Below are 112844 nucleotides of genomic sequence, written 5' to 3' on the forward strand. Positions count from 1 at the left end.
GCGCTCCAGGGCGAGTTGGTCTTCCCATTCGGCGATGCGCTCGGCTTCGCGCTTGTGCGCCGCGTTGGTCAGGGACAGCGCTTGCCACTGGGCCGTGTGGTGCGCTTCTTCGATCTCGCGTTCGCGCCGGGCTGCATCCTGCTGCTTCTGGTGCAGACGCACCAGCTCGGCGCGCTTGCGCGTTTCATCTTCGATGTTCAGCGCCTGGCTGATTTTGTTCTGGATCTGCTGCTGCAGCAGCTGGTGCGAAAAACGCTGCTGGGCCATCTGGCGCTCTTCGCTGGCGCTTTGCTGGGCCAGTTCCAGTTCGGTGCGCATGTGCAGCTCGGCCAGGCGGCGCAAGTGCGCCCACTGGCCTGCCTCGTCCTGGCGGGCCGCGCCTTTCTTGGCCAGTTCGTGTTCCAGCTGGGCGACGATGTCGCCAGCGCCGCGTTCCAGCGCCTGCTTGCGGTTCTTGGAGTCGACAATGCGGCCATACAGCTCGATTTCGCGCGCGCGGATCGCATGCAGGCGTTCGGCGCCAGCCAGCGATAGCTCGGCATTGCCCGCGTTTTCGTCCTGGCGCAGTTCCTGGCGCCGGCTGCGCAGGCGCGCATCTTGTTCTTCGCGCCAGATGGCTTGCCATTCCTCTTCGTTGTACAGCTGGTCCAGGTGCATGGCATGCTCGATCTGGACCCGGCGCTCGTCCGCGGCCAGCCACAGGCTGCCCACGCGGGCGCGGTTGGCATCGTATTTATCGTGCCGCAGTTCCAGCGTATCGACCTGCACCACGGCCAGGCCGTACTGCGCCAGACGCAGCTTGAGGGCGCCCTGCAAGCGCTCGTCGAGCTGGGCGCGCAGGTCGCGGTTGGCGGCCATTTCGCGGATCGGCTGGGCCGCGACAAATTCGGCGGCCAGCTGGCGCACCGAAGGGGCCAGCAGTTCGCGCAAATGTTCGGTGGTGACCACGCCCGGCATGGTCATGAAGTGCTGGGCAAAAGCGCTGACCTGTTCGATCCGCACGCTCACGGTAAAGCGCGCTGCCACGGCCAGGTGCTCGGCCGTCTGCAAACCGTCGAAATCGAATTCGACCGGCATGGCGGCGCTGCGCGTGATCAGAATTTCTGCGTGCTGGTTGCGCAGCAGATGATTGAGTCGCGTGAAGAAACCTTCGATCTCGTATTCGCCCTGGGGCACTTCGGTCGCTTGTCCGCCTTGCAAAATGAACGCGCGGGTGGTGGCCGGCACGCGCAGCATCTTGACGAACAGGCCAGACAATTCGCGCACGCCAAAGAAGACTGCCAGTTCGTTGTCGCCAGGAATCCAGCGATTGTCCTGAAAGATGGGCTCGCTACGGCGCGCGCCCAGGGTCAGGCCGCAGGCAGCGCAATAGCCGGCCTCGCCCGTGTTTTTATGCTCGCAGCGCGGGCATTTGACCCCGCCAAATCCAAACATCTGGAACATATGGAGCTCCTGGTTAATCAAACTACTCGGTCGTTATCGTCAAACGCGCCCCGCTCAAGCGATTCTAGCAGGGGACAGCGTGCCCGTACCTGGCCAGCGCCAAGCGTGCGCTGCGGTACTAAATCATGCCTATCCGGTCAATACAGGCCAGGCTGGCGCCGCGGGCGCGCAAACCGGCAACAAACTCGGCCGTTAAGGCCGCTTCCCAGGCCAGCGGCAGCAAGATTCGGTCCCCCGCCACTGCTTCGCGCGCAATCAGCGCGCATTTGGGCGCCCCACCCTCGACCGTATCGACCCGCCCCGCGTGCCAGGCACTGGAACAGCCGCTGGCAATAATGCGTCCGCGCGGCACATAATCGCGCCCGCGCGCCAGGCGGTCGGCCATCACCAGGGCCAGTTCAAACGAATTGCCCTGGAACTGGGGTTGGCCAAAACGCACCACCGTGCGCCAGCGGCCCAGCGCGCGACCGTCGAAATGGCGCGCTGCGCACAAGGCCAGGCGCACCGCAGCCTGGCGCGTCAGGTCCAGGCCCGGCGTGGCAATGCTGTCTTCTTCCTCGCCACCAGCGTGCTGCAGCGGATACACGCTGACCTCCACCCAGCACAGGCTGTCGTTGATGCCGCCGCTGTGAAGCGGAAACCAGGCCCGCGCCGTGGCCACGCTGGCGCTCACATCGGGCTGGCCGTTCAGGCTGCCCAGCCATCCCAGCTCGCCGCCCAGCAACGTGCCGGCCGGTGCCAGGTCATGGCTATCGATACGGCCCGAATGCCACTGCGTTGACCAGCCATTGGCCAGGACCGGCCCTGGCGCCTGCCACACACCGCGCACCAGGCGGTCAGCCAGCACCGCGGCCAGTTCCCAGTCGCGCTCATGGCGCGCGGGGACGGGGTCGATACTCAGGACCACCTGGTCACGGCTGTCGAGCTGCGCTTCGGTATGGCGCGCCAGGCGCACCACTTGCTGCATCCGCTCGGCCAGGACAGGATCGGCCCCGACCGTACACTTGACGTCGGCACGTCCGGCGCGCGGGCGGCGCGTGGCCGTCACCGTCGCCACCACGCCACCAGCGAGCGTGGTGCGGCAGAGCGCCGTGTCCAGGCGCGCGCTCATGGCGTGAGGCGCCGGGCGGCGCATTGCAGTTCGAGGTTGGCGACAATGCGCTCGGCCTGGTCCAGGGCATCGGCCAGGTCGGCCGGCGCCGCCAGCGTCAGGCGCGCCAGCAAGGCCCAGGCCTCGTCGAGCGTGGCCAGCGCCGCGACGCTGTGCAGGGCGCGCAGGCGCTGCTGTTTCGGCGCCAGGGTCACACCCGGCGCCGCCAGTGCCAGCGCGGGCATGGTGGCGATCTCGAGATTGAGCTGGGCCAGCCGGTGCAGCAAACCCTGGTGCTGGCGAAACAGCGCTTGCCCCGGCGGCAGTACCAGCAGGCGCAGCGCGCTCGTCACACAGGGCAGCTCCAGGAACAGGCGGCGCAACGCCGCCGCGTCGTCAGGTGTGACCGGATGCGCTTCGGCAATGGCGCTGTGGGCCGGCGCGTTGGGCGCGCTTGCATGCGCACGGGCCAGCAGCAATTGGGCGTAATCGACCGCGCCCAGGTCGACCGGCACACAGTCAGCCACCGAGACGCCAAAGCGGGTGTACAGCAGCTGGTTCAAGCCGCTGCGAAAAACGTCAAATTCGTCCAGCGAGGTACACGGGGGCAGTTCCAGGTTACCTTGCGCCAGTTCGCGCTGCACAGCCGCTTCCAGCAGCTGGCAAAACGCGGCCAGGGCGATGCCTTCGGCCGCCTCGCTGGCCAAAAACAGGTCAAAACGCTGGCGGGCCACGCGCGGATCGGGACGGTCAAGCGCAAAGGTCAGGCGCAAACCCAGTTCGGGGGCAGCTGCAAACGGCACCAGGTCGGATTGATACGGTCCGGGATGAAAACACGCGGCCTGCTCGTGCACGCCACAGTCGATGCGCGTGCCAGCTTCCACCCGGCGTGTTTGTCCGCCCTGATCGAAAATCACGCCCACGCACGATGGCGGCACGACCGCGCCCCTGGCCAATGCCTGGGCCAGGGTGTCCGCCCCCAACGCCGCCGTGGCAGTGGGCCGGTTGCGGGCGAACCTGCCGATCATAGGCGCACCGGTTCGACCGCAAAGGCCGCGCCAAACTGCTGGAAGTGGGGACCGGGCGCCGTCTCGAATGGCCAGCTGGTTTCGCACTCGCCGTCGGCATCCAGGCTGCCTTGCAGGACGATCGCGCCGCCGCCATCAAGCACGCGCAGCAAGGGCTGTTCACGCAGCAAACGCGCGGCAAACGGCGCGCTGGCGTCCAGCACCAGAATCACGCGCCAAAGCGCCTCGTGTTCCAGGAAATGCAGCGTCCAGTGGCCATCGTCGGTCCGCAGCGCCGTCACGGCACCGCTGCTGGCAGCGCGCAGCATGCCGGCGCTGCCCTGCCAGGCGTCGCGCTGTGCCTGGCGTGCACGCTCAAGCGACAAGTGGCGAAAACGGCGCAGCGTCAGGGGCGAGGCGCGCAGGGCCGCCTGTTCGGCGCCAGTCAGGGCGCGGCTGCCATCGAGTGCTGCGGCCAGCACAGCGTCGGCCAGCAGCAGGCGGTCGCCTTCAATCCGCCGGCCCAGCAGCAGCTGTTGTTCGAGCTTGCGCTCGGCGTCGGCGCTTGTAGTCACATTGCTTCCTTTTGCGCCTGGGGGCGCATGCTTGTTGCATTCAATGGCGGCAGGCTGCGCGCGGCCGCCGCCGTCAGTTCGGCAATGGCGCCATCGCGCCGTTTGCGCAAGGTCGGCAGCGAGACCCCGTCCAGCACGGCCAGCTGCGCCATGGTGGGCAGTTCACCCGTGGCCGGATCGCGCCACTCGGCCGGATAGCTGTCGTCGGCACTGCCCAGCATTTTCAGGTACACCGCCAGCCGCACCGCCAGCGACTGGCCGTGCAGAAGGCGCGCTGTCCAGCTGCCGGCATCCTGCACTGCCCTTGCCAGTTGCATAAAGCTGGGGGGCAGTGAAAGCGCTGCGGCCGCTGCACTTTCGCGCAGCAGTTCGGCGGGCTCGGGATCGGCATCGGGCAGCGCGTCCAGGTCCGGCTCGGGCGTGGGGTCGTCGAGGGGATCGGCCACCGCCGCCTGAATCTGATCCGGCCCGGCGCCTGGCGCTTGCTCAAGTACCCGCCACAAATCATCCATCCAGACCGTCGCCTCGTTGGCGTCACTGGCCCATTCCTGGTCGCGGTTGGCCGACAATTCTTCGTAGTCGGCGATTTCGGCCAGCATGGCGGCGATTTTGTCGGGCTGCTCCTTCAGACTGGCAAAGCGCTTTGAACGGGTATGCAGGGGGCCGGGCCCAGCGCCAAACGCCGCCTGCGACGCGCTCCAGCGCAGCACCCACTCGCCCTTGCACTGCGCTGCAGAGCGCATCTGGCGTACCTCGATCGGCATGGCATCGAGCGGACGGCCCAAAATGGCGCCGACCTGCGCCCGGTGCGTTTGCCAGTCGGCGAACAGGCGCGCAATGTCGCCATACGCGGTATCGAGCATGCGGTAGGCGTACATCCGGTTCGGGCTGCACGGGCGCCCGCAGGCGGCCTGGTAATTGTCGGCATCGACCTTGTCGCGCAACAGCGCATACAAGTCGTTGATTTTTTTGCGCAGCAGCGCTTCCGCGCCGGTCCCGCGCCAGGACGGCTCGCCGGCCAGCACCTGGCACAGGGCAACCCAGTCGGCTGGCCGCGCCTGCAGTTCGTACAGCAGACTCAATGCCAGTTCGAACACGCTTTCACCGTAGCTGTTGCCACTGGCTTCGGCGCGCGCGCTGCGGGCGCTGGCCGACAGCGTTTCGGCCATCAAGTCGGTGTACAGCGCGAGCGCAGCATCGGCCTGGGCGGGCAGCAGCGCCTCGCCAGCACGGGCGAACACCTGCAGGGAGCAGTGCCCAAGCAGTTTGCGCACCTGTTCCCAGCCGTGTTCCTGATACCGGGTACCCGGCAAGCGCATCGCATCCCCGATGTTGTTTTTTACACCAAAATGATGCCATACAACGCGTTTCGGCAAGGCGCGCTTGAAATGCCTATTTACCCTTCTGTTCCCCGTTCTGCGCCGCCAGCGCGGCCAGCACCGCGGCCACCACCGGCGCGGCGTGGTCACCCCCGCTGCCGTCGGAATGGCTGACAAAGGCAGCAATGGCAAGCCGGCCCTTCTGGCCCGGCAGGCTGCCCGGCTCCAGGTAACCGGTAAACCACACCGTGGCCAGTTCACGCTGCACGCCATCGGGCCCGGTCACCAGCGCCGGCGCGGTGCCGGTCTTGCCGAACAGACCACGCCGGACCGCGGCCAGCGCCGGCGCACGAAAGGCGCCGGACGCCGTGCCACGTTCCACAACGCCCTTCATGCCGGCCCGCACCCGGTCCAGCCGCACGCCCAGTTGTTCGCCTGCCGGCGCCTGCGCCGCGCGTCCGTCCAGTTCCAGCAGCAGGCGCGGCACGACCGCCCGGCCCTCGCCCACCGCGCCGGCCACCATCGCCATGTGCAGCGGCGTGGCCTGCATGCGCAAGCCGATGGCCATCTGGCGCAGTTCGTGGCGGCTGTGAATCGGATCGATACGGGCCACGCTCGCTTGCAGCGCATCCCAGGCCGACCAGTGAAAGTCCTCGGGCAGCAGCGCGCCGTCGAGGTGCAATTCACGCCCGAAGCCGACCCGGCGTGCCATGGCGGCAATTGGGCGCACGCTGTCCAGCGCACCCGCGTCAAGCGCCTGCAAGTCCGGCGCCCCGCCTTCGGCTTTTCCGAACAGGCTGGCGTCGCTCAATTCACCGGACCAGGCAAACCAGGTATTGAGGCTGTAAGTAAGCGCCTGCGCCAGCCCAAGGCGGCCATCGACCGCGCGCCGGTCCAGGTGCTGGTCCTTGTAATTGGTGATGTGGGCCAGGCGCGTGCCGAAGGGGTAGCTGGCCGCATCGGTCTGGAAGGCGAAGCCGCGCGTGGCGGCCATGCGGTTCAGGGACGCCAGCGGCATGCCGGCCAGCAGCGCGTCGATCTGCGGGTCGCGCCGGGCGGCCAGCTCCAGCCCCAGTGCGCTGACGATCTTGAAGGTCGAGCCGGGGCTGCGCAAGGCGCCGCCGTCGTGCTGGGTGGCGGCCAGCCGCAGCGCGCTGCGGTCCGGATTGGCGCGGTCGAAATCGCGCACTTCGGCCCAATTGGCGCCGTCGACCGCAGCGGTACCGGCACCGGCGGCAGCCAGCACGTCGCCGCTGGCCGTGTCGATCACCACCATGCCGGCCTGGCGCCCGTGCGGCACCGCACTGGCGCCGCTGCAGTGGGCACCGTCCCAGCGGCCACGCCGCATGCCAATGCAGTCGAGCGCATTCTGACTGGCCTGTTGCAAGGCCAGGTCCAGCGTCATGCGCGCCGTGTGCGCTTCGCCCGAGGGCGACGGCAGCCGCGCCAGCATGCCGGCCACGCTGTTGCTTTGCTCGGCGCGCAGGCCCAGCATGGTGCCCAGTCCGGCCGCCATGGCCGGCGCCGATGGCGCGCCGCCGCTCCACAAGACGGCGCCATGCCGGTCCTGCAAAATCACTGGCGCCGCGTCGGCGCGGCGTGCCGTGCTGCTGTTGCTCGCCAGCGCACGCCACGCCAGGCGGCCACCTGCCACGCGCAGGTGGCGGTACTGCTGGTCGCCGCTCAGTGCGCCCGTTTCCAGCGGCAGGACATCCAGTTCAATACTGCGCGCCCCTGGCAGCGGCGCCAGGCTCAGAATGCGCGCAGCCGACGCATTCGGACAGGCACGCCCGCTGCAAGCGTCCACTGCCGGGCGCACCAGGCGCGCGCCGCTGATCGATTGCAGCTGGCCGACCAGCATGACGTCAATTTGCGCCGGCACAGCCTGCTGGGCAGGCCACGCCAGGCGCAGGCGTGCGGACGCCCCTGGCGCCGCGCCAGGCCAGAGCGCCACGCGCGCCCAGTTGCCCCAGCCCTGGGGCAGTTCGGCAAACAGGCGCGATGCTGCGGGCGGCAGATCGGCCACTGCCGCCACCGGCGCCTCGCCCACGCTGGCTTGCCACGTCAGCCCTGCCTGGGCCGGGCGCAGGCGCCAGGCCAGCAGCCGCCGTTCGTTGTTAAAAATACGCAGCTGCTCGCGCACGTAGTCGCCGTCAGCCATGCGGTACAGGCGCTTGAACAGGCGCGCCCGCTCGGGGTCATCGGTCACGCTGGCCCAACTGGCCAGGGTGCCGGTGCGGGCGCCATCCGGCGCCGCCTGCCATGCAGCCAGATCGCGCGGAGCCAGTTCGGCCAGGCCGCCAGCGTTCAGGCGCACCAGCCCATAGGTTTGCAAGTCATTGAACAAGGCCTGGTCTTCCAGGCTCGCGCGCGCGTTCTCCGGCACGCTGTAGCTGCCAGGTGCCAGCCAGGCCGAGACCGCGTTTGCATTGGCGGGGAACGCCATCACCAGCGCGCGCTGCGCCGCCCCCGGCTGGTACAACTGGAGTACCAGCTCGCCCGCGCGGGCGCAGCTGGACAGGCTGCGCCGGTGCACGCGCAGAGCGGCGTCGCCCCAGATCAGCCAGCCATCGCGGCGCAGTCCGGCGGCACCAGAGTCACCCAGCCAGCGCCCGCGCTCGCCCCCAGCCCTGGGCGTGACGGAAACGGACAGGGCGCGCGCAAAATCGGCGCTGGCGGGACCGCCAATGACCAGCTGCGGCATGGTCTTGAGCGCGGCACTGGCCAGGGCGACATTTCTTAATTGCAATGACTTTCCGCTGGCCAGCAGGCGCGCCACGTCCTCGAACTGCAGTCCGACCCGCAGCGGCGCCAGTCTGCCATCGGCCTGGAGCTGGGTGCACAGGTCAATGCGCAGCGGGTCGGATGCCTGCATGCCCGAGGCTACCAGGATGCGGGCGGCGCCATGCTCGCTCACCCGCACGCCTGGCCGGGACGACACCTCGAAGTGGGCACCCGGCGCGGCGCTCTGCAGCGCCTCGACCGCCACCGCGGCGGCATCGCCTTGCAGGGCCTGGCCGGTGGCGCCCAGCTGGCGTGCGTGGCCGGCGATGATGGCGCCGCCTGCCAGTGCCCCTGCCACGCCCAGTGCAACGCTCCAGCGCAGCCATGGCTGCTGGCTGCGGGCGCTCGTGCGTGCCCCCTGCCCGGCGCGCAGATTGCGCGCGCGCCGCCACTGGCGCCTGCGCTGCGCCAGCGTCTGCAGCGCCGATCCGATCCAACTTGCCATTGCATCCCTCCTGGTTGCCCTGCCTTAGCGGAGGGACAGGGAAAACGTCTTCCAGGCGCACGCGGCGACAACCGATCCGCGATTTGCGCAGGCCGTGCCAGGAAAGCAGCGTTTCGTCGCAATCCGGTGGCGCCAGGGGGGGCCCGTGTCTAAAGTGATCACATCGAAACCCCACATTGAAAGGAACGTCATGAACCTCATCAAACACATGGAAGCCGTTTTCGTCGCGACTGTTGCCCTGGCCGTGTCGGGTTCCTGGATGCTGGACAATCTGCCCCAGGCCCATGCGCAATCGCTGGCCGTGGCCACGGTCAACGCCCCGGCCATCGTGGTGGTCAAGGCCAAGCGCATGACAGCGGCCGAAAAACAGCTGTCGCTGCAGGCCGAACGTGCCGCCCAGGCCGTGGGGCAGATGTGAATGCAGTGTGGCCGCCCGCCCTGCGCCGGCGGCCTCTGCTTACAAACACTGCGTGAAGCTGTTTCAAATGTAAGCACTTGATTCATTTCTCCTGAAGCACAAACGGCATTGATATAGTTAATCAACCGTTCTACCAAAGGAGACGCACCATGAAACGCACCCTCACCTTCGCCGCCGCACTCGCCCTTGGCGCAGCTGCTTTGATGCCGCTGTCGGCGTCGGCGCAAGTCGACATCAACCTGTTCGTCGGCAGCCCGCCGCCGCCATCCCGCTTCGAAAGCATGCCGGCGCCACGCAGCGGCTACGTATGGGCACCGGGATTCTGGAACTGGGAAGGCAACCGCCACGTGTGGGTCGCAGGCCATTGGGAAGCGGAACGGCGCGGCTACCGCTATCAGCACTCGGAATGGGTACGCGACAATGACCGCTGGCGCCTGAACCGGGGCGGCTGGCAGCAGGTGTCAGACGGCGACGGCGACGGTTACGTGCGCATCGCGCCACCGCAGCCCCGCTACGAACCTGCGCCCCGTGCCCGCCCGGGCTATGTATGGGTCGCCGGCTACTGGGACTGGCGCGGCAACCGCCATGAATGGGTCCAGGGCAGCTGGGTGCAGGAGCGTCCCGGTTATGTGTATGCCCAGCCGCGCTGGCGCGAAGTCCACGGCCAGTGGGTGCTGGACCAGGGCCGCTGGGACCGAGGTTATGGCCGCGACCGCGACCGCGATGGCGTTCCCGACCGTTACGAGCGCCATGTGGGCAATGACCGCAACCACAATGGTGTGCGCGACAGCGTGGAGCGGCGCGACTCCGACCGCGATGGGATTCCCGATAAATTCGATCGCGACCGCGACAACGATGGCGTGAGCAACCGCTACGACCGCGACCGCGATGGCGACGGGGTACCGAACCGGCACGACAAGCGCCCCGACGATCGCCGCCGCTATTAAATTTCCCCCACATCGTCCTCGCGCAGGCGGGGACGATGTTTGAGGGGCAGCACTTATCGTTGGCGCCGGTTTTCCGCTATGTACCCGCCATGAGCGACTTTCCCACTTTCTTCAAGGCCGAACCTAACCGGTACGACAAGCACCCAGACAATCGCCGCCGCTATTAATTTCCCCCACATCGTCCTCGCGAAGGCGGGGACCTATACCATGTTACCGAAGTTGTTCAACGTGGTATAGGTCCCCGCCTTCGCGAGGACGATGTTTGAGGGGCAGCGCTTATCGTTGGCGCCGGTTTTCCGCTATGTTCCCACCATGAGCGACTTTCCCACTTTCTTCAAGGCCGAACCGGTACGACAAACACCCTGACAATCGCCGCCGCTATTAATTTCCCCCACATCGTCCTCGCGAAGGCGGGGACCTATACCACGTTACCGAAGTTGTTCAACGTGGTATAGGGCCAGCGCACCTCGGACACGCCGGTTTTCCGCTATGCTGCCGCGATGAACGACTTTTCCACTTTACTTGCGCTGTCCTTCAAGGCCGAACGGCTCAGCGCGCGCCGCCTTGCCGCGCGGGCCGCGCTGGACCAGGAAACAGCGCTGCATACCATTTTGCAGCAAGTGGCGGGAGACATCGGCCTGACCGCTTTGCTCAAGCAGCGCCAGGCACTGCTGGACGCCAGCGTCGCCCGCATCGCCACGCGCGACGCTCAAAAAGCAGCCGCCAACAGCGCACGCATACAGCGTCACGATGGTCCGGCCACAGCATGGCGCGCCTGGTTCGATGGCTCGGCCCACCCCAATCCCGGGCGCTGCGGCATTGGCGCCCTGCTGCTCGGCCCTGATGGCGCCCGCATCGAACTATCGCAAGCGGCAGGCCATGGCAACAGCAGTGAAGCGGAATACCGGGCCCTGCTTGCGCTACTGGAAGCAGCAGTGCAGGCCGGCGCGCGCGAACTGACCGTGTATGGCGACAGCCAGGTGGTCATCAACGATATTCTCGGCGCCGAGGGTGCTTCGGCGCCCTCGCTCAGGGCGCTGCGCCAGCAGGCATGCAGCCTGATCGCGCAGATCGGAACGGTGGCGCTGCGCTGGGTCCCGCGCCACAAGAATGGCGCTGCCGACGCCCTGTCCCAGGCCGCCGTGCGCCGCGAGGCCAGTCTTACGCCAGCTGGCTCGACTTAAGCGCGCTGTCCAGGCGGCGGAACAAATCCGCATGCAGGGAAAGCGTGTACTTATTCATGTGCTTGCGCGTGTGTTCGAGCTCCTTGAGCTGGGCCCGGGCCAGTGCATCGTCCTTGCGTGCCAGCGCCCACAATACGTATTCAGTGCGTGCTTCAATGCCATTGAAACGCTCCACCACCGCGGCAAACGCAGTGCCCGCCTGCGTGTGCTGGCCGGCCGCCGCATACGACCTGGCCAGCAGCAGGCCCAGTTGCTCGGGCCTGAATGAAGGCTGACGGTCGCGCAGCGCTTCGAGCGCCGTGATGGCTGCGGCGCTGTCACCATTGGCCAGGCGCGCATGGGCGGCGGCAAACACGATTTCCGGATCGTTGGCAAACGGCCCGCGCAGGCAGGCGTCGAACTGGGCAACGGCTTCCTTGAACATGCCTGCGTCGAGCATGGCGTTGGCAAGCAGCGTCTGGTTATGTGCGGTCGGGGTCAGATCAAAGGCATTCTGCGCGTCGCGCAAGGCGCGGCCCGGATCGAGCTTGCCCATGACGGCCTTGCCGGCCTTGCCGATGTTTTGCTCCAGACGCGTGCTGGGCATATAGATGGCAAAGAAATACACCACGCTGCCCAGCAGCGGGAAGGAGAACAGGATCAGCAGCCAATACATCTCGCGCCGGTTGCGGATCGCATGGACCGCGAAAAACAGGGCAACCAGAATATGCAGACCCGCGCCAATAAACGGCATAACCACTCCAATGTTGAACAAAGCATCATTTTACGGTATTTGCTGCGCCCCTCCCAAGTGGCGCTGCCGGCGCCATGCCATTGCGTTAAGATAGCCGCTTCCGCCCAGCGACCACCCACCATCTTCCATGAGCAGCGTCCCCGCTACCGATCAAACCCGCCCCGGCAATCTGAATTTTGTCCTGGTCTGCATTTTCATCGACATGCTCGGTATTGGCCTGATCGTGCCGGTGCTGCCGGTGCTGGTCGGCGACTTTGTGCAAGGCCGCGACCAGCAGGCCTTCTGGTTCGGGATCATGTCAGCCACCTTCGGTCTGATGCAGTTCCTGTTCATGCCCATGCTGGGCGCCATCAGCGACCGTGTCGGCCGCCGCCCGGTGCTGCTCTACTCCATGGGCGGCATGTGCCTTAATTTCCTGATCACGGCCTGGTCACCCAGCCTGGCCTTTTTGTTCATCGGCCGCGTGATTGGCGGCATGTCCTCGGCCAGCATGTCGGTGGCCTCGGCCTATGCCGCCGATATCTCGACCCACGAAAACCGCGCCAAGAGCTTTGGCAAAGTGGGTGCGGCGTTCGGTCTGGGCTTCATTTGCGGGCCGGCGCTGGGCGGGCTGCTGGGCGAGATCAGCCTGCAGCTGCCATTCCTGGTGGCGGCCGGCCTGTGCGCGGCCAACTTCTTGTACGGCTACCTGTTCGTGCCCGAGTCGCTCCATCCATCGCTGCGCCAGCCGTTCTCGGTGGCGCGCATGAATCCCCTGACGGCCCTGATCAAGCTGGCGCGCCGGGTCGAGGTGCGCGGCCTGGTGATCGTATTTGCCTTGTCGGCGCTGGCGCAGATGATGCTGCAGTCCACCTGGGTGCTGTACACCACCTTCCGCTTCGACTGGACGCCGCGCGATAACGGTATTGCGCTGTTCTGCGTGGGTCTTGCCGCCGCCAGCGTGCAGGCGGGCCTGCTGGCGATCCTGCTCAAACGCTTTGGCGAGGTGCGCCTGTCGATCCTGGGACTCAGTTCGGGCGCCATCACCTTCATGCTGTATGGCCTGGCCACGCAGGGCTGGATGATGTACGTGTTCATTCTGTGTAATCTGCTCACCTTTGCCGCCCAGCCGGCGCTGCAGGGGATCATTTCCAAGGCCACCGCGCCCGGCGAACAGGGAGAGCTGATGGGCTCACTGCAGTCGATCAACAGCATCGGCATTGTCTTCATGCCGCTGCTGGGCACCGCCATTCTGGGCAAGGTCAGCCATTATCCAGCCAGCGACTGGCGCATCGGCAGTACCTTTTTCGTGTGCGCCGCCATGCAGGCTGTGGCCGTGCTGGCGGCCGTGCGTTATTTTAAATCGCACCACTACAAGGTGTGAACCCGCGCGGCGCCGCTTAGAATTTGGTTTCCAGGGTCAGGCGCAGGGCCGCCTCGCCTGGCGTGAGCGAGCGGCGCACGCTGCGACCGCGCACCGCATCGGCATAGCTGTTTTCGTACACTTCGTCTTGCGCCAGCGCGTTTGAGACCACCACCCGCAGCTGGCTTTGCTGATCGAACTTCCATAGTGCGTACAGCTCCAGCTCGCGCCGCGCGCTCTGCCAGATTGCCTGGCTGGCCGACTGTTGCACCGGTCCACCGCTGCGGAACGAGAAGCTGCCGCCCGTCGTCAGACGCCCTGACTTGTAATCTGCCCCCAGCGTGGACGATATCGGCGTTTGCGCGTCCAGCCGGTTATACGGGCCGGCGATGGCATCCACGCTGGACCAGTTACGGCTGACATTGGCACGCACATCGATCGCGGGCGCACCCGCCACGAGCGCGTTGAGCGGAAACTTGGCATCAAACTCCAGGCCACGCGTGTGCGCCTTGCCGTCGTTGATCTGGCGCGTGACCCAGCGCGTGCCGTCCAGGCTTGTATTCTGGCGCGTGTAGTCGCTGATCTGGCGGGCCGAGGCACTGACCGACACCATTGCCCCTTCGGCCCAGTAATGCTCGTAGGCCGCGTCCAGGCCCAGCGCGAGCTCCGGCCTGAGTGCCGGATTGCCGATGAAATCGGGCTCGTTTTCGCTGTTGTTGGTCGACTTCTGAATGCGTGCAATCAGGTTCTGTGTGGCCGGCGCGCGGTAGGTGCGGGTCAGGGCCAGGCGCAACTGGTCACCTTTGGTGTCGGGCAGCTTGTACAAGGTCTGGAACAAGGGACTCCAGACCCGGCTGCGCGCCGCCACCGGCGTCAGGGTGTCGACGCTCGCATCGGTGAAAATGCCTTCCCAGCGCGCCCCCAGATACACCGACCAGCGGGGTGTGACGTTCCATTCGTCTTGCGCATACGCCGCCAGGCGCCGGATCCGTGCCTGATAGTGGGCATCGCTGTCGGACGGCAGATAGCCGCCGACCGGGTCGCCCGCAAATGCCGTTTCGACGCGGCGTTCGGTGCGCCGGCTCGAGCCGCCATCCCAGCCCATGGCCAGCGCGTGGCCGCCACCCAATGGTGAACTGTATTTGCCGGTACTGGTGTAACCACGTTCATCGCCCTGTGTGCCGACGTCGCTGAAATCGAGCAGCCTGCCCTCCCTGACATCGTAGCCACCACGCGCACTTGCGCTGTGCAGGCTGGAGTCGGAGACGCCCACCTTCAGGTCGAGCTTGGCGCCGGCATCGAGTTTTTTCATCCAGCTCAGGTCCGTGCGCAGATAGCGGCTTCGGGTCGACATGTTCCACGAGACGAAAGGAAAATCGACGGCCGGTCCGATGCGGCTGACTGTATCCGATTGCGCCATGCTGGAATAACGCCCGACATTGGCATAGCTTTGCGAGGTCAGCGTATCGCCATTCGCGAACGTCCAATGCAGGCGCGGCGCCAGATTCAGGCTGCGCATCGTGCCCTCATCGTGGTAGAGACCCACATCGTCCTGCACCAGCGATCCAGTGGGGCTGACACGCTGCTCGGTGCCGGGACTGTCGCGTTTAGAGCGGCTCTGGTAGGCGTTCAGGGCAATCGAATACGACAGTTGTCCGGCACGGTCCGACAGTTGCAAGCCCGCGTTCGGGACATGCGCATTACGCGCAGCGGTGTACCCGGTCTTGAGCTCGCGCTGTGCCTTCCTGACGACCTTTTTCAGCACGATATTGATGGTGCCGGCGATGGACTGGGTACTGAATTCAGCCGTTGCCGCACGCATCACTTCGATGCGCTCGACATTGTCCGGCGCCAGGGTATCCAGCGAGAAGCCGGCCGGCGCGCGCTCGCCGTTGATCAGAATCTGCGTGTAGCCGCTACCGAGCCCCCGCATGCGCACTTCGCGACCGCGTCCGCCGCCGCCACTGACGGTGACACCGGGTATGCGCTTGAAGACGTCCAGGAGGCTGGTGTCGCCGTATTTGACAATTTCATCCTGATTGACCACCACCTTGGAGGCGGTGTCATCGCGCCTTGGGTCGTAGTCGCCGCTGCGGGCGCGTACCTCCACCTGTTCCAGTGCGTCGACTTTTTCGGGTACGGTGGTGGTACTTTCCTGTCCCCATGCGGACTGCGACAGAACGACAGCGAGGAGCGTGAAACGAGGCAAAGTCATTGGACAGCGCGGCAAGTGGTATTGGCCGCCATTGTCCGTCATTCGGCGCGGATTGTGTGATTTCTAAGACAATATTTTTTCTATGCAAGAAGAATAATTGCACAAAACATCACACCCCACCCGTGCGCACGCCCGTTATAATTGCCGTTCGATTTTCCTTACAGGCTGCCATCGTGTCCAGGTTCAAAGTGTTGCCGCAGTATTTGCTCCCGAAACAAGGATTGACCCGCTTTGCCGGCCACATCGCCGGCGCCAAGGGCGGAAGCTATACCACCACGCTGATTACCTGGTTTGTCGGCAAGTACGGCGTCAACATGGCCGAGGCGGCCAATCCGGACATCGCCAGTTACAGCAGCTTCAACGAATTTTTCACGCGCCCGCTCAAGCCCGGTGCGCGTCCGCTGGCCAAGGCCGACTTTGTGTGCCCGGTCGATGGCGCCATCAGCCAGTTTGGCCAGATCGACAATGACCAGATTTTCCAGGCCAAGGGGCACAATTTTTCCACCACCGCCCTGGTGGGCGGCGACAGCGCGCTGGCGGCGCAATTCCAGCATGGCAGCTTCGCCAATCTGTATCTCAGCCCCAAAGACTACCACCGCTTGCACATGCCTTGTGACGGCCGCCTGACGCGCATGATTTACGTGCCTGGCGCGCTGTTCTCGGTCAACCCCACCACGGCGCGCGGCATTCCCAATCTGTTTGCCCGCAACGAGCGCGTGGTGTGCGTGTTCGAATCAAGCCAGCACGGCACCTTTGTGCTGGTGCTCGTGGGCGCCACCATCGTCGGCAGCATGGCCACTGCCTGGCACGGTCTGGTCAATCCGCCCCGCTCGGCCGAGGTGCGCGAATGGCGCTACGACGACCAGAAGATTGTATTGAAAAAGGGCGAAGAAATGGGCCGCTTCCTGCTTGGCTCCACCATCGTCATGCTGTTCAAAAAAGACACCATCAAATTCAATCCTGAGTGGGCGCCCGAGCGTCCGGTGCGCCTGGGCGAGGCGATGGGCAGCAAGCCGTGAACGAGCTGGCCGCCGACGAAGGGGCGCTGCCCGCAGCGCCCGCGCCTGCAGCGGCCGCGCCAGTGACGCGCTTTCCCCTGCGTTTCTGGCTGCTGGAAGGTGCGCGCACCCTGCTGCTGCGCCGCGCGCGCTGGCACAAGGTCGTCACCGGACCAGGCACGCTGGCCTTGTTCGTGCTGGCCAATGCCCTGCTCAACATCGGTATCGAGCGCCTGTATTACGATGGCGCCGTCATATTCCAGTGGCGTTCGATATTGTCGGGCTGGGCTGCAATGATACTCACGGCATGGGCCTGTTATGCCCTGCGCCCCGATCCGCAACAGCGCGCCGACGAGGCGGTCGCGCCAAGCGCAGCGTATCTGCTCACCATGCTGCTGGCGCAGTCGCTGCTGCTGTCGGTCGTGTTCGGCCTGGCATCGGCTGCGCTGGAGCGCAATGGTCTGTTCGAGCGCGCCGCCCCATGGGGCAACTGGGCCGCCTTCCTGCTGCCGGCACTGTGGGGCACGGTTGCCAGCATCGTGCTGCTGATCCGGCACGGCGACCGCGTTGTATCGCAGCGGGTGCAAGCCATGTACGGCATCGCCCTTGCCTGCGCGCTGACCTTCTACTTCGACCGTCCAGCCGATTTCTGGTACGAAAAGCAGGTCGGCGAGCAGCAGTACGAGCCGATCAAATTTACCCAGGACCGGGTCGAAAACCAACTACCCTTGATGGAAGCGCAGCTCGATGCGCTGGCGCCCCAGCGCGCCGGCGTGGCCGACATGTACACCATCGTCTTCGCACCTTACGAAGGCGAAGAAGTGTTCCGCCGCGAGAGCCGCGTGGTGGCCGACGTGATGGCCAAGCGATTTGACGCGGCCGGGCGCGGCGTGCGCATGATCAATCACCGTGAACATCTGGACGACACGCCCTGGGCCACGCCGCTCAATCTGCAACGCGCCATTGCCGGCATCGCCGAGACCATGGACCGGGATGAGGACGTGCTGTTCATCCACCTGACTTCGCACGGTGCCAGCAACGGCGAACTGGCGACCAGCTTCTGGCCGCTGGAAGTGGACCCGGTGGTGCCGGAAGACTTGAAAAAATGGCTGGACGAAGCGGGCATCCGCCACCGCGTAATCTCGATCTCGGCCTGCTTTGCCGGCGCGTGGGTGGCGCCGCTGTCGAATGTGGATACGCTGGTGATGACGGCATCGGACGCCGACCATACCTCTTACGGATGCGGCAAAAAGTCGGAGCTGACCTTTTTTGGCCGCGCCATGTATGACGAACAGCTGCGCACCAAAACGCGCTCCTTCGCCGAGGCCCACGCCGCCGCGCGCCTGATCATCGACCAGCGCGAGAAAGAAGCCGGCAAGAGCGACGGCTACTCCAATCCGCAGATCAGCATGGGCACGCGCATTGGGCCCTATCTGGAAAAGCTGCGCGCACGCCTGGAGCGTTAGCGCCTAGATCACCAGGCGCAAGCGCTTGCGCGCCTCGACGCAGCTGAGCGACTCCATCATGTCCAGGAAGGCCCGGGTCTTGGCTGGCATCAGCCGGCGGCCCGGGAACACGGCCCAGCCGGTCACTTCGGGCATGGACCATTCAGGCAAAATCCGCACCAGTTCCCCGCGCTCGACGCTCGCTTCGGCAAACATGTCCGAACTGGCCGCAATGCCCGCCCCGGCGCAGGCAATGCGCGCCAGCAGATCAGGGGAATTGGCGGACAGCTTGGCCGGCAGTTCGCGCTCCCACACCACCTTGCCGCGCGTGAGCTTCCATACCGGCAGGCTGCTGCCGCGGCTGGGCAGGCATAACAGATCGTGGGCAGCCAGATCGTCTGGGTGCTCGGGCAAGCCGCGCCGCGCAATGTAGGACGGCGCGGCATACAGGGCGATTTTTTCCAGCGCCACCCGGCGCGCGCTGAGCGTGGCATCGTCGGGCAAGTCGCCCATGCGAATGGCAATGTCGAAATTTTCGCTGACCAGGTCCACCCGGCGCGGCGACAAGTCCAGTTCCAGCGTGATGGCCGGGTACTGGTCGATGAAATGGGCAATCAGGCTGCTCATGCCCAGGTTGGCAAAGTCGCCCGGCATGGAAATGCGCAGTTTGCCACTGGGCGCGAGCTGGCGGTGCTGGACCAGGGCACCGGCCGCCTCCACCTCTTCCACCACCTTGCGCGCATGTTCGAGCAGGCTGGCGCCAAACTCGGTGAGCATCAGTTTGCGCGTGGTGCGCTGGAGCAGACGCTCGCCCAGTTTTGCCTCGAGCAGCGCAATGCGGCGCGATACGGTCGACTTGGGCAAATCAACCCGCAAGGCCGCCTGGCTAAAGCTGCCTGCTTCCACAATACGGGCAAACAGCAGCAAATCGTTCGGTTCTACGTCCATTTGATTGTCCCACCAGTTGAATAATGATATCCATTTTAACGCCTTCCGGATTGATTTTGGAACGGATAAAGTGTCTACATCGCAGTTCAACCAACACGAAGGACCTAAAATGAACATCTTGCAAATCAATTCCAGCGCCCGCAGCAGCGGCTCCGAATCGACCCGCACGGCTGACGCCATCGTCGCCAAGCTGCGCGCCGCCGACCCGTCGGCAGTGGTGACGCGCCGCGACCTGGCCACCGAACCGCATCCGGCCATCGATGAAGCAGCCCTGGGCGCCCTGTTCACCCCGGCCGACCAGCGCACTGCCGAACAAGCTGCGCGCGTGGCGCTGGACGACGCCCTGATCGCCCAGGTGCAGGCAGCCGACGTGATTGTCATTGGCGCCCCGATGTACAACTTTGGCGTGACCGTGCAGCTGAAAAGCTGGTTCGACGCGATTGCCCGTGCTGGCGTCACCTTCAGCTACACTGCCACCGGCCCAGTCGGCCTGCTGACGAACAAAAAAGTGTATGTGACGTTTGCACGCGGCGGCTTCTATAAAGGCACGCCAAACGACCTGCAGACCCAGCACCTGCGCAACTTCCTGGGATTCCTGGGCATGACCGACGTCACCTTCGTCTACTCGGAAGGCCTGGGCATGGGACCGGAAGCAGTGGCCAAGGCGCAGGCACAGGCAGACGCGGACATCAACGCAGTACTGGTGTAATCAATTAATCAAGGAGGCGGCAATGACGCAACAGGTACAGTCGGACAGCGTGCAGCACGCACGTGGGGTCGAACGCCTGATCAACGGGCAGTTCGTGATGGATGGCGCAGGCGTAAAGATCAACCGCGTGCTGACCCAGAGCCTGCAGCGCCGCCTCGACCCATTCTTGATGCTCGATGCCTTTGGCAGCGACAAGCCGGGCGACTACATCGCCGGCTTCCCGGAGCATCCGCACCGCGGCTTCGAGACGGTGTCGTACATGATCCATGGCAGCATGAAGCATCGCGACAGCGCTGGCAACGAAGGCTTGATCACCGATGGCGGCGTGCAGTGGATGACGGCCGGACGCGGTGTGGCCCACTCCGAAATGCCGGCCCAGACGGGCGGGCTGATGGAAGGCTTCCAGCTGTGGCTGAATCTGCCGGCCAAGGACAAGATGACGGCGCCCTGGTACCGCGACATTCCGCAGGAAGAAGTCCCGCAGTTCGAGACCACTTCCGGCGCCAGGGTCAAGGTCATCGCTGGTACCAGCCATGGTGTACATGGCGCCGTGCAGCGCGCAGTGACCGAACCGCTGTATCTGGATATCGAATTGCCGACTAACGCCAGCTTCGACCAGATCCTGCCGCCCGGGCACAACGCCTTCATTTATGTGTACCGGGGCCAGGTGCTGGTGGACGAACAGAATGTGCCGCAAACACGCATGGCGATTTTGAAGAATGACGCCGGCGCTGACGGGGTGCAGATCGTGGCGGTGCAGCCAAGCCGTTTGATTTTGATCGCCGGCCAGCCCCTGAACGAGCCGATCGCCCAATATGGGCCGTTCGTGATGAACACGCACGACGAAATTCGCCAGGCCGTGGAAGACTTCCGCGCCGGGGCGTTCTAAGGCAAGCAACGCGGCCCCGGCATCTGCCCGGGCCGCGTATTTGCGTTAAACTGGCGCCATGCTTCCCCCTAGACTGCAACAAGCGCTGGCATGGATCAACCGGGTCTGCGGCTTCGACACCCTCGACAGCTTCCCGCCCGGGCATCCCTACGCGCGCACTCGCTGGGTCGGCGCTTATTTCGACATCGCTTCCGACCTCAAACCCGATCAGATCGAGCGCTCCATCTGCGAGCGGATCACCAACACGCCCAGTATTTTTGCCCATATCGACAGTCCCACACCTGGCATGCAGCGCGCATTGCTTGCCGTGATCGAGCAGCGCATGCGCCGTGGCAGCGCCCAGCCAGTCGATCTGATCGCGCTGCTGGTCAACGCCTATCGCAGCCCGTACACAGCCGATGCCGTGCCGGGACTGCGCAACGCCATCATTGCGGCCGATGGCGACGTGCATGGCGTGATGGCGTTCTTAGGTGCCATGCCTGCCGCCTTTGACGTGATTGAAGCCTAGGCGGGCTTTAAATTGCTGGGCACGTGGCGCTGGCGCAGCGCCATGAACGGCATTTCCACACAGCGGTACAGCAGCCAGCCGCCAAACACGCTCAGCGCCAGCATGGCCGCGACGGCGGGCAGGCTCTCCGGCGGGTAGCCGAGTTCGCGCAGCGGTGCGCGCGCCAGAATGCACAGCTGCTTGTGCACCAGATAGATCGCATACGACCACAGGGCCAGACTGGCCGCACCCGGCACCCGCGCGCGGCGCAGCCAGCCGTCTTCGCTCAGTGCGGCGACGATGAGCAAAGAGAAGCCCAGCGCCAGCATCGGAAAACCGGTCAGCGTGACCAGCAAGCCAGTGCGGTCATCGAGAAAAAGCCAGAACGTCAGCGCCAGCAGCGCACTGCCGGCGGCCAGGGCCAGGTTGCCCATCGCAGTGAGGCGCTGCCATGCTGCCGCATGGTAGTTCTTCAGCAGTGCCAGAGCCACGCCAGCAACCAGTTCGTCAAACCGGCACAGGGTCGAGTAGTAAATGTAGCGGAAGTAGTCGCTGCCATCGCTGCCGTCTGGTCCCACATGCAAAGTCCACATCTGATAACGCACCGCGACGCCCGCCAGGACCACCATGCCAATCGCGGCCCAGGCCCAGCGCAGCGATTTGCGCAGACCGGCAATGCACAATGCCACTGCCGGCAGCAGGACGTAGAACTGCTCTTCAATGCAAAGCGACCAGGCATGCGAAAACGCGGTACCGGGTTCCTGATTGATATTGAGCGTGAAGGTCAAAAATCGCCACAGCGGCGGCATTTCCAGCCCGGCGCGAAACCACGGCCACAAGGCATACAGTGCCAGCACCACATAATAGTTGGGCAAGGTGCGCAGGAAGCGGCGCGCGTAAAAACGGCGCAGCGACAAGCCTTCGCTGCTGCGCAAGGCGCTGAAGATCTGATTGCCGATCAGGTAGCCGGACAGGGCAAAAAACAGGTCGACCCCGATCCAGCCAATGCGCCCGACCCAGCCGAAGGTGTCGCGCGCGGCCACAAACAGCACGTAATGGTGCAGCACGACCAGCACAATGGCCAGCGCACGCAGAGTATCGAGGCCGTGATTGCGCTCGCTGTGAAGTGTATTTTTCATTCAGCGGCGATGATGCCATGGCATTCCGGCGCACGCCAGCGATTCCCGCTAGAATATGCCCCACCCCATTCACGGACACGACACAGCATGACGAACCCGCACGCGCTCCAGTTCAAATCGATCAATTACACCGGCCTGGCCCAGGGGCCGCGCCTGATCATCACCGGCGCTGTGCACGGCAATGAGACGTGCGGCACCAAGGCGATTCTGAAAGTGATGCAGGAAATCGACGACGGCAAGCTGCTGGTCCGCGCCGGCAGCGTGACTTTTGTCCCAGTAACCAATCCGCTGGCCTACCAGCTCCAGCGCCGTTCGGGCGACCGCAACCTGAACCGCAACCTGTTCCCCAAGCCCGATCCGCAGGATTTCGAAGACCGTATCGCCAACTGGCTGTGCCCTCTGCTGGCCCAGCACGATGTGCTGCTGGATCTGCATTCGTTCAACGCGCAAAGCCAGCCATTTGTCATGGTCGGGCCGCGCAACAACGACGGGGCGCTGCAGCCCTTCCGCCACGCCGAGAAGGAACGCGCGCTGGCACGCCGACTGGGCGTGTCGCGCTTTGTCGATGGCTGGCTGGCCACGTATGGTCAGGGCGTCCAGCGGCGCATGCAGGGCAGCGACGCGGCGCAGCTTGAAACGGTGCTGCGCTATGGCTTCGGCACCACCGAAACCATGCGCGCCAGTGGCGGTTACGCTCTTACCCTGGAGTGCGGCCAGCATGCCGACCCGGCCGCGCCAGGCGTCGCGTACCAGGCCATCATCAACACGCTGACCTTCCTGGGACTGATCGATGGCCCGCAGCCAGAGCCGATTCCGCTGGCGGAGATGGAGTATTTGTCGATGGTGGCGGTGCACGACAAACTGGCGCCCGGTGACCAGTTCAGCCGCACCTGGTCCAGCTTTGACGCGCTGGCCAAGGGCGACGTGATTGGCACCCGTGCCGATGGCACCCCGGTGACCGCCGAATTCGACGGCAAGATCCTGTTCCCGGATGTGAAAGCGGCACCCAACAACGAGTGGTATTACATGACGCGTCCGGGAACCGACTTCGAACGCATCACTGAGTAAGACCGTATCAGCGGATGCCCCAGACGAACGGGTCGTCCTCGTTGAATATCAACTGGGCCTGGGCATTGACCCAGGCCTTGCCCCGAATGCTCGGCAGGATCCGGTCGCCATCGCGTTTGTAGCTTGCCTCGAAGCGGCTCCCGATCACGCTCTCCTGGCGCCACAGTTCACCCTCGGCCAGCTCACCGTCGGCGGCAAGGCAGGCCAGTTTGGCACTGGTGCCGGTGCCGCAAGGCGAACGGTCGTAGGCCTTGCCGGGACAAAGCACAAAGTTCTGGCCGTCGGCCCCGCTGCGCGACGGCGCATACAGCTCGATATGATCGATGTAAGCACCGCCATCGCCAGTGATGCCATTGGCGGCCAGCGCATCGCGCACGGCCGCTGAAAAGGCGGTCAGCGCGTCGACATTGCCGACCTCCAGCGCCAGCCCATGCTCACCGACCAGGAAGAACCAGTTGCCACCCCAGGCCACGTCGCCGGTCACGCGGCCGTACCCCGGCACCGCAACGCAGACCGCGTGCATGCTGCGATACGAGGGAACGTTGTCGATGGTGACGCTGCCGTCAGCGTCCAGCACTGCCTCGACCACGCCAACCGGGGTGTCGATGCGGTGGCGTCCGGGCCCGATCCGCCCCAGCCAGGCCAGCGAGACCACCACGCCCATCATGCCGTGCCCGCACATGCCAAGGTAGTCGACGTTATTGAAGAAGATGATGCCGGCCACGCAGTCAGGTGCATGGGGCTCGCACAGCAACGCGCCGACCACCACGTCCGAGCCGCGCGGCTCGCACACGACGGCCGAGCGTACATGGTCGAAGTCCGCCCGAAAACGGGCGCGCCGTTCAGCCAGTGTGCCGCTGCCCAGATCGGGGCCGCCGTCGATAATCAGGCGAGTCGGTTCGCCGCCAGTATGGGAGTCAATGATGGAAATGGATTTCATGGTGCCAGAATAGTCCCTTGAGCGATCCTTGTCTTGCCATGCGGTGTGCACCATTGCGTCGAAAAGAACATAACGTTGCCTTTCGTGTTTACGCCGGCGTCAGCAATTTCAGGCCCAGAATCCCCGCCACAATCAGGGCAATGCACAACAGGCGCAATGCGCCTGCCGGCTCACCCAGCATGACCATGCCGGCAATGGCGGTACCCACCGTGCCGATGCCGGTCCAGATGGCATAGCCCGTGCCCAGTGGCAGCGTGCGCAGCGCCAGGCCAAGCAGACCGACACTGGCGGCCATTGCGCCCAGCGTGACCACCGATGGAACCAGCCTGGTAAAGCCTTCCGTGTATTTCAGGCCGACGGCCCAGACCACCTCGAGCAAACCGGCGACCAGCAAATAAATCCAAGCCATGCAACCCCCTATTGAATGGCAAAAAGTATAGCACCGGTCGGGGTCTGCAGCCGCCCGGGTTCAAAGGCATAATAGCTTGATGAAAACTGCCATGACGCCCATCGACATTCTTATCGCGCTCGCTGTGGTCACCATCTGGGGCGTCAATTTCGTCGTCATCAAAATTGGTCTGGAAGATCTGCCGCCGGTCTTGTTCACCGCCCTGCGCTTCCTGTTTGCGGCACTGCCGCTGGTGTTTTTTGTGAAGCGGCCGCAAACCTCATGGGTGCTGGTTGCCGCCTGGGGCCTGTTCCAGTTTGCCTTGCAATTCACCCTGCTGTTTTCGGGCATGCGCCTGGGTTTGCCGGCCGGTCTGGCTTCGCTGGTCATCCAGCTGCAGGCGTTTTTCACCATCGGCCTGGCCGTGCTGGCGTTGGGCGAACGGCCGCACGGCTTCCAGCTGGCCGGAGCCCTTGTAGCCTTTGGCGGCATGGCGCTGGTGGCGCTCAACCTGCACGGGCAAGCCACCATCACCGGCTTCGCACTGGTCGTGATGGCCGGGCTGTGCTGGGCCACGGCCAATATCGTCACCAAGAAAATGGGACAGGTGAACGCACTGTCGCTGGTGGTGTGGGGATCGCTCATCTCCACCCCGCCGCTGCTGCTGGCCTCATGGCTGATGGAAGGCCAGGCCGCCTGGCAGGCGGCGGCACTTGTATTCGGCTGGAAGTCACTGGCCACGGTCCTGTTCCAGTCCTATCCGAATACCATTCTCGGCTTCGGCATCTGGTCGCTCCTGATGCGCAAGTATGCAGCCGCCTCGATCGCCCCGTTTTCGCTACTGGTGCCGGTGGCGGGCATGACCAGTGCCGCCCTGTTCCTGGGAGAGTCGCTGGAATGGTGGAAAATCGTGGCCGGCCTGCTGGTGCTGGCCGGCCTGGCGCTGAACCAGTTTGGCGCCCGAATCTGGGCCAGGGTGCTCTCGCCACGGTGAACGCGGACAGGTACACTGTGGCTTCACTTATAAAAGGAGCCAACAATGGCCGTTGTAACCCAAGTCCTGATCGGTATCATCGCTGCGCTGCACGTCTACTTCTTTTTGCTTGAAACGGTGCTGTTCAAAACGCGTGGCCGCCGCGTGTTCGGCCTGACCGCCGAAAAAGCCGAGATCATGGCGCCTGCCATGTCCAACCAGGGCTGCTACAACCTGTTTCTGGCCGCGGCGCTGATCCTCGGCCTGTTCGTCCCCGATCACGACGTCTCGCGCGCCTTCATTCTGTACGGCCTGTCGTGCGTTGCTGTCGCCGGCCTGTGGGGCGCAGCCACGGTCAAGAAGGTCATTCTGTTCTTCCAGACCGTGCCGGCGGTTCTGGCCCTGATCATGTACCACATCCCTGCCTGAGCGGCAGTTTTTGGACCTGCCCAGCAGGTTTCTGGTTTATATCGTAGACTTACGATATTAGATTCGTAGAAATCCGATATATGCAAATCGACGCCATCCACAAGGCACTTGCCAACCCGGTCCGCCGCGACATCCTGAACTGGCTGAAGGATCCGCACGAGCATTTTGCGCACCAGGAGCATTCACTTGAGATTGGGGTATGCGCGGGCTTGATTGACGCGCGTACCGGCCTGTCGCAGTCGACCGTGTCGGCCCACCTTGCGACGCTGCAGCGCGCCGGGCTGGTCTGCTCACGGCGCGTCGGCCAATGGATCTTTTACAAGCGTAACGAGGAGGTCATCAAAGCCTTCCTCGATCATATGAACCAGGGACTTTAGGAGCAGCGCATGAGCACATTATTCGATCCGATCACCATCGGCGACCTCGAACTTCCGAACCGTATCATCATGGCGCCCCTCACCCGTGCGCGCGCTGTTGGCGGCGGCCGCGTGCCGAACGCGCTGATGGCTGAGTATTACGTCCAGCGCGCCAGCGCCGGCCTGATTCTGACCGAGGCCACCTCCGTCATGCCGCAGGGCGTGGGCTATGGCGACACCCCGGGCATCTGGTCCGACGAGCAGGTCGAAGGCTGGAAGCAGGTCACCGCAGCAGTACACAAGGCCGGTGGCCGGATTTTCCTGCAGCTGTGGCATGTGGGCCGCATTTCCGACCCTGAACTGCTCGACGGTGCACTGCCGGTCGCACCGAGCGCGATCGCGGCCAAGGGCCATGTCAGCATTTTGCGTCCGCTGCGCGACTACGTAGTGCCGCGCGCGCTCGATCTGGAAGAAATTCCGGGCATTGTTGCGGCCTATCGCAAAGGCGCCGAAAACGCCAAACTGGCAGGTTTTGACGGTGTCGAGATCCATGGCGCCAACGGCTACCTGCTCGACCAGTTCCTCCAGGACGGCACCAACAAACGTACCGACATCTATGGCGGCTCAGTGGAAAACCGCGCCCGTCTGATGCTGGAAGTGACCGACGCCTGTATCGACGTCTGGGGCGCCAACCGCGTGGGCATGCACCTGGCGCCGCGCCGTGATGCGCATGACATGAGCGATTCGGACCCGAAAGCGACCTTCGGCTATGTGGCACGCGAGCTGAAAAAGCGCGGCATTGCCTTCATCTGTGCGCGCGAAGGCGTGGGCGAAGACAGCCTGGGCCCGTATCTGAAGCAGGAATTTGGCGGCGTGTACATCGCCAACGAGCGCCTGACCAAGGACAGTGCCGAAGACCTGGTCAAATCGGGCAAGGCCGACGCAGTCGCATTCGGCAAATGGTTCATCGCCAACCCGGATCTGCCGAAGCGGCTCAAGACCAACGCCCCGCTGAACGAAGCGCGCCCTGAGCTCTTCTACCACAACACGTCGGCAGGTTACACCGACTACCCTGCCCTGTAAAACTTCACTCGGCTTTCTTTTCCTCGATGACGGCTTCAACCTGGATGCGCAGTGCGACATCCATCTTGAAGCCGTAGTCTTTTCCTGCCGACAGACCAAATTCATCGCGGTTGAAGCTGCCCATCGCATCGGCGCCGCACATTTCGCGCTTGAGCATCGGGTGCTGGATGCACTTGAACAGCACCAGCTGCAGATTGACCGGCTTGGTCACGCCATGCAGCGTCAGCTCGCCCACTACCTGGGTTGGCGCACCATCCTTGAAGCCCGTCAGCTTGCCCTTGTAGCGCGCGGGGCCATACTTGGCCGCGTCAAAAAACTCCTTGCCTGCCGCCCAGGTATTGAGCACGTCGTGGCCAAAGTCGACACTGGCCGTATCGATGCTCACGTCCACCATGCCGTAACCTGCTGCCTTGTCCAGCGTAACGCTGCCGGAACTGGCATTGAATTTGCCGCGCCAAACCGAAATGCCCATGTGGTCCGCCTCGAAGCTGGGGAAGGTATGGGCCGGATCGATCTTGTAGCTGACCGGGGCAGCGGCAGCCAGGCCAAAGGCCGCGCTCAACATGGACAGCAGTAGCAGTTTTTTCATTTCGTCTCCTTGGTTAAATGGTAGGGTAGATTGGACCTACAGACTGGCAAGATACCCCTCGTACACCTCGTACATGCCGCCGAACCCCTGCTCCATGGATGCGTGGCCTGCCTTGAAGGTATCGATCTCGATCTGGCTGGCGTTGACGGGAGTGGAGTGCAGATGCATCAGGGTGCAGTCACCTTGCTCGGTCAGGGTGACGGTATTGAGTACTTCCACCGGCCAGGTGGGACTCATGGCGTAGCGAATGCGATTGCCCTGCGCGTCGGCAAAGCCATTGATGAACACAATGCGCTCGACCGGCTGCAATTCGCGGTATTCGAACTTGCCATACATTTCAACGCCGGGACCGAAGCGCATACAGTAGTGAAAAACGCCTCCTGCCACAGGCTCGTTCTTCACCACCTCAATCGTGCAGCCCTGCGGCCCCCACCATTTTTGCAAGTGCACGGTCTCGGTCATGGTGCGATACACCAGATCGCGCGGGGCTTTGAAGGTGCGGGTGATGACGAAATCTGCGCTGCTGTCAGGGCTTGTCATTGTTGTTCTCCTTGGCTTGGATAGTGGCGAGGTAGTGTTCCAGGCGATCGAGACCACCCTCCCAGAATGCGCGATACTGGGACATCCAGTCGTTCGCTTCGCGCAGGGGTTCGGCGGCCAGTTTGCACGGGCGCCACTGGGCTTGCCGTCCGCGCGTGATCAGGCCGGCGCGTTCAAGCACCTTGAGGTGCTTGGTGACGGCCGGCAGGCTCATGGCGAAGGGCTCTGCCAGCGCCGTCACCGACGCTTCGCCATCGGCCAGACGCGCAAGAATGGCGCGGCGGGTCGGATCGGATAAAGCGGCGAAGGTGGCACTGAGGTGGTCGTGCTGCATATTAAACTCGAAGGTTAATTAACCTATTGGTAAAATAATACAGAACAGCGGGCGTTGTCAAGTACTACATCGCGCGGATGGACGTCAGGCAAGCCACTACATCGCCCTCGCGCAGGCGGGGGCCTATGCCACCTTACCGAATTCGGCGAGATGGTATAGGCCCCCGCCTGCGCGAGGGCGATGTGGGTTAGAGTTTGGCGGCGGCGCGCCGCTCGCTGTAGCGGTCCACCAGATAGTCGCTGCGCTCGCGCACCAGCAGAGTGAACTTGAACAGCTCCTCCATCACATCCACCAGGCGGTCGTAGAAAGGCGAAGGCTTCATGCGCCCGGCCTCGTCAAACTGCTCGTACGCTTTTGGCACCGATGACTGGTTCGGGATCGTCACCATGCGCATCCAGCGGCCCAGCACCCGCAGCGTATTGACGGTATTGAACGATTGCGACCCGCCCGACACCTGCATCACCGCCAGTGTGCGGCCCTGCGTCGGCCGGGTCGCGCCTACTTCCAGCGGAATCCAGTCGATCTGATTTTTCATGACCGAGGTAATGGTGCCGTGGCGTTCGGGACAGGACCACACATGCCCTTCCGACCAGAGCGACAAAGCACGCAGCTCGGCCACTTTGGGGTGCGTGTTGGGCACACTGTCGGTCACGGGTAGTTCGCGCGGATCAAAAAAGCGCACCTCGGCCCCCATGTGGGTAAGGATGCGACCCGCCTCTTCGGCCAGAAACCGGCTGAACGAGCGCTCGCGCAAGGAGCCATACAAAATCAGGATGCGAGGCGAGTGATCAAACACGGCTGGCGGCTCGAGCTTGGCCAGCGTGGGAATGTCGAACTGCGCTTCGCTCAGATTGGGCAGCGTCTCGTTCATACCCGTTTGCCGTCCGCGCCAATAACCGCCTCGCCATCTTCCTTATTGAAGGGCGCCAGCTGTGGCAGGATCAGAATGTCGAGCACCAGTTCGGACGGGCGGCACAGGCGCACACCGGCAGGCGTGACCACGAACGGCCGGTTGATCAGCACCGGATTGGCGACCATGGCATCGAGCAGCGCCTCATCGCTAAGCGCAGGATCGGCCAGGTTCAGCTCCGCAAACACACTCTCTTTACTGCGAATGGCATCGCGCACGCTCAGCCCGGCCTGGGCGATCAGTTGTGCCAGCGCCACGCGCGTGGGTGGCTTGGCCAGATAGTCAACCACCGTGGGTTCAACCCCGGTGTTGCGGATCAGGGCCAGCGTATTGCGCGAGGTGCCACAGCGGGCATTGTGAAAAATGGTGATGTCCATAGCGTCCTTTGTCATTGCATGATGTTTCCATATTAGTGGAAACGTCGAAATGGCTCAAGTTTTTTTGCATGTACAGCCTGAACGGCGCACTATAGAATGCAACGCACATTTTTCCGCGGCGCAAGTTGTTTTGCCTCGGATGCGTTTATTTCGGAGTACATCATGAGCAACTACGAGCTGCGTGCCGCTTCCCTGCCCCACTTTGGGCAACGCCTGTCACTGCGTATTTTGCAGTTGTTTGGCTGGAAGGTGCGCTACAAGCCCTTGCCAGGACCACATGGCGTGGCCATCGTCTATCCGCATACCTCGAACTGGGATTTTTTTGTCGGTCTGTTCGGCAAATGGGCGCTCGGTCTGCCGTTTCGCTGGCTGGCCAAGGATTCGATCTTCAAAGGACCCTTCGGCCGCATGCTGCGTTCCTGGGGCGGCGTGCCGGTCGACCGGCGCGCCTCGAGCGGTTCCACCCAGCGCCTGGCCGACACCATGCGCCAGTCGGACTGGTTCTGGCTGGCCATCGCCCCCGAAGGCACGCGCAGTTATCGCCCTCACCTGCGCAGCGGGTTTTACCACCTGACGCTGACAGCCAAGGTGCCGTTGCTGCTGGTGTACCTGGATTACCCGAAAAAGGAACTGGGCGTGGTCGACGTGATTCGCCTGACCGGCGACCAGGAGCGCGACATGGCAGCCATCGCGGCGGCCTACCACGGCCATCGCGGCTACCACCCCGAACTGGCGGCGCCGATCAAGCTGGCGCCACCCCGCTCAGACGAAGGCGGTACCGGCAAGCAGGCATAGGCCGGCACTGGCCATCAGGGCGCTGACCCATCGCGTCTGCCCGATGGCGCGGCCAGCCAGCAAGAGCGCAGCGCTCGACAGCAGATAGCCCGCGGCGCTGGCCATGGCCGGCAATTCACATCCATGTGCCTGGCCGTGCAACACGGCGAACAGACCGACGACAATACATGCCATTGCCGATGGCAGCCTTGCGGCAGCCAGCAACACGCCCAATACCAGTACGCTAGCCGCCAGTGCGGATTCTGGCAGCGGCAGCCCGGTCTGCAGGAACGCGCCCAGCGCCATCATCGCCAAAAATGTCAGCGGCAGCGATAGCGGCTGCCCTTGGCGGCGGCTCCACATGCCCACCCCCAGCATGGCCAGCAGATGATCGGCTCCGCTGAAGGGATGCAGGAGGCCGGCCAAAAAGCCGGGTTCCGGTGCGTGTCCGCCATGCGCTGCTGCTGGTAGCGCGATCAGGCACAGGGCCGGTAGGAGTAGTCGTTTCATGATGCTGTTCCTTTCAGTTCGCCAGCAAGCCCTGGCGGCGGATGAAGTCGATCACCTGCGCCACGCCTTCGCCGCTGCGCAGATTGGTAAACACGAAGGGGCGCTCGCCGCGCTGGCGTTTGGCGTCTTGCGCCATGATGTCCAGATTGGCGCCCACATGCGGCGCCAGATCGGTCTTGTTGATGATCAGCAGATCCGAACGTGTAATCCCCGGACCGCCCTTGCGCGGAATCTTTTCGCCACCCGCCACATCGATCACATACAGCGTCAGGTCGGACAGTTCGGGACTGAAGGTGGCGGCCAGATTGTCGCCGCCGGACTCGATCAAAATCAGTTCCAGTGCCGGGAAGTCGGCATGCATGCGGGCGATTGCCTCCAGATTGATCGAGGCATCCTCGCGAATCGCCGTGTGGGGACAGCCACCCGTTTCCACTCCCATCAGCCGCTCGGACGGCAACGCGTTGGCGCGCACCAGGATCTCCATGTCCTCGCGGGTGTAAATATCGTTGGTGATGACGGCCATGTCGTAGTCGTCGCGCATGCCCTTGCAGAGCATTTCGCATAATGCGGTCTTGCCTGAACCAACCGGTCCGCCAATACCAACCCGCAGTGGATTTGAAGTCATATGTTCGTCTCTCAGGAACGGTAAATACGGCCGTGCTGCACTTCGTGCCGCATCGACAGGATGGAAAGGCCAGGGGACCAGTTCGACAGGTCGTCATCGGCCAGGCTACGTGCAGTGCGAGCTGCCTGCTCGATGTCGGCCCGCAGCGACAGCAGCATGCGCTGGCCCGCCACCTGCCCCAGCGGCACCGACTTGACGCACACCAGGACCTGGTTTTCGACCCAGCCAAACAGCATGGCCAGCAGGGCTTCTTCGTGACCGATGCCCAGCGCATCAACGGCGCAGGCAAAGGCGCTCGGCAAGCCAACTTCGCAGGCCAGCATGTCGCGCTTGCCCACGCCCAGTTCAGCCAGCAACCGGGTAAGCGAGTAACCCATCTGGATGGTCTCGGCTCGAAACTCGGCGCTGTCGCGCGAGGCCAGAAAGCGCTCACTCCACAGTGCGACCGATGCGTCATCACCCGCTTCGAAGGCTTTGAGCAAACGCCAGAACAAGGGGCCGTCCCAACGCGCGCTGACCTCGTGCAGATAGCCGCTAATCCAGACGCGGGCGCTGTCGGCGTCGTGCACAATCCCGGCGTCAAGCGCCGCTTCCAGTCCTTGCGAATAACTGTAGCCTCCAATCGGCAAGGCCGGACTGGCAAACTGCAGCAGATGCAGCAAGGCGGCCGCGTTCACAGGCCTGCCGAATCGCTGGGGCGATGGATCTTCTGGCGCAGTGGCACGGGCGCGAGCAAACTATCGGCACCGTGGCTGTGGCCAGCGCCCGCATACGCACCTGCCTCGGGCTCGAACGCTGCCATCTCTTGCTCGACCCGTGCGCCCAGGCCTTCGACCATCTCCTTGAGCACGGCGTCAACCCGGATGCGCAGGAACCCGGCACCAATCTGGGTTTGCGTATGCCGGTTACCCAGGTGAAAAGCGCAGCGCGTCAGGATGTCGGCGCTGGCGCAATGCACGGTGTAGGTCGGCTCCAGGGCGGCACGAACGCGAATGACCCGGCCGTCTTCGCCGGTCAGCAAATCGCCGTCGCGCAGCACGCTGCCACGCACCATGAAAACACCCACCTCCTCGCCATCGGCCAGGCGCGCGCGCAAGCGGCATTTTTCGCGCTGGTCGTAAGCCAGCACCAGTTCGCCGTCGACGCGGTCGGCCTGGGCCAGCTTGGTATGCAGGGTCAGCATCGGCACTCCTTAAAACAGAAAATAGCGCTGCGCCATCGGCAGCACGGACGCCGCTTCGCAGACGAGCAACTGGCCATCGGCGCGCACCTCGTAGGTTTCGGGATCGACTTCCATGTATGGCGTGGCACCGTTGTGAATCATGTCGGCCTTGCGCAGCGCGCGCATGCCCCGTACCGGAATCAGTGTCTTGGCAAGGCCAAGCTGGCGACCGATGCCGGCGTCATACGCCGCCTGCGAAACAAAGGTGAACGACTTTTTGAGGCCGCCGCCAAAGGCGCCGAACATCATGTGGTAATGGACCGGCTGCGGCGTGGGGATGGACGCATTCGGGTCGCCCATTTGCGCGGCGGCGATCATGCCGCCCTTCAGAATCATGGACGGCTTAACGCCAAAAAAGGCCGGCTTCCACAGCACAATGTCGGCAATTTTGCCTGCTTCGAGCGAGCCGACCGCGTGTGCAATGCCATGCGTGATGGCAGGATTGATCGTGTACTTGGCGATGTAGCGCTTGACGCGGAAGTTGTCGTGGCGGGCGCCGTCGGGCGCCAGCGCGCCGCGCTGCACCTTCATCTTGTGGGCAGTCTGCCAGGTGCGCATGATGACCTCGCCCACGCGGCCCATGGCCTGGGAGTCGGACGACATCATCGAAATGGCGCCCATGTCGTGCAAAATATCCTCGGCAGCGATGGTTTCGCGCCGGATGCGCGATTCGGCAAATGCCACGTCTTCGGCAATCGCGGGGTCGAGATGGTGGCAGACCATCAGCATGTCCAGATGCTCGTCGAGCGTATTGACGGTGAATGGCCGGGTGGGATTGGTCGACGACGGCAGCACGTTTTCCTGCCCGACTGCCGCGATGATGTCCGGCGCATGACCGCCGCCCGCGCCCTCGGTATGGAAGGTGTGGATGGTGCGGTCCTTGAAGGCGGCCAGTGTGGTTTCCAGAAAGCCGCCTTCGTTGAGCGTGTCGCTGTGGAGCGCGACCTGCACGTCCATGCGCTCGGCGACGTCAAGACAGTTGTCGATCGCCGCTGGCGTGCTGCCCCAGTCCTCGTGCAGCTTCAGACCGACGGCGCCAGCAAGGATCTGCTCTTCCAGAGGACCAGGCAAGCTGACATTCCCCTTGCCCATGAAGCCCAGGTTCATGGGAAAAGCGTCGGCCGCGGCCAGCATCGAATGCAAATGCCACGGCCCCGGCGTGCAGGTGGTCGCGGCAGTGCCGACTGCGGGGCCGGTGCCGCCGCCCAGCATGGTGGTCACGCCGCTCATCAGGGCTTCTTCGATTTGCTGCGGACAGATGAAGTGAATATGGGTATCGACCCCGCCGGCGGTAACGATCATGCCCTCGCCGGCGATGATTTCGGTGGCGCCGCCGATTGCCATTGTCACGCCAGGTTGAATGTCGGGGTTGCCCGCCTTGCCGATGGCGGCAATCAGGCCGTTTTTCAGGCCAATGTCGGCCTTGACGATACCCCAGTGGTCGACGATTACGGCGTTGGTGATGACCGTGTCCATGACATCTGCATGCAGGCGCTGTGACTGGCCCATGCCGTCACGGATCACCTTGCCCCCGCCGAACTTCACTTCCTCGCCATACAGCGCAAAGTCCTTCTCGATTTCGATGAACAATTCGGTATCGGCCAGGCGGATCCGGTCACCCGTGGTCGGCCCGTACATTTCCGCGTAAGCGCGGCGCGAAATAGACGGCATCAGTGCTCCCCTGGCGGCGGCAGGTCGCCCATGACCAGGCCATTGAACCCGAAGACGCGCCGCTCGCCTGCCAGAGCCACCAGCTCCACGGTGCGCTGCTGGCCCGGCTCAAAGCGCACCGCCGTGCCGGCGGCAATGTTCAGTCGAATGCCGATGGCGGCGCTGCGGCCGAACAGCAGCGCCGTGTTCACCTCGAAAAAGTGAAAGTGCGAACCGACCTGGATCGGCCGGTCGCCGCTGTTGGCCACCACCAGCGTGACCGTGGCGCGGCCGGCGTTAATGGCAATTTCGCCTTCCTGGAGCAGATATTGGCCGGGGATCATGGCAGGCACCTCAAGGGATCGGGTTGTGAACGGTCACGAGCTTGCTGCCGTCGGGGAAAGTCGCTTCCACCTGAATATCGGGGATCATTTCTGCAATCCCGTCCATGACGTCGGCACGTGTGAGGATGGTGGCGCCTTCGGACATCAGCTGGGCCACACTCTTGCCGTCGCGCGCGCCCTCCATGATGGCGGCGCTGATCAAAGCCACCGCCTCTGGATAATTCAGCTTGAGGCCGCGCGCGCGGCGCCGTTCTGCCAGCAGGCCCGCAGTAAATATAAGCAGCTTGTCTTTTTCGCGTGGAGTCAGGTCCATGGATGTACCGTGTCAGGTGTGCCAGATGCGCGGCACGGTGGCCTCGCAACCAAGCAAGTGGGGACGCAGGGTTTGCCAGACGCGCGTCATGACGGCGCGCGCGTGCTCGCTGTCGCCGCACAGCAGACGCGCACAGACTAACGATTTGATCTGCGTGACAGCCAGCGCCGGGTCAATCGCACGCAGGGCGGCCAGCAAAGAGGGCGTCGCTGGCGCACCAACGCCGATCAGGGTTGCGCAGACAGTGGCGCCATTCAGGCCCAGGACGCTATGCATGGCGCTGCCGGCACCATCAAGCCTGCCCTGCTCCCACCACAGCAGGGCGCCGCCGCGCCGAATGCTGGTGCGCTGGGCGATCATGCCGCGCGCGAAGCGCTCGCCCGACGCGCTGCGGCCGAAACACAGGATCTCCCAGCCAATGTAGCGCCCATCGGCGGCCAGCTCCACGTCATGCTGCATGCGCATGTGCGCATCGTTGAAAAAGATCGTCTCCTGCGGCAGCCATTCAAGGGCCGCGCCCGCCCCGACCGTCAAGCGCACTTGCTGACGCGAGATGCGGCCATTGGCCCTGTACCACTTGGCCGCGCCCGGCGAGGTCAGCAAGGCATGGGTGGCAGCACCCGCCGTCACCACAATGTCCAGCGCATCACCGCCGACCACACCGCCAGGCGGATGAATCATGATTGCATGGCAGATGCCGGGGCCTTCTGGATAGAGCGGCTTTTGCACGCGCAGCGGCCCGCGATGCTCGCGCCGCGTCAGGCGCGTGGTACCGCCATCGTCGTCGAAACGCAGACGCAGGCTGGCTTGCCAGGCGGCGGGGTCGGATGGAGATGGCTGGGTGCAGTCGGGCATGCAGCAAGCGGTAGCAGGATGCGTGCCATGCACGAGCGCTCATTTGGACTCGAACGCGCAAGCACACGCACCATGGCGCATCATGGCGCACCGGCGTGGTGCAGCGATAAGCGACGATAGCGCAGCACGCCGCAAAGCAAATCGCCCTCGCGAAGGCGGGGGGGCCATTCCATGTTACCGAATTCGGTGAGGTGGCATGGCCCCCCGCCTGCGCGAGGGCGATGTTGTTTCAGTGGCCGGTTCGGGCGACGCGGGTGATCTCGTCGCCTGAACCGGCATATATCGCATTCCCGGAGTACAAGCAGTAAGCGACGATAGCGCAGCACGCCGCAAAGCACATCGCCCTCGCGAAGGCGGGGGCGATGTTGTTTCAGTGGCCGGTTCAGGCGACGCGGGTGATCTCGTCGCCTGAACCGGCCTATATCGCATTCCCGGAGTACAAGCAGTAAGCGACGATAGCGCAGCACGCCGCAAAGCACATCGCCCTCGCGAAGGCGGGGGTCCATTCCATGTTACCGAATTCGGTGAAGTGGAATGGCCCCCCGCCTGCGCGAGGGCGATGTTGTTTCAGTGCCCGGTTCAGGCGACGCTGATACTAGTCTCGAACGCAAGCGCTAAGCGCGATGTTTCCTGCGATCAATTCCTACTGCATAAATCAGGCCGCGCCGTACAGCACTTCGGCACGCTGAAACAGTATCCAGGAAGTGGCAATGTATTTGTCGCCGCTGCGGGCGATATGGCCTTTGTGCGAATGGGTGAAGCCGGCCGGCGCGATGATCAGGCGCCCCTGCTTTGCTTCGACCTTGCGCTTCTGGTAAAAGAATTCGGTTTCGCCGCCGTCGGCCACGTCGTTCAGGTAGAACTGAAACAGCAGCGCGCGGTGCAGGCTTTCGCCACTGGCGTTTTGCGGATAGATCTCCGAATGCCAGTGATGGTAGCCGCCCGTCGCTTGCAGGTACTTCTGCACGTTGATTTGGCCGGCGCGGTAAATCGTGCGCATCAAGTCGCCCAGATACGGCACGCCACATTCGTCAAAATTATCGATGGTCAGCTGTACCGCCTCACCCGTGACAGGGTGCACCACCTGCGGCGACATCGCGCCCACCAGCAGCATGCGGTACTTGTTCATGTAGGCCTGCAGGTGCTGCTGCACGGCGGCCATCATCGTGTTCGAGACGTCGTTCCAGTCCGGATGCAGGCTGATGGTCAGGTCGTAGCTGTCCTTTTTGGTGGTATCGACGCCCTGCCCGGTCTTGCCGCGCATGACCTTGTCGCTGGCGTCAAAGCGCGCCATGATCTGCTGGCATTGCGATGGCGTTAGCGCGCCATCGTAAATCTCGAGAAAGTCGTCCACAAGCACGCTGTACTGGCAGCTCAGTTGCAGGCTGGCGGCAGCGCGGCCTTGAAACGGTCGAAGCGGCTGCCAGGCGTTTTATCGTCGCCGGTCATGACCAGCTGTGCGCCGTCAAACACGATCGGGACCAGCGCTTCGCGCTTCTGGCCTTTGAAGAGCACGTCGATATGGAGCACGCCGTCTTTGTCGAAGTACCATTTACCTTCGAGCGAGGCGAAGCCCTTGGCCTTGAAGTCGGCCGCTTCAGCACCGCATTTCGGGTACATCCGGTAGACGTGGTCGGCATTGAACTCGATCACATTCCCGGCCGTCCCTTCCGGCAGCTTTTCCTGCCACGCGCCGGTGAGCCTGGCCTCGTTATTATCCTTGGGCGCGTCGGCCGCAAACGCGGCAGACGCGGCGATCATCAGTGCGGCAGGAATCAGCAGTGTCGTCAGTTTCATTGTGCGCCAGGAGCCCGGCGAAGGGCTCGGAGTTGTCGGGAGTCGCGTGCGGTGACGAGTGTGCCTGAATTTCCGCCTTTCGACAACTAAAGCGCCCCTCAAGTCGTACGTGTGATCTCGAACAAGTGTGGCAGCCCGGCCGCAATGCGGGTCTGCCATATGCCGCCGGGGTACGGCTGCTGCAGCGCCTGATCCTGGGCCAGACTATGCAGGACAATGTGAGGATCGGTTTCCCATGTCACTTCGTAGCTATGTGGGTCCCCGTCGCGCACCCGCATCAGCGCCAGCTCGAACTGCGACACCGACACCACCAGGCTGTCACGATGGGCACCCAGCGACGCCAGAAACGCCAAGGGCTGGTACTCCCGAAAAGGCGACACATTCTGGCTGCGGATAAAAGACTCCAGGGCCGGCTCGAGCAAACCGCGCTGGCGCAGCAAGGCCATGGTCAGCACGCAGGTACGTTCCAGCACGTACACACGCCACAGGAAGATATTCCCGCGCGCCTCTTGCAGGTCGGGCGAGGCCGCCACCTGATGAAAATACGGCGGATCCGCGCGCCCCACCTGGTAATTGGCGCGGATCAGTCCCAGTAAAATGCGCTGGTGCTGGGCCAGATCGCTCGGGGTTTCCATGATCAGCCTTGAAAGCGTGCGCGCAGCTGCGCCAGTTCGTGTCCAATGGCGGCGTGTCCCAGACCGGGCACCGCTTCGGGCATGAATTCATAGACCACCACTTGCGCGCTGGTAGCCACATTGTGGATGGCGTCGTACGCCAGATCGGCAGTACGTGGCCGCGTCAGGCGCGAATGCACGTCCAGCATGAAACCGTTGTGCATCACACCACACGCCACGTGCAGTTCGCGCACCGCCTCGCCATTGAGCTCCGCCATGAAAGCGGCGATATTGAGACCGTGATTGTGCTCGTCGCATTCGAGGTTATAGATGTCGAGGATCAGACCGCAGCCAGTGCGCGCTGTCAGCGCATTCAGAAAGCCCGCATCGGAATAGGCGCCGGGACAATCTGGAATCACATGCACGATATTCTCGAGTAAAAAGGGAATGCCGTAACGCTGCTGAATTGCCTCGGTGCGCGCACACACCAGGTCCAGCGCCTGCTCGGTGCGGGGCATGGCCAGCATGATGCCCAGGTGCTGGCCATCGACCTTGGTGTACCCCAGATGCTCGCTGTGCCAGGCCACGTCCACCTGTTCCATCAAGTCGTCCAGCAAATGCAGATAGGTAGGCGCCCAGCCATCGTGCGAACCAATCGACAGGCTCACCCCATGCACGATGATCGGCACCTGCTGGCTGATTTCCTTCAGTTCGGCCAGCACCTCGCGGCTGAGCACAATGGTGTCGCCGTCGACTTCGGCGATCGTCTCCGGCGTCACCTCGACGTAGTCCACGTGCGCCAGCATCTGCGCCATCAGCGCGGGGTCGCGCCCCTCGTAGCTCACACCCAGACTGATGGCTGGACGTGCGGCAGCGCTGGGCAATGGGAGCACGGGGCACATGGCGTCTCGCTCAGTGGCTGGTGGCGCCAGCGATGGCGTGTTCGACCATTGCACCCTGGATGTTTGGAATTTCCATCAGGTGCCGGCTGATGGCCGGGTCGCCGCGCAGAAAGGTCAGGTCAAAACCGGTCAGGCCGCAATTGCATCCGCCCTTAGGCACCATGTGCTTGACCGCGATGTCGAGCGCCTTGTGCAGGTCTTCCAGCGTGACGCGCCCTTCATGCACCACAATTTTGACGTGGTCGTTACTGGCTTGAATTTTGTTGGTAATCATGGCAATCCCCTTATGGCCACTTGATGGGCCTGTTTTGAAAAAACGGTTCCCGATATGGAAGCGGCTTCCCGAACCGGAAGAAGAAACCGCAGCTGCTTGCGAGTCAGTATAGGACGCGGTTTTGGCCGGATGTACACCCTTTGTAACGTTTGCAAAAAAGTTAGAAAAATTCGCGGGAGCACATACCGCAACAGGGCTAGAATGGCGACAGGTTTCTGTTCAACATCTTCTGGTACACACGCCATGGCGAAAGCAGTGACACGTTTTTTCGGATGGAGCTTGAGCGTTGTGCTGGTCTGCTTCCTGTGCGCTGCGGCCGTCATCAGCATGGTCGGCCTGACTGACAGCGCCGAAGAGACTGACCTGGCCGTGGTGCCGGGCAACACGGTGCTGCCAAGCGGTGCCGTCTCGCCGCGATTGAAGGGGCGACTCGATGCGGCGGCGAATCTGTTCCTGCATGGGAAGGTCAAGGCCGTGCTGGTCAGCGGCGGCATTGGCGCCGAGGGCTTTGACGAAGCCGACGTCATGAAGCGTTATCTGGTCGCACAAGGCATTCCGGGCGCCGCCATCGTAACTGACAACAAAGGTATCAATACCTTCGAGACAGCACGCTACACCGCTGCGCTGGTGCGAGAAAAAGGGTATCGGCCCCCCATTGTGGTGACGCAGTTTTTTCACATCGCCCGGATGGAACTGGCCCTGCAAAAGTTTGGCGTAGCGACAGGTGGCCATGTGCACGCCCGACATTTCGAAGCCCGCGACGTGTATTCGCTGGCGCGAGAAGTGTTTGGCTATGCCGGCTACGCGTTCAAGCAGCCTGACAGCGTCCGTTGAAGCGCATGTCATTTCGCGCCGCAACGCTGCATTTGGCGACCTTGTAGGACACTTCGTCGCATCGCCGGCTTTTCCCTTCGCGTTCTCCGTACAGTGGGCCCATCGCACCACAACCCACCGGAGACCCAAGATGAACTTTCTGCTCAAATGTGTATTGGCCAGCGCGCCCCTTTTCAGCCTGGGAATGGCCACGGCCGCCGATCTGACCATTCAGGTCGACGATGTGAAGAACGCCGATGGCGTGCTCATGGTCGCCATTTTCAATTCCGAGGGCAGTTTCCTCAAGCAGCCAGTCAAAGGGGCTGGCGCGCGCGCTGTTGCCGGCACCAGCACCATTGCGCTCACCGGTTTGCCGGAGGGCGAAATTGCATTTGCGATCTATCACGACGCCAATTCCAACGGCCAGATGGACAAGAACCCGATGGGCATTCCCACCGAGGACTATGCATTCAGCAACAACGCCATGGGCAAGATGGGGCCGCCAAAATATGAGGCGGCCAAGTTCCTGCTGCCAGCCGCCGGCGCCACCGTTCGTGTTTCACTGAAATAAGCGGGGACGCCATGCAACGACGCCATTTTCTTGCTACCGGCCTCGGTGTGACCGCACTGGGACTGGCCTCCACGCCTGCCCTCGCCGATGTGCTGACGTTCCAGCGTTTCCACGCCGCCCTGCGCCAGAACCCGAGACTCATCGCCTACGCCGATACGGTGGCTGACCAGGCTGGCGAGGCGGTCGTGACGGGCCGCATGCCGGCCGACCTGGACGGCGTCTACTTCCGCAACGGTCCAGGTCGCTTTGAACTCGGTGGCGAGCGCTACCATCACTGGTTTGACGGCGACGGTTTTGCGCAGCGCTGGCAGATTTCCCAAGGCAAAGTCAGCCACCTCGGCCGCTTCGTGCAAACCCAAAAGTTTGTGGACGAATCGAAGGCCGGGCAGTTTCTATATTCCGCCTTTGGCACCTACCTGGACCGCCGTGGCATCAAAAGCAACGACACGATCAACGCCGCCAATACCAATCTGGTCCCGTTCAACGGCCGCGTGTATGCCCTGTGGGAAGGCGGCTCGGCCACCGAGGTCGACCCGGTGTCGCTGGACACAATCGGCCTCAAGACCTGGCGCAGCGACTTGAAATCGATGCCCTTCTCCGCCCACCCCAAAATCGATCCTGCTGGCGGGATGTGGAATTTTGGCGGCTTGCCAGGCACGGACAAGCTGGTCATCTACCGCATTGGCGCCGACGGCGAGCTGGTGACAAGCAAGGTCATCGACGTGCCGAAGATGGCGATGGTGCACGACTTCGTCGTCAGCGCACGCCACTTGATCTTCCTGATTCCGCCTTACGACCTGGTCCGTGGCGAAGGCAAGAGCTTTGCGGAAATGCACGAATGGGCCGGCAACGGTCCTGGCGCCCGCCCCCTGCGGGTGATGGTCGTGTCCAAAGACACTTTACAGATCCGCAAGGTGTTCGAATTGCCTGCACATATGGTTTTCCACTTTGGCAATGCCTGGGACGATGGCGACGTCACGCGCTTCGATGTCGTGCTGCACGACGGCCAGGCGCTGGCCCGGGTTGGCGGCCTGATGCAGGGTGAGAGTGCGAAAAACGATCCAAAACGCAGCTTTGCCGCGCAAATCAGTCTGGACTACGCGACCGGCACCGCCCAGGTTGCCCGCTTGCTTGGCGCCAGCGAGTTTCCGCGCGTGATGCCACAAGTGGTGTCGTCGCGCCACCGCAAACTGGCCCTGGTCAGCAGCGCGCCGCGAAACGCGCACATGATTCTTGACACCGTCAACCTGCTCGACACCGATTCCGGCAAGAACGACAGCTATCGTTTCGATGCCGGCTGGCTGGCCGAAGAACATATTCTGGTCCCGCGCCGCAACGCCCGTTCCGAAACCGATGGCTATCTGCTGGGCGTGGCGCAAGACACGGTTCGCAAACAAACGGTGCTCACCGTGTTTGATGCGGCCCGGGTCAGCGCCGGCCCCATGGCACTGGCACGCTTGCCCTACCGCGCACCGCACTGTTTTCATGGTAACTTCTTGGCGAGCTGAACGACCGAGACTTCGCCATGCCCAAGCTGTTCATCCTGACTACTTTCACGCTCGCAGCGCTGTGCGGCGGCTGCGCCACGCGAGGACCGGACCGGCTGGACCAGCACGTCCACGCGCTCATGCAGCGCGAGAGCGTGAACGGCATGGCAATAGCGGTCATTGACGGCGGCAAGGTCAGCAAGGTCACCGCCTATGGCTGGCGCAATGTCGAACGCAAGCAGCCACTCACGACGGACACGGTCATGTATGGGGCCTCGCTGACAAAAGCGGCGTTTTCCACCATGCTGCTGCAGCTCGTTGATGAAGGAAAGCTCGATCTGGATGCGCCAGTCACCAAGCTGCTGCCCCGGCCCCTGCCGGAATACCGTGCCAATGGCGCCGATTTTTCAGACCTGGCCACGGACCCGCGCTGGCGCCAGCTCACGCCGCGCATGCTGCTCAATCACAGCAGCGGCTTTGCCAACTTCCGCTGGCTGGAACCGGACCAGAAGCTGCGTTTTCATTTCGCCCCGGGCAGCCGCTACGCCTATTCCGGTGAAGGTTTCTACCTGCTGCAGCTGATCGTGGAACAAGGACTGGGGCTCGACACCGGCGCCGAAATGCAAAGGCGCGTGTTCGATCGCTACGGCATGGCGCGCACCAGCATGCGCTGGCGTAGCGACTTTGCCGGCAACCTGGCCGACGGCTACACCATTGACGGCACATTTGAGCCGCACGACCAACGCAGCAAGGTCCGCGCCGCCGGGTCAATGGACACCACCATTGCCGACCAGGCCAGGCTGTGGGCCGCAGTCGTGCGCGGTGATGGCCTGAGTGCCGCGGCGCGCGCCGAACTGGTGCGCCCGCAGCTGGCCATCGACTCGCGCCAGCAATTCCCCACCCTGCTCGAGGCGGTCGAGCCTCATCATGCCGCCATTGGCCTGGCCGCGGGGCTGGGCGTGGTCACCTTCCGTGATCGCAGCGGGCCGGCCTGGTTCAAGGGAGGACATAACGACAGCACGGGCAACATGGTGATCTGCCTTGAACGCGGCCAGCGCTGCGTCGTCATGCTGGCCAACGACGTGCGCGCCGAACGCATCTACCCCGCCCTTGCCCGTTTGGTATTGGGTGAAACCGATATGCCCTGGGGCTGGGAATACGGCCCCCCCACTTTTGAAAGCGCACCACCTTGAACCAGCAAAAACCATCCAGCCATGTGCTGGAGATTTTCCCGATCTTCCGTCGGTGGCCGCCGACGCCGCTGCGTAATGCGCTCTACACGGTGATCTGGAGTTCGCTCCTGGCACTGATACTCACGGTTGCCGGACGCCTGTTCAATCGAAGCGGCAATGCGTTCTGGGACGACTTCTATCCGACCCTGCTCATCTCCAACATCATTGGCTTGCTAATTCACAGCAGCGCGGTGATCGGGGACATCGTGCTGCGCGGCTGGCCGAGGCGCTCGCGCGGACTGCCACGCGCTGTGTATTACATGGCACTGGTAAGCACCTGCATCGTGCTGGGCATATTGACTGGCACCGGGCTGCTTCAAGGTGTCAATCCCCTGCGCTACATGGCGCGCGCATCGACCATCCTGGGCTTGCTGCCGTTTGCGATGCTGATCGCAGCACTGATGCACTTCGTGTTTGCCAGCGGCGAGCGGCGCGTGGCCACCGAACTGCTGACCGCCCAGCAGAACGAGCAGATCGCCAGCGCCGGGCAGCTGCTGGCCGAAGCACGTCTGCGCGCCCTGCAGTCGCAGATTGAACCGCACTTCCTGTATAACACCCTGGCCAATGTGGTTGGCCTGATCGATACCAATCCGGCGCAAGCCAAGCGCATGCTGGAACGGTTCATTGATTTTCTCCGCGCCAGCCTCGCCGCCAGTCGCGCCGACAACGCCACGCTGGGCGCCGAACTTGATCTGACCGCCGCCTATCTGGACGTGCTGGCAGTGCGCTTGGGGCCTCGCATGCGCTACCGGATCGAGGCCGATGACAGTGTTCGCACCTTGCCCATCGCCCCCATGCTGCTGCAGCCCGTCGTTGAAAACGCGGTTGCGCATGGACTGGAGCCCAAAATGGACGGCGGCGACATCATGATCCGCGCTAGCCGTACCGAGGCGCAGCTGTGCATCGAGGTGAGCGACACCGGAGCAGGATTGAGCGACGCAGCACCCAAAGCGGGCGGCGGCGTGGGACTATCCAACCTGCGCGCGCGATTGCGGAGTTTATATGAGGGCCAAGCTCAGGTACAATTGCTAGAAAATCAACCAAGTGGCATTACGGTAAGAATAATGCTGCCATTGAAAGAGACACCAAAATCGACCAGCCCCGCATCCTGATTGCCGACGACGAACCGCATTTGCTCGATTACCTGCAAACGCAGCTGGCTGCCGCGTGGCCGGACGCGAAAGTCGTCGCCAAGGCCGCCAACGGACTCGATGCGCTGCGGCTGATCGACGAACTGGCGCCCGATGTCGTGTTCCTCGACATCCAGATGCCTGGGCTGACCGGGCTTGGCCTGGCCGAACAGCTGCACCAGGATGGCAAGGCGCCGCAAATCGTCTTCGTCACGGCGCATAACGAATTTGCGGTGCAGGCCTTCGAACACAGCGCGGCAGACTACCTGCTCAAGCCGGTGGCCATTGACCGCCTGGCCAAAACCGTGACCAAATTGAAGGCCGCGCTGGCGAACAAGACCCCCGCGGTGCCTGCCGACGCCCTGCGCTTGCTGCTGCAGCAGTTGGCGGTGCCTGTCGTGGCGGCGCCGCCTGCGGCGCCCCTGCAATGGATCCGCGCTGCACGCGGCGACGAAACGCGCCTGATCGCGGTCGACGAAGTGATCTACTTTCAAAGTAACGACAAATACACCAGCGTATTCCTGGAAAACGAGGAATGCCTGATCCGAACCCCCTTGAGCAAATTGCGCGAGCAACTGGACGACGCCCAGTTCTGGCAGATACATCGCAGTGTGATCGTCGCGGCCAAGCACGTCGCCGGCACCCACACCGACTTTCGCGGACGCCTGGTCGTCAAGCTGAAAGGCCGCAGCGAACATCTGACCGTCAGCCGCAATTACGCCGATTTGTTCAGACAAATGTAAAGAACCATCCATGCACAATGTAACGCACAACCGCCAGCGCCGCCGCGTGCTGCTTTCCGGCGCCGCTCTGGCCGGCGTCGCCCTGACCGGCTGCACCGGTGGTGACACCAAAGACCGCCAGCTGGTCTTTGCCAACCTGGCCGATGCCCTGGCCGAACTGCAGCGCCTGACCAATGCGGTTGCCTTCAATCCCGGCGCGACCTGGACCTGGTCAAAAACGCTGCTGCACTGCGCGCAGAGCATTGACTATTCCATGAGCGGCTATCCGGAGCACAAATCGGCCGTCTTCCAGCATACCGCGGGCGCTGCCGCGTTCAGCTATTTCAAGTCGCGGGGACGCATGTCGCATAATCTGCTGGAAGCCATTCCTGGAGGGGCCACGCTGGACGCCAACGCAGCGACTGCGCACGCGCTGGAAACGCTGCGCAACTCGATTGAGAATTTCAAGAAGTACACCGGCCAGCTCAAGCCGCACTTTGCATACGGCGCGCTTGACCGGGTGGAGTACGAAAAGGCGCATGCCATGCATATCGCCAATCACCTGTCCGTATTTGATCAGCCACCCCGCAAACCCTGACCAACATCGCCCTCGCGAAGGCGGGGGGCCATGCCACCTTACCGAATTCGGTGAAGTGGCATAGGCCCCCGCCTTCGCGAGGGCGATGCAGTGGCATTTAGCTTGTCGCACATTGCCAATCACATGTCCGTATTCGATCAGCCCGCCCGCAAACCCTAGCCTACATCGCCCTCGCGAAGGCGGGGGGCCATGCCACCTTACCGAATTCGGTGAAGTGGCATAGGCCCCCGCCTTCGCGAGGGCGATGTGGTGGCATTTAGCTTGTCGCACATTGCCAATCACATGTCCGTATTCGATCAGCCACCCCGCAAAAACCTGACCAACATCGCCCTCGCGGAGGCGGGGGCCTATACCACGTGTCCGAATTCGGCGAAGTGGCATAGGCCCCCGCCTTCGCGAGGGCGATGTGGTGGCATTTAGCTTGGCGCCCACTGCAGGCCATGCGGCAAAGCGGGCGGACCAAACACGAAGTGGAGCACGCGCCGCCTGCTGTTGCCACTGCCTTTCGATGACGCGTGCAGCAGCAAAGGGCGCAGCACCAGCACGTCGCCTGCCTTTGCCGTGCATGACACCTCGCCCCTCGCCTCGCGCGCGGCGATGGCGTCGGCACTTCCCATCAGTCCTCCAAGATGCGAACCCGGCACCACCCGCAGCGGCCCATCCTGCTCGGCGCAATCGTCCAGATGCACGCGCACGGCGACCATCTGCTCCAGCACCGTGCGCGGGGCTTGCACGAACAAGCCGCCCTCTTTCTCCGACCAGCCGCGCAGTTCCGGTGCCTCCACGCGCTCGGCCACCGGAATGCTTAAATCCTGGTGAATTGGCACCAGCCAGTTACGTCCGGCGGATTTTTCAAAATAATTGCACTGCACCGCCACGCTGGTGCCAAGCAGCTCTGCCAGCGCGGGATGCGCACCCAGGCTGGCCGCCAGCGTGGCGCACCAGGACTGCGCCAGCAGGCAGCGCGTGCCGCCCCTGGCCGGGTCGGACAGGCTGATTTCGGCTGCCGTCGCCGTGCATGCGGCCGGCGTTAGCACGGCCGGGAACAGTGCGAAGCCCTGCTCCGAAAAACTCATACCGACTCGGCCAGCTTGTCGATTGCCAGGACCGCGCTCAGGAATATCTCGCCATTGAGCCGGGCCGGCAAATCGCTCTGCTTGAGGCGGTCCATGACAGGCCCCTTGACCTCGGCCAGATGCAGACCGATACCGCGCTGATGCAGCGACGCGTTCAGTTCACCCAGGGCGAACAAGGCGGTCGTATCGATCTCGCTGACGGCCGTCATGACCAGCACCAGATGACGCGTGGCTGGATGCGCTGCCAGTTCTTCTTCGACTCGGGCGCTGACCGCTTCCACGTTGCCAAAGAACAGATTGGCGTCAATGCGCAGCATCAGCACGTCCGGAATGGTTTCAGCAGGATAGCGATTGATGTTACGAAAATGCTCGGAGCCGGCAATCCGGCCCAGTACCGCAATGTGCGGCCGGCTGGCGCGCCAGATCAGATTGGCCATCGACAGCATGACGCCGACGATGACGCCCGCTTCGATCCCCAGTACGATCACGCCTGCGCAGGTGGCCACCAGGGCCAGCGCATCGCTGCGGTCATAACGCCAGGCGGTGCGCAGCGTGTCCAGTTCCAGCATGCCGAGTACGGCCACGATGATGGTCGCCGCCATGGCAGGCAGTGGCAACAGGGCCAGCCAGCCGGTGGGCGCCACCAGCGCCACCGACAGCAGCAGCGCCGTGATGATGCTGGCCAGCGGCGTATTGGCCCCGGCCGAAAAATTGACCGCCGAACGGGACATGCTGCCGGTGACCGGAAAGCCGCCCGTCAGCGCGCTGCCCAGATTGGCCGCGCCCAGGCCAACCAGCTCGAAATTACTCTTGAGTTTTTCCTGGCGCTTGAGGGCCAGCGTCTGGGCCGACGACATGCTCATCAAAAAAATCACGAAAGCGATCAGCAAGGCTGGCTTGAGCAGGTCGCGCCAGTGCGCGCTGGAGGTGGCCAAGTTCAGGCCCGGCAGACCGGACGGCACCTCGCCGGTCAGCTGCACACCTGCCGCGCCCAGCCCCAGCACGACCACCAGCACGGTCGCGCCCAGCACCACCATCATTGGCCCCAGTCGCCCGCCCACATCGGCGGCGCCGGCGCGCAGACCAAGACGGCGCAGCAGCGCCGCCAGGTAGCGGCGCGCCAGCAGCAGCGTGACGATCGAACCAATGCCCATGGCGGCGCTGGGCCAATGCGGCGCGCTCAGGTCGCGGCTGCCCAGCAAGGGGCCAACCTGCCCCCATGCGATCAGCACTGCCGCGCCGATGGTAAAGCCGCTCATCACGGGACGGGAAAAGAAGTTGGCGAGAAAGCCCACGCGCAGCAAACCGCACAGCAGCAGCACCGCGCCCGAGATGAGCGCCAGCTGCGCCGCCAGCACAGCGTGCAGCCCGGTGCCGGCAGCGGCCAGGGGCGCCAGCGCGGCGCCTGTCATGAGCGATGTAATGGCCATCGGGCCGACCGACTGGGTCATGCTGGTGCCAAACAGCGCGTACAACAGCGGCGGCGCAATGCTGGCGTACAGGCCCACCACTGGCGGCAGGCCCGCCACTAGCGCGTACGCCATTCCCTGCGGGACCATCATCATGGCGACGACGATGCCGGCGCTGATATCGCCGGCAAGCAGGGGTCGACGGTAGTGCCTAAGCCAGTGCAGCATGGTGGAATGCGATTCGGGAAAAGCAGAAGCCTACCACGGGCACCACCTGCCCGGTCAACTCATCGCCAGCTCGACGCAGTTGCGCCCTGCCCGTTTGGCGCGTGCCAGCGCAGCATCAACGCGCACCATCAGCGCGTCCGGGGACTCCTGCTCCGAGAGCTGCCCCACGCCCAGGCTGATGGTGACCCGGTCGCAGCCCGGGACCTCGGTCTGCGCGATGTGCACACGCAGTTTTTCGGCCACCTTGAGCGCATCGATCGCGCTGGTGTGCGGCGCCACGATGCAGAATTCGTCGCCGGCCGAGCGAATCAGCATGTCGCTGTTGCGCAAAATCGCGCGCGCCGCATCGGCAACCGCACGAATCACAGCGTCACCCACCGGGTGGCCAAACTGGTCGTTGATGGCCTTGAAGCGGTCCAGGTCAAAGGCGATCAGTGCCACCGGCAGCTTGTAGCGCAGCGCGCGCCGCGCTTCCAGCTCGAGCAGGTATTCGCCCTGGCGACGGTTGAAGGCCCCTGTCATGGTATCGACGGTGGCCATGTGGGTCACACGGCCAAGCAGTTGTTCATTCTCGCGGCAGACTTCGGCCAGGCGCAGGCCAAAGCCGGCCAGCTGCGCCATGCCGGTGTAGGCCGCCATTTCGTCGCTGCTGAACTGGCGCGCGTGGTCAAACAACAGGCACAATGCGCCGCGCATGGCGCCCGTGCGGCTTGGCGGCAGTGGCAAGCCAAGCACCGCCCCAATGCCGTTGTCATTGAGCTCCATTGCCATTTCCGGTTCGCCCGCCTTGGCAGCAACGTCAAGCAGTGCCATTTCGCCGCTGCTGGCTGCCAGCAGGCCCGGAAATGCATTGCGCAAGGGAGAATGCATCAGTCGGTCGGACCGTTTCAGGATGCGCAGCAGGTTCAGGCCGCGCGTGGCATGCTGTGCTTCGAGCGCCAGGTCGCCCAGTTCGGGCATGTGAAACACGGCTGCGTGCACCACGCCCGGCAGGCTGCACAGGGCAGTGCAGACCCGCTCAGCCATGCGTTCGATGTCGTCGCTCTCGGCGATGGCCTGGCGCACACGGGTGGTGGCCGCGCTCAGTTCGCGCAACTGGCTGACCTGCGCCGCTTGGGTGGCCGCGCCGCCCAGCTGGGCACCGACGGCGGCGCGCAGGTCCTGGTCGAGCAAGGGCATGATGGCGTAACTGACCCTGCCATAGTCGGCCAGCTCAACGATCCAGCGCGCATGCTGGAACGGACACAGTATCAAGGTGCGCTGCACGCCCGACTGGCTGAGCAGACGGCGCAGATGGGGTACGTCGAAGTCCAGGTCGAAACGGTCCAGATCGACAATGAGCAGGTCGACCGGTTGCTGGCCCAGCAATTCACCTGCCTGCTCAACCCCGTCAGCGACAAACAGCTTGCCGAACTGGTCACCGCATAAGGCCTGAAAGTCGACACGGCGCTGGCCGACAGGGTTCAAAAACAGGCCGGTCATGGTGGCGGTGCTTGTTGCTGGCGACGACATGGATTCTCCTGGTTGTTTCCAAAATTCATTGCAATCCGGCTTAGTTTGCCATAAAGCCCACGCCGCACGCGTGCAATGCCAATTTTGTGTGTGCGCGCGCACAGTAAGCGCGGGCTTGCACGCGAATACTCGGCGTTTACAGAGGGAGGTGATCATGGCAACAGACAAGCAGTCCGGTGAAGGCAATCGTTCGATCGACAGCGTGGCCAACCAGCAGCGCGCCATCCAGAGCAGGCAGGACCAGAAGGACGCGGGGAACCAGCAAAAGGAGCAAAGCAAGGAGCCGGTGCAAGCTGGCCCGGCTGAGCAACCGGTGCCGCCGCTGGAGCAGCCACACCTGGTCAAGCCCGGCATCGAGGCGCAAATGCAGCTCAAGCCGCGCTTCATGGCCGAGCATTACAAAGGAAGTGGCAAGCTGCAGGGGCAAGTGGCCATTGTGACTGGCGGCGACTCCGGCATTGGCCGTGCCGTGGCAGTGCTGTACGCACGCGAAGGCGCCGATGTGGCGATTCTGTACCTGAACGAACACGAAGACGCCGCCGAAACCGCGCGCTGCGTCGAAGCCGAAGGCCAGCGCTGCCTGGCCATTGCCGGCGATGTGAAGGACATGACATTCTGCCAGGACGCGGTAGACCAGGTGGTGAGCCAGTTCGGCCGTCTGGATGTACTGGTCAACAATGCCGCCTTCCAGGAACACGCCATGTCGCTGATGGACCTGACCGAAGAGCGCTTCGACGAAACCATGCGCACCAATATCTATGGCTACTTCCATATGGCGAAGGCGGCCCTGCCCTATCTGAAGAAAGGCGCAGCGATCATCAACACCGGGTCCGTGACAGGCCTGCAAGGCTCGAGCCACTTGCTCGATTACTCGGCAACCAAGGGTGCCATTCATGCGTTCACCATGTCGCTGGCATCGAACCTGCTCCCGCAGGGCATTCGCGTCAACGCCATTGCGCCAGGCCCCGTGTGGACGCCATTGAACCCGGCCGACCAGCCGCCCGAAAAAATCGCCGTATTCGGGCAGGATACCGACATGCACCGTCCGGCCCAGCCGGAGGAACTGTCGCCAGCCTACGTGTTTTTGGCCTCGGGTATCTGCTCGAGCTACATCAGCGGCATCGTACTGCCGATTACTGGCAGCGTCGGCTAAGGAAAGGACCGGAATATGGCACGCAGTCTGTGGAAAGGCGCCATCAGCTTTGGGCTGGTGCACATTCCGGTCGAGATGTATCCGGCCGTGGGCGAGAAGTCGCTCGACCTGACCATGCTGGACCGGCGCGATTTTTCGCCGGTCGGCTTCAAACGCTACAACAAGGGCAACAACAAGGAAGTGACCTGGGACGACATCGTCAAGGGCTACGAGTACAGCGACGGTGAGTACGTGGTGCTCAGCGAGGAAGACCTGCGCCGCGCCAATCCCGAGGCAACGCAAACCATCGACATTCTCGCCTTTGTCGACGCCGAACAGGTGCCGCTGCTGTATTACGAACAGCCCTACTATCTGGCGCCCGGCAAGGGTGGTGACAAGGTGTACGCGCTGCTGCGCGAGACGCTGCGCAAGACCGGCAAGATCGGCATTGCCAACGTTGTCATCCGGGTCAAGCAGCATCTGGCCGCGCTGGTGTGCGTGGGCGATGTGATTGTCATGAATACGCTGCGCTACAGCGACGAGATTCGCGAAGCGGGCGACCTGAAAATCCCCTCCTCCAGCGCAAAAACGGCATCGATTTCGGACAAGGAACTCAAGATGGCGATGGCGCTCGTCGAAGGCATGAGCGAAGACTGGAAACCCGACCAGTACCACGACACCTATCGCGAAGACATCCTCGCGCTGGTGGAAAAAAAGGTGAAGGCCAAGCAGACCAAGACCATCACCATGCCGGGCAAGGAAAAGGCGCCCGAAAAATCGGGCAATGTCATCGACCTGGTCTCGCTGCTGCAGCAAAGCCTGGGCAAAAAACCGGCTGGCAAAACCAAGGCAGCCAACGACGAAGACGAAGAAGACGACGAGGCCGACGACAAGAAAGCCAAGCCTGCCGCCCGCCGCAAGGCGCCCGTCAAAGCGGCAGCCACCAAAGCCAAAGCGGCCGCACCGGCACGCAGAAAGTCCGCATAAGCGATGGAAGAGTTTTTCGCGCTGCTGGAGTGGCCGGCCATGGCAATCAGCCTTGCCGCCACGTGGTGGATGGGGTCGCGCAAGGCCGATAAACGGGTATTTGCATTCAGCTTGCTCATCGTTGGTAACTTGATGTGGATTGCCTGGGGCTGGGGTGACGGCGCATGGGCGCTCGTTGCGCTCAACGCTGGCCTGCTGGCTCTGAATGTGCGCGGGATTGTGAAGAATGAAGGGAAATCAGAAAAACTATCGGATTAATATATTTAATTGCCTTTACCTATAGCATTGCCACGCTTACACTGTTTCTCGTCGCAAACAAATCGAGGAGAACAGCATGAGCAATGACCAGCAACTCACCACCGCGGCCGGGATTCCAGTCGCAGACAACCAGAACTCGATCAGCGCCGGCCCGCGCGGCCCGCTTCTTCTGCAGGACTTCCACCTGATCGAAAAGCTCCAGCATTTCAACCGCGAGCGCATTCCGGAACGCGTGGTCCACGCCAAGGGCTCCGGCGCTTACGGCACCTTTACCGTCACCCACGACATCAGCCATTACACCAAGGCCAAGCTGTTCAACCAGGTGGGCAAGCAGGCAGAGATCTTCGTTCGATTTTCGACCGTGGGCGGTGAGCGCGGCAGCGCCGACACCGAACGCGATCCACGCGGCTTTGCGGTGCGCTTTTACACCGAGGAAGGCAACTGGGATGTGGTGGGCAACAACACCCCAATGTTCTTCATCAAGGACCCGATCAAGTTCCCCGACTTTGTCCATACCCAGAAGCGCTGCCCGCGCAGCAACCTGAAATCGGCGCACATGATGTTCGACTTCTGGAGCAAGGCCCCGGAGAGTCTGCACCAGGTGACGATGCTGTTTTCGGACCGCGGCACGCCCGACGGCTACCGCCACATGGACGGCTTTGGCAGCCACACCTACAGCTTGATCAATGCTGCCGGCGAGCGTGTGTACATTAAGTGGCACTTCAAAACGCGTCAGGGCATCAAGAACCTGAGCGCGGCGGAAGCGGGCCGCCTGGCCGGCGCCGACCCCGATTATGCGCAGCGCGATCTGTTTGGCGCCATTGAAAAAGGCGAGTTCCCAGCCTGGGACGTCAAGCTTCAGGTCGCGACCGAGCAGCAGCTGGCCGACTGGGAAGCGCGCACCGGCTGGAACCCGTTCGATCTGACCAAGGTCTGGCCGCATCGCGACTTCCCTTTGCAGCCCGTGGGCACGTTTGAATTGAACCGCAATCCGGACAACTACCATGCTGAAGTCGAGCAGGTTGCCTTCTCGCCGGCCAATGCTGTGCCGGGCATGGGCTACTCGCCGGACAAGATGCTGCAGGGCCGGCTGTTTGCCTACCACGACGCGCAGTTGTACCGCGTGGGTACGAACCACCAGCACTTGCCGGTGAATGCGCCACGCTGCCCGTTCCACAACCAGCAGCGCGATGGCGCGATGGCCATCCATAACGGCGGCGGCGCGCAGAACTATGCAACCGTGCAGGCTGGCGGGACCAATCCGCAGGGGATGGGGCATGGGGAACCGGCGCTGGCCTTGCATGGCGCTGCGGGACGCTACGATGGACGTGGGGTTGAGGATGACTTTACCCAGGCGGGTAATCTGTTCCGGTTGTTGACCGCGCAGGAGAAGCAGAATCTGTTTGATAATCTGGCCGGACCGTTAAGCCAGGTGGATGACGAGATCATTGCGCGGCAGCTGGGGCATTTTGACAAGGCGGATGCGGCGTATGGTGCGGGGGTGCGGGCGGCGTTGAAGGTGGTTGGACGGAACGTCGACTAGGCCTGCATGGGGGCTTGCCACGTTACCGAATTCGGGTACGTGGAATGGCCCCCAGCCTTCGCGAGGGGGATGGAGGGGTTATTTGGGGAGCTTTTTCATGGCGGCTGTCAGGGTGGTGGCGGCTTTGGCGTAGCCGGACCACGGTTCGTTGCCGCGATCGAGCCGGGTGTGGGCATTTTTGATGTTCCATTGGTCGCCCGCTTTCAGCGCATCCAGCTCGTCCCACGCCAGCGGGACTGATATGCCCAGCCCTGAGCGCACGCGGGCCGACCATGCACATGCCGTGGTCGCGCCCTGCCCGTTGCGCAGATAATCGATAAAGATTTTTCCGACGCGGTTTTTCGGTCCGCTCTTGAATGCGAACCGGTCTGGGAGCGCCGAAGACAAATGGCGCACGATCGCCTGCGAAAAATCCTTGACCGTATCCCAGTCCAACGTGCCCTTGATAGGCACCACCACATGCAGGCCCTTGCCGCCACTGGTCTTGAGGAAGGACGGCAGTCCCAGTTCATCGAGGAACGCATGCATCAGCTGCGCTGCTTCCTGCATGGTCTTCCACTCCACGCCCTCCCCTGGGTCAAGGTCGAACACGACCCGGTTCGGCGTTTCGTATGACCCACCCACGGCATTCTGGGTATGGAACTCGATCACATTCCACTGGGCCGCCGACAAAATGCCTTCTACACTGCCCACTTCCAGCATGGGCGGATGGTCGGGGTCGAGTGCCTGGTCCATCTGCTTCATGCCGGGCAGTTTGCCCACTTCGGCGTGCTTCTGGAAGAACAGTTCACCGCCAACGCCACCAGGCGCACGCACCAGCGAAACGGGGCGCCCCTTCAAATGCTCCATCATCAACTCGCCCACCAAGGCGTAGTAGCGCACCATATCGAGCTTGGTTGCGCCGCTTTGCGCATCGATCAGGCGCTCGCCATGGGTGATTTTAAGTGTGGCGGGCAGTTTGCCTTGCGGTGCTGCGGGGTCGGTTTGGGTGTGCACGTCTTCCTCCACCTGTTTGACTTTTTCGCGGCCGATATTTTTGGCTGGCTTGTCGGCCCGCAGTCCATGAAACACCGCATGCCGGATCGAGCCTGAACTAGTCCACTCGGCGAAGCTCACCTCTGCGATGAGCCGGGGCTTCACCCAGTGATGCTTGCGCCCTGCTACCGCCTTGGGTGGAAACGGGCTGTCGTCGGTTGCCAGGTCATCCAGCTTTTTCTTCAGGTCGCGCAAAGTGGCTTCATTAAAGCCGGTGCCCACGTTGCCGGCGTATTGCAGCACGCCCTGGTCGTCATGCGCGCCGAGGAGCAGCGAGCCGATCCCGGTGCGTGACCCTTGCGGATCGGTATAGCCGCCGATGACGAACTCCTGGCGCTGGCCGCATTTAAGCTTGATCCAGTCGGGCGAGCGTCGCTGCACGTAGCGTGAATCGCGGCGCTTGCCGATCACCCCTTCCAGGCCCAGCTTGCAGGCCGCGACGACCAGCTCGTCCGGATCGGTGCCGAACTCCTGGCTGAAGCGCAGCGTCTCATTGCCTACTTTGTCGAAGACGGATTTCAGCACAGCGCGCCGCTCCATCAGCGGCACCGCCCGCAAGTCCATGCCGCCGATGTAGGGCGCATCGAACACAAAATAGACGATATCGGCGGTATCGGAGCCGTCAAACGCCAGCTGCAAGAGGCCGAAATTGGGACGGCCATTCTCGTCGTGGACCACGATTTCGCCGTCATACCAGCCGTCGGGCAGGCCTGCCTGAACCAGCACCTTGTGCAGCTTTGGCAGCTTGTGCGACCAGTCGTGGCCATTGCGGGTGAACAGCTTGATGTCCTTGCCGTCGACACGCGTCAGCAGGCGGTAGCCGTCGAACTTGATCTCGAAGATCCAGTCCTCGGCCACGGACGGCGGTTTGTCAACCAGGGTGGCCAGCTCGGGGGTAAATATGTCGGGCAGCGCTGCTTCCACCGCCGCTTCCGGTATGCCTGACTGGCTGGCGGCCTTTTCTGCAGCAGGCTTGCCCTCATTCGGTTTGGCTGCTTGGGGCATGGGTAAAGACTTGACGCTGTCCGGCAGTTCGTCCACCACCGAGAAAGCATCGGCCGGGCGTGCCAGTTCGTCCTTTTCCTTGATCAGCAACCAGGGTTCCTGCTTTTCGCCCTTGCCCTTCATACGGATGAGGGCCCACTTGCCTTGCATCTTGTGACCATGCATCTCGAACTTGAGGTTGCCTTCCTGGTAGCCCTGATGCGGATCGCCCAGCGGCGCCCAAGTGCCCTTGTCCCAGATGATCACCTTGCCGGCGCCGTACTGCTTTTCCGGGATGGTGCCCTCAAAGTCGGAATACGAAATGGGGTGGTCTTCGACATGCACGGCCATGCGCTTGTCCTTCGGGTCATAACTCGGCCCCTTGGGCACGGCCCAGCTTTTCATGGTGCCATCAAGCTCCAGACGGAAGTCGTAATGCAGGCGGCTAGCCCAGTGCTTCTGGATGACGAAGGTCAGGACATCGGTACCGGCCCGGCCTCCTTCGGCCGGTTCGGAAGTCACCTTGAAATTACGTTTGGCTTTGTACGCCTTGAGCGGATCGGACATGGCATCGGCTGGCTAATGGGGAACGCCCAGTCTAGACGCACCGAATGGGTGCGACCGTTCGCCAGCTAACCGATGTTGGTTGTAAGCAGTTGTAAAGATGGTCAACGTGGCATGCGTGGATCACGTTTGTGTCAGTGCAACACAATAAAAACAAGCCTCGCCATATAACCCAAAGCAAAGGAAACACCATGAAAAAAGTAATCGCAACCCTGATCGCCGGTCTGTTTGCCACTTCCGTTTTCGCTGCTGCTGGCCAGGCAACGCCTGCTACTCCGGCTGCGCACCCTGCCGCTGCCGCACCTGCCGCTGCTGCAACCCCAGCGACGCCAGCTGTTGCTGCAACCCCAGCTGCCAAGGAAGAAAAGCCAGCACCAGTGAAGAAGAGCAAGCACAAAGCCAAAGCCAAGCCAGCTGCGGCCGAAGAAAAAGCACCAGCGATGCCAGCGACCAAGTAATCCCTGCATTGCAGCAAAAACCGGGTGACGACCCGGTTTTTTGCGTTTACCCCATCGCCCAGGCATTGCCCCCGCGCTTTTTGGCGCTGTACATGGCACGGTCGGCGCGCGCCAGCAGATCGTCGGCGCTGTCGCCGGGGCGCAGCATGACAATGCCGATGCTGGCGGAGATTTGTCCCAGTGCGGCATTCAGCGCCGGCTGCGCCAGCAAGGCGGCGATGATTTTTTCGGCGACGATCACGGCATCGCTATCGCCACCCAGCAGTTCTTCCGCCAGGATGATGAACTCGTCGCCCGCCAGACGCGCCACGGTGTCGGTCTTGCGCACGCACTGCGACAGCGTCTGCGCAAAGCGGATCAGCACTGCGTCGCCGGCGGCGTGACCAAGACTGTCATTGATGGCCTTGAATTTATTCAGATCGAGGAACATGACTGCGAGCGGCCGCAAATTGCGCTCCGAGCGTGCCATCGCCATGCGCAGACGGTCCATGAAGGCGCTGCGGTTCGGTAAACTGGTCAGCGCGTCGTGGTTGGCATGATGGATAAAGTATTCCTGGGCCTTTTTGCGGTCGGTGATGTCCTGCACCATCACATAGAAGCCGGCGACCCGCTCTTCGCTCAGATCGGGGATGTAGGTCTGCTCGAAGTGGCGCGTGGCGCCCGCGACCTCGCGCGCCACTTCAAAGACGACCTTCTGGCCACTGAGTGCAGTTTGAACGTTGCCGGCGATTTCGGCATAGTCAAGGCCTTGCTGACCCAGTACTTCAGCCACGGTCTTTCCGATCAATGCCTGGTGCGTCATGTTGCGCCACTCCAGGAAGGTGCGGTTGGCAAAGCGGAAGCGCTGCTGGCGATCGATGTACAGAATGGCCGTCGGCATATTGTCAGTCACCGTCGCCAGACGCAGCTGACTGGCACGGAAGGCGCGCTCCGCCTTGACGCGCTCGGCCTGATTCAGTTCCAGCGCCGCCACTGCCTTGGCCAGCTCCTCGTCACGCAAGCGCACCCGTTCTTCCAGCGCGCGGTGCATCTTGCGCATCGCCGAGTCCTTGTGCGCCAGTTTGCGCATCAAGGCATTGAGTGCCCCGGCCAGTTTGCCAATCTCGTGGTACTGGTTGATCTGCAGCTTCATGCTGCGCACCTCGCCCGTTTCGAGCGCTCTGGCGGCGCTGGCAATGGTGTGCATTGGGGCTGTAATTGCGCGCGCTGCCAGAAAGCCGATCAGGCCAAACAGCAGCGCGGCCGACAAACCGGTCAGCATGATCGTGCGCTGCAGCGTATGTACAGGAAGGTATGCCTCGTCCACGGGCTGGCGCACCAGTACCGTCCAACCCAGACCTGGGTAGGAAAGATGGCCCTGGCTGCGACTGTACCCGACTACATATTGCCGCTTGTCGGGCCAGGCCTCGATCGAAAAGCCGGTCTTGCTTTTGACCGCAGCCTGCATGCTTTCGGTGTTGATCCGCTTGCCAATCAATTCTGCAGGTCCCATCAGCACCACACCCTTGGCGCTCACAATAATGGTGTCAACCCGGTTCCGGCTGGCCAGGGGGCGCAGCACTGAAGCCTCCACCTCTTTGGCCCACTGCCAGCTCAAATGGGCGCCCACCACCCCGGCAAATTGCCCTTGCGCGTCACGGTAGGGGAAAGCCACGTCGACAAAGCGCTGCAATTCGTTGCCGTTTTTCGGCAGCAGATTGGCCAGCAAGACTGATTCGTGCACGTCTTGCAGGTAAATGCCACGGTAAGCTCCCTGGAACCAGGGACGCTTGGACACATCCACACCTTCAAGCAGGCCGCCGCTGGCTGCCATGACCCTGCCCTGCAGATCGGTCACGCCGATCCAGGCATAGGTGGGATAGGTGCGCTGCATGAGCTGGAGTTGACCGCGCTTTGCGTCCAGCGAGATCGCCGGGTCGGCCATGAGGCTGCGTTCGGCCAGCAATTGCACCTCACGGTAGCGTTCAAACAGGCCCCGGTCCAGCTTGTCAGACGCCTGGAAAGCCAGTTCGCTCAATTCGCGCGCGATGGCGGCCTTCATGTCGGCTGCGCTGACCCAGCCAACAAGCAGCATCAGTACCACGGTCAGGCTCGCAACCAAGGCGCCAACCATGAAGGCCAGATAGCTTCCCAATCCCAGTCGCTGCACTCGCCCCATGTGACTGCCCGTCCAATGTGAATCGATTTAACAATGCTACGCTGTGGCATCTTTTCTATCAAGCGCACGATCGTAACCCCGTTTTCACTTGCAGTACGTTCCAGTATGCAAGCCGGACTCAACCGGTATTCGGAGATCGTCATGTTTTTGCGCATTTTTATCCTTGCCATGCTGTCAGGTGCTGCCAGCGCAGCCCACGCCCAGGACCGGCACGCCGCGCTGCCGCCGGTCCGGATGATTGTCGACGATCGGGCCGCGCAGCCAATCGAAGTGCAAAAGCTCGACATTGCCTCCACCCTCAGCGGCAGCACGGCTGAAACCACGGTGCGTATCGTGTTCTATAACCCCAACCGCCGCCAGCTTGAAGGCAATTTGCAGTTTCCCCTTGCCGATGGCCAGCAGGTGAGCGCCTTTGCCCTCGATATCAACGGCAGCATGCGGCCGGCGGTACCGGTCGAAAAGGCGCGCGGGCGCGAAGTGTTCGAAGCGATTGAACGCCAGCAGGTCGACCCCGGGCTTCTTGAAATCACGCAGGGGAACAACTTCAAGCTGCGGGTGTATCCGATCCCGCCGCAAGGCACACGCACCGTCGAACTGCGCTATACCGAAGCGCTGGCGCGCCGTGGTGCAAACTGGATTTACCGCCTGCCGCTCGCCTACGGCAAAGTTGGCCAGTTCAATCTCACCTTGCGCGCTACCGGCAGCGACGCGGCCCCCATCGCGGCAGGCAGCGCCCTCGCCTTCAAGGCGGAAAAAGGAGACTTTGTCGCCACCATGGCGCGCGAGCGCTATCACGCCGACAGCGTGATCGAGGTGGCCACCAAGGCGCGCCTGGAACCGCGCGTGGTGCGCCAGGAGCTGGACGATAAAACCTGGTTCGTGGCCGAAGTACCAGTGGCAGCCACGCGTGTACGCCGTACAGCCCCGCGCGTGATCGGCCTGCTGTGGGACAGTTCGGGTTCCGGTGCCAACCGCGCACACGAGGCGGAACTGGCGGAACTGGACAGCTACTTCAAGTCACTGGCAAATGTTGAGGTACGCCTGACTCGCTTGCGCGACCTGGCCGATGCCATTCAGGTCTTTAAAGTCACCGGTGGTAATTGGACCGAGTTGCGGCGCGCCTTGGCAGCCACGGTGTACGACGGCGCCACCGCACTGGGCGCGTGGCAGCCGCAATCGTCCGTTGATCAGTACCTCTTGTTCAGTGACGGCCTGTCCAACTATGGGGCCGCACCATTCCCGCAACTGGCTCGCCACCAGCAGCTGTTTGCACTCAACTCAGCCGTGTCTGCCGATACCGTTCGCCTGGCAGGACTGGCCGAGCGCAATGGCGGCCAGTTGATCGCTTTGAGCCAAGCCACGCCGAGCGCAGCGGCCAAGGCCCTGCTGTACCAGGATCTCCGCGTGGCCGACATCACCGCGACCGGCGCCACCGACATCGAAGTCGATTCGGGCATGGTGGCCGACGGCATGCTGCGCGTAGCCGGCCGCATGCTGGCGCCCAGTGGCGCGCTCAACATCACCCTGGCCAATACCGGCATCGAAAAGACGATCGTGGTGCCTCTGCCTGCGGATGCCTCGCATTACCCGCGCGCCGCCGCCATGTGGGCGAATTTCCGCCTGCGCCGCCTGGACGCCGACTTTGAATTGCACCGGGCTGAGATTGCCCGCCTGGGCAAACGCTTCTCGATTCCGACGCGCGAAACTTCGCTCATCGTGCTCGAACAGATGAACGATTATCTGCGCTACGATATCGAACCGCCGCAGGAAATGGCGAGCGAATTCAAACGGCTGCGGGAGAATGCGTTCAGCCGCCGTGCAAGCGAACAGCGTAGCCACTTTGAACAGGTCGTGCGTATGTTTGAAGACCGCAAGGCATGGTGGAATGCACCAATTCCCAAGCAATCCAAGTTCGATACGGTGCCTGGCTACTACCGGATGGACGCACCAGCGCTGGCGGCGGCCGCGCCGCCGCCCTCACCTGCGCCAAGGGCGGAGATGCGCATGGCCATGAACGACGCTGCGGGCAAAGAGCGCAAGGCCAAAAAAGGCGGCGACAGCGACAGCGCGCCACAGATTGGCATCTCGCTTAAAAAATGGGAACCGAATGCACCTTACATCGCGCGTCTGAAGCAAGCGCCAGCCGACAAAGTGTACGCCGTCTATCTGGACCAGCGTCCAGACAATATCGCCAGCAGTGCATTTTTCATCGACGCGGCCGATATCCTGCTCGACAAAGGACAGCGCGACCTGGCGTTGCGGGTTTTGTCGAATTTGTCGGAAATGGATCTGGAAAACCGCGCCGTATTACGCATCCTTGGCTACCGCCTGCTGCAGGCGGGTGAACCGACGCTGGCCATTCCCGTCTTCGAGCAAGTGCTACGCATCGCCGAAGAAGAGCCGCAATCGCTGCGCGACCTGGGCCTGGCACTGGCAGCGGCCGGGCGCGACCAGGAAGCGCTCGATACCTTGTACCAGGTATTCCAGAAGCCGTGGAACGGCCGTTTCCCGGAGATTGAAAAAATCGTGCTGGCCGAGTTCAACGCCATTCTGGCCGCATCGGGGAAACGTGCCGCCACTGGGCAGTTCGACAAGCGGCTCATCGCCAACCTGCCGCTGGATTTGCGCGTTGTCTTGACGTGGGACGCCGACAACAGCGACATGGATCTGTACGTGACAGACCCAAATGGCGAGCGCTGCGACTACACCAACAACCGCACGCGCCAGGGTGGCGCAATGTCGCGCGACTTCACCGGAGGCTACGGGCCGGAGGAGTTTTCACTGCGTCGCGCCCGGCCAGGAAAATACAAGATCGAGGCCAATTACTACGGCAACCGGCAGCAGGTGGTGGCCGGCGCGACCACCTTGCAGGTCAAGCTGTTCAGCGGTTTCGGCACGCCCAAGCAAAAAGAACAGCTGATCACGCTGCGCCTGAAGGAACGGAGCGAGACCGTCTTCGTGGGGGAATTTGAAGTGAAATAAGCTGCCGGCTTATTTGTCCAGCGCGTCCAGTCTGGCCTCGAGCTCGGGCGCGACTTTTTCGCGCGGATAGGCTTCACGGAAGCCCTGCCATTGTTGCAGGGCTTTTTCGTTTTCGCCATCCTTGAGCAAACGCTCGATCTCGGCCAGCCATGTTTTGCTGTCAGGGCGTTTGTTGGCCGATCCGGTGATCGAAACACGCTCGGCAACCTCGACGCGGGCAAGCGATTTGCTTTTTTTAGCCTCGGCCATTTCATTTTCGGCCATGTCGCTGCGCTGGCGCGCCGCCAGGGCTGCCGATAACTGGGCTTGTGACGCAGGCGCCGCATTCGCGTACGACTCGACCGTGAGCGGCACGCCAGCCGATGCTGGCGCCGGCGCGGGCGGCGGAGCGGCTGCCGCAACGGGCGCGGACGGCGCCGCGGCGGCGACTGTGGGTTCGGCCCGCACTGGACTGGCCGGTGCAGGTTTGGCGACGGGCGCCAAATCTGCCAGCGCGTCCTCCTTCTGTGCCAAAGGCGGCGGAGGCGGCGATGCCGGGACCGGAGCGCGCGCGCTATCCATCATGGGCGCCGGTGGTGCCATGGCCACGCTCGGTTCAGCAATCGCGTCTGCCGGGGGTGGCGGCACAATCAGGACCGGTGCCGGGACTGCCGTTTCCGCGACCAGGGCTGCATCGCTGGCCTTCTGGGACTGGAACGCCTGGTTGGCGAACACGCCAGCCAGCAAAGTTGCCGCGATACCGACAGGAACCCGCCAGCGGTGCCCGAACGGCTGCGCCAGCCGCGGTATGGGCGTACTGTCGCCAGGGTCATTGGCGGCCACCGGATGGGTTTCCTGTGCCAAGGCCAGGCGTGCGCGGTTGAGGATGGCGGCATCGAGTTCGGCGCTTGGTTCGCCGGTGGACATGGCTTGCAACCGGCGCGACAAGTCCCCTTCCCCTTTCAGGAAGGCGTCGAATTCGGCGTCGTCGCTCATATCATCCTTGTTCACACAAACTCCCTTCGCGCAGCTTGCGCATGGCATAGCGCAGGCGGCTTTTGACCGTTTCAACCGGCGCCGACACGATAGCGGCGATTTCCTCCAGGCTCAGGCGATTCATTTGCTGCAGCACCAGTGCCTCTTTCTGCTCGCCTGGCAGTTGGGCCAGGGCCTGATGCAAGCTGTCGTGGCGCTGTTTTTGATCGAATGCTGTTTCAGGCGTGACCACATCCTGCGCCGCATCGGCCAGCGCGTCAAATGCGTCGAATCCATCCGTGCCGGTGCCCATGTCAGCGGCGAGCAGCGGCTGTTGCTGACGCAGCAGGTCGAGCAGGCGGTTGCGGGCAATTTGATACAGATAGGTGCGGAAGGACGCGTCGGGCTGGTAGCGTTCGCGGGCTTGATGGAGGTTGGCCCAGCTGTCCTGCACGATCTCGTCGACCCAGTCGGCCCGGGGCGAGCGCCAGGCGATAAAGCGATACAAACCGACGCGGTGACGGCGATACAGCTCCTCGAAGGCGATGAAGTCGCCCTCGCGGTACTGCAGCATCAACTGCTCGTCGGAAGTAGTGGTAAGCATGTCCGGCCATTGTAGGGCCGGGGCGGGAAAAAGAGAATACCGCAACCGCAAAACACATCGCCCTCGCGAAGGCGGGCTCGCATGCGAGCCCCCCATGCCATCTAACCGAATTCGGTCAGGTGGAATGGGCCCCCGCCTGCGCGAGGGCGATGTTGGGGGGCGGCCGGATTGCGTTGCTCGTCCACCCAAAGTTACATCGCCCTCGCGAAGGCGGGGGCCCATGCCATGTAACCGAATTCGGTCAGGTGGAATAGGCCCCCGCCTGCGCGAGGGCGATGTATCTACACTTATTCCCAGCCGCCGCCGAGCGAGCGAATCAAGGCCACGGTGGTCACTGCGCGATTGCCACGCAGCTGTACCGCTGCCCGTTCCGCCGCCGCCAGATTGCGCTGGGCATCCAGCAGATCCAGATAGCTCGAACGACCCGCCTGGTACAGCTTCTGCGCCAGATCGGCCGAGCGGCGCGCCGATACCACGGCTGCGTCAAGCTGTTCAGCCTGACCGGCCAGAATGCGCAGACCCGCCAGGTTGTCTTCCACCTCCGCGAAGGCCACCAGCACGTTCTGGCGATATGCCGCTACCGACTCTTCCAGCACCGCTTCGCTGCGCGCGATGTTGGCCTTGTTACGGCCGCCGTCAATGATCGGCATTGACAGCAAGGCACCCAGCACCCACGAACGCGCGCTCCACTTGAACAGGTTCGAGCTGCTGGCCGACTCGGTTCCCAGCCCGCCATTGAGCAGCAAGGCTGGGAACATGGCCGACTTGGCCGCGCCGATACGCTCGTTCGACGCCATCATCGTGCGCTGGGCAGCGGTGATGTCAGGACGGCGTTCCAGCAGTGCCGATGGCAAACCGGCAGGAATCACCGGCATGACCGCCGTCTCTGGCAGCGGGTTCACGTCAGCGGTATAAGCCGCCGCCGATTTACCCAGCAACACGGCCAGGGCATGCTCGTTCTGCACGCGCTGACGCTGCAACCCGATCGCTTCGGCCTTGGCGGTAGCCAGTTCGGTCTTGGCGCGGGCCAGATCGAATTCGCCAATGTCGCCATTGTCGTAGCGACTCTGGTTGACCTTCACACTCTGGGTGCGCAGGTCGACCGATTTTTCCAGCGTGGCCAGTTCGGCATCGGTTTCACGCAGACGGAAGTAAGTCTGCGCCACGTCTGCCTGCAATGCCAGCAGCACCGACTTGTAGGTCGCTTCGGATGCTGCCGCATCGGCGCGGGCTGCGCCAATGCCGGCACCAAGGCGGCCAAACAGGTCCACTTCATAGCTGGCCGTCAGGCTGGCCTGGTACAGATTGGACGGCGCCACCGCTTCGGCACCGGTGCGCTGGACGCCAACGCCAACGCCAACCTGCAGGCCACGGTTCGCTTCCGACAGGCCGGCCAGCGCCCTGGCCTGCTTGACGCGAGCCGCCGCCACCGCCAGGGTGGCGTTGGCGCGGGTCGCTTCGTCGATCATCCCGGTCAGGACAGGATCGTTAAAAGCCAGCCACCATTGACCGCGCGCCTGGGCTTCGGCCGGCTGCGCCACTTTCCAGGTGGTGCCGTCCGGCGCTTCCTTGTAAGCCGACGGCATGTCGATCGCAGGTTGCTTCAGTTCCGGCACCGTCGAGCAGGCCACCAGCAGCAAGGCTGCCAGCAGCGGTGCGATACGGCGTGTGAGCTTGTTCATTAAATAGCTCCTTCGATTTTAATCATGGCCGGAGCAGCAGCTTTGCGCTCCAGGCTTTTTGCAAACGTACGCAGCAGGACGTAGAACACCGGCGTCAGGAACAGGCCGAAGAAGGTCACGCCCAGCATGCCGCCAAATACCGCCACACCCATCGCATGACGCATCTCGGCGCCGGCACCGCTGGAGAACACCAGTGGCACCACACCCATGATGAACGCGATCGACGTCATCAGAATCGGACGCAGACGCAGACGGCAGGCTTCCAGCGCGGCTTCGACAACGGTACGGCCATGGTCTTCCAGTTCGCGGGCAAATTCGACGATCAGAATGGCGTTCTTCGAGGCCAAACCCACCAGCACGAACAAGGCGATCTGGGTGAAGATGTTGTTGTCGCCACCGGTCAGCTTGACGCCGATCAGCGCACACAGAATCGACATCGGCACGATCAGAATCACGGCCAGCGGCAGGGTCCAGCTTTCGTACTGGGCAGCGAGCACCAGGAATACCAGCAGCACGCACAGCGGGAACACCAGCACCATCGTGTTACCAGACAAAATCTCCTGGTAGGTCAGATCGGTCCACTCGAACGACACGCCCTTCGGCAGCACTTCGGCAGCGATTTTTTCCAGCGCGGCCTGGGCCTGGCCGGACGACACGCCAGGTGCCGGGCCGCCATTGACTTCTGCCGATACGTAAGCGTTGTAGCGCTGTACGCGGTCCGGACCATAGCTGTCTTTCACACGCATCAGCGACGACAGTGGAATCATCTCGCCCTTGTCATTACGGACTTTCAGCTGGGCGATCTGGTCAGCTTGGGAACGGAACGGCGCATCGGCTTGCACGCGCACCTGGTAGGTGCGGCCAAACTGGTTGAAGTCGTTCACGTACAGCGAGCCAAGATTGATCTGCAAAGTCTGATAGATGGTTGCCAGGGGCACGCCAAGCTGCTTGGCCTTGACCCGGTCAACGTCTGCAAACAGCTGCGGCACGTTGATCTGGAAGCCGGAGAACACGCCTGCCAGTTCCGGGGTCTGCCACGCTTTCATCTGCAGCGCCTGCACGCTCTTGTACAACTCGTCGTAGCCCACGTTGCCACGGTCTTCCACCATCATCTTGAAGCCGCCGATGGTGCCAAGGCCATTGACTGGCGGTGGCGGGAACACCATGATGAACGCATCCTGAATGCTGCCCAGGCGCTTGTTGATTTCAGCGGCGATCTCGGGACCGGACTGGCCCTTGCCGGTACGCTGGTCAAATGGCTTGAGCGAGGTGAAGACGATGCCGGCATTCGGCGCATTGGTAAAGCCGTTAATCGACAGACCTGGGAACGCGATCGACGATTCCACGCCTGGCACTTGCGAAGCAATGTCTGACATCTTGCGAATCACCGCTTCGGTACGGTCCAGCGAAGCTGCATCAGGCAATTGGGCAAAGCCGACCAGGTACTGCTTGTCCTGCGCTGGCACGAAGCCGCTAGGCACTGCCTTGAACATGAACACGGCAGCGATTGCCAGCAGCGCATACACTGCCACTGACAGGCTCTTGCGCTTGAGGACACCATTGACGCCGTTTTCGTAACGGGTCGATGCACGGCCGAAGAAGCGGTTAAACCAGGCAAAGAAGCCGCCGAAGACTTTGTCCATGCCACGGGTCAGCGCGTCTTTTGGCGCATTGTGCGGCTTGAGCAGGGTTGCAGCCAGGGCCGGCGACAGGGTCAGCGACGAGAATGCCGAGATCACGGTCGAGATAGCGATGGTCAGCGCGAACTGGCGGTAGAACTGGCCCGACAGACCGGACACAAATGCAATCGGCACGAACACGGCGCACAGAACCAGTGCAATGGCGATGATCGGACCACTCACCTCTTTCATGGCCTGGATGGTTGCATCGCGCGGGCTCAGGCCAGCTTCGATGTTTCGCTCCACGTTTTCCACGACCACAATGGCGTCATCGACCACGATACCAATGGCCAGCACAAGGCCGAACAGCGACAGCGTATTGATCGAGAAGCCAAAGCCCAGCATCACCGCAAAGGTACCGATGATCGACACTGGCACTGCCAGAAGCGGAATGATGGATGCGCGCCAGGTTTGCAGGAAGATGATCACCACCAGCACCACCAGGGCGACCGCTTCAAGCAGGGTGTGGATCACAGCCTTGATCGATTCGCGTACGAACTGGGTCGGGTCGTATACAACGCTGTAGTCGACGCCTTCCGGGAAGTCCTTTTTCAGTTCCGCCATCTTGGCGCGTACATCGGCCGACAGCTGGAGCGCATTGGCGCCAGGCGCTTCAAACACGGCGATTGCGGCTGCCGACTTGTTGTTCAGCAGGGAGCGCAGCGAGTAGCTGTTCGACCCCAGTTCCAGACGGGCGACATCGCGCAGACGCGTGATGGCGCCATCGTTACCGGTACGGACGATGATGTCGCCGAATTCCTCGATCGAGGTCAGGCGGCCCTGGGTGTTGACGGTCAGCTGGAATTCAGCGTTCTTGGAAGGCGAAGCGCCCACCACACCGGCAGCAACCTGCACGTTCTGCTCACGGATCGATGCGACCACGTCGCCGGCCGTCATGCCGCGTTCTGCCACTTTTTGCGGGTCCAGCCAGATGCGCATGGCATAGTCACCGGCGCCAAACAGCTGCACCTCGCCCATGCCTTGAATGCGGGCCAGCTGGTCTTTCACGTTCAGCACGGCGTAGTTGCGCAGGTAGACGTCGTCATAACGGCCGCTTGGCGAGACCAGGTGCACGACCATGGTCAGGTTGGGCGAGCTTTTCACGGCGGTCACACCGATCTGACGCACTTCCTCGGGCAGACGCGGCAAGGCGCGCTGAATCCGGTTTTGTACTTGCGACTCGGCCTGCTCCACATTGGTGCCGACCTTGAACGTCACGGTCAATGCCAGCGAACCATCGGAGGTCGACTGGGACGACATGTACAGCATGTTTTCGGTGCCGTTGATCTGCTCTTCCAGCGGCGCAGCCACGGTTTCGGCGATGACCTTGGGATTGGCACCCGGGTACTGGGCGCGCACCACCACCGATGGTGGCACAACGTCCGGGTATTCCGAGATTGGCAGCTTGAAGATCGATAGCAGCCCCGCCACGAAAATGATGATCGACAGGACGGCCGCAAAAATCGGCCGGTCGATGAAAAATTTAGAAAAATTCATGTTCTTACTCCTTGGCCTGCGCCTTTGCCGCTGCGACTTTCACGTCGCTCGGCTTTTTTCCGTCTTCCATGGCGACGACTTCCGCCGTCACCGGTGCGCCAGGCTGAACCCGCTGCAAACCGTTGACGATGATCTTCTCGCCGGGCTTGATCCCGTCACGTACCACGCGCAAACCATCGACTGCCGGGCCCAGTTTGACGGCGCGGTATTCGGCTTTGCTGTCCGCCGAGACCACGTAGACGAACTTACGGTCCTGATCGGTGCCGACGGCGCGGTCGCTGATCAGGATGGCTTTTTTGCCGGTGGACTCGTTGCCTGCCAGCTGAACGCGGGCAAACAGGCCTGGCACCAGCGTGTTGTCGCTGTTGTCGAAGGTGGCGCGCATACGCACGCTGCCGGTCTTGGCATCGAGGCGGTTGTCGACGAATTCCAGCTTGCCCTGGTGCGGGAAGCCGGCTTCGTTGGCCAGGCCGACCTTGACGCCCACGGGCGCGCCTTTTTGCGACTCGCGGGCTACGCGCAGGTAGGTGTCTTCGTCACCGTCGAAAGTGGCGTAGATTTCCTTGTTCGATACGACCGAGGTCAGAATCACGCTGCCGTCCACTAGATTGCCAGTGGTGATTTCCGCTTTCGACACGCGGCCATCGATGGGCGAGGTCACGCGGGTGTACGCCAGATTCAAGCGCGCCGCATCGAGCGAAGCCTGCGCAGCGCGCACATTGGCGTCGAGCTCTTTCAGGCCCGATGCTTTTTCGTCGAATTCGCGCTGGGCGATGGCCTTGTCGGCCAGCAGACGTTCTGCACGCGACTGTTCCAGCTTGGCCAGGTCTGCTTTGGCGCGGGCCGAAGCATACGCAGCGTCAGCGCGCGCTGCCTCGGCCTGGAATGGCCGTGGATCGATCACGAACAGCAGATCGCCCTTTTTGACCACACTGCCCGGCTTGAAATTGACCGAGGTGATGAAGCCGCCCACACGGGCGCGGATATCAACGCGTTCCACCGCTTCCAGGCGGCCCGAGAATTCCTGCGTTTCATTGACGGTGCGTTCGATGACGACCGCAGCGGTGATTGGTGGCCCTGCCTGCGCAGGAGGTGCCGCCGCCTTGCCGTTTGCTGGTCCGCATCCTGACAGCGCGAACGCAGCCAGCCCCGCCAGTGCCAGGCCCGCGATCAGCGGCTTGGCGATGAATTTATTGGTTTTCATTTTATTCCTTTTCTTGATGAAAATTATTAATAACAACGGCGGTACAGCGGCCGACTGCAAAAGCAATGGGCAAAAGGGTCCGTACGCTGCGCTGAGGGTCACTCGGCGCAGCTGCACGGAATTAACTTGTAAGGCGGTTGGCTAGGACGAAGTCGGTGGTTCGTCCAGGGCTGCGAGAAACTTACCTATTTCCTGCAAGGCGGCGGCTTTGCAGGCACATTCGTTACGGGCGGCAGCGTCGTCGATGGGCTGGGCCGCAAGCCGCTTGACCGTCGTCGTGACGCCACAGGTGGTGAGCTTGGCACCATATTGTTCCGCCTCGTCGCGCAATGGATCGTCCTCGGCGGACAGGATCAGCGCAGGCGGTAAATTCTTCAGACGGCTCGACTGCAAGGGCGACGCATACGGGTGCACGCGGTCGGCAGCATTGGGCAGGTAGCCGCGGTAGCTGGCGGCGCAGGTATCGGCGACGCAGGCGGAATTGAGGTCCTTCTTAATTTCGCGCATTGAGCAAGTGCTCAGGCCAGGGTCCAGCATCGGCATGATCAGGATTTGCCCGACCAGCTCGGGGCCGCCGCGGTCGCGTGCCATCAGCGCCGACACGGCAGCCAGATTGGCACCGGCTTCAATTCCGGCCACCACCATGTGCTTGCCGGTCCAGCCGATTTTGGCCTTGTTCTTCTTTGCCCACTTCAATACAGCATGGGCATCTTCCACCGCAGCGGGGAACGGCCGCTCGGTGGCCAGGGTGTAGCGCGCCGCCAGTACCCGCTGCTCGCTCGAGCAACTGGCCAGGTGGCGCAGGAATTCGTCAGCCTCGTCCAGATCGCCACCCACAAAGCCGCCGCTGTGGAAGAACACGATCAAGCCATCGCGCTTGGTGCCGGCCGCGCCTGCTGCATACAGGCGCGCGCCCAGCGGACCTTCCGCGCCAGCTACTTCCAGCTCGCGGATGTTGAGTGCGACAGGGGCCGACATGGCTGTCATTTGCTGGCCTCGTCCGACGCGCCCAGGGAATCGGCAAACAGATTATGTGCAAGTGCATCAAATCCAGCGCTTTCCGCTTGCGACGCTTGCGGGAAGTGGCCACTGTAAACACTGCCCAGGGTGGTGACGGCAGCCAGCACGATTGCCATAAAACCGATAAGACCATTTTGATAACGCATGCTGACTCCCCTTTCCATTCCTGCGGTGGCTACATCCTTTGATGCAGTACGGCCACTTTAAACTTGTTCTACAATCTGATAAAGATGCTAACCGCGAATTGATTGTTCAGAAAATCGAACAATGAAGGGGAATATGAATAAACTGCAAGCCATGGAAGTGTTTGTGCAGGTGGTCGACGCCGGCGGCTTTACGCGGGCCGCAGAAAACATGCAACTGCCCAAAGCGACCGTCTCGACCCTGGTCCAGAACCTGGAACAGGCGCTGACGGTCAAGCTGCTGCACCGCACAACAAGACAGGTCAGCGTGACCGCCGACGGCGCCGCTTATTATGAGCGCTGCCTGCGCATCCTGTCGGACGTGCGCGAGGCCGAAGAGTCGCTGTCGCACAACCGTGCCTCGCCGGCGGGGCGGCTGCGGGTGGACGTGAGCACCAGCATTGCCAACGACTTCATCATCCCTTCCCTGCCCGATTTTTTTGAGCGCTATCCCGACATCCGGCTAGACCTTGGCTGCAGTGACCGCCCGATTGATCTGATTGAAGAAGGCGTGGACTGTGCCGTGCGCGGCGGCGAACTGCCTGACTCCGCCCTGATCGCGCGCCGCATTGGCGTGCTGCAGTTCGTCACGGCGGCCACGCCAGCCTACTTGAACAAGCATGGCCGGCCCCAGCACCCCACCGACCTGGCGCAGCACCGCTGCGTAAACTACTTTTCTTCCCGCACCGGCAAGACCTTCGACTGGGACTTCGTGCGCGGCGAAGAAACCATCTTCGTGCCGGCCCCCGCCTGCCTGGCCGTGAACGATTCGGTCGCTTACCTGACGGCCGGGCTGCAAGGCCTGGGCCTGGTGCAAATGGCGAGCTACAAGGTGCATCCCCTGGTGGCCAGCGGCCAGATGGAACTGGTACTGACCGACTGGACCAGTGTGCCGCTGCCGGTGAACGTGGTGTACCCTCAGAACCGGCACCTGTCGGCCAAGGTGCGCGTGTTCGTGGAGTGGGTGGCAGAACTGTTTGCCGATCATCCGGGGCTGCAACTGCAAAGGAACTGAGATGCACAAGATCGTCTTTCTTGACCGCGCCAGCCTGCCGGCGCACGTGCGCAAGCCCGATTTTGCGCACCAGTGGACCGAGCACGAGGCCAGCACCCGCGCTGACGTGGTAGAGCGCTTGCGCGGTGCGACTATCGCCATCACCAACAAGGTACCGCTGCGCGCGGACGACATCGAGCAGCTGCCCGACCTGATGATGGTAGCCGTTGCAGCCACCGGATCCGACCAGGTTGACCTCGCGGCCTGCCGCGCCAACGGTATTGTGGTATCCAACATCCGCGATTATTCGCTCGTTTCCGTTCCCGAGCATGTGTTTGCGCTGATCCTGGCCCTGCGCCGCAATCTGCGTGCCTACATGGCCGACGTGGAAGAAGGCAAATGGCAGGCGTCGACACAGTTTTGCCTGTTCGATCACCCGATTGCCGATCTGGCGGGCAGCACGATCGGCATCGTCGGCTACGGCGCGCTGGGGCGCAAAGTGGCGGCCATTGCGCGTGCGTTTGGCATGCGTGTGATCGCCATGTCGCGCTCGAAGATCGAAGACAAGGATGTACGCCAGGTCGGCCTGGACGAACTGCTGCGCAGCGCCGATGTGGTGAGCCTGCACTTGCCACTGACGGAGCAGACGCGCAGCATGATCGGCGCGGCGCAACTGGCGATGATGAAACGCGGCGCGCTGTTGATCAATACGGCGCGCGGGGGGTTGGTCAACGAGCTGGAGCTGGCCCAGGCCTTGCAGGATGGCGTGCTTGGAGGCGCCGGCTTCGATGTGCTGAGCAAGGAGCCACCGTCAGCGGACAATCCGCTGCTGGCGCTACAGCTTCCCAACTTTATTCTGACGCCGCACGTGGCCTGGGCCAGTGCGGGTGCAATGCAAACGCTGGCCGATATGCTGGTCGATAACATCGAGGCATTCGAGCGCGGCGCGCCGCAGAATACGCTATGACAGGAACGGCGCAGGAAGAACTGGTTAGGGCTGTCCCATACCGCCCAGTCATGTTCGGCATACGAAGGACGGATGCTCACGGGATTAGTTGATGGCTTAGTGATGTAGAAGGAATGTGAGCGACATCTGGCTGATCACTAATATGATTCCTTACGTATCACGCTCAGCCATGGACGGCGCTCTCCCCGCTGCGCGTGGTGCCTGGCAGGTGTAGTACAGTGATGAACCATGAAACCATTGATACATGCCGTTCGGGCCAACATCACCACCTTGACATTGGACGCCATCGTCAATGCAGCCAATTCCTCTTTGCTCGGAGGCGGCGGGGTTGACGGTGCCATTCACCGTGCCGCCGGACCGGAGCTGGTGCATGAATGCCGCCTGCTCGGTGGCTGCAAGACTGGCGAGGCTAAACTCACCAAGGCATACCGCCTGCCGGCCCGATACATCATCCATACGGTTGGCCCAGTTTGGCGTGGCGGCGATCAGGGGGAACCTGAACTCCTCGCCAGTTGCTACCGCCGCTCAATCGCACTTGCGCAAAGCAACGCGTTGCGCTCAATCGCGTTCCCTAGTATCAGCACCGGAATCTTCGGCTATCCAATCGCCTTGGCTGCAGCGACTGCCGTGCAAACCGTGCGCGAAGCGCTCGCAGAAGCGCCTGAAATAGAGGAAGTCGTGTTCTGTTGCTTCTCCCAGGAAGATCTGGCGGTGTATGAGGACGCGCTCGGTTAAGCTTGTTTTGGTTCACCGATATTGTTCGCGTCAGGCATTCGGGCGGTGAATTCAAGTTCCGCCGTACTGACGTAAGTGCACTTGTGAACCAGTTCAATATTTTGCGGCGATAACAATTCCAGGTCTTAAATGAAAACTCTGCTTTACTTGGCCACCATTCTGTCGTTGGTCGCTTGTTCTAACAATGTGCCCGCGCGCTGGGCGTCCTTGCCATACCCGAAAGAGCATCTTTCAGCCGTCGAAGATACAACTGATGAGCATGGTATTTATCTAGAGTACAAAGGCCTCGACCGGGAGCAACTCTTACAGCAAATTGAAGCTGGGCTGACAGCTTCAGGCTACGTCAAGGTCGGGGAGGCATTCGAGGGAGCCGTCGTCGGGTATGCCAAAGGCGAAGATAAGCTTGCCGTCAAGGTCGATCAATCTGGCGAACAACTGTTCCTGGCCGTGTTTGATGCAGAAGGAAAGGAACCGCTGCTGCATGGCGTCGTGTTCGGCAAGTACCAACTCGGGGAAACGACGTCTGGGGAAAAGGCAAAGGAACAGTTGCTGAACGAACTAGAAAAATAGGATGCCGGTTGGAAGTGGAAACCAGCTTGCCGTTGACAGTTCAGGCAGGAGGGAGCCTTGCTATGATTACCGCCACGAAGGACCCGCCTCTTGCCGATGCGAGACTGATATTCAGGCGGGCGCCGCTCGGGCTCAGACACAGATCGACAGGATGTTATGCACGCAATTTACTTCAAATGGAAAGTGGCTTCTGGACGTGAGCGGGACTTCGAGAGCGCTTGGCGGGAACTCACCGAACTTATTCGTGATGAACGAGGTGGTCTAGGGTCGCGTTTGCATCGGTGCGCCAACGGCGAATATTTTGCGTATGCCCAATGGCCGTCCGAACTCTCCTGGGCTACACAATCCGAGCCTACTACACGCATGCTTGAGCTGCGAAACCACATGCGTGAATTCGCGGAACTTTTGGATGCCCCACTTCGGGGCGACGTCGTTGCCGACCTGCTGATATCAATTGACAGGCCTGAGTGACCGGGGGTGCGGACACCGCCGGGGTCACGCGCCCAGTTCAGCGTCGTAAATCGGCAGCGTATTTTGAAAGGCTCGCGGGTGTCTAGCAAACTCGTGGCGATTCAATTTACGCTCGCCATCAAGGCTGGCCTTGGAGCCCGAGATACTGGATCGATTGAGAAGTACTTTGGGCTAGAGAAAACAATGTCGATGGTCTGCGCGGCTCTCATTGATGTTAAAATTTTCGCATTATTTTCAACCGAAGGCACCTGTGCAATATCCAAGCAACCCGACAGCGCTTACGCGCACTGCCGCGCGCTCCACTTCCGTGAAACCTATCGCGTCGCTGATGGTGGGCGTCTTATTGTGGACAGTCGCCCAACAGGCAGCTGCGATCGACACGCGCCGCTATTTCCCCATCGATTTGGGTGCCACCTGGACCACCAGGACGACGCCTGTCCCCTCGGCCGGTGATCCGCTTCCACCTTACACAACGGTCTCGACGATGGTCGCCGGACCTGTCGTGAACGGCAGAAAGACTTCCAAGCTTTCCTGGTCGAACGACAACGGCGACACCGAGCGCACCGCGGGTGTCTACGTCAACGATAGTACCGGGACCCAATTGGTCGCCGTGGTTCAAATGGCGCCGGACGCGATGCGGGCCGAGTGCCTGCCTCGGCCGTCGAGTCCCCATTACATACTTCCGGGAAAAGTATCGGTCGGCCAGATTTTCTCCGGCACACTCGTTGCGAACTGCGACGGTGCGGTAGTCGACACGTTGGTCACGACCACGGTGCTTGGTTTTGCGACCACCACTGTTCCCGCAGGAACATTTCGCACTTTAAACTTCAAACGGGTGGTCGATGTGCGCGTCACCCAGCCGGGAAAACCACGCGCCGGCTGGAAGGAAATCTCAATGATCTCGTTCGCTAAAGACGTCGGGCTTGTGAAAGATGTCACGGAAAGCTTCTTTACCGGTTTAGCGCTCGAGTTGACGGAAACCGAGGTGCTCGTGTCGACCAATCGGAAGTACGATCCCCTCGACCAGCACGACCAGTGATCTTTCGCGCGTCGTGCCCGATCGGTGGGTCAGGGCATTGAAGCCGCGCGCCACCTTGTTTCCTTTCGGGGTGACATGAACTTTACGCAGTGCGACGTCGAAGCTTACACAACAAGCGATGTGGAAACCGTATTTGCGCTTTTATCGAGCAGTATCGGACCGCTCTCGACCGATAACGCGTCGCACGAAGATCCCAAGATCTATGTTTTTGAGAATACGACGGTCGTGCTTCGGGCAAGCGAGGATGCCTTCCTAAGTATTTGGATTCGTGGAAACGCCAGGTGGCCAACCTCTGTGGCCTTCGGAAGATATCTTGCTGGGGCACTGGAATGCGTCGTCAGGTGCGATCCCGGGCTGGAATATCCTGAGGTGAGCCCATATTCGAGTGTATTCCTTCAGATTGAAGGAGGAGAGGAAAGTTTGGTTACCTGGGAATGAGCTCACAATTGCGTCGACCAATTGAATCTGCAGGTTTGGAAAGCCTAGATCCGCATATTGCCGTTAACGTTCCTGGTCAAGCAGAATGCGCCGATCCACATCCTGTATATCGCGCAAGCCGCAAAACGCCATGGTCAGATCGAGTTCATTGCGGATGATATCCAGACATTTGGTCACACCCGCCTCCCCCATCGCCCCTAACCCATACAGAAACGGGCGCCCGATATAAACGCCCCTGGCGCCCATTGCCACCGCGCGCAGCACATCCTGCCCCGAGCGCACGCCGCCATCCATATGCACTTCAATGCGCTTGCCCACCGCCTCGACAATCGGCCCCAGCGCCGCAATGCTCGACTGCGCACCATCGAGCTGACGCCCGCCGTGATTCGATACGATCAGTGCGTCGGCCCCGCTGTCGGCAGCCAGGCGCGCATCATCAGGATCCATGATGCCCTTGATGATCAAGGTGCCGCCCCAGCGCTTTTTAATCCACTCCACATCGTCCCAGGACAGCGATGGATCGAACTGCTGGGTGGTCCAGGCTGACAGGGACGACATGTCCGACACGCTCTTCGCGTGGCCGACGATATTGCCAAAACCATGGCGGCGCGTGCCCAGCATGCCAAGGCACCAGCGCGGTTTTGTCATCAAATTGATGATGGTCGACCGGGTCGGCTTGGGCGGCGCGGACAGACCATTGCGTATATCCTTGTGGCGCTGCCCCAGCACCTGCAAATCGAGCGTGAGGACCAGGGCCGAGCAGCCCGCCGCCCTGGCGCGTTCAATCAGGCGCTCAATAAAGTCGCGGTCCTTCATCACATACAGCTGGAACCAGAACGGTTTGCTGGTGTGCGCAGCCACATCTTCAATCGAACAGATGCTCATGGTCGACAAGGTGAACGGCACGCCAAAGCGCTCGGCGGCGCGGGCAGCCAGAATTTCACCGTCGGCGTGCTGCATGCCGGTCAACCCGGTTGGCGCCAGCGCCACCGGCATGCTGACGGCCTGCCCCACCATGGTCGAAGCCAGCGTGCGATTGGCCAGGTTGACGGCCACGCGCTGGCGGAATTTGATGCTGGCAAAGTCGGCGCTGTTGGCGCGGTAGGTGGACTCGGTCCAGGAGCCGGCATCGGCATAGTCGTAGAACATGCGCGGCACGCGCCGCTTGGCCAGGCACTGCAAATCGTCGATGGTGGTGATAATGGTCATGCCTGCCTTGCATCAGACTCGATGTCTGTATTGTAAGTGATGCAAACTGGCGCTGGACAAATTCCGGCACTGCGCCTACAATGCTGCTTCTTCGCGGGGGGCATGCCCTCAGCGCAGTGCAAGCAAGTGAGTTTCAAGAAGAAATGTCAAGCAATTGGTACTTCCGGAAATGAAACAAAGCTGCTATAATGCTTGCTTTCGCGGCTGTAGCTCAGCTGGATAGAGTACTTGGCTACGAACCAAGGGGTCGTGGGTTCAATTCCTGCCAGCCGCACCAAAATTCGTAAGACGAAAGGCCTGATGAGAAATCTTCAGGCCTTTTTTCTTGCCCCATTGCAAGCTATAATCAATCTTCCTGCTGAAGATGGTGCGTGCCGTGCAAGAAAACTATCCCCTCCCCACATCTTTGCGCGTAGGCGACTGGGTCATCGACCCGGCCACCGGCTTGATGTCGCGCGACGGACAACAACTCAATCGGCTCGACGCGCGCACGCTCAGACTGCTGCTGTGCATGTCCCGCTTCCCAGGCACGGTCTTCCCGATTGAGGAATTGCTCAAGCAAGTCTGGCCCGGCCTCAACGCGGGCGAGGACATCGTGCACAAGACCATTGCCGCCATGCGCAGCCAGCTGCGCGATGATCCGCGCGACCCCTCGTATATCGTGGCCTTCCCCGGCGTTGGCTACAAGCTCATTGCCAAGATCGAAGTGTCTTCGCAAACTTCCGCATCGGCGGAAGTCGATTCGGTGGCCGCGTTTGGCCCGGCACCTGCACAGCCCCCAGCGGCTGCGAAAACAAAATCATCGTCGAAGTCGAAGCGCGCGCCGCAGGCAACGCCACCAGACACCGCACAAGCCCCTGTGCAAGCGGCAGCTCCCGCCAGCGTTGCCGAACCAATACCAGCTGCGCCCGTCGCCAACGCGGCCGAGATCAAGACAGAATCGTCGCCATCGGAACCTGCATCGGAATCGACAGCAGTGGCCGCCCCGGCCGAGCCTGAAAACCACGCCACGCCTGCAGCGGAGAACGTACTCGCACCAGACCTGATCCTTAAGCCGTCGGCGCCGCGCCGGCCCGAAGCGCTGGCCGAACCGGAGACCGTGGTCGATCTCGATTTTGCGATCGACCTGGGCGTGGTGCCACAAGCAGAACCCACGCTACTGACGCAGACGGAGGAACCCGAGGCGGAACCGGATGCGGTGCCAGGCCCGCCAATGGCGCTGGACATGCTGACCATGCCAGACCAGTTCGATATTCCGGAACAACAGGAGGCGCCCAAAAAGAGCGTCACTCAGGCATCGGATGCGACTCCGTTCCCGCAATTGGGAGCCGGCCGCGAAGGAACGCCGTCGGCCAAGCCTGAAGTGGTGGACGCGGCACCAGCGCAGGAAGCGACTGCGCCTCCTCCAGAAGCACCGCCCATCCCACGCACTGCAAAGCGCGTGGCACAGGCACCGGAAACAACGCCATTCCCGCAGATTGTGCCGCCAAAGCAAACTGCGCAGAAGGCCAGCCCGCCCCCGCCCGCAACACCAGATGCGTCTGTGCCCCAGGTAGAAAAATCGGCCGAGCCATCGACTGCAGCCGCACCGCCCTCGCCGCCTGCACCGGTGGTTGCTGCACCGGTGGTCCCTGCACCGCCCATACCTGCACCGGCACCGGCAGCAGTACAGGTTACGCCACCAGTGCAAGCCGTTGCGCAAGTCGCAAGCAGCGCACCAATTCCAACGCCGCCCGTGGCAGCCGCGCCACAGCCGCCCGCTGTCGCTCCCGCGCCAGCGCCCGTGCCACCTGCCCCGCCCGCACCGATTGCCAAGCCCACGCCAGCGCCGTCTGCGCCCGTCGACACCGCCGAACTGTTTGCACCGGCGCCAAAACGCGGCATCCACGGCAGCTGGTGGCGCATCCTGGCTTGTTTGATCGTGATTGGCGTCTGTATTGCCGGCATGCTGGTGCGTCCACCTCCGGAAACCCCACGCACGGTCGGCGTGCTGCCTTTCATCGATCTGACCGATGCCGCCGTGCGCGACCCCGGCGCGGCAGCCATGACCGAACAAGTCATCGGCAAACTGGCAGCTGTGCCAGGGCTGATCGTGTCGCCGCCGGCGGTGTCGCTCAGCTATCGCGACCGGCCGGCGTCGATCGGCGAATTTGCCACCGCGGTGCAAGTGTCCTATGTGCTGGACGGGAGTCTGCGCAAGACTGGAAGCATCGTTCGCATTGCAGCGCGCCTGAGCCGCGCCACCGACGGCGCAGTGATCTGGAAGCAGACCTATGAGCGGCCCTGGAACGAGCGCCCTGCCATCCAGGACGAGATCGCCATCGAAGTCGGCAACGCGATCGCCAAACCCACTCCGTAATCCCCCACGTCTGACGGTTACATCTGGCGCGTCACATGCGCCAGATGCTTTACGCTGCGCAAAATCATAAATTGATGAAATTGACGATCCAAAGCGATATTTCGTCGAATTTTATGGCAATAAAAACCATCACTGTTACCTTGCAACAACAAAATAGCCATTTTCGTCAAATTCTGCTTTGTTACTTTCGGTGAGTATCATATGCTTCGAAACATCAGCAACGAATTTGAACAGTAAAGCGACTGTGATGGCCACCTCCGACAAAGACGAAATTCTGACCACTGGCGCTGCCGCTGCCCTGCTGGGCGTGGCCGTCAGTACCGCGCAGCAGTGGATCGAAAGCGGCGTGATCCCATCGTGGAAAACGCCAGGCGGACACCGTCGCGTGTATCTAAGCGCGGTTCAGCATTTGTTGGGGACACCTGCTGGTGAGGTGGCGCCAGCCGCGCCGGCAGCTCCCGGGGCGCCAGTCTTGCCGCACTGCGAAGAGTTTCTCCCGGCGGTATCACCGAAGTATCCGGTCGCGGAAAACGAGGCCGACCGGTTGCGGGCCATGCAGGCCACTGGTTTGTTCGACACCCCACCGGAACCCGAATTCGATCGCCTCACCTGGCTGGCAACGCAAGTCACGGACGCGCCCATGGCATTGATCAGCTTGTTGAGCGCGCGCCGTCAATGGTTCAAATCCCGGGTCGGTGTTGACGTGCCCGATACCCCGCGCGACTGGGCATTTTGCAGTCACGCGGTATTGGAAGCGGACCTGTTTGTCGTGGAAGACGCGCTGGCCGACACCCGTTTTCAGAATAATCCCCTGGTCACCGGGGCGCCGTACATCCGCTTTTATGCAGGCTGTCCGCTGCTCGACAGTGATGGTTTCCCTCTCGGTACGCTTTGCATTCTTGATCGCGAACCACGCAAGCTGCGCGCGCATGAAGTGCGCGCGATGCTCGAATTAAGCGCCCTGGCATCGGAAGAAATACAGCGGCGCGGCACCAGATAACTTTTCATAAATCCCTCCCGGCATCGCCCAACCCCCGCGACGCCACCAGCAACCAGCAACCAGTTTATGCGCCGCTAGCGGCATGCGTTTCCCTTGGCCTGTTATGGCTTGGGAGGGACGCGTTCAATCAAAATTTGAAGGAATCGACGTGAATGCTCTAAAAAAACTCAAAATCGGGACGCAACTATCCCTTGCCTTCGGTGTACTCACCGCCCTCATGCTGATCCTGGCAGGCATTACCTTGACCGGCATCGCATCCATTGGCGAGGCAGTCCAGCAGATCGATAAGATCTCAGTCGACCGCCTGGGGCCCTTGTACCAGGCACGCGAAGCGCTGGCGCAAACCGGTTTGGCAGCGCGCAATGCTTATATCTTTTCCGATGATGCACAAGCCCGCAAGGAACTGGCCCTGGTCGATGAGCAGAAAGCCATTTATCTGGCCGCGCTGGACCAGCTCACGCCGGTCTACGCGAATGATGCCGACTTTGCCAAGGTCCGCACCGGCTTGCTGGCCATGGGTGAAGCGCTGAAGCGGCCACGCCAGCTGCGCGACGGCGGCGACATGGAAGCCTTCGCCACATTCCTGGTGAATGACTGCAGCCCGCTGCGGCGCCAGATCGTGGCCGATATGGCAGTCGTGGTCAAGAAGACCCAGGCGCAGATGAACGAGGCCACCTTGCTGTCGGAACAGCGCGCTTCCACCGCGCGTCAGCTCACCATGGCTCTAAGTGCCGTTGCATTGATTCTCAGCGTGCTCATTGCATGGCAGATCAAGCAACTGCTACTCAAGCAGCTCGGCGGCGAACCTGCTTACGCGGCTGACATTGCCAACAAAATTTCGCGTGGCGACCTCGCAGTGGAAGTGGCGATTCAAGCAGGCGACAACGCGAGTCTGCTGTTTGCCATCAAAACCATGCGCGACAGCCTTGCGGCCATTGTCGGCAAGGTCCGCCAGGGCACTGACTCCATTACCAGCGCATCGACCGAGATCGCCAGCGGCAACGAAGACCTGGCTTCGCGCACGGAACATCAGGCAGAGTCGCTGGAAAAAATCGCCAGCGCAATGGAGGAATTGACTTCGACCGTCAAGCAGAACGCCAGCAATGCCCAGCAGGCCAACGCCCTGGCGCAATCCGCATCGTCCGTGTCGCAGCAAGGGGGTTCGGTGATGCTGGAAGTGACCCAGACGATGGCTTCGATTCACGATTCGTCAAAGAAGATCGTTGACATCATTTCGGTCATTGATGGCATCGCCTTCCAGACCAACATTCTGGCCTTGAACGCGGCCGTGGAAGCGGCACGTGCCGGCGAACAGGGTCGCGGCTTCGCCGTGGTGGCCAGCGAGGTACGCAATCTGGCCCAGCGTTCCGCAGCTGCCGCCAAAGAAATCAAAACGCTGATCAACGACTCGGTCGACAAGGTCGGCACCGGTACGACGCTGGTTCAGAAGGCCGGCACCACCATGCAGGACGTGGTTGCCAGTGTCCAGCGCGTGACGGAAATCATGAGCGAAATCAGCGTTGCCAGCGCCGAGCAAAGCAGCGGCATTGAGGACGTCAACGGCGCCATCAGCGAAATGGACAGCACCACCCAGCAAAACACGGCTCTGGTCGAAGAAGCCTCGGCTGCAGCCATGCAATTGCGCGAACAGGCAGAGGCCCTGGCCGATGTGGTCGGCCTGTTCAAACTGGCAGGCAGCGCGAGCGTCGCGCCGTCGGTACCGCAGCAGCCAGTACGCACACCCGTGCGACTGCGCCTGGCGCACGGCTAAGGCCCGTGGCGCCAGGCGGGGTGCGCACGGCTTACTTGTTCAGCCGTGCCAGCAATGCCTGGCCCACCTGCAAAGCGGAAGCCGGATTCTGGCCAGTGATCAGTTCTCGGTCACTGACCACATGCGCGGTCCACGGCGCGGTATTGCTGCTGTAGCTGGCGCCCGCCTTTTCCAACGCAGTCTGCGGCAGCAGCCTCATCACGCCGCCTTTAAGCGCCGCCTTGGCTTGCTCTTCTTCCTGGTTACTGATCACCGTCATGCGATAGCCCGCATAAATCCAGCCCTTTTTTCCCGGCGCGCCGCCCTGCTCCATCGCGCCTACCGAGGCCACCGGATCCTGCAAGGCCGCCAGCAGCGCGGCCGGGCCGTGGCACACCAGGGCAGTCGGTTTGCCACGCTCGTGGAAACTGGTCAGCAAGCGCCCCAGGGCCTTGCTGCGCACCAGGTCCTGCATGGGCGCGTGGCCGCCCGGAATGTAGACCGCATCGTAATGGTCGTAACCAATCTGCTCCACGCGCGCCAGACTGATCACCGGCGAACGCGCGCTGGAAGTAATGCCCAGCTTGTCGGCCAGGGCCTGATACTGGGCCAGCAGCGCCGCGTCACCATTGAAGTACATGGCATCGATCGAGCTCTTGTCGACCGCAGGCGCCCGTCCCAGCGGCGTAGCAAACGTCACCTCATGGCCGGCGTCGAGCAACAGCTTGAGTGGCTGGGTGAGTTCGTTCAGATAAAAGCCGGTGGCAAACACCTTGCCGTCTTTCAGATCCAGGTGGTCCGCATCGGACAGGACCACCAGCACGTTGGCCGCATTGGCAGCAGCGCCAATGGCAAACAGGGAGGCAGCGAGAACGGCGTGAAGCTTGCGCATGATGTTTTCCTTTTCAGGTGTGAATGAAGTGCAAGCACTATATTCCGCACGCCAAAGGAGATAAACTACCGCCAAAGCCAATCATTTATTCTTAAAAGGCAAAAATGGCGCGTCGTTACGATCATCTCGGTGATGTTGAAATATTTTTGAGCGTGACCGACCATGGTTCGCTGACAGCTGCAGCGGTGGCGCTGCGCACAACTGCCTCGGTGGTCAGCCGTGCCCTCACCCGGCTTGAACAGCGGCTGGGCAGCCAGCTGCTGCGCCGGACCACGCGCAGCCTCAGCCTGACCGACGCCGGCCGCCTGTATCTGGACCAGACGCGCGCGGCGTTCGGCTTGATTGATGAAGCCGAACGCACCATTCTGGGCGACGCCGGCCAGGTGGCAGGCCGCGTCAGGCTGAGCGTGCCGACCACGTACGCGCACTACCGGCTGCCACAGCAGCTGGCGGCGTTTTCGCGCCAGTATCCCCTGGTGCAGCTGGAACTCAATATCGCCAATCGCAATGTCGACCTGGTTGCCGAAGGTTTTGATCTGGCCATTCGCCTGGGCGAGCTGCCCGACAGCAGCCTGGTCGGGCGCAAGCTCGAAGACGCGCCCATGTGCCTGCTGGCCTCGCCTGCCTATCTGGCGCGCGCCGGCACGCCCACCAGCCTGGACGATCTGGCGCAGCACCGCTGCATCGGCTTTGTGATGCCCAGTACCGGCCGCGTTGCGCCCTGGCTGTTCCAGGACGGCGCCGAACAGCGCGAATGGAGCGCGCCGGCGGCGGCCATCGAAGTGTCGGGCGATGTGCTGGGCGTGGTGACGCTGGCGGCCGAGGGACTGGGCGTATGCCAGTCATATGAATTCATTGCGCGCGAGCGCCTCGAGCGTGGCGAGCTGGTCGAATTGCTGCCGCAGCTGGCCGGGCGCAGCCGCGCGTTCTCCCTGATTTACGCGCCGCACCGGCGCTTGTCAGCCGCTGCGCGCGCCCTCATCGATGTCCTTGGCAGCGCTTGACTGGAAAAACTTGAAATGTTTGGCCGCTCACTTTGCAGTTCGCGCAACAGCTGCTATAATCTTGTCTTTCGCGGCTGTAGCTCAGCTGGATAGAGTACTTGGCTACGAACCAAGGGGTCGTGGGTTCAATTCCTGCCAGCCGCACCAAAATTCGTAAGACGAAAGGCCTGAAGAGCAATCTTCAGGCCTTTTTTCTTTGTCCGGCGCCCTTGCGGGCAAGCCGCAAGCCTCAGGTACGCGCTTTCTTGTTGATGGCGCGATTGCCCAGAATTTCCTCGATCTGTTCAAAGCGCACCGGCTTGACCATGTGATGGTCGAAGCCTGCTTCAAACGCCAGCTGGCGATCCTTCTCCTGCCCCCACCCGGTCACCGCAATGAGCATCGTCATCGAGCCGCACGACAGACGCCGGATCCCGCGCGCCAGATCGTAGCCGGACATCTGCGGCAGACCAATATCGAGGAAGGCGTAATCGGGACAGAAGCGCGCCGCAGCGGTCAGCGCGTCCGGGCCATTGTGGGTGATAACCACGCTGTGACCCATGGCCGAGAGCAGCGCGCCGATGCTGTTGACGAAGTCGACGTTATCGTCGGCCAGCAAAATACGGTACGTCTCGGCCGTGATGAAAGACGCTGGAATCGTCTTGGCCGGCAGCTCCGGCTCGACCACGATCGGCAGGCGCACCACAAATTCGCTGCCACGGTTGACGCCATGGCTGTGCGCTTCAATCGTCCCGCCATGCAGTTCGACCAGGCGCCGTGCCAGCGACAAGCCTACGCCAAGGCCGGCGTTGGTACGTTCAAGCGTGGAGTCGACCTGCACGAACATTTCAAAGACTTGATTGAGCATGTCGGGCGCGATGCCAATGCCATTGTCGGCCACGTTGACGATCAGGCTGCGCTCTTCCACCCGCGCCGACAGGCTTACGCGCCCGCCCCGGTTGGTGTACTTGGCCGCGTTGTTGAGCAGGTTCGACAGAATTTGCGCCAGGCGGGTGGCGTCGCCATGCAGGAACACGGGGCGATCCGGCAAGTCAATCACCAGTTCGTGCCCGTGCAGTTCGATGTACGAACGCACCACTTCAAGCGCGTCATTGACCACGGCTTTCAGCTCGACCCGCCCCATCTTGATGGCGAACTTGCCGGTGTTAATGCGCGACACATCGAGCAAGTCATCGACCAGGCGCACCATCTGGCGCAACTGGCGTTCCATGATGTCGGTGGCCCGCTGCGTGGCCTGGGCGTCGCCGCTGCGGATGCGCAGAATATCCAGACCGGTGCGAATTGGCGCCAGGGGATTACGCAATTCGTGCGCCAGCGTGGCCAGAAATTCATCTTTGCGGCGGTCAGCCAGCAGCAGCGCTTCTTCGGCGCGGTGGCGCACCTGCATCTCGTGTTCGAGCGTCAGATTCGATTCCTGCAAGGCGTGCGAGCGGCGCCCAATTTCGGCCAGCATGTCATTAAAGGCGGCCACCAGCACCCCGATTTCGCCGCTGTTATTGCCCGGTACGCGCAAGCCGAAGTCGCGCTTTTCCATCACTTCGCGCGCCACATCGGCCACCGCCATCAGCGGATCGGTGATGCTTTTTTGCAGACGCGTGGCCACCAGCGCCGCAATGCCCAGTGCCGCCAGCAGCACCGCCCCCAGAATGGCGGCGTAATTGAGCAGACGCCCCAGCAGATCGAAGCGGGCACGCAGATAGACGGTGCCCAGCACTTCGCCGTTGTCGACAATTTTATGGAAGACGGTCAGTTCGCCCTTGTTGATGGCATAACCGGGCGCACCGGGCTGCGCGGGATAGGCAGCCTCGCGCGCTGCCTGGGTGTACGAAGCAAAGCGTGTCCCGCCCGCGGTGTAGATGGCACCGGCCAGAATTTGTGGCCGGGCGCGCAGCATGGCCAGGTTCTGCTGGGCGGTGCGCGCGTCGTTGAATGCCAGCGCCGGTGCGCTGGCGCTGGCGATGATGTCGGCCTGGGTGGTCAGGTCATCGACCCAGTACTGCTGAAAGGTGCGCAGGTCGTACAGCAGCATGGCGATCGAGGCGGTCAGCAGCGCCACAAACGTGGTCGCCAGCGCCATCCAGATCATTTTGCTGCGAACGGAACCAGTATCGTGCTGCATCAGGGCGACCCTTTGTGGACTTGATTGGCGACCGTCAGAAGGCGTGAGGACAGTTTCACGCTGTTCTTGTCGGCCGCCTCGAGCGAGACATCGAAACGAACGCGCTCATCGACGATCTTGAAATTGATGACACTGCCAAGCTGCAGACCGTTTTCCGCTTCGCTGACCAGCAGCATGGGTGCGGGCTGGGCCGCCTTGAGCACGGCCTTGACGTGGGCGCTGTCGCTGCCCCCAATGAACAGCAGGTGCACGCCGGCCGGCGCCTCGCCTTCGGCGAATACCTTGACCACGATCGGGCGCGACTGGACGCTGCGGCCACTGACGATACGGGTCAGCTCGGCTGCCAGCTCATCTGCGCCCACCACGCCGATGACCAGCGGCGCGCTGGCATCGCTGAAGGCGTTGGCAGGAAATTCAGCGTAACCGAGGAATTTGTACAGGAACGCGGCTTTGACCTTGCGTTCCAGACTGGGCGAACTGGCGTTGGCGGGACCAGGCGCGTCAGCGTGGACGCGCCCCGCCGTCACGGCCAGCGCCGCAAGCGCAAGGGCCGCTGCCGCGAACCGGCGCCGTGCGCCGCGCGGCGCCCGTGCGGTATCCACGCACCGGCTCAAGCGCGCCCATCCGGCAGGCTGGCGCTGACACTGGTGAGGCCGCTTGAGCATGACTGTCGTGGCTGTTTATGCATGATTGCTATCGTAGAACATTTTCCGCTCGCCAGAAAGGCGCGCACATACGGCGGGAGCGTCAAACGTCGTTTATTTTTCTCTATGGAGCAACTGTACAACGAACTCGTCGGCAATGTCGCACTTCAACTTGAATTTCCCTACAGCGTCATTACAAGGTGCCGTACTCGGCGGCGGCCTTGGCCGCCCACAGGGCCTCGTTGTAGCTGGGATACGGCATGTCGTAGTGCTCGACGGCGCCATCGGCGTCCACAAAGCTGTTCCACCAGCCATCTGCCCGAGCGCGAATGGCAATGTCGCCCGGCTTGCACAGCGCCTCAATCTGCTCGCCTTCGTCAAGAATCACAATGTTCACCTTGCGGTGTTTCACAACGGTTGCCATGGCTGCTGCCCTTCTCATACGAAATCTGGATGACTGATATCACAAATGAAAATTAGCAATCTAACTTGCATTGCGGCATGATTACACCTGTCTCCTCTATTCTCTTTCCGAAAATAGATTCAGCCCGCTCCTTGTAGCGGGCTTTTTTTTTGCTGCGGCCAGCGCGTCAGCAGTAACGCCTTGCACGAGGCAATTGGTGTACGATTCATCATCTTTGCGTTTCTACAATTTCAATCCATGATACAGGCAACCCATGCCCGAACCTAGCGCCAGCACCCGGCTCGCGGCACACATCAACTGGCAGGCAAGCGACCTGGGCGAACCCGCCGGCTGGACGCATGCTTTGCGCCTCAGCATCGACATTCTGCTCAACTCCCCCTGGCCGCAATTACTGGTCTGGGGCGAACGTCAAGTCATCGTGTACAACCAGGCGTATGTCGACCTGGCCGGTCCTGGCCACCCGCCCGCGCCTGGCGCACGCGCGCCCGCGCTCTACCCGCCCCTGCTGTCGGCGTCGCTCGATGCCTACCAGCGCGCCAGAGCAGGCACACCCCAGCACCTGATGAACCAGCGTCTGGCTCTACTGCCAGGCACGAATGCGACGGCCATCGATGCTGACCTGCACCTGACCCCACTGCGTGATGAACACGGCCAGGTGGCGGGCGTGCTGTATGCGGTGGCGCGCAGTGCGGCGCCCGCGCATGCGGTGCCCGATGCCACCGGCTTGCGCGTGCTGGTGGTGGAAGACAATCTCGATTCGCAATATCTGGTGTGCGAAATGCTCAAGGCCTTTGGCCACGATGCCGATGGCGTGGCCCATGCCGAAGGCGCGCTCGACAAGCTTGCCGGCGGCCGCTACGACGTGCTGTTTTCCGACGTCAGCCTGCCCGGCATTTCCGGCGTCGACCTGGCGCGCCAGGCCTTGCAGAAAACCCCAGGCATGCATGTCATTTTCGCATCGGGCTACGGCGAAGCACTGTTGCGCCATGTGGACTTCCCGTTTCAGTCGCTGCAAAAGCCATACGAAATTGAACAGCTGCAGGCGGCACTGGCTGCTGTTGCCGGTGGCGCCCGCATTGGCAGCGGCGCGCCAAATGTGTGACTCGGACGGCCCCGGCCGAGCTAGAATTGGCTTGACCCGGGGGCCGCAACGCGGCCGCTGTCCCGTTCACCACGAGCACCGCACCATGATTCACAGCGAACCGATTTCGCGCCATGCCAGTCTGCCATTGCCCTTCGCCGCCATTGGCACGGAGGCTGCATGAGCGACGAACAGGACGATATTGAGCAGATGCGCACGGTAGCGCTGCGCAACGCCAACAGCGTGCTGGTCGCGCGTCAGCGGGCCCAGCAAGAGTTGCTGGAAGCGCGCGATGAACTGCGGCGCGCCAATACGCGCATGGAGAACATGCTCGAGAGCCTGACCGACGGCTTCTGCGCGGTCGACCTCGACTGGAAAATCAGCTACATCAACGGCCGTGCGCTGTCCTTGCTGTCCGCCTTGCACAAGCGCCCTGGCGATTTGCTGGGCAAGGCCATCTTCGAGGTCTTCCCCGAGCTTTCCGGCAGCACCATGGAAACCGAATGCCGGCGCGCGCTGGCGCTGCAGCAAACGGTGAGCTTCGAGTTTTTCCACCCCCAGCTGGGCTGCTGGTTCGACCTGCGCGCCTACCCCTCGGCCGAGGGCTTGACCGTGTATTTTCAGGACATCAGCCAGCGCAAGGCCGATGAACAAGCCCTGCTCGACGGGAACAACCGCCTGCAAGTCGCACTCTCGGCCGGCCGCCTGGGCGACTGGCGCTGGGACAGCGCCACTGACCGCCTTACCCTGGGCAAGCGCGCGGCCGAGATATTGGGCCTGACGCCCGAAGTGCCGCTGCCATGGGCCGCGCTGCGCGCGCGCTTTCACGACGGCGACAAAGAACTGGCGCGTACCGAATTTTTGCAAGCATTCGCCCAGCACACCGATCTGAACATCGAATGCCGCGTCGAACGTGCCGACAATGTGCCTTGCTGGGTGGGCGTGGTTGGCCGCGTCGACTATGACCGTAACGGCCATGTCCTGGGCATGACCGGGGTGGTGCAGGACATCAGCACCCGCAAAAGCGCGGAAGATACACTGCGCGAATCCGAAGAAGTGCTGCGCGCCCTGGCCAACTCGATTCCTCAGCTGGCCTGGATGGCGCAGGCCGATGGCGCCATTGTCTGGTTCAACAAGCGCTGGTACGAATATACCGGCACCACGCCGCAGCAAGTGGTGGGCTGGGGCTGGCAATCGACCCAGGATCCGGAAGTGCTGCCGCAAATGCTGCAGCGCTGGCACGAATCGATCCGCACCGGCAACCCGTTTGAAATGGAATACCCGATCCGCGGCGCCGATGGCCAGTACCGCTGGTTCCTCACGCGTGTCAACGCGGTGCGCGACCGGCTTGGCCACGTGGTGCGCTGGTTTGGCACCAATACCGACGTCGATCAGGTCAAGCGCGTCGAACAAGCCTTGCGCGAGGAATCGAACGTGCTCGAGCTGCTCAACAGCACCGGCAGCGCGCTCGCTTCGCAGCGTGACCTGAAGTCGCTTCTGCAGACGGTGACGGACGCGGCCACCGGCATCAGTGGCGCGCGCTTTGGCGCCTTCTTCTATCATGGCAAGGACAGCGACGGCGACCTGTTCACTTTGTACACCCTGAGCGGGGCGGCGCCTGCCGAATTCGAGCAGTTTGGCCAGCCCCGCGCGGCCGAACTGTTTGGCCCCAGCCTGCGCGGTGAAGGCGTGGTGCGCTCGGACGACATCAGCACCGACCCCCGATACGGGCGCGGCGAACCGTTTTTTGGCGGCCCCGTAGGCCACCCCACAGTACGCAGCTATCTGGCCGTACCCGTCATTGCGCGTTCGGGCGAAGTGCTGGGCAGCTTGTTCTTCGGGCACCCGGAAGCGGGCATCTTCAGCGCCCGCACCGAACGCATCGTGGGTGGCATCGCAGCCCAGGCCGCCGTAGCGATCGATAACACGCGTTTGTACGAAGCGGCCCAGCGCGCCGCCGAAGAACGCAAGGTCCTGCTGGAAAGCGAACGCTCGGCCCGCGCCGAAGCCGAACGCACCAGTCAAATGAAAGACGAATTCCTGGCCACGCTGTCGCACGAACTGCGCACCCCCTTGTCGGCCATCCTGGGCTGGGCCCAGGTGCTGCGCCGCGGCAGCCGCGACACCGCCGACCTGCAGCGTGGCCTGCAAACCATCGAGCGCAACGCGCGTGCCCAGGCCCAGCTGATCGAAGACTTGCTCGACATGAGCCGCATCACGTCGGGCAAGGTGTTGCTGGACATGCAGACCGTGTCGCCAGCCGTATTCATCGACGCTGCCATTGAAACCGTGCGCCCGGCCGCGGACGCGAAAAACATCCGCCTTGAACGCGAATACGATCCGAATGTGGGCCAGATTGCCGGCGACCCGGCACGCTTGCAGCAAGTGATCTGGAACCTGCTGTCGAACGCGATCAAGTTCACCCCGCGCGACGGCCTGGTGCGCATCATGCTCACGCCGTTCGAGGGCCATGTCGAAATCACGGTGCAGGATACTGGCATTGGCATCAAGCCCGAATTCAAGGCCCATGTGTTTGAACGCTTCCGCCAGGGCGACGCCTCGACCACGCGCAAGCATGGCGGTCTGGGACTGGGCCTATCCATCGTCAAGCACCTGATCGAGCAGCATGGCGGCACGGTGCGGGTCGACAGCGAGGGCGAAGAGCGCGGTGCCAGCTTCACCATCGAGCTGCCTTCGACCAACCGGCAGACGCCCTCCTCGCGCCCGGACCGCCCTCCTTACAGCCTGCCATCGCCACATACGCCCGACATCAAGCTGCGCGACCTGTCGCAAGTGAATGTGCTGGTGGTCGACGACGAAGCCGACGCACGCGACTTGATCAATCGAATCTTGTCGGATTGTCATGCCAGCGTACGCACCGTGTCGAGCGCCGAGCATGCCCTGGCCGCCATTGCCGAACACGTGCCCGATGTGCTGGTGAGCGACCTTGGCATGCCCGATGTCGACGGATTCGAGCTGCTGGCGCGGGTGCAAGCGCTTGGCCCCGGGCGCGGCGGCAATGTGCCAGCCGTGGCGCTGACTGCATTCGCCCGCTCCGAAGACCGGCTCAAGGCGCTCGAAGCGGGCTTTCGGGCGCATATTCCCAAGCCCGTCGAACCCAGTGAACTGATTGCAACAGTGGCATCAATGGTGACGCGCCGATAGTTTTTTGCGAAGATTGGCATTCCTACCTGCGCACGCGGCACTGTCCTACAAGAAATGTTCTATTCGCGTGTACACTGCAAAAGTTAATTCTGAATGCTGGACCCTGTTGATTGATCGAGAAACCGCATGCCGAGCCGTGAAGACATCCTGAACGCAAAGATTCTGGTCGTGGACGATTCTGCCGACAATATCGAACTGATGGAAGAGATATTGCGCGAGGAAGGATACGCCTGCGTCAGTTCGACCATGCTCCCCGAACAGGTGTGCCCGCTGCATCGACAGCATAACTACGATCTCATTCTGCTCGACTTGCAAATGCCGGGCTTGAACGGCTTTCAGGTCATGAAGGGGCTGAAAGAAATTGAACACGGCGGCTACCTGCCCGTGCTGGCCCTGACTGCCCAGCCCAGCTTTAAAATCGCGGCCCTGGAAGCAGGCGCGCGCGACTTCATCAGTAAACCATTCGACCTGCTTGAAGTGCACAAGCGCATCCACAACATGCTGGAAGTGCGCCTGCTGTACAAAGAGCTGGCCCAGTACAGCCGTGCCCAGCAGGAGCTGGCGCTGCACGATCCGCTGACCGGCCTGCCAAACCGGCGCCTGCTGGAAGACCGCATCGAGACCACGCTCCAGCATGCCAGCCGCAATCATCACAAGGCGGCCATCATGTACCTCGATCTGGATGGCTTCAAGGCTATCAACGACACGTATGGCCATGCATATGGCGATGAAGTACTCAAGATCGTCTCGCAGCGCTTGCTGGCCTCATCGCGCAAGGAAGACACGGTGGCGCGCCTGGGCGGTGACGAATTCATGGTCGTGCTGGGCGAAGTCAACAGCCTGAGCGACGCCCAGGGTCCGGCGGCCAAACTGGTGGAAGCCGTGTCCGAACCCTTCTTCATCAAGGACCTGACACTGCGCCTGTCGACCAGCATCGGCATCAGCATTTATCCCGACGATGCGGAAACCGTCGATGCCTTGATCAGCATTGCCGATTACGCTCTGTACGAAGCCAAGCGCGGCGGCAAGAACCGCTTCTGCGCGACCTCGGCTGCGCCCGCAGCGGTGCTGCCGGTCCAAAAAAAAGTTAACCTCTCGCCTGGGCGCTGACTGACGCGCGCCGCATTTCATGCGCGACCATGAAAAAAAGCGGGCATTGCCCGCTTTTCTTTTGCCCGCTGAATTGCTTCAGGCTGCTTCGCGCTTGCCCTTTGCAGTCGACGCTTCAACTGCCTTGGCATGCTGGTGATCGGTGCTGGCATCAACCATGTCGGGCGGCACCTCAATGCGCGTAATGCCCGAATCGACAGAGATCGGATCGCTGGCCGGGAAAGTCATTTCGACCGCTTCGTCCAGCAGGGTTTCCTTGGCGGCTTGCTCGGGCGTGTCGCACTCTTCCGAGGCGAGAATCTGGATGGCGCTGGCCCATTTAACGAACTTGAGCTCGGCCAGGTCGCCAATGGTGGTGATGCCGAAGGCTTTATGCAACGCTTCGGCGTCTTTTTTGCTCAGGCCACGCAAAGCGGCCAGCGGTGCGTTTGCGATGTCGCGGAAGCATTTGCCTGCGTAGTCGGCGTCGACGATGGTATTGATGTTCATGTGAATCCTTTCGTGTGCTGCCGGTGGCGGCGAAGAGTCGTTCTGGTCACACTATGGCATTCAGGGGAACGAACGACTGTGCGCTAGCGAACCATGCCAGCAATTGCACGTGCGCACGATTGCTTTTTGACACTGTCGATGGTCATTGTTATCATAGAAAAAATTCGACTCGACGTTGCGCAACGTTGAACGTTTTCACAGAGAAAAATTAGCGTGCTCTGCTATCCTGTCAGCAGCAGCAATCAAGCCAAACACAACATGCGCAGCACAGGAACGACGTGCCCAAAATAGAAAAACCAAAAATCCTCGTCGTCAATGATGATGCTGCGAGCTTGCTGGCACTAACCAGTCTGCTGGATCAATGGGCCGAAGAATCGGGCTACGAAGTCATCGCCGCCAATTCTGGCCAGCACGCGCTGCGCCAGGTCTTGCTGCACGATTTTGCCGTCATTCTGCTTGACGTCAACATGCCCGGCATGGACGGCTTTGAAACAGCCGAAGCCATTCACCAGCGCGCCCGTTCGGCCGACATTCCCATCATTTTCGTGACCGCTTTCCTGGCCGATGAAATTGACCGCCTGAAGGCGTATCAGCGCGGTGCTGCCGACTTCCTGTTCACGCCCGTGATTCCGCAAATTCTGCACGCCAAAGTGCAAGTGTTCGTGGCACTGGCCATCAAGAATGAAGAACTGAAACGCCAGGCGCACAAGCTGAGCCAGCGCACCACCGAACTGACTGCCACCAACAAGCGCCTCACGCGCGAGATGGAAGAGCGACAGGCGGCCGAGCGCAAGAGCCACGCCAAAGATGAGTTCCTGGCGATGCTGGGCCACGAGTTGCGCAACCCCTTGTCAGCCATCAGCAGTGCGGCCGCACTGATCGGCCTGCCTGCTGCCGGCCCGGACACGGTGTCGCGCGCCAAACAAATCATCCAGCGCCAGAGCCAGCACTTGTCGCGCATCGTTGACGATCTGCTCGACCTGTCGCGTGCCATGTCCGGCAAAATATTGCTAGCGCGCCAGCCTGTCGAAGTGTCGGCGCTGGTGTCGGCCTGCCTGGACACCTTCAAGGCCACTGGCCGCACCGGCAATTACCAGCTGAACATGGCTCTGGCGCCTGGCTGGGTCGACGGTGATCCGACCCGGCTTGAGCAGATTGCCACCAACCTGCTCGACAACGCACTCAAATACACCCCGGCTGGCGGCGCCATTGATATTGGCGTAGCCGAAGATGGCGAGCAAGTCGTGTTTACCGTGCGCGATACCGGCGTGGGCATTTCCGAAGAATTGCTGCCACATGTGTTCGACGTGTTCGTCCAGGCAAGCACCACGCTGGACCGGGCCCAAGGCGGCCTTGGGATCGGCCTGGCGCTGGTGCGGCGCCTGGTCGAGTTGCATGGCGGTAGCGTCAGCGCCCATAGCGACGGTGCCAGCACCGGCAGCACCTTTGAAATCCGTCTGCCGCGCGCCGTACCGGTGCAACTGGCGCCACGCGATGCGCCCAATTTCGACGATGCCGGCAAGCCCAGCGTGCTGCTGATCGAAGACAACGACGATGGCCGGGAAATGATGGTCACCATGCTCGATGCTTGTGGCTATCCCGTGGCACAGGCCGCCGATGGCTTGCAAGGCGTGCAAATGGCCCTGACCCACCTGCCCGACGTGGCCCTGGTCGACATTGGCCTGCCCGGCATTGACGGCTACGAAGTGGCGCGCCGCCTGCGCGCCGATGCCAGCACCCGCGCCATAAAGCTCATCGCCCTGACCGGCTATGGCCTGGCGGAAGACCAGCGCCGCGTGCTGGACGCGGGCTTCGACATGCATCTGGTCAAACCGGTGGACATCAACCACCTGCTTGAAGCAATCACCCGCTGCGCCCCCGCCAAGGCCGCCTGACCCACCTGCCCGCATGGCGCGCACGGCTGCCGCGACAGCTCCGTGGCGCCTGTTGTATGATTTAAGAAACATTGAATGAGTTTCAGCATGAGCGCATCCGACCCACAACAACTTGAAGCGGAAATCGAACGCCGCGTTGCGGCGCGCACGGCCGACCTGCGCGAGCTGCTTGGCCACCTCACCTTGTGCTGGGACGACGAACGGCGCCAGCTGGCGCGCCAGCTGCACGACAGTCTGGGTTCATCCATGACGGCGCTGACCATGCATCTGTCGCTGCTGACGCAGCAACTTCCTGGCGAATCGCCGCTGCAGCAGCGCACCACCCAGATGAAAAAGCTCTTGACGGGCATCATTAACACCAACCGCAACATGCAGCTGACCATCTGGAACGACAAGCTGGAGTTTCTGGGCATCAAAGCTGCACTGGCAGAACTGGTTACCACCTTTGGCAGCGAACACCAGATGGTGGCGCGTGTGAGCTTGCCTGACGAAGACGTGGTCTATGGGCGCGAGCACGGAGTGGCCTTGCTGCGGGTGGTGGAAGAAGGCTTGCGCAACGTGGCAGCACATGCCGGCGCCAGCGAAGTGGACGTGATTCTGGACGACGATGACGAGATCGTCATGCTGACCGTGCGCGACAACGGCGTAGGACCTGACAAGTATGATGCCGAGTCGCACAGCTGCCACGGCTTGCGCCTGCTGCGGGAACGCGCGCGTTATCTGGGCGGCGCGCTGGTGCTGGGGCCGGCACCGCAACGCGGCAGCGCCCTCACCCTGACCTTGCCGCGCCAGTTGCAGCAGGCCTGACGCCTGCTTTTAATGCAGCTTGACCAGTGGCGAACTGCGCTTGATCAGGAAGCGCGCCACTGCCAGCACCCCGGTTTTGAGCGCCCCCAGCACGGCCGCATGGTGCATCAGGTGCAAGCTGGCATACATCATGCGCGCAAACAAGCCGTCGACAAAGAAATTAAGCCCCTTGAGCGAGCCCATCAGGCTGCCCACGGAATTGCGGTGCCCGAACGAGACCAGCGAGCCGTAATCGAGATACACATACGGCGCTTCGCCTGGCGACTTGCGTGTGGCAATGCGCAGCAGGCGCTTGCGCAGATAATCGGCCTGCTGGTGCGCCGCCTGCGCCCGCGGTGGCACCTGCTTGCCGTCCGGCCCGATATTGGCGGCACAATCGCCCAGCGCATAAATATCTGTAAAACCTTTTACGCGCAACATGCCATCGACCTCGATCTGCCCGCCCTTGTTGGTGGGCAGGCCTAGCTGGCCCAGAAATGCGGGGGCACGAATGCCTGCGGCCCAGACGCACAGACTGGCCGGATATTGCACGCCTTTGGAATCGGTGACCCGTTGCGCTTCGATGCTGGTGACGCGGCACTCCGTGACCACCGTCACGCCACGCTCGGTGAGCAGCTTGTGGGCAGCGGCCGCCACCCGTTCCGGCAGCGGCGCCAGAATGCGCGGCGCGCCTTCGAGCAAGGTGATGCGCACATCGCGCTCGGGCCGCAGATTGGCGAAGCCGTAGCTGGCGTAGACGCTGCTTGCCTCGTACAGCTCGGCCGCCAGCTCCACCCCGGTGGCGCCACCGCCGATGATGACCACGTTGACGTGCGCATCGGCACCGGCGCCACGGGCCGCATCTGCCTGCGCCAGCTGTTTGAGCAGGGACAGACGAAAACGTTCCGCGTCTTCGGTGGCGTTCAGGGAAATGGTGTGTTCCTGGGCGCCAGGCACGCCAAAGTAATTGGAGGTGCTGCCAACGGCAATGACCAGGGAAGCGAATTCGACGACGCGCTCAGGCAAGATCTGCTCGCCATCGGGCGTGAGGACAGGGCTCACGCTCAGTTTGCGGGTTTGGGTATCGAGCGCCGTCAGCGCGCCGTAGACGAAGGTGAAACCATTGTCATGCGCCAGCATCTGGTAGGACAAGCCTTCCTGATGGGCATCGAGGGTGCCGGCAGCCACTTCGTGCAGAGACGGCTTCCAGATATGGGTCAGACGGCTGTCGACCAGCATCACGCGGGCGGGGCCCAGCTTGCGCCCCAGTTTGCTGGCCAACTCCAGGCCACCGGCCCCGCCTCCGACAATCACGATCTCGCCACGCACGCGCTTCTCCTGTTTACATAGATGACAACTAGTCTACTATGCGACGCCGGAAAACGCGCGCACGCGGCGCGAAGGATCAGTCCTTGTGCTTGCCGTGACCCTTGCCGTGGCCGTGACCGTGGCCATGACCGCGGTCGTCGTCGCGGTCGTCGCGGCGGTCGTCACGATAGTCGCGGCGGTCGTCACGGTAATCGCGGCGGTCGTCGCGGCGGTCGTAGCCATGCGAGCTGCGATAGCGCGGCGCATAGGTATTGCTGTACCACTCGTCACGGACGAAATACACCTGGCGGCCGCAGGCGTTATACGCGCCGCAATGCTTGCTCCATTTTTTCATGTGGCCAGGTGGCACGCGCAGGTACACCGGTTCTTCGCGCACATAGCGCGGGCCGCGTTCAACAATGATCGGCTGTGCGTACACCACCGGCGGAGCGCGGAAGTCACCCAGTTCGATCTGACCGTAGAAGCCAGGCTGGCCAATATTGATGCTCACGCCCACTTCGGCCATGGCGCTGGTGGCGCCCAGCAGCAGTGCAGCTGCAATGATCAGTTTTTTCATTTTAAGTACCTCTTTTATGTTAACGATACGCCCGGGGCGCAGCAGCCGCAATTGGTGCGGAATACTGAATAGTTTAACAGAGGCAACATGAAATTCCGTACGCCAGCGCACACTGAAACCTTTCCTTACAGTTTTACATGTTGCGGAACAACGCCATAAAGGGTTGACTTACTGACAATGTCTCGGGGCGGTTGCGCAGTTTGACGATGCCGCGGCCTGTCTCGTCGCGGGTGATCGACGCGATCGCGCGCAAATTGACGATGGTGGAACGGTGAATTTGCTTGAAGATATTCGGGTCGAGCACATCGAGCAGTTCGCGGATCGGTTTGCGCAGCAGCGCTTCGCCGGCCGCCGTCATCACCACCGTGTACTTGGTATCGGACTGGAAGTAGGCGATATCCTCGATCATGATCAGGCGTGTCTCGTTGCCGGCGCTGGCGGTCAGCCAGACCAGGGGCGGCTCCTTGCTGCTGTTGGCCATGCCCTGCCCCAGTTTGGCCACCAGCTCGGCCAGCGCTGCGGCATCGTGGCCGCCGCTGGCAAGACGCGCCTTGATGCGCGCAATGGTCGCCTCCAGGCGCGGCCGGGCCACGGGTTTGAGCAGATAGTCAACCGCGCCGCGGTCGAAGGCGTCGAGCGCATACTGATCGTACGCCGTCACAAACACGGCCTGGGTCTGGGGGCTGGCCTGTGGCAGTGCGGCCGCCACTTCCAGGCCGGTCAGACCGGGCATGCGGATATCCAGAAATGCCACCTGGGGGCGATGCTCGGCGATGGCCTCGAGAGCGCTGCCGCCATCGTCACAGACGGCGACAATCTCGAGCTCGGGCCAGACCTGGGCCAGCTGCTCGACCAGGGCGTCGCGCAACAGGATTTCGTCTTCGGCGATGACGCACTTAATCATGGTCGGCTCCTTTTTCAGCTCCCTTTGGTGCGGCGTTGGGCACGGTGATGGTGGCGGCCACCCCGCTCGGGAAGTTGGCCACAATGGCGAACGACGCAGTGCTGCCGTAAGCCAGGCGCAGACGTTCGCGCACATTCCGCAGGCCAATCCCGGTGCCCCCGCCTTCGGCCGAGAAGCCGCGGCCATCGTCGGCCACCGTGACGGCCACGCCATGGTCCGTGGTGCGCGCCAGGATCCATACTGTGCCGCCGCCCGGTTTCGGCTCCAGGCCATGCTTGATCGCGTTTTCCACCAGCGTTTGCAGCATCATCGTCGGGAACGGGAGCGCGCGCTGGGCGGGCGCCACGTCAACCTGCAGATTCAGGCGGCTACCCATGCGGATCTTGAGAATATCGAGGTAAGCCTGAACGCGTTCGAGCTCCTCGCCCAAGGTCGACAAAGCGTCTTCCGTGCGTGGCAGCGAATGGCGCAGGTACAGAATCAGATTGCCCAGCATTTCGTCAGCACGGGCCGGGTCGGTGCGGGTGAGCAGCTGTGCGCTGGCCAGCGTATTGTATAAAAAGTGCGGCTCGACCTGGGCATGCAGCAGGCTCAGCTTGGCGACGGTGAGCTCCTTTTCGGTGGCCGTTTGCGTCACGCTGGCCGTTTCGCGGCGGCGCAGTTCAGCCACCCGGCGCGTCACCGAACGCACGATCGCCTCGGCGTTTTCCAGGTTGGTGCCAAAGTCGACGACAAAGCCATCGGTCCAGGCGCTGCGTTCCGGTTCGCACAGCAGCGTGACGCTGCCGGCGTCGCCATTGGGTGTGACCGTCATCAGAATCTGGTTGCGGCGGGTGCGGAAGTATTCCGCCAGGCGCCAGGGGCTGGCGTCACCACGGTACGGGTCGAACCGTTTGACCTTGGCACGCACCTGCAGGCTGTCGCGGGCTGTCTCGACCTCCTGGATGCCGGGCAGCTCGCGAATGGCCGCCTCCACCATATCAAAGGCGACACCGGCTTCGAACGGAATTTCGATCTGCCGGCGCTGGCGGTTTGACAGGGCAGCGGCATCAACCGCTCCCGTAATCAAGCGCACGCGGCGCAAGTGCGAGAACGCCGTCACGATCACGATCGCGCATACAAAGGTGCCGAGCAGGACGAAATAGCCGCCCGTGTTTTCCTCGACCTCGCGCAGGAAGGTCTCGTGGAACAGGATCGCGCTGAGCAGGTAGGCAAGAAACCAGGCCAGCGTCAGCCGAAAAATGAAGAAGAAACTAGTAATCATGATGAAGGTTCCAGGACAGTGGGCTTGGAAAAAGCATAGCAAGCGCCCCACATTGGCCCCGGCATTATCCGACAGAACCGTCCAAACGCCGACGGAACCCGCAAAAACCCCTCCCCGGGACCAGACTGCGCTCCCCCGGCGAGCGCTGGAGGGCGCCACTCTGTTGCGAATCTGGCTACGATGACGTTTTTGATGGGAGGTCGCGATGAACAGGATTCTTCGAGTGTGCCTGGCACTGGCAGCGGCTGCAGGTTTGCTGTTGACGGGCTGCCAGGACAAACACGAACCAGTCAAACCAACCGTTGCCACTGCCGCCATGCGCTAGCAACGCTGTTTCGCCCCGCAGGGCCCGGGACAGAGTAAACTGTCGGCTTCCCCACGTTTTGCCGCCAGGCCGCTTCCCTATGTCGTTCGCTTCCCTCGGTCTGATTGACCCGCTTTGCCGTACCCTTGATGCGATCGGCTATCCGTCGCCCACGCCGGTTCAGACCCAGGCCATTCCGGCTGTGCTGGCCAAGCGCGATGTCATGGCCGCCGCCCAGACCGGCACCGGCAAAACGGCCGGCTTCGCCCTGCCCCTGCTGCAGCGCCTGACCATGGAAGGCCCGCAGGTGGCCAGCAATTCGGTGCGCGTGCTGGTGCTGGTGCCCACCCGCGAGCTGGCCGAGCAGGTACACGAGAGCTTCAAGACGTATGGCGCCAGCCTGCCGCTGCGTACGGCCGTCGCTTATGGCGGCGTGAGCATTAATCCGCAGATGATGAAGCTGCGCAAAGGACTGGACCTGCTGGTCGCCACGCCCGGCCGCTTGCTCGATCTGTACCGCCAGAACGCGGTCAAGTTCAATCAGCTGCAAACCCTGGTGCTGGATGAAGCTGACCGCATGCTGGACCTGGGCTTTTCGCGCGAACTCGATGCGGTGTTCGCGGCCCTGCCGAAACAGCGCCAGACCTTGCTGTTCTCGGCCACGTTCTCGGACGAGATCCGCGCCATGGCGGGCAAGCTGCTGGCCGATCCGCTCAGTATCGAAGTCAGTCCGCGCAATACCACAGTGCAGAAGATCCGCCAGTGGGTGGTCCCGGTCGACAAAAAACGCAAGCCGGAATTGTTCTTGCACCTGCTGGCCAAAAAACGCTGGAGCCAGGTGCTGGTGTTTGTCAAAACACGCCGGGGCGTCGAGCAGCTGGTCGATATCCTGGCCGAGCATGGCGTGGCCGCCGATTCGATCCACGGCGACAAGCCGCAGCCGGCCCGCTTGCGCGCGCTCGACAGCTTCAAGGCCGGCCAGTGCCGCATCCTGGTGGCGACTGACGTGGCCGCGCGCGGACTCGATATCGACGACCTGCCGGTGGTGGTCAACTTCGATCTGCCGATTGTGGCGGAAGACTATATCCACCGCACCGGCCGCACTGGCCGGGCCGGCAATGCGGGCGAAGCGGTGTCGCTGGTGTGCGCCGATGAAGTGACCCTGCTGGCAGCCATTGAAGTCCTGACAAAACAGACGCTCCAACGCATCGAGGAAGCCGACTTTTCACCGGAACACCGGGTCCCGGTGACGAATACGGCGGGCGAGATTGTCAAGAAACCAAAGAAGCCCAAAAAACCCAAGACAGTGGGCGAGGTTTCCAATGTTGACGTGCGTTTTGCGCGTCGTCCATAAGGTATCATGTGGCGATGAACGATCTGATCCCCAGCAGCCCCGTTATCAATATCGGTACGCTCAAGTCCAGCTGCGCCAACTGCAGCATGCACCAGCTTTGTTTGCCCATGGGCCTGGACGACAATGACATCTCGCGTCTCGACCAGATCATCGGCCGCCGCCGCCGTCTGGCGCGCGACGAGCGCCTGTACCAGATGGATGAGCCGTTCCGCAATCTGTACGCGATCCGCTTTGGCCATTTCAAGACCTACCAGGTCAACGCCGCCGGCGAACAGCAAATCACCGGATTCCAGATGGCCGGCGAACTGCTTGGCATGGATGCGATCAGCGCGGACCGTCATCATTGCGATGCAGTGGCGCTGGAAGACAGCGAAGTGTGCGAAATTCCGTTTGGCCGCCTGGAAGAATTGTTCGGCCATGTGCCCACGCTGCTGCGTCACTTTCATCGCATCATGAGCCAGGAAATCACGCGCGAGCAGAATGTCATGCTCCTGTTGGGGAACATGCGCGCCGAGCAGCGCTTTGCGGTATTCCTGGTCAATCTGTCGGCACGCTACGCAGCGCGTGGTTATTCAGCCAACAGCTTCCAGCTGCGCATGTCGCGCGAAGATATCGGCAATTATCTGGGGCTGACCATCGAGAGCATCAGCCGCCTGCTGTCGCGCTATAAAAAGCAGGGCTGGCTCAAGGTCGACAAGCGCGAAGTCACCCTGCTCGACCCGGTCATGATCAAGGCGCTTGCTGCCGGCACCGAGCAGTGTTCGCCGATGGCATAAGCCAGGTTCAAAAACGGGGGTGCTCGCCCTCGGGCACCACCAGCAAATAGCAGGTCAGCAGACAGCCTAGGGCGCTCAACGCCCAGAAACCGAAAAAGCCGATGGTGTAGGTCGCCATCGGCGACATGCCGGCCAGGTGCTCCGGCTCGAACAGCGAAAACACGCAGCCCACTATCAGCGCTGCCGTTAAAAACGACGGCCACAGTACCGACATCGCCAGACGCAGCAAGCCCTTCTTCATGGCGTGGCTGCCTTGTCAGCCTGGATCGAGACCGTTGCCTGAGCCGGCCAACGCCAATCCGCCGCCAGCCGCCATTCACGCTCTGCCCCCTCCACAGTCACGCCCCAGCGGGCCCGCTCAAGCGGGGCGATGGCGACGCTGAAGCGCCCTTCAGAATCAGGCTGCACGAGTAGTGCCAAGTCTTTCTCGGGCTGGGTGGAGTGGCTCATGCTGATACGCAGCGGCAGAGCCAGCGGCCGTCCAAAACTGCGTACCTGCCCCCGTAACAGCCCCGCCTGCGCGTCGTACTGCGCATCGAACGCGAGCTGCATCGCGCTGGCGGCACGGTCGCGCCGCAAATCCTGGTTAATGGCCTTGCCCTGCTTGTAGTAGTCGTCGACCACCATCGCATCCTGACGCGTGTAGGCAAGATAGCCGGTGATGGTGCCGGCGACGACGACCAAGGCAGGTCCGAGCATCAGTAGCCACGGCCAGCGCTGCGCGTACCAGGCGGGACTGTTATTCAAGGCATGGGGAACGGTGCTTTGCATGCTGCTTCCTTTGTTATCTGGGGACGATGAACACGGCTTTTTCCGTCACGCGCAAGGACGGATCGTCTTCGGCGGTCAGGATGAAGCGAATTTCGTTGGAACCTTTGTGAGCTGCGCCACGCGCCGCCTGTACCCGCACCGGCACGGCACGCGTGCTGGCGGCATCGAGTTCGGCCACGCCGCCGTCGGCCAGCGCGATGCCTTCGATGCCGGCCACTTGAATGGTGAAGCGGTGCGCGGTTTCGGCGGTATTCATGATCTGCAGCCGGTACACGTTCTCGATCATGCCGTCGCCCACTTCGCGTCCCATCGAGCCGCGGTCACGTATCACATCGAGCTTGAGCGGCGTGCGCGAATACAGTGAGAACATAAAGCCGACTACGATCACCGCCAGCAGCGCGGTGTAGATCAGGACGCGTGGACGCGCCACCCGCCGCGCAATCTGGCGCGCATCCCAGTGCTGGCTCAGCGCGCGGTCAGTGGAATAGCGAATCAGCCCGCGCGGCAGGTCGATCTTGTCCATCACGGTGTTGCAGGCATCGATGCAGGCAGCGCAGCCGATGCACTCGTACTGCAGGCCCTTGCGGATGTCGATTCCGGTCGGGCACACCTGCACGCACATCGAGCAGTCGATGCAGTCGCCCTTGCCTTCGCGCTTGGCGCCAGCCTGTGGGCCGCGCGGCTCGCCGCGCTCGCGGTCGTAGGTGACGATCAGGGTGTCCTTGTCGAACATGGCGCTCTGAAAGCGCGCATACGGGCACATGTACTTGCACACCTGTTCGCGCAGCCAACCGGCATTGCCATAGGTGGCCAGGGAATAAAAGCCGATCCAGAACCACTGCCATGGCCCGAGGCTAAGCGCCAGCACGGCGCCCATCAGGGAGCGGATCGGCGCAAAATAGCCGACAAAGGTGAAGCCGGTCCACAGGGCGACCGTGCCCCAGGCCAGGTGCTTGCTGGTCTTCTTGACGATCTTGTCAACGGTCCAGCCCTGGCGGTCCAGGCGAATGCGGGCGCTGCGCGCGCCCTCGATGCGACGTTCGATCCACAAAAAGATCTCGGTGTACACCGTCTGCGGGCAGGCAAAGCCGCACCACACCCGACCGGCGATGGCAGTGACGAGGAACAGCAGATAGGCACTGATGATGAGAAGCGCGGCAAGATAGATGAAGTCCTGCGGCCACAGCACCAGGTCGAAGATATGAAACTTGCGCGCTTCCAGGTCGAACAGCACGGCCTGACGCCCGTTCCAATTCATCCATGGCAGGCCATAGAACACCAGTTGGGTGATCCAGACACAGGCCCAGCGAATGGTGGCATAGCGCCCTTTCGCTTCGCGCGGATAGATTTCTTCGCGCGCGGCGTACATCTTGATCACCGCGCTCTTGCCTTTTGCTTCACTCATTTTTTGGCCAGCACCTTCTCTTCATTGGACAAGCTCCACACGTAAGCTGCCAGCACGTGGGCCTTGTCGTTGCCAAGGAAATCTTCGAACGCGGGCATGGTATTGCTGCGGCCCTTGCGAATGGTTTCCATGATGGTCTCGGCACTGCCGCCGTACAGCCAGATCTTGTCCGACAGGTTGGGCGCGCCGATGGCCTGGTTGCCGCTGCCGCCGGGGCCGTGGCAGGCCATGCAGGCGCCAAACTTGGATTTGCCGAACGAGACACGAATCGGGTCGGCAGTCATGCCCGACAGGCTCTTGACGTAGTGCGCCACATCCTCAACATCCTTTTCCGAGCCCAGGGCTGCGCCCATCGGCGGCATCATGCCGTTACGCCCCTTGAGGATGGTGGTCTTGATCACCGACGCTTCGCCGCCGTACAGCCAGTCCTTGTCGGTCAGGTCGGGAAAGCCCTTGTTGCCGCGTGCGTCAGAGCCATGGCACTGGGCGCAGTAGGTCAGAAACAGGCGCTCGCCAATGGCGTGCGCTTGCGGGTCGCGCGCCACGGTTTCCAGATCCTGGCTGGCGTACTTGGCAAACAGCGGGCCGTAGTCGGCTTTGGCACGCACCAGTTCCTGCTCGTAGGCGCCGCTCGACTTCCAACCCAGCTTGCCGGCGTAGCTGCCCAGACCCGGATACAGCACCAGATAGACAAGCGCGAACACAATGGTCATATAGAACAGCCACATCCACCAGCGTGGCAGCGGCGTGTTCAGTTCCGTCAGATCTTCGTCCCACAGGTGGCCGGTGGTGCCGTCGGTGGCTTCGCCGGGCTGGATGCGATGGGTGGCCTGGGACCACAGCAAAATGCCGCAGCCGGCAATCGACAGCAGGGTGATGATGCCGATGTACAGATCCCAGAATCCGCTGGTGAAATCAGCCATGACCGCTCTCCCCGTCTTCGTCGGCGAACGGCAGCGCTGCCTGGGCGGCAAAATCGGCGTTGCGTTTGAGCGCGAAGGTCCACAGCAGGATGCCAAGGAAGGTGATGAAACTAATCAGCGTCATGATGCTGCTCGCGTTGTCAAAAATTTGTTGAAGTGCCATGTCAGTTCCTCGATTTGATCTGGGTGCCCAGGCCCTGCAGGTAGGCGATCAGCGCTTCCTGCTCGGTCTTGTCGGCCAGGGTGGCCGGGGCTGCGGCAATTTCTTCTTCCGCATACGGCACGCCCAGCCGCTTCATGGCACGCATCTTGGGAATGACCTGCTCGGGCACCAGCTTGTTGGCCGCCAGCCATGGGTAGGACGGCATGTTCGATTCCGGCACCAGGTCGCGAGGGTTGTCCAGGTGGGTCTTGTGCCACTCGTCGCTGTAGCGGCCACCGACGCGCGCCAGATCCGGGCCGGTACGCTTGGAGCCCCACTGGAACGGGTGGTCATACACAAACTCGCCAGCCACGGAATAGTGGCCATAGCGTTCGGTCTCGGCGCGGAACGGACGGATCATCTGCGAATGGCAGTTGTAGCAGCCTTCGCGGATGTAGATGTCGCGTCCCACCAGCCGCAGTGCGGAATACGGTTTCAGACCGGCCACCGGTTCGGTGGTCGACTTCTGGAAGAACAGCGGGACGATTTCCACCAGACCGCCGATGGAAACGACCAGCAGAACCAGTCCAATCAGCAGCCAGGGATTTTTCTCGATCCACTCATGGGAAAATTTCATGAAGGGCTCCTGGTTAAGCGTGTGAAGGTAAAAGGGATGGAATCCTGGCGTCCTGACTGACGGTGTTGCGCATGGTCTGCCAGGTGTTATAGGCCATCATGAGCATGCCGGTCAGGTACAGCAGGCCACCGCCGAAGCGAATCACGTAGTACGGATAGGTGGCCTTGACGCCTTCCACAAAGGTGTAGGTCAGGGTGCCGTCCGGATTGACGGCGCGCCACATCAAGCCCTGCATCACGCCGGCAATCCACATCGAGGCGATGTACAGCACGATGCCGATGGTGGCAACCCAGAAGTGCAGGTCCACCAGGCTGGTGCTCCACATGGCTTTTTTGCCAGCCACGCGCGGGATCAGATAGTAGATCGAGCCCATCGTGATGAAACCAACCCAGCCCAGGGCGCCGGCGTGCACGTGGGCGATGCCCCAGTCGGTGTAGTGCGACAGCGAGTTGATGGTCTTGATCGACATCATCGGGCCTTCAAAGGTGGCCATGCCGTAGAACGAGAGCGACACGATCATGAACTTCAGGATTGGATCGGTGCGCAGCTTGTGCCAGGCGCCCGACAGCGTCATCATCCCGTTGATCATGCCGCCCCACGATGGTGCCAGCAGAATCAGCGAGAACACCATGCCGATCGACTGGGTCCAGTCAGGCAGCGCGGTGTAATGCAGATGGTGCGGGCCGGCCCACATGTAGGTGAAGATCAGCGCCCAGAAGTGCACGATCGACAAGCGGTACGAATACACGGGACGCTCGGCCTGTTTTGGAATGAAGTAGTACACCATGCCCAGGTAGCCGGCCGTGAGGATGAAGCCGACCGCGTTGTGGCCGTACCACCACTGGATCATGGCGTCCTGCACGCCGGCATACACCGAGTACGATTTCCACAGCGTGACCGGCATGGATGCGCCATTGACCACGTGCAGCAGCGCCACGGCGATGATGTAGGCGCCGAAGAACCAGTTGGCCACGTAGATATGCTGCACCTTGCGCTTGATGATGGTGCCGAAGAAGACCACGGCGTAGATGACCCACACCACGGTGATCAGAAGCGCAATGGGCCATTCCAGTTCGGCGTACTCTTTGCCGCGCGTGAAACCCATCGGCAGCGTGATGGTGGCCAGCACCAGCACCGCTTGCCAGCCCCAGAAGGTGAAGGCCGACAGGCCGTCCGAGAACAGGCGCGCCTGGCAGGTGCGCTGCACGACGTAGTACGAGGTGGCGAACAGGCCGTTGATGCCGAAGGCGAAAATGACGGCGTTGGTGTGCAGCGGGCGCAGGCGCCCGTAAGTGAGCCAGGCGATGTCGAAATTGAGGGCGGGCCAGGCCAGCTGGGCGGCGATGAAGACGCCGGCCAGCATGCCGATCACACCCCAAAGCACGGTGGCGATCGTGAACTGCCTGACAATCTTGTAGTTGTAATTTAATGCGGTGTCCAAAACACTCTCCTGGGAAATACGTCGATGACAGCAGAAGAGTAAATTTCTGACCTTCAAAAATCCTTGATGTGAATCAAAAACGGCAGAGTCACGTCAAATCGTCGTCGTGCAGAATGCGCATGCCCGGACCATCGAGATCGTCGAACTGGCCGCTCTCGGACGCGCCAAAGAAAATCCACACTGCCAGTACGACAATGCACAGCGACAGGGGAATCAGCAAATACAGCGCTTCCATCTACACCCCCTGGCGCCGCAGGCGCAATGCATTCATGACAACCAGCGCCGAACTGGCCGACATGCCGACCGCCGATACCCACGGGTTGATCAGGCCCAGCGCCGCGGCCGGAATGGCAAAGGCGTTGTACAGGGTGGCCCAGGCCAGGTTCTGGCGCACCACGCCCAGCGTCCGCGCGCCCACCTCGGCTGCTTCACGCAGCGAGGCCAGGCGGCCCGACATGAGCACGCAGTCGGCATGCAGCTGGGCCAGGGCCGCGCCCTCGCCCATCGCAAACGACACATCGGCGGCGCCCAGCACTGCCGCATCGTTGATGCCGTCGCCCACCATGGCCACGCGCGCGCCCTGCTGCTGCAGACGCCGCACGTAATCGAGCTTATCGGCCGGCAGCTGGCCGCCCAGAGCCGTGCCGATGCCAAGTTGCGCGCCCACGCTCGCGGCCACCTCGCGCGCATCGCCGCTGAGCAGCACCACCTGCTTGCCGCGCTGGCGGAAGTAGTCGACGACGGCGCCCGCTTCGGGGCGTAGCCGGTCGGCGATTTCGAAGCGTGCCAGTGGCACCCCTTCCGCAGCCAGATAAACGCAGGTCACACCCGGATCGGGCGTGTCGGCGCCGGCTTCCAGGCATACAAAACTGGCACTGCCAAGTTGATAACGCACGCCGTCAATGGTGCCGCTCACGCCTTTGCCAGCCTCGCTGTGCAGCGCCAGCGCGCTGGGCACGGGCCCGCTACAGGCAGCGCGAATCGCACTGGCCAGAGGATGAGCGCTGCCCGCTTCCAGCGCAGCGCCGATCTGGCGGCAGCGTTGCGCGTCCAGCGCGCGCAGCAGGGTCACGGCGACCACCACCGGTTTGCCTTCAGTGAGGGTGCCGGTCTTGTCGAAGACGATATGGGTGGCGCGATGCAGCGTTTCCAGCACGTGTGGACGCACCACCAGGATCCCGCGCCGGACCAGGGCGTCGGTGGCGGCGGCCAGCGCGCTGGGCGTGGCCAGCGACAGCGCGCACGGGCACGACACCACCAGCACGGCAATGGCCACCTGCCATGCACGCGCAGGATCGATGTGCTGCCAGAGCGCGAATACCACAGCCGTGAAGACCAGCAGCGCCAGCACGAACCAGGCGGCCACACGGTCAGCCCACTGGGCCAGTTGCGGCTTGCCCAGACTGGCGCCTTCCACCAGGGCGACCAGGCGCGACAAGGTGCTGTCGCGCACGGCGCGGGTGACGCGCAGCACGAAAGCCTGCCCGGCGTTGATGGCGCCGCCGGGCGCCTCGTCGCCCGATGCGCGGGCCTGGGCCAGACTTTCGCCAGTGAGCAGCGCCAGATCAAGGCGGGCGTCGCCTTCGACAATGACGCCGTCGGCCGGCACGCTTTCGCCTGGCGCCACCATGACCAGGTCGCCCGCATCCAGTCCTGCCGCCGCCACCATGGCGCTCTCGCGGGTGCGCGGATAGTCCGTCAGCTGGCGCGCCGACGCGGGCAAGCCATTGTGCAGGCGTTCCAGTGCTTGCCCCGCCTTCTGACGGGCATGCAGTTCCAGATAGCGCGACGCCAGCAGCAAGAAGACGAACATGGTGACCGAGTCAAAATACACCTCGCCCGCGCCACGCACGGTGGCCACGATGCTGGCGACGGAGGCCGCCACTATGCCCAGCACCACCGGCACATCCATACCCAGGGTGCGCTGGCGCAGGCTGGCCCAGGCCCCCTTCAGGAAAGGCTGGGCCGAGTACACAAGCACGGGCAGCGTCAGCAGCAAGGAAGCCCAGCGCATCAGCGCTGCCATGTCCGTATCCATGGTGCCGTCGTCGGCAATGTAGGCGGGCAGCGCGTACATCATCACTTGCATCATGGCCAGGCCGGCCACGAACAATTGGCGGAACAGGGTCTTGCGCGCCTTGTCGCGCTGGGCGCCCTGGCGCGCGGCATCGTGCGGATAGGCCACGTAGCCGGTGGCGCGCAAGGCCGCGATGATGGCGCTCGGCTTGCACAGCGCCGGATCCCAGCGCGCGTGCAGCCGTTCGGTGGCGACATTGACCTGCACTGCGCCCATCCCGGGCAGGCGTGCAAGGCGCCTTTCGATCAGCCACACGCAGGCACCGCAACGGATGCCTTCAAGCGAAAAAACGGCGCTGCAATCGGCCTGGCCGGCCGCTGGCTGCGCCAGGGCCGGATCGCTGTCGTACAGCGCCAGCTGGGGTGGCACCAGATCGCATTCGGCTGCATTGGCGCTGAAGGCGCTGCGGTTGCGGTAATAGTCGGCAAAACCGGCATCAACAATACTGTGCGCCACCGCTTCGCAGCCGGGGCAGCACATCGGGCGCGCCTGGCCGTCAATAGTCACACGCCAGGACGCGCCGGCGGGCACCGGCAAACCGCAGTGATGGCACGCCAGCGGGGCCAGCACCGCGCTCATGCCATCGCCCCGTTCACGCACAGCACATCGAGCCAGCCGTGCGGCAGGCCGATGATGGCGCGCGCCATGCCAAGCAGGCCGAAGCCGGCCACCAGTACGCCAGCGGCGCGCCGCACGGGCACGCGCTGCAGCGTAGCGTGCAAGCCAGCGCCAGCCAGGCCAAGCATCAGCAGCATCGGCAGGGTGCCCAGACCGAAAGCGGCCATCACGGCCGCGCCGCCTGCCGCCGAGCCGCTGAACATGGCGGTCAGCAGCACGCTGTAGACCATGCCGCACGGGATCCAGCCCCACAGGGCGCCCATGGCAAACATCTTGAGCGGGCTGTCGAGCGGCAGGATCAGGCGCATCAGCGGCTGCAAACGGCGCCATACGCCCTGCCCCAGCTGTTCCAGCGCGCTCAGTGCGCGCCAGGCATCCATCAGGTACAGCCCAAGGAGCACCAGCATCAGGTTGGCCAGCCAGTAGCCAGCGGCCTGCCATTCGGCCAGTCCGGCCAGGGTGCCTGCGCCGCTGGCGAGGCCACCGGCCATGGCGCCAGCCACCGCGTAGCTGCCAATGCGCCCGGCGTTGTAGGCCAGCACGCGCGCACTGGCGGCAGCGGCGCGCGGCGCATGGTCGCTCACCACTGCCACCGGGAACGGTGCGCGCGCGACTGGCGCCAGCGAAAACGCGCTCACGATCCCGCCGCACATACCGATGCAATGGACGCTGCCGGCCAGCCCGACCAGGAATACCGGTAGCAGATTGACGCTCATTGCTATACCGTGCGCGAGTGGCGCGGGCCGGCCGCACCGGTACCAAGATAGCGGTCGAACACCATGCACACATTACGAATCAGGAGCCGGCCGCGCGCCGTGACATTGATCCAGCCCGGCTCCAGGGTCACCAGGCCGTCCTCCTGCAACTGGTCCAGCTGCGCCAGTTCGGCGCCAAAGTAGCTGGCAAAATCGATCGGGTAGGCTTGCTCGATGGCGGAGGTGGACAGCTCGAACTGGCACATCAGCATCTGGATGATCGAACGGCGCAGCGCGTCGTCCATGTTCAGGGCGATGCCGCGTTCGATGGGCAGCTCGTTACGGTCAATCAGGTCGTAGTAGGCATCGAGCGTCTTGACGTTCTGGCTGTAGGTGGCCGCCACCGCGCTGATGGCCGACACGCCGCAGGAAATCAGATCCATCTCGGCGTGGGTGGAATAGCCCTGGAAGTTACGGTGCAGGCGGCCCTGCTGCTGCGCCACGGCCAGGTCGTCGCCAGGCAGGGCGAAATGGTCCATGCCGATATAGACATAACCGGCCGCGGTCAGGGTGGCAATGCACAGCTCCAGCATGGCCAGGCGTGTGTCGGCAGTGGGCAATTCGCTGTCGAGAATGCGGCGCTGCGGTTTGAACAAATGCGGCATGTGCGCGTAGTTGTAGACGGCGATGCGGTCGGGCGCCGCTTTGATCACCTTTTGCAGCGTCCTGGCCATGGTGGCGGTGTCCTGGCGCGGCAGGCCATAAATCAGGTCGATGCTGACCGAGCGATAACCAGCCTCGCGCGCCGCGTCGATGATGGCC

108 protein-coding genes and 2 tRNA genes (2 of these 110 running past the window's edge) are annotated in these 112844 nt (G+C 62.6%); 47 read left to right on the forward strand and 63 right to left on the reverse strand.

Going from position 1 to position 112844, the window contains the following annotated elements; all coding sequences use genetic code 11:
- The 6 genes from BUC24_RS11080 to BUC24_RS11105 all read right to left on the reverse strand — a co-directional run.
- On the reverse strand, positions 1 to 1443 hold the 5' portion of the coding sequence (locus BUC24_RS11080; RefSeq protein WP_073215640.1) for an SPFH domain-containing protein. Its footprint begins 717 nt before the window's first position; 1443 of the gene's 2160 nt are visible here — the first part of the coding sequence; its start codon is at positions 1441 to 1443; the stop codon falls past the left edge of the window.
- Positions 1444 to 1561: 118 nt separating this feature from the next.
- Positions 1562 to 2554 (reverse strand): hypothetical protein, encoded by a 993-nt coding sequence (locus BUC24_RS11085; protein WP_073215643.1) that lies wholly within the window; start codon positions 2552 to 2554, stop codon positions 1562 to 1564.
- Positions 2551 to 3561, reverse strand: a complete 1011-nt coding sequence (locus BUC24_RS11090) for a hypothetical protein (protein ID WP_229448171.1) — start codon at positions 3559 to 3561, stop codon at positions 2551 to 2553. The genes BUC24_RS11085 and BUC24_RS11090 overlap by 4 nt, the downstream gene beginning before the upstream one ends.
- On the reverse strand, positions 3558 to 4115 hold the full coding sequence (locus tag BUC24_RS11095) for a hypothetical protein (RefSeq protein ID WP_073215646.1): 558 nt from the start codon (positions 4113 to 4115) through the stop codon (positions 3558 to 3560). Before BUC24_RS11095 ends, BUC24_RS11090 begins: the two co-directional genes overlap by 4 nt.
- A complete protein-coding gene (locus BUC24_RS11100) occupies positions 4112 to 5434 on the reverse strand; it encodes a hypothetical protein (RefSeq protein WP_073215649.1) in 1323 nt (440 codons plus the stop codon). Before BUC24_RS11100 ends, BUC24_RS11095 begins: the two co-directional genes overlap by 4 nt.
- Before the next feature lie 73 nt (positions 5435 to 5507).
- Positions 5508 to 8663, reverse strand: a complete 3156-nt coding sequence (locus BUC24_RS11105; protein WP_073215652.1) for a penicillin-binding transpeptidase domain-containing protein — start codon at positions 8661 to 8663, stop codon at positions 5508 to 5510.
- 190 nt (positions 8664 to 8853) lie between these two features.
- Here BUC24_RS11105 and BUC24_RS11110 point away from each other — a divergent pair, with 190 nt between their 5' ends.
- The 3 genes from BUC24_RS11110 (at position 8854) to BUC24_RS11120 (ending at position 11212) form a co-directional block, all read left to right on the forward strand.
- On the forward strand, positions 8854 to 9081 hold the full coding sequence (locus BUC24_RS11110; protein WP_073215655.1) for a hypothetical protein: 228 nt from the start codon (positions 8854 to 8856) through the stop codon (positions 9079 to 9081).
- Positions 9082 to 9230: 149 nt separating this feature from the next.
- Entirely contained in the window at positions 9231 to 10028 is a 798-nt protein-coding gene (locus BUC24_RS27260; RefSeq protein WP_073215658.1) for a YXWGXW repeat-containing protein, read from the forward strand.
- Positions 10029 to 10528: 500 nt separating this feature from the next.
- Positions 10529 to 11212: a ribonuclease HI family protein gene (locus BUC24_RS11120; RefSeq protein ID WP_073215665.1), complete on the forward strand. Its 684-nt coding sequence runs from the start codon at positions 10529 to 10531 to the stop codon at positions 11210 to 11212.
- Here the strand turns inward: BUC24_RS11120 and BUC24_RS11125 are convergent.
- Positions 11190 to 11945 carry a tetratricopeptide repeat protein gene (locus BUC24_RS11125; RefSeq protein ID WP_073215667.1) on the reverse strand — a complete coding sequence of 252 codons (756 nt, stop codon included), beginning with the start codon at positions 11943 to 11945 and terminating at the stop codon, positions 11190 to 11192. The two genes, BUC24_RS11120 and BUC24_RS11125, sit on opposite strands and share 23 nt — an antisense overlap.
- Positions 11946 to 12072: 127 nt before the next feature.
- Here BUC24_RS11125 and BUC24_RS11130 point away from each other — a divergent pair, with 127 nt between their 5' ends.
- The gene (locus BUC24_RS11130; protein ID WP_073215670.1) at positions 12073 to 13308 is read left to right on the forward strand and encodes a TCR/Tet family MFS transporter; all 1236 of its coding nucleotides are present in this window, start codon (positions 12073 to 12075) and stop codon (positions 13306 to 13308) included.
- A gap of 16 nt (positions 13309 to 13324) precedes the next feature.
- On the opposite strand, the gene BUC24_RS11135 is transcribed toward BUC24_RS11130, so the two are convergent.
- Positions 13325 to 15502, reverse strand: coding sequence for a TonB-dependent receptor plug domain-containing protein (locus tag BUC24_RS11135; protein WP_073219962.1), 2178 nt, complete (start codon positions 15500 to 15502; stop codon positions 13325 to 13327).
- A gap of 170 nt (positions 15503 to 15672) precedes the next feature.
- On the opposite strand from BUC24_RS11135, the gene asd reads away from it, so the two are divergent.
- Together asd and BUC24_RS11145 are read left to right on the forward strand one after the other, a co-directional pair.
- Positions 15673 to 16521 (forward strand): archaetidylserine decarboxylase, encoded by an 849-nt coding sequence (gene asd, locus BUC24_RS11140; RefSeq protein WP_073219965.1) that lies wholly within the window; start codon positions 15673 to 15675, stop codon positions 16519 to 16521.
- Positions 16518 to 17966, forward strand: a complete 1449-nt coding sequence (locus BUC24_RS11145; protein WP_083598878.1) for a C13 family peptidase — start codon at positions 16518 to 16520, stop codon at positions 17964 to 17966. Before asd ends, BUC24_RS11145 begins: the two co-directional genes overlap by 4 nt.
- A gap of 3 nt (positions 17967 to 17969) precedes the next feature.
- Here the strand turns inward: BUC24_RS11145 and BUC24_RS11150 are convergent, their stop codons facing one another.
- Complete coding sequence (locus BUC24_RS11150; protein ID WP_073215673.1) at positions 17970 to 18893, reverse strand: LysR family transcriptional regulator; 924 nt, start codon at positions 18891 to 18893, stop codon at positions 17970 to 17972.
- A 109-nt stretch (positions 18894 to 19002) separates the two neighbouring features.
- Here BUC24_RS11150 and BUC24_RS11155 point away from each other — a divergent pair, with 109 nt between their 5' ends.
- Genes BUC24_RS11155 through BUC24_RS11165 form a run of 3 tightly spaced genes read left to right on the forward strand, consistent with a single transcriptional unit; the run spans position 19003 to position 20999 of the window.
- Positions 19003 to 19602, forward strand: a complete 600-nt coding sequence (locus BUC24_RS11155; protein ID WP_073215675.1) for an FMN-dependent NADH-azoreductase — start codon at positions 19003 to 19005, stop codon at positions 19600 to 19602.
- 22 nt (positions 19603 to 19624) lie between these two features.
- Positions 19625 to 20491, forward strand: a complete 867-nt coding sequence (locus BUC24_RS11160) for a pirin family protein (protein ID WP_073215678.1) — start codon at positions 19625 to 19627, stop codon at positions 20489 to 20491.
- Positions 20492 to 20549: 58 nt separating this feature from the next.
- A complete protein-coding gene (locus tag BUC24_RS11165) occupies positions 20550 to 20999 on the forward strand; it encodes a hypothetical protein (RefSeq protein WP_073215681.1) in 450 nt (149 codons plus the stop codon).
- Here the strand turns inward: BUC24_RS11165 and BUC24_RS11170 are convergent.
- Positions 20996 to 22117 carry an acyltransferase family protein gene (locus BUC24_RS11170; RefSeq protein ID WP_073215684.1) on the reverse strand — a complete coding sequence of 374 codons (1122 nt, stop codon included), beginning with the start codon at positions 22115 to 22117 and terminating at the stop codon, positions 20996 to 20998. The genes BUC24_RS11165 and BUC24_RS11170 overlap by 4 nt on opposite strands.
- 87 nt (positions 22118 to 22204) lie before the next feature.
- Here BUC24_RS11170 and BUC24_RS11175 point away from each other — a divergent pair, with 87 nt between their 5' ends.
- Positions 22205 to 23185: a M14 family metallopeptidase gene (locus BUC24_RS11175; protein ID WP_073215687.1), complete on the forward strand. Its 981-nt coding sequence runs from the start codon at positions 22205 to 22207 to the stop codon at positions 23183 to 23185.
- A gap of 7 nt (positions 23186 to 23192) precedes the next feature.
- On the opposite strand, the gene BUC24_RS11180 is transcribed toward BUC24_RS11175, so the two are convergent.
- Positions 23193 to 24125 (reverse strand): 4-hydroxyproline epimerase, encoded by a 933-nt coding sequence (locus BUC24_RS11180; protein WP_073215690.1) that lies wholly within the window; start codon positions 24123 to 24125, stop codon positions 23193 to 23195.
- An 88-nt stretch (positions 24126 to 24213) separates the two neighbouring features.
- Complete coding sequence (sugE, locus tag BUC24_RS11185) at positions 24214 to 24534, reverse strand: quaternary ammonium compound efflux SMR transporter SugE (protein WP_073215693.1); 321 nt, start codon at positions 24532 to 24534, stop codon at positions 24214 to 24216.
- Positions 24535 to 24625: 91 nt separating this feature from the next.
- Here sugE and BUC24_RS11190 point away from each other — a divergent pair, with 91 nt between their 5' ends.
- The 4 genes from BUC24_RS11190 (at position 24626) to BUC24_RS11205 (ending at position 27354) form a co-directional block, all read left to right on the forward strand.
- On the forward strand, positions 24626 to 25507 hold the full coding sequence (locus BUC24_RS11190) for an EamA family transporter (protein ID WP_073215695.1): 882 nt from the start codon (positions 24626 to 24628) through the stop codon (positions 25505 to 25507).
- Positions 25508 to 25552: 45 nt separating this feature from the next.
- Positions 25553 to 25915 (forward strand): DUF1304 domain-containing protein, encoded by a 363-nt coding sequence (locus tag BUC24_RS11195; RefSeq protein ID WP_073215698.1) that lies wholly within the window; start codon positions 25553 to 25555, stop codon positions 25913 to 25915.
- A gap of 80 nt (positions 25916 to 25995) precedes the next feature.
- Positions 25996 to 26292: an ArsR/SmtB family transcription factor gene (locus BUC24_RS11200; protein ID WP_073215701.1), complete on the forward strand. Its 297-nt coding sequence runs from the start codon at positions 25996 to 25998 to the stop codon at positions 26290 to 26292.
- Between the two features lie 9 nt (positions 26293 to 26301).
- The gene (locus BUC24_RS11205) at positions 26302 to 27354 is read left to right on the forward strand and encodes an alkene reductase (RefSeq protein WP_073215705.1); all 1053 of its coding nucleotides are present in this window, start codon (positions 26302 to 26304) and stop codon (positions 27352 to 27354) included.
- A gap of 4 nt (positions 27355 to 27358) precedes the next feature.
- Here BUC24_RS11205 and BUC24_RS11210 read toward each other — a convergent pair whose 3' ends face one another.
- From BUC24_RS11210 to arsC, 5 genes are all read right to left on the reverse strand, one after another.
- Positions 27359 to 27943, reverse strand: a complete 585-nt coding sequence (locus tag BUC24_RS11210) for a YceI family protein (protein WP_073215708.1) — start codon at positions 27941 to 27943, stop codon at positions 27359 to 27361.
- Positions 27944 to 27979: 36 nt separating this feature from the next.
- Positions 27980 to 28483, reverse strand: coding sequence for an SRPBCC family protein (locus BUC24_RS11215; protein ID WP_073215711.1), 504 nt, complete (start codon positions 28481 to 28483; stop codon positions 27980 to 27982).
- A complete protein-coding gene (locus BUC24_RS11220; RefSeq protein WP_073215714.1) occupies positions 28470 to 28817 on the reverse strand; it encodes an ArsR/SmtB family transcription factor in 348 nt (115 codons plus the stop codon). The genes BUC24_RS11215 and BUC24_RS11220 overlap by 14 nt, the downstream gene beginning before the upstream one ends.
- Before the next feature lie 187 nt (positions 28818 to 29004).
- Positions 29005 to 29688, reverse strand: a complete 684-nt coding sequence (arsH, locus tag BUC24_RS11225) for an arsenical resistance protein ArsH (protein WP_073215717.1) — start codon at positions 29686 to 29688, stop codon at positions 29005 to 29007.
- Positions 29685 to 30104, reverse strand: a complete 420-nt coding sequence (gene arsC / locus BUC24_RS11230; protein ID WP_073215720.1) for an arsenate reductase (glutaredoxin) — start codon at positions 30102 to 30104, stop codon at positions 29685 to 29687. The genes arsH and arsC overlap by 4 nt, the downstream gene beginning before the upstream one ends.
- A gap of 162 nt (positions 30105 to 30266) precedes the next feature.
- Between arsC and BUC24_RS11235 the strand changes: the two genes are divergently transcribed.
- Positions 30267 to 30899 carry a 1-acyl-sn-glycerol-3-phosphate acyltransferase gene (locus tag BUC24_RS11235; protein ID WP_073219971.1) on the forward strand — a complete coding sequence of 211 codons (633 nt, stop codon included), beginning with the start codon at positions 30267 to 30269 and terminating at the stop codon, positions 30897 to 30899.
- Here BUC24_RS11235 and BUC24_RS11240 read toward each other — a convergent pair.
- The 13 genes from BUC24_RS11240 to BUC24_RS11300 all read right to left on the reverse strand — a co-directional run bounded on the left by BUC24_RS11240 (position 30867) and on the right by BUC24_RS11300 (position 39984).
- Complete coding sequence (locus tag BUC24_RS11240) at positions 30867 to 31388, reverse strand: HupE/UreJ family protein (protein ID WP_218606504.1); 522 nt, start codon at positions 31386 to 31388, stop codon at positions 30867 to 30869. The two genes, BUC24_RS11235 and BUC24_RS11240, sit on opposite strands and share 33 nt — an antisense overlap.
- A 13-nt stretch (positions 31389 to 31401) precedes the next feature.
- Positions 31402 to 32013, reverse strand: coding sequence for an urease accessory protein UreG (gene ureG / locus BUC24_RS11245; protein WP_073215726.1), 612 nt, complete (start codon positions 32011 to 32013; stop codon positions 31402 to 31404).
- 11 nt (positions 32014 to 32024) lie between these two features.
- The gene (locus BUC24_RS11250) at positions 32025 to 32690 is read right to left on the reverse strand and encodes an urease accessory protein UreF (RefSeq protein ID WP_073215729.1); all 666 of its coding nucleotides are present in this window, start codon (positions 32688 to 32690) and stop codon (positions 32025 to 32027) included.
- A complete protein-coding gene (gene ureE, locus BUC24_RS11255) occupies positions 32687 to 33196 on the reverse strand; it encodes an urease accessory protein UreE (RefSeq protein ID WP_073215732.1) in 510 nt (169 codons plus the stop codon). The genes BUC24_RS11250 and ureE overlap by 4 nt, the downstream gene beginning before the upstream one ends.
- Before the next feature lie 9 nt (positions 33197 to 33205).
- The gene (gene ureC, locus BUC24_RS11260; RefSeq protein ID WP_073215735.1) at positions 33206 to 34906 is read right to left on the reverse strand and encodes an urease subunit alpha; all 1701 of its coding nucleotides are present in this window, start codon (positions 34904 to 34906) and stop codon (positions 33206 to 33208) included.
- A complete protein-coding gene (locus BUC24_RS11265; protein ID WP_073215739.1) occupies positions 34906 to 35229 on the reverse strand; it encodes an urease subunit beta in 324 nt (107 codons plus the stop codon). The genes ureC and BUC24_RS11265 overlap by 1 nt, the downstream gene beginning before the upstream one ends.
- 10 nt (positions 35230 to 35239) lie before the next feature.
- Positions 35240 to 35542, reverse strand: coding sequence for an urease subunit gamma (gene ureA / locus BUC24_RS11270; protein ID WP_073215742.1), 303 nt, complete (start codon positions 35540 to 35542; stop codon positions 35240 to 35242).
- Between the two features lie 12 nt (positions 35543 to 35554).
- Positions 35555 to 36397, reverse strand: a complete 843-nt coding sequence (locus BUC24_RS11275; protein ID WP_073215745.1) for an urease accessory protein UreD — start codon at positions 36395 to 36397, stop codon at positions 35555 to 35557.
- Positions 36398 to 37052: 655 nt separating this feature from the next.
- Complete coding sequence (locus tag BUC24_RS11280) at positions 37053 to 37751, reverse strand: 2OG-Fe(II) oxygenase (RefSeq protein WP_073215748.1); 699 nt, start codon at positions 37749 to 37751, stop codon at positions 37053 to 37055.
- Between the two features lie 20 nt (positions 37752 to 37771).
- Positions 37772 to 38194 carry a hypothetical protein gene (locus tag BUC24_RS11285; RefSeq protein WP_073215753.1) on the reverse strand — a complete coding sequence of 141 codons (423 nt, stop codon included), beginning with the start codon at positions 38192 to 38194 and terminating at the stop codon, positions 37772 to 37774.
- Positions 38195 to 38292: 98 nt separating this feature from the next.
- A complete protein-coding gene (locus BUC24_RS11290; RefSeq protein WP_073215754.1) occupies positions 38293 to 38829 on the reverse strand; it encodes a hypothetical protein in 537 nt (178 codons plus the stop codon).
- A 2-nt stretch (positions 38830 to 38831) separates the two neighbouring features.
- On the reverse strand, positions 38832 to 39710 hold the full coding sequence (locus BUC24_RS11295; protein ID WP_083598879.1) for an MbnB/TglH/ChrH family RiPP precursor modification enzyme: 879 nt from the start codon (positions 39708 to 39710) through the stop codon (positions 38832 to 38834).
- A 10-nt stretch (positions 39711 to 39720) separates the two neighbouring features.
- On the reverse strand, positions 39721 to 39984 hold the full coding sequence (locus BUC24_RS11300; RefSeq protein WP_073215760.1) for a hypothetical protein: 264 nt from the start codon (positions 39982 to 39984) through the stop codon (positions 39721 to 39723).
- A 255-nt stretch (positions 39985 to 40239) separates the two neighbouring features.
- Between BUC24_RS11300 and BUC24_RS11305 the strand changes: the two genes are divergently transcribed.
- The 7 genes from BUC24_RS11305 to BUC24_RS11335 all read left to right on the forward strand — a co-directional run bounded on the left by BUC24_RS11305 (position 40240) and on the right by BUC24_RS11335 (position 46537).
- A complete protein-coding gene (locus tag BUC24_RS11305) occupies positions 40240 to 40818 on the forward strand; it encodes a YdcF family protein (RefSeq protein WP_178372526.1) in 579 nt (192 codons plus the stop codon).
- A gap of 130 nt (positions 40819 to 40948) precedes the next feature.
- Positions 40949 to 41368: a DUF2141 domain-containing protein gene (locus tag BUC24_RS11310; protein WP_073215767.1), complete on the forward strand. Its 420-nt coding sequence runs from the start codon at positions 40949 to 40951 to the stop codon at positions 41366 to 41368.
- A gap of 11 nt (positions 41369 to 41379) precedes the next feature.
- On the forward strand, positions 41380 to 42876 hold the full coding sequence (locus BUC24_RS11315) for a carotenoid oxygenase family protein (protein WP_073215770.1): 1497 nt from the start codon (positions 41380 to 41382) through the stop codon (positions 42874 to 42876).
- A gap of 17 nt (positions 42877 to 42893) precedes the next feature.
- Entirely contained in the window at positions 42894 to 44048 is a 1155-nt protein-coding gene (locus BUC24_RS11320; protein WP_073215773.1) for a serine hydrolase domain-containing protein, read from the forward strand.
- Complete coding sequence (locus BUC24_RS11325; protein WP_073215776.1) at positions 44045 to 45199, forward strand: sensor histidine kinase; 1155 nt, start codon at positions 44045 to 44047, stop codon at positions 45197 to 45199. Before BUC24_RS11320 ends, BUC24_RS11325 begins: the two co-directional genes overlap by 4 nt.
- Before the next feature lie 20 nt (positions 45200 to 45219).
- Positions 45220 to 45960, forward strand: coding sequence for a LytR/AlgR family response regulator transcription factor (locus tag BUC24_RS11330; protein WP_229448172.1), 741 nt, complete (start codon positions 45220 to 45222; stop codon positions 45958 to 45960).
- A gap of 10 nt (positions 45961 to 45970) precedes the next feature.
- The gene (locus tag BUC24_RS11335) at positions 45971 to 46537 is read left to right on the forward strand and encodes a DUF1569 domain-containing protein (RefSeq protein ID WP_073215781.1); all 567 of its coding nucleotides are present in this window, start codon (positions 45971 to 45973) and stop codon (positions 46535 to 46537) included.
- A gap of 416 nt (positions 46538 to 46953) precedes the next feature.
- Here the strand turns inward: BUC24_RS11335 and BUC24_RS11340 are convergent, their stop codons facing one another.
- Genes BUC24_RS11340 through BUC24_RS11350 form a run of 3 tightly spaced genes read right to left on the reverse strand, consistent with a single transcriptional unit; the run spans position 46954 to position 50762 of the window.
- Positions 46954 to 47613, reverse strand: coding sequence for a phytanoyl-CoA dioxygenase family protein (locus BUC24_RS11340; RefSeq protein ID WP_073215784.1), 660 nt, complete (start codon positions 47611 to 47613; stop codon positions 46954 to 46956).
- On the reverse strand, positions 47610 to 49250 hold the full coding sequence (locus tag BUC24_RS11345) for a SulP family inorganic anion transporter (RefSeq protein WP_073215786.1): 1641 nt from the start codon (positions 49248 to 49250) through the stop codon (positions 47610 to 47612). The genes BUC24_RS11340 and BUC24_RS11345 overlap by 4 nt, the downstream gene beginning before the upstream one ends.
- Before the next feature lie 54 nt (positions 49251 to 49304).
- A complete protein-coding gene (locus BUC24_RS11350) occupies positions 49305 to 50762 on the reverse strand; it encodes a GGDEF domain-containing protein (RefSeq protein WP_073215789.1) in 1458 nt (485 codons plus the stop codon).
- Positions 50763 to 50916: 154 nt separating this feature from the next.
- Here BUC24_RS11350 and BUC24_RS11355 point away from each other — a divergent pair, with 154 nt between their 5' ends.
- The 4 genes from BUC24_RS11355 to BUC24_RS11370 all read left to right on the forward strand — a co-directional run bounded on the left by BUC24_RS11355 (position 50917) and on the right by BUC24_RS11370 (position 54682).
- Positions 50917 to 51915, forward strand: a complete 999-nt coding sequence (locus tag BUC24_RS11355; RefSeq protein WP_073215790.1) for an SDR family oxidoreductase — start codon at positions 50917 to 50919, stop codon at positions 51913 to 51915.
- 15 nt (positions 51916 to 51930) lie between these two features.
- Positions 51931 to 52881, forward strand: coding sequence for a non-homologous end joining protein Ku (locus BUC24_RS11360; protein ID WP_073215793.1), 951 nt, complete (start codon positions 51931 to 51933; stop codon positions 52879 to 52881).
- 3 nt (positions 52882 to 52884) lie between these two features.
- Positions 52885 to 53139: a hypothetical protein gene (locus BUC24_RS11365; RefSeq protein WP_073215797.1), complete on the forward strand. Its 255-nt coding sequence runs from the start codon at positions 52885 to 52887 to the stop codon at positions 53137 to 53139.
- A 76-nt stretch (positions 53140 to 53215) separates the two neighbouring features.
- Positions 53216 to 54682 (forward strand): catalase, encoded by a 1467-nt coding sequence (locus tag BUC24_RS11370; RefSeq protein WP_073215800.1) that lies wholly within the window; start codon positions 53216 to 53218, stop codon positions 54680 to 54682.
- Positions 54683 to 54760: 78 nt separating this feature from the next.
- Here BUC24_RS11370 and ligD read toward each other — a convergent pair whose 3' ends face one another.
- On the reverse strand, positions 54761 to 57268 hold the full coding sequence (gene ligD / locus BUC24_RS11375; protein ID WP_073215803.1) for a DNA ligase D: 2508 nt from the start codon (positions 57266 to 57268) through the stop codon (positions 54761 to 54763).
- Positions 57269 to 57456: 188 nt separating this feature from the next.
- Here ligD and BUC24_RS11380 point away from each other — a divergent pair, with 188 nt between their 5' ends.
- Positions 57457 to 57723: a hypothetical protein gene (locus BUC24_RS11380; protein WP_073215806.1), complete on the forward strand. Its 267-nt coding sequence runs from the start codon at positions 57457 to 57459 to the stop codon at positions 57721 to 57723.
- Between the two features lie 46 nt (positions 57724 to 57769).
- On the opposite strand, the gene BUC24_RS11385 is transcribed toward BUC24_RS11380, so the two are convergent.
- Positions 57770 to 59881, reverse strand: a complete 2112-nt coding sequence (locus BUC24_RS11385) for a diguanylate cyclase domain-containing protein (protein WP_083598881.1) — start codon at positions 59879 to 59881, stop codon at positions 57770 to 57772.
- 141 nt (positions 59882 to 60022) lie between these two features.
- Between BUC24_RS11385 and BUC24_RS11390 the strand changes: the two genes are divergently transcribed.
- The gene (locus BUC24_RS11390; RefSeq protein ID WP_083598882.1) at positions 60023 to 62863 is read left to right on the forward strand and encodes a VIT domain-containing protein; all 2841 of its coding nucleotides are present in this window, start codon (positions 60023 to 60025) and stop codon (positions 62861 to 62863) included.
- A gap of 9 nt (positions 62864 to 62872) precedes the next feature.
- On the opposite strand, the gene BUC24_RS11395 is transcribed toward BUC24_RS11390, so the two are convergent.
- The 7 genes from BUC24_RS11395 to BUC24_RS11425 all read right to left on the reverse strand — a co-directional run bounded on the left by BUC24_RS11395 (position 62873) and on the right by BUC24_RS11425 (position 71649).
- Positions 62873 to 63838, reverse strand: a complete 966-nt coding sequence (locus BUC24_RS11395) for a hypothetical protein (protein ID WP_073215815.1) — start codon at positions 63836 to 63838, stop codon at positions 62873 to 62875.
- Position 63839: 1 nt separating this feature from the next.
- Positions 63840 to 64421 (reverse strand): sigma-70 family RNA polymerase sigma factor, encoded by a 582-nt coding sequence (locus BUC24_RS11400; RefSeq protein ID WP_073215819.1) that lies wholly within the window; start codon positions 64419 to 64421, stop codon positions 63840 to 63842.
- Between the two features lie 287 nt (positions 64422 to 64708).
- A complete protein-coding gene (locus tag BUC24_RS11405) occupies positions 64709 to 66103 on the reverse strand; it encodes an efflux transporter outer membrane subunit (protein ID WP_073215822.1) in 1395 nt (464 codons plus the stop codon).
- Positions 66103 to 69279, reverse strand: coding sequence for an efflux RND transporter permease subunit (locus tag BUC24_RS11410; protein WP_073215825.1), 3177 nt, complete (start codon positions 69277 to 69279; stop codon positions 66103 to 66105). Before BUC24_RS11410 ends, BUC24_RS11405 begins: the two co-directional genes overlap by 1 nt.
- 4 nt (positions 69280 to 69283) lie before the next feature.
- Positions 69284 to 70483, reverse strand: a complete 1200-nt coding sequence (locus BUC24_RS11415) for an efflux RND transporter periplasmic adaptor subunit (protein WP_073215829.1) — start codon at positions 70481 to 70483, stop codon at positions 69284 to 69286.
- 141 nt (positions 70484 to 70624) lie between these two features.
- Entirely contained in the window at positions 70625 to 71470 is an 846-nt protein-coding gene (locus tag BUC24_RS11420) for an alpha/beta hydrolase (RefSeq protein WP_073215832.1), read from the reverse strand.
- Positions 71467 to 71649 (reverse strand): hypothetical protein, encoded by a 183-nt coding sequence (locus tag BUC24_RS11425; RefSeq protein WP_073215835.1) that lies wholly within the window; start codon positions 71647 to 71649, stop codon positions 71467 to 71469. Before BUC24_RS11425 ends, BUC24_RS11420 begins: the two co-directional genes overlap by 4 nt.
- Before the next feature lie 133 nt (positions 71650 to 71782).
- On the opposite strand from BUC24_RS11425, the gene BUC24_RS11430 reads away from it, so the two are divergent.
- From BUC24_RS11430 to BUC24_RS11455, 6 genes are all read left to right on the forward strand, one after another.
- The gene (locus tag BUC24_RS11430; RefSeq protein WP_073215838.1) at positions 71783 to 72700 is read left to right on the forward strand and encodes a LysR family transcriptional regulator; all 918 of its coding nucleotides are present in this window, start codon (positions 71783 to 71785) and stop codon (positions 72698 to 72700) included.
- A gap of 1 nt (position 72701) precedes the next feature.
- Positions 72702 to 73646: a D-2-hydroxyacid dehydrogenase gene (locus BUC24_RS11435; RefSeq protein WP_073215841.1), complete on the forward strand. Its 945-nt coding sequence runs from the start codon at positions 72702 to 72704 to the stop codon at positions 73644 to 73646.
- A 228-nt stretch (positions 73647 to 73874) separates the two neighbouring features.
- Complete coding sequence (locus tag BUC24_RS11440) at positions 73875 to 74381, forward strand: O-acetyl-ADP-ribose deacetylase (protein WP_073215844.1); 507 nt, start codon at positions 73875 to 73877, stop codon at positions 74379 to 74381.
- A gap of 129 nt (positions 74382 to 74510) precedes the next feature.
- Positions 74511 to 74951 (forward strand): hypothetical protein, encoded by a 441-nt coding sequence (locus BUC24_RS11445; protein ID WP_073215847.1) that lies wholly within the window; start codon positions 74511 to 74513, stop codon positions 74949 to 74951.
- A gap of 156 nt (positions 74952 to 75107) precedes the next feature.
- Positions 75108 to 75422, forward strand: a complete 315-nt coding sequence (locus BUC24_RS27550; protein WP_073215851.1) for an antibiotic biosynthesis monooxygenase family protein — start codon at positions 75108 to 75110, stop codon at positions 75420 to 75422.
- A gap of 211 nt (positions 75423 to 75633) precedes the next feature.
- Complete coding sequence (locus BUC24_RS11455; protein ID WP_143167493.1) at positions 75634 to 76461, forward strand: hypothetical protein; 828 nt, start codon at positions 75634 to 75636, stop codon at positions 76459 to 76461.
- 501 nt (positions 76462 to 76962) lie between these two features.
- Here the strand turns inward: BUC24_RS11455 and BUC24_RS11465 are convergent.
- Entirely contained in the window at positions 76963 to 78108 is a 1146-nt protein-coding gene (locus tag BUC24_RS11465; protein WP_073215860.1) for an alpha-hydroxy acid oxidase, read from the reverse strand.
- Positions 78109 to 78308: 200 nt separating this feature from the next.
- Here BUC24_RS11465 and BUC24_RS11470 point away from each other — a divergent pair.
- From BUC24_RS11470 to BUC24_RS11485, 4 genes are all read left to right on the forward strand, one after another.
- Positions 78309 to 78385: transfer RNA gene (locus BUC24_RS11470), tRNA-Arg, on the forward strand.
- Positions 78386 to 78484: 99 nt separating this feature from the next.
- Complete coding sequence (locus BUC24_RS11475; protein ID WP_178372527.1) at positions 78485 to 80467, forward strand: winged helix-turn-helix domain-containing protein; 1983 nt, start codon at positions 78485 to 78487, stop codon at positions 80465 to 80467.
- A 247-nt stretch (positions 80468 to 80714) separates the two neighbouring features.
- Positions 80715 to 81467 carry a GAF domain-containing protein gene (locus BUC24_RS11480; protein WP_073215867.1) on the forward strand — a complete coding sequence of 251 codons (753 nt, stop codon included), beginning with the start codon at positions 80715 to 80717 and terminating at the stop codon, positions 81465 to 81467.
- A gap of 148 nt (positions 81468 to 81615) precedes the next feature.
- Positions 81616 to 83238, forward strand: coding sequence for a methyl-accepting chemotaxis protein (locus tag BUC24_RS11485; protein ID WP_073215871.1), 1623 nt, complete (start codon positions 81616 to 81618; stop codon positions 83236 to 83238).
- A 31-nt stretch (positions 83239 to 83269) separates the two neighbouring features.
- Here the strand turns inward: BUC24_RS11485 and BUC24_RS11490 are convergent, their stop codons facing one another.
- Positions 83270 to 84109, reverse strand: a complete 840-nt coding sequence (locus BUC24_RS11490; RefSeq protein ID WP_073215875.1) for a type 1 glutamine amidotransferase domain-containing protein — start codon at positions 84107 to 84109, stop codon at positions 83270 to 83272.
- A gap of 104 nt (positions 84110 to 84213) precedes the next feature.
- On the opposite strand from BUC24_RS11490, the gene BUC24_RS11495 reads away from it, so the two are divergent.
- Positions 84214 to 85113 carry a LysR family transcriptional regulator gene (locus tag BUC24_RS11495; RefSeq protein ID WP_073215878.1) on the forward strand — a complete coding sequence of 300 codons (900 nt, stop codon included), beginning with the start codon at positions 84214 to 84216 and terminating at the stop codon, positions 85111 to 85113.
- Positions 85114 to 85183: 70 nt separating this feature from the next.
- Positions 85184 to 85260, forward strand: a tRNA-Arg gene (locus BUC24_RS11500).
- A gap of 82 nt (positions 85261 to 85342) precedes the next feature.
- Here BUC24_RS11500 and BUC24_RS11505 read toward each other — a convergent pair.
- The 3 genes from BUC24_RS11505 to BUC24_RS11515 all read right to left on the reverse strand — a co-directional run bounded on the left by BUC24_RS11505 (position 85343) and on the right by BUC24_RS11515 (position 88300).
- On the reverse strand, positions 85343 to 87232 hold the full coding sequence (locus tag BUC24_RS11505) for a sensor histidine kinase, YfiR-like protein-associated (RefSeq protein ID WP_073215882.1): 1890 nt from the start codon (positions 87230 to 87232) through the stop codon (positions 85343 to 85345).
- Complete coding sequence (locus BUC24_RS11510) at positions 87232 to 87834, reverse strand: TOL_0243 family YfiR-like periplasmic protein (RefSeq protein WP_073215885.1); 603 nt, start codon at positions 87832 to 87834, stop codon at positions 87232 to 87234. The genes BUC24_RS11505 and BUC24_RS11510 overlap by 1 nt, the downstream gene beginning before the upstream one ends.
- 235 nt (positions 87835 to 88069) lie before the next feature.
- Positions 88070 to 88300 carry a hypothetical protein gene (locus BUC24_RS11515; RefSeq protein ID WP_073215887.1) on the reverse strand — a complete coding sequence of 77 codons (231 nt, stop codon included), beginning with the start codon at positions 88298 to 88300 and terminating at the stop codon, positions 88070 to 88072.
- A 253-nt stretch (positions 88301 to 88553) separates the two neighbouring features.
- Between BUC24_RS11515 and BUC24_RS11520 the strand changes: the two genes are divergently transcribed.
- The 3 genes from BUC24_RS11520 to BUC24_RS11535 all read left to right on the forward strand — a co-directional run bounded on the left by BUC24_RS11520 (position 88554) and on the right by BUC24_RS11535 (position 93656).
- The gene (locus tag BUC24_RS11520; protein WP_073215890.1) at positions 88554 to 89402 is read left to right on the forward strand and encodes a response regulator; all 849 of its coding nucleotides are present in this window, start codon (positions 88554 to 88556) and stop codon (positions 89400 to 89402) included.
- Positions 89403 to 89561: 159 nt separating this feature from the next.
- Positions 89562 to 92546, forward strand: coding sequence for a hybrid sensor histidine kinase/response regulator (locus BUC24_RS11530; RefSeq protein ID WP_229448174.1), 2985 nt, complete (start codon positions 89562 to 89564; stop codon positions 92544 to 92546).
- A 126-nt stretch (positions 92547 to 92672) separates the two neighbouring features.
- Positions 92673 to 93656 (forward strand): GGDEF domain-containing response regulator, encoded by a 984-nt coding sequence (locus BUC24_RS11535; RefSeq protein WP_073215893.1) that lies wholly within the window; start codon positions 92673 to 92675, stop codon positions 93654 to 93656.
- Positions 93657 to 93734: 78 nt separating this feature from the next.
- Here BUC24_RS11535 and BUC24_RS11540 read toward each other — a convergent pair whose 3' ends face one another.
- Positions 93735 to 94145 (reverse strand): hypothetical protein, encoded by a 411-nt coding sequence (locus BUC24_RS11540; RefSeq protein WP_073215895.1) that lies wholly within the window; start codon positions 94143 to 94145, stop codon positions 93735 to 93737.
- 278 nt (positions 94146 to 94423) lie between these two features.
- Here BUC24_RS11540 and BUC24_RS11545 point away from each other — a divergent pair, with 278 nt between their 5' ends.
- Both BUC24_RS11545 and BUC24_RS11550 read left to right on the forward strand, forming a co-directional pair.
- Positions 94424 to 96040, forward strand: coding sequence for a response regulator (locus BUC24_RS11545; protein WP_073215898.1), 1617 nt, complete (start codon positions 94424 to 94426; stop codon positions 96038 to 96040).
- Positions 96041 to 96127: 87 nt separating this feature from the next.
- Positions 96128 to 96847: a sensor histidine kinase gene (locus tag BUC24_RS11550; RefSeq protein WP_073215901.1), complete on the forward strand. Its 720-nt coding sequence runs from the start codon at positions 96128 to 96130 to the stop codon at positions 96845 to 96847.
- Positions 96848 to 96856: 9 nt separating this feature from the next.
- Here BUC24_RS11550 and BUC24_RS11555 read toward each other — a convergent pair whose 3' ends face one another.
- The 4 genes from BUC24_RS11555 to BUC24_RS11570 all read right to left on the reverse strand — a co-directional run bounded on the left by BUC24_RS11555 (position 96857) and on the right by BUC24_RS11570 (position 100879).
- Positions 96857 to 98155 carry an NAD(P)/FAD-dependent oxidoreductase gene (locus BUC24_RS11555; protein WP_073215904.1) on the reverse strand — a complete coding sequence of 433 codons (1299 nt, stop codon included), beginning with the start codon at positions 98153 to 98155 and terminating at the stop codon, positions 96857 to 96859.
- Positions 98156 to 98231: 76 nt separating this feature from the next.
- Entirely contained in the window at positions 98232 to 98711 is a 480-nt protein-coding gene (locus tag BUC24_RS26920) for a hypothetical protein (RefSeq protein WP_073215906.1), read from the reverse strand.
- A gap of 133 nt (positions 98712 to 98844) precedes the next feature.
- Positions 98845 to 99615: a LytR/AlgR family response regulator transcription factor gene (locus BUC24_RS11565; RefSeq protein ID WP_073215909.1), complete on the reverse strand. Its 771-nt coding sequence runs from the start codon at positions 99613 to 99615 to the stop codon at positions 98845 to 98847.
- Positions 99608 to 100879 carry a histidine kinase gene (locus BUC24_RS11570; protein WP_073215911.1) on the reverse strand — a complete coding sequence of 424 codons (1272 nt, stop codon included), beginning with the start codon at positions 100877 to 100879 and terminating at the stop codon, positions 99608 to 99610. Before BUC24_RS11570 ends, BUC24_RS11565 begins: the two co-directional genes overlap by 8 nt.
- Positions 100880 to 101283: 404 nt before the next feature.
- Here BUC24_RS11570 and BUC24_RS11575 point away from each other — a divergent pair, with 404 nt between their 5' ends.
- Both BUC24_RS11575 and fnr read left to right on the forward strand, forming a co-directional pair.
- The gene (locus tag BUC24_RS11575) at positions 101284 to 102537 is read left to right on the forward strand and encodes an RNA helicase RhlE1 (RefSeq protein ID WP_073215914.1); all 1254 of its coding nucleotides are present in this window, start codon (positions 101284 to 101286) and stop codon (positions 102535 to 102537) included.
- Positions 102538 to 102551: 14 nt separating this feature from the next.
- Positions 102552 to 103313, forward strand: a complete 762-nt coding sequence (gene fnr, locus BUC24_RS11580) for a fumarate/nitrate reduction transcriptional regulator Fnr (protein ID WP_073215916.1) — start codon at positions 102552 to 102554, stop codon at positions 103311 to 103313.
- Between the two features lie 7 nt (positions 103314 to 103320).
- On the opposite strand, the gene BUC24_RS11585 is transcribed toward fnr, so the two are convergent.
- From BUC24_RS11585 to hemN, 11 genes are all read right to left on the reverse strand, one after another.
- Positions 103321 to 103554, reverse strand: coding sequence for a hypothetical protein (locus BUC24_RS11585; protein WP_073215919.1), 234 nt, complete (start codon positions 103552 to 103554; stop codon positions 103321 to 103323).
- Positions 103551 to 104084 carry a FixH family protein gene (locus BUC24_RS11590; RefSeq protein ID WP_073215922.1) on the reverse strand — a complete coding sequence of 178 codons (534 nt, stop codon included), beginning with the start codon at positions 104082 to 104084 and terminating at the stop codon, positions 103551 to 103553. Before BUC24_RS11590 ends, BUC24_RS11585 begins: the two co-directional genes overlap by 4 nt.
- Before the next feature lie 13 nt (positions 104085 to 104097).
- Positions 104098 to 105489, reverse strand: a complete 1392-nt coding sequence (ccoG, locus tag BUC24_RS11595) for a cytochrome c oxidase accessory protein CcoG (RefSeq protein WP_073215925.1) — start codon at positions 105487 to 105489, stop codon at positions 104098 to 104100.
- On the reverse strand, positions 105486 to 106412 hold the full coding sequence (gene ccoP / locus BUC24_RS11600; RefSeq protein ID WP_073215928.1) for a cytochrome-c oxidase, cbb3-type subunit III: 927 nt from the start codon (positions 106410 to 106412) through the stop codon (positions 105486 to 105488). Before ccoP ends, ccoG begins: the two co-directional genes overlap by 4 nt.
- Positions 106405 to 106575, reverse strand: coding sequence for a cbb3-type cytochrome oxidase subunit 3 (locus tag BUC24_RS11605; protein WP_073215931.1), 171 nt, complete (start codon positions 106573 to 106575; stop codon positions 106405 to 106407). Before BUC24_RS11605 ends, ccoP begins: the two co-directional genes overlap by 8 nt.
- A gap of 1 nt (position 106576) precedes the next feature.
- Positions 106577 to 107191 (reverse strand): cytochrome-c oxidase, cbb3-type subunit II, encoded by a 615-nt coding sequence (ccoO, locus tag BUC24_RS11610; protein WP_073215935.1) that lies wholly within the window; start codon positions 107189 to 107191, stop codon positions 106577 to 106579.
- Positions 107192 to 107204: 13 nt separating this feature from the next.
- On the reverse strand, positions 107205 to 108632 hold the full coding sequence (gene ccoN / locus BUC24_RS11615; RefSeq protein ID WP_073215937.1) for a cytochrome-c oxidase, cbb3-type subunit I: 1428 nt from the start codon (positions 108630 to 108632) through the stop codon (positions 107205 to 107207).
- Positions 108633 to 108720: 88 nt separating this feature from the next.
- Positions 108721 to 108867 (reverse strand): cbb3-type cytochrome oxidase assembly protein CcoS, encoded by a 147-nt coding sequence (gene ccoS / locus BUC24_RS11620; protein WP_073215939.1) that lies wholly within the window; start codon positions 108865 to 108867, stop codon positions 108721 to 108723.
- Positions 108868 to 111288 carry a heavy metal translocating P-type ATPase gene (locus BUC24_RS11625; protein WP_073215941.1) on the reverse strand — a complete coding sequence of 807 codons (2421 nt, stop codon included), beginning with the start codon at positions 111286 to 111288 and terminating at the stop codon, positions 108868 to 108870.
- Positions 111285 to 112043: a sulfite exporter TauE/SafE family protein gene (locus BUC24_RS11630; RefSeq protein WP_073215945.1), complete on the reverse strand. Its 759-nt coding sequence runs from the start codon at positions 112041 to 112043 to the stop codon at positions 111285 to 111287. The genes BUC24_RS11625 and BUC24_RS11630 overlap by 4 nt, the downstream gene beginning before the upstream one ends.
- A 2-nt stretch (positions 112044 to 112045) precedes the next feature.
- A protein-coding gene (gene hemN / locus BUC24_RS11635) for an oxygen-independent coproporphyrinogen III oxidase (protein ID WP_073215948.1) crosses the window boundary here: on the reverse strand, positions 112046 to 112844 show its 3' portion. Its footprint extends 632 nt past the window's final position; the window shows 799 of its 1431 coding nt (coding positions 633–1431); its start codon lies beyond the right edge, outside the window; it ends in the stop codon at positions 112046 to 112048.

It is taken from the genome of Massilia sp. CF038 (assembly GCF_900129765.1).
Classification (GTDB): Bacteria; Pseudomonadota; Gammaproteobacteria; order Burkholderiales; family Burkholderiaceae_D; genus Telluria_A.

Bases quoted from the DNA above. Each gene is read 5' to 3' on its own strand.
- BUC24_RS11085 (WP_073215643.1), bottom strand. From the start codon at position 2,554: ATGAGCGCGCGCCTGGACACGGCGCTCTGCCGCACCACGCTCGCTGGT.
- BUC24_RS11090 (WP_229448171.1), bottom strand. From the start codon at position 3,561: ATGATCGGCAGGTTCGCCCGCAACCGGCCCACTGCCACGGCGGCGTTG.
- BUC24_RS11100 (WP_073215649.1), bottom strand. From the start codon at position 5,434: ATGCGCTTGCCGGGTACCCGGTATCAGGAACACGGCTGGGAACAGGTG.
- BUC24_RS11105 (WP_073215652.1), bottom strand. From the start codon at position 8,663: ATGGCAAGTTGGATCGGATCGGCGCTGCAGACGCTGGCGCAGCGCAGG.
- BUC24_RS11110 (WP_073215655.1), top strand. From the start codon at position 8,854: ATGAACCTCATCAAACACATGGAAGCCGTTTTCGTCGCGACTGTTGCC.
- BUC24_RS27260 (WP_073215658.1), top strand. From the start codon at position 9,231: ATGAAACGCACCCTCACCTTCGCCGCCGCACTCGCCCTTGGCGCAGCT.
- BUC24_RS11120 (WP_073215665.1), top strand. From the start codon at position 10,529: ATGAACGACTTTTCCACTTTACTTGCGCTGTCCTTCAAGGCCGAACGG.
- BUC24_RS11125 (WP_073215667.1), bottom strand. From the start codon at position 11,945: ATGCCGTTTATTGGCGCGGGTCTGCATATTCTGGTTGCCCTGTTTTTC.
- BUC24_RS11130 (WP_073215670.1), top strand. From the start codon at position 12,073: ATGAGCAGCGTCCCCGCTACCGATCAAACCCGCCCCGGCAATCTGAAT.
- BUC24_RS11135 (WP_073219962.1), bottom strand. From the start codon at position 15,502: ATGACTTTGCCTCGTTTCACGCTCCTCGCTGTCGTTCTGTCGCAGTCC.
- BUC24_RS11150 (WP_073215673.1), bottom strand. From the start codon at position 18,893: ATGGACGTAGAACCGAACGATTTGCTGCTGTTTGCCCGTATTGTGGAA.
- BUC24_RS11155 (WP_073215675.1), top strand. From the start codon at position 19,003: ATGAACATCTTGCAAATCAATTCCAGCGCCCGCAGCAGCGGCTCCGAA.
- BUC24_RS11160 (WP_073215678.1), top strand. From the start codon at position 19,625: ATGACGCAACAGGTACAGTCGGACAGCGTGCAGCACGCACGTGGGGTC.
- BUC24_RS11165 (WP_073215681.1), top strand. From the start codon at position 20,550: ATGCTTCCCCCTAGACTGCAACAAGCGCTGGCATGGATCAACCGGGTC.
- BUC24_RS11170 (WP_073215684.1), bottom strand. From the start codon at position 22,117: ATGAAAAATACACTTCACAGCGAGCGCAATCACGGCCTCGATACTCTG.
- BUC24_RS11175 (WP_073215687.1), top strand. From the start codon at position 22,205: ATGACGAACCCGCACGCGCTCCAGTTCAAATCGATCAATTACACCGGC.
- BUC24_RS11180 (WP_073215690.1), bottom strand. From the start codon at position 24,125: ATGAAATCCATTTCCATCATTGACTCCCATACTGGCGGCGAACCGACT.
- sugE (WP_073215693.1), bottom strand. From the start codon at position 24,534: ATGGCTTGGATTTATTTGCTGGTCGCCGGTTTGCTCGAGGTGGTCTGG.
- BUC24_RS11190 (WP_073215695.1), top strand. From the start codon at position 24,626: ATGACGCCCATCGACATTCTTATCGCGCTCGCTGTGGTCACCATCTGG.
- BUC24_RS11195 (WP_073215698.1), top strand. From the start codon at position 25,553: ATGGCCGTTGTAACCCAAGTCCTGATCGGTATCATCGCTGCGCTGCAC.
- BUC24_RS11200 (WP_073215701.1), top strand. From the start codon at position 25,996: ATGCAAATCGACGCCATCCACAAGGCACTTGCCAACCCGGTCCGCCGC.
- BUC24_RS11205 (WP_073215705.1), top strand. From the start codon at position 26,302: ATGAGCACATTATTCGATCCGATCACCATCGGCGACCTCGAACTTCCG.
- BUC24_RS11210 (WP_073215708.1), bottom strand. From the start codon at position 27,943: ATGAAAAAACTGCTACTGCTGTCCATGTTGAGCGCGGCCTTTGGCCTG.
- BUC24_RS11215 (WP_073215711.1), bottom strand. From the start codon at position 28,483: ATGACAAGCCCTGACAGCAGCGCAGATTTCGTCATCACCCGCACCTTC.
- BUC24_RS11220 (WP_073215714.1), bottom strand. From the start codon at position 28,817: ATGCAGCACGACCACCTCAGTGCCACCTTCGCCGCTTTATCCGATCCG.
- arsH (WP_073215717.1), bottom strand. From the start codon at position 29,688: ATGAACGAGACGCTGCCCAATCTGAGCGAAGCGCAGTTCGACATTCCC.
- arsC (WP_073215720.1), bottom strand. From the start codon at position 30,104: ATGGACATCACCATTTTTCACAATGCCCGCTGTGGCACCTCGCGCAAT.
- BUC24_RS11235 (WP_073219971.1), top strand. From the start codon at position 30,267: ATGAGCAACTACGAGCTGCGTGCCGCTTCCCTGCCCCACTTTGGGCAA.
- BUC24_RS11240 (WP_218606504.1), bottom strand. From the start codon at position 31,388: ATGAAACGACTACTCCTACCGGCCCTGTGCCTGATCGCGCTACCAGCA.
- ureG (WP_073215726.1), bottom strand. From the start codon at position 32,013: ATGACTTCAAATCCACTGCGGGTTGGTATTGGCGGACCGGTTGGTTCA.
- ureE (WP_073215732.1), bottom strand. From the start codon at position 33,196: ATGCTGACCCTGCATACCAAGCTGGCCCAGGCCGACCGCGTCGACGGC.
- ureC (WP_073215735.1), bottom strand. From the start codon at position 34,906: ATGCCGTCTATTTCGCGCCGCGCTTACGCGGAAATGTACGGGCCGACC.
- BUC24_RS11265 (WP_073215739.1), bottom strand. From the start codon at position 35,229: ATGATCCCCGGCCAATATCTGCTCCAGGAAGGCGAAATTGCCATTAAC.
- ureA (WP_073215742.1), bottom strand. From the start codon at position 35,542: ATGGACCTGACTCCACGCGAAAAAGACAAGCTGCTTATATTTACTGCG.
- BUC24_RS11275 (WP_073215745.1), bottom strand. From the start codon at position 36,397: ATGCCCGACTGCACCCAGCCATCTCCATCCGACCCCGCCGCCTGGCAA.
- BUC24_RS11285 (WP_073215753.1), bottom strand. From the start codon at position 38,194: ATGAAACTGACGACACTGCTGATTCCTGCCGCACTGATGATCGCCGCG.
- BUC24_RS11290 (WP_073215754.1), bottom strand. From the start codon at position 38,829: ATGGAAACCCCGAGCGATCTGGCCCAGCACCAGCGCATTTTACTGGGA.
- BUC24_RS11295 (WP_083598879.1), bottom strand. From the start codon at position 39,710: ATGTGCCCCGTGCTCCCATTGCCCAGCGCTGCCGCACGTCCAGCCATC.
- BUC24_RS11300 (WP_073215760.1), bottom strand. From the start codon at position 39,984: ATGATTACCAACAAAATTCAAGCCAGTAACGACCACGTCAAAATTGTG.
- BUC24_RS11310 (WP_073215767.1), top strand. From the start codon at position 40,949: ATGAACTTTCTGCTCAAATGTGTATTGGCCAGCGCGCCCCTTTTCAGC.
- BUC24_RS11315 (WP_073215770.1), top strand. From the start codon at position 41,380: ATGCAACGACGCCATTTTCTTGCTACCGGCCTCGGTGTGACCGCACTG.
- BUC24_RS11320 (WP_073215773.1), top strand. From the start codon at position 42,894: ATGCCCAAGCTGTTCATCCTGACTACTTTCACGCTCGCAGCGCTGTGC.
- BUC24_RS11335 (WP_073215781.1), top strand. From the start codon at position 45,971: ATGCACAATGTAACGCACAACCGCCAGCGCCGCCGCGTGCTGCTTTCC.
- BUC24_RS11340 (WP_073215784.1), bottom strand. From the start codon at position 47,613: ATGAGTTTTTCGGAGCAGGGCTTCGCACTGTTCCCGGCCGTGCTAACG.
- BUC24_RS11345 (WP_073215786.1), bottom strand. From the start codon at position 49,250: ATGCTGCACTGGCTTAGGCACTACCGTCGACCCCTGCTTGCCGGCGAT.
- BUC24_RS11350 (WP_073215789.1), bottom strand. From the start codon at position 50,762: ATGTCGTCGCCAGCAACAAGCACCGCCACCATGACCGGCCTGTTTTTG.
- BUC24_RS11355 (WP_073215790.1), top strand. From the start codon at position 50,917: ATGGCAACAGACAAGCAGTCCGGTGAAGGCAATCGTTCGATCGACAGC.
- BUC24_RS11360 (WP_073215793.1), top strand. From the start codon at position 51,931: ATGGCACGCAGTCTGTGGAAAGGCGCCATCAGCTTTGGGCTGGTGCAC.
- BUC24_RS11365 (WP_073215797.1), top strand. From the start codon at position 52,885: ATGGAAGAGTTTTTCGCGCTGCTGGAGTGGCCGGCCATGGCAATCAGC.
- BUC24_RS11370 (WP_073215800.1), top strand. From the start codon at position 53,216: ATGAGCAATGACCAGCAACTCACCACCGCGGCCGGGATTCCAGTCGCA.
- ligD (WP_073215803.1), bottom strand. From the start codon at position 57,268: ATGTCCGATCCGCTCAAGGCGTACAAAGCCAAACGTAATTTCAAGGTG.
- BUC24_RS11380 (WP_073215806.1), top strand. From the start codon at position 57,457: ATGAAAAAAGTAATCGCAACCCTGATCGCCGGTCTGTTTGCCACTTCC.
- BUC24_RS11385 (WP_083598881.1), bottom strand. From the start codon at position 59,881: ATGGGGCGAGTGCAGCGACTGGGATTGGGAAGCTATCTGGCCTTCATG.
- BUC24_RS11390 (WP_083598882.1), top strand. From the start codon at position 60,023: ATGTTTTTGCGCATTTTTATCCTTGCCATGCTGTCAGGTGCTGCCAGC.
- BUC24_RS11395 (WP_073215815.1), bottom strand. From the start codon at position 63,838: ATGAGCGACGACGCCGAATTCGACGCCTTCCTGAAAGGGGAAGGGGAC.
- BUC24_RS11400 (WP_073215819.1), bottom strand. From the start codon at position 64,421: ATGCTTACCACTACTTCCGACGAGCAGTTGATGCTGCAGTACCGCGAG.
- BUC24_RS11405 (WP_073215822.1), bottom strand. From the start codon at position 66,103: ATGAACAAGCTCACACGCCGTATCGCACCGCTGCTGGCAGCCTTGCTG.
- BUC24_RS11410 (WP_073215825.1), bottom strand. From the start codon at position 69,279: ATGAATTTTTCTAAATTTTTCATCGACCGGCCGATTTTTGCGGCCGTC.
- BUC24_RS11415 (WP_073215829.1), bottom strand. From the start codon at position 70,483: ATGAAAACCAATAAATTCATCGCCAAGCCGCTGATCGCGGGCCTGGCA.
- BUC24_RS11420 (WP_073215832.1), bottom strand. From the start codon at position 71,470: ATGACAGCCATGTCGGCCCCTGTCGCACTCAACATCCGCGAGCTGGAA.
- BUC24_RS11425 (WP_073215835.1), bottom strand. From the start codon at position 71,649: ATGCGTTATCAAAATGGTCTTATCGGTTTTATGGCAATCGTGCTGGCT.
- BUC24_RS11430 (WP_073215838.1), top strand. From the start codon at position 71,783: ATGAATAAACTGCAAGCCATGGAAGTGTTTGTGCAGGTGGTCGACGCC.
- BUC24_RS11435 (WP_073215841.1), top strand. From the start codon at position 72,702: ATGCACAAGATCGTCTTTCTTGACCGCGCCAGCCTGCCGGCGCACGTG.
- BUC24_RS11440 (WP_073215844.1), top strand. From the start codon at position 73,875: ATGAAACCATTGATACATGCCGTTCGGGCCAACATCACCACCTTGACA.
- BUC24_RS11445 (WP_073215847.1), top strand. From the start codon at position 74,511: ATGAAAACTCTGCTTTACTTGGCCACCATTCTGTCGTTGGTCGCTTGT.
- BUC24_RS27550 (WP_073215851.1), top strand. From the start codon at position 75,108: ATGCACGCAATTTACTTCAAATGGAAAGTGGCTTCTGGACGTGAGCGG.
- BUC24_RS11455 (WP_143167493.1), top strand. From the start codon at position 75,634: ATGTTAAAATTTTCGCATTATTTTCAACCGAAGGCACCTGTGCAATAT.
- BUC24_RS11465 (WP_073215860.1), bottom strand. From the start codon at position 78,108: ATGACCATTATCACCACCATCGACGATTTGCAGTGCCTGGCCAAGCGG.
- BUC24_RS11480 (WP_073215867.1), top strand. From the start codon at position 80,715: ATGGCCACCTCCGACAAAGACGAAATTCTGACCACTGGCGCTGCCGCT.
- BUC24_RS11490 (WP_073215875.1), bottom strand. From the start codon at position 84,109: ATGCGCAAGCTTCACGCCGTTCTCGCTGCCTCCCTGTTTGCCATTGGC.
- BUC24_RS11495 (WP_073215878.1), top strand. From the start codon at position 84,214: ATGGCGCGTCGTTACGATCATCTCGGTGATGTTGAAATATTTTTGAGC.
- BUC24_RS11505 (WP_073215882.1), bottom strand. From the start codon at position 87,232: ATGCAGCACGATACTGGTTCCGTTCGCAGCAAAATGATCTGGATGGCG.
- BUC24_RS11515 (WP_073215887.1), bottom strand. From the start codon at position 88,300: ATGGCAACCGTTGTGAAACACCGCAAGGTGAACATTGTGATTCTTGAC.
- BUC24_RS11520 (WP_073215890.1), top strand. From the start codon at position 88,554: ATGCCCGAACCTAGCGCCAGCACCCGGCTCGCGGCACACATCAACTGG.
- BUC24_RS11530 (WP_229448174.1), top strand. From the start codon at position 89,562: ATGAGCGACGAACAGGACGATATTGAGCAGATGCGCACGGTAGCGCTG.
- BUC24_RS11535 (WP_073215893.1), top strand. From the start codon at position 92,673: ATGCCGAGCCGTGAAGACATCCTGAACGCAAAGATTCTGGTCGTGGAC.
- BUC24_RS11540 (WP_073215895.1), bottom strand. From the start codon at position 94,145: ATGAACATCAATACCATCGTCGACGCCGACTACGCAGGCAAATGCTTC.
- BUC24_RS11550 (WP_073215901.1), top strand. From the start codon at position 96,128: ATGAGCGCATCCGACCCACAACAACTTGAAGCGGAAATCGAACGCCGC.
- BUC24_RS26920 (WP_073215906.1), bottom strand. From the start codon at position 98,711: ATGAAAAAACTGATCATTGCAGCTGCACTGCTGCTGGGCGCCACCAGC.
- BUC24_RS11565 (WP_073215909.1), bottom strand. From the start codon at position 99,615: ATGATTAAGTGCGTCATCGCCGAAGACGAAATCCTGTTGCGCGACGCC.
- BUC24_RS11570 (WP_073215911.1), bottom strand. From the start codon at position 100,879: ATGATTACTAGTTTCTTCTTCATTTTTCGGCTGACGCTGGCCTGGTTT.
- BUC24_RS11575 (WP_073215914.1), top strand. From the start codon at position 101,284: ATGTCGTTCGCTTCCCTCGGTCTGATTGACCCGCTTTGCCGTACCCTT.
- fnr (WP_073215916.1), top strand. From the start codon at position 102,552: ATGAACGATCTGATCCCCAGCAGCCCCGTTATCAATATCGGTACGCTC.
- BUC24_RS11585 (WP_073215919.1), bottom strand. From the start codon at position 103,554: ATGAAGAAGGGCTTGCTGCGTCTGGCGATGTCGGTACTGTGGCCGTCG.
- BUC24_RS11590 (WP_073215922.1), bottom strand. From the start codon at position 104,084: ATGCAAAGCACCGTTCCCCATGCCTTGAATAACAGTCCCGCCTGGTAC.
- ccoG (WP_073215925.1), bottom strand. From the start codon at position 105,489: ATGAGTGAAGCAAAAGGCAAGAGCGCGGTGATCAAGATGTACGCCGCG.
- ccoP (WP_073215928.1), bottom strand. From the start codon at position 106,412: ATGGCTGATTTCACCAGCGGATTCTGGGATCTGTACATCGGCATCATC.
- BUC24_RS11605 (WP_073215931.1), bottom strand. From the start codon at position 106,575: ATGGCACTTCAACAAATTTTTGACAACGCGAGCAGCATCATGACGCTG.
- ccoO (WP_073215935.1), bottom strand. From the start codon at position 107,191: ATGAAATTTTCCCATGAGTGGATCGAGAAAAATCCCTGGCTGCTGATT.
- ccoS (WP_073215939.1), bottom strand. From the start codon at position 108,867: ATGGAAGCGCTGTATTTGCTGATTCCCCTGTCGCTGTGCATTGTCGTA.
- BUC24_RS11625 (WP_073215941.1), bottom strand. From the start codon at position 111,288: ATGAGCGCGGTGCTGGCCCCGCTGGCGTGCCATCACTGCGGTTTGCCG.
- BUC24_RS11630 (WP_073215945.1), bottom strand. From the start codon at position 112,043: ATGAGCGTCAATCTGCTACCGGTATTCCTGGTCGGGCTGGCCGGCAGC.